The organism is Candidatus Poriferisocius sp. (genome assembly GCF_965204145.1).
Lineage (GTDB): Bacteria > Actinomycetota > Acidimicrobiia > Acidimicrobiales > Bin134 > Poriferisocius.
The window spans coordinates 3,359,874-3,472,862 of sequence record NZ_OZ241977.1; the positions used below are offsets into that span (position 1 = coordinate 3,359,874).

Sequence of the window (112,989 nt, forward strand, 5' to 3'; positions counted from 1 at the left end):
TGTACCTCCCCACGGAGTTGCTGGCCACAGAGGGCGGCGAGTATTTCGAGGCCATTCGGGCCCAGGACTACGCCGCCATCGGATGGGACACCCCCGAGGAATTCCACAAGCGGGTGATGGCCGCCTTCGAGCGGCTGTGCGAGGCGCAGCCTGGCCAGCACATCGCGGTGGCCTGCCACGGAGGGGTGGTCAACCGGGTGGTGTCCGAGCTGGTCATGGCATCGGAGAGGATCCACTTGCAGGTGTCCTATAGCGGAATCTGTCGGGTGTGGGTGGACGACGACCGGCGGGTGCTGATGAGCATGAACGAGACCGGCCACTGCTGCGCCACCCGCACCGGCGTCACCGGTTTCATGAGAGACGGAGTGGTTGCCGGGCCTCAGTACTAGCGGATCACCAGCCGGGGTGATTTACCAAGGAAAAGCCTAGGATCTATGCGTGCGTCGATTGTCAAGAACGGCAAAGTCGTTGCCGCCCGCTCTTGTCTTGCTGGCATTGATGATGGTGGGAGCGCTATTGGCAGCATGCGGTGACGCAGACGATTCCGAACCGAGCATCGCCCCTGCTACCGCTGCCCCGGTTTCTTCCCCTACAGAGACAGCACCAACCGCCACTCCTCCCCCGACGTCTGAGGCGACGGTGACCGCCACCGTTGTTGCGGAGCCGAGCCCAACAACGCCGGTGGCCACTGCCCCGCCTGAGGAGCCAGCCAGCGAGCCGACTCCGGTGGCCGATGACAGCGAAGAGGGCAATGTCGAAGATGAGGTGGAGGAGGTTGGGAGCGAAGAAGCGGACATGCTGCCGCCGGTCCCGACCCCAGCGGCCAGCACGGTGCGGGAGTTGTTGGCGCTAGGGCGGCCGCTGGTGATCGGCCACGCCGGGGGTGACCGCTCTTGGCCCCACTCCACCATGTACGCCTTCTCCCAGGCGGCCTATGCGGGGGTTGACGTGCTGGAGATGGACTTGCAGATGACCGCTGACCGAGTGCTGGTGGTGCATCACGACGACACCGTCGACCGCACCACCAACGCCACTGGTCGAGTGCGAGACATGACCTACGAGGAGCTTCAGGCGCTGGACAACGCCTATTGGTGGTCGGAGGAATGGCCCAGCCACGACCTCGCCCCCGAGGCCTACTCCTACCGAGGCATCCGCACCGGTGATGTTGCCCCGCCTGCAGGATACGGCCCCGACGACTTCCGGGTGGAGACGTTCCGGGCGGTGGCGCAGGCGTTTCCCGAGCACGTACTCGACGTGGAGATCAAGACCCCCGCGGGCGATGACGGTGAGGACGACATCGACTTCATCCTCGAGATGGCTGCGGTGCTGGCTGCCGACATTGAGGAGTTGGGCCGCACTGACTCGGTTGTGGTGGTGTCATTCAGGGACGAGGCCCTGATCGGATTCCGGGAACTGGCGCCCGATGTCGTCACCAGCCCTGGACAGGATGCCCTGCCAGCGTGGGCGTTTACGTCGGTCCCGCTCCACCCCAACGACCTGACCTTGCAGGTGCCGCCAACCTTTAGCGGCCTAGACGTGTTGACTCCCGATCTGCTGGGCAAAGCCGCCGACGAGGGCCTGGCCGTGTGGGTTTGGCCTAATGAGGATTGGCAAGAGGACCCCGACTACTACGCCGAGCTCATCGACTTGCCGGTACAGGGCGTGATCGCTGGCCGTCCCGCCGAAGCCGTCGAGCGCTTCCGGGCCGACGGCGACATCCCCTGATCTGTTCGGGCTGTATCAACCCAGATCGAGCCCAGCCCAGCTCTCGGCCAGGTCGTCGAACCAGCCCTGGGCTCGGTCCATGCGCCAGCAGAACAACGACATCACCACGTTGATGGTGGTTGCGCCGGCCTCTGCCCACTCAATGGCTGCGCCCATGCTGGCCTTGATGGAGGGGCGGCCGTCGTCGCCGGACACCGCGTCGATGTCGCCCTGGACGCCGAAGCCGTCCAGGCTCCGACCCGCGTCAGCGAGAGCGTCTCGGAGTGTGCTCACTCCATCGGCCACTTCTTCGAGGTTGCCGTAGGGGGGCGGGATCCAGCCGTCGGCGTGTTCCACGAGTCGGGCCAGATTGTTGGAGTGGAGCGCACCGGCCACCCAGATCGGGATCCCACCCGGCTGGGCTGGCTTGGGCTCGCACCAGATCTCGTCGAAGTCGACGGTGGCTGAGTGGAACGAGGCGGGAGAGTCCCGCCACAGCGCTTTGCAGGCCGCGATGGTGTCGGTAAGCCGCCGGCCCCGCTCCGTCCAGGGGATGCCGGCAGCTTCGTATTCCTCGCGCTGCCATCCTGTCCCCATGCCCACCTCTAGGCGGCCCTGCGAAAGCACGTCCATGGTGGCCAGCGTCTTGGCCAATACCGCGGCGGGGCGAAGGGGGGCGATCAGGATCTTGGTGCTGAATCGAACACGCTCGGTGACGGCGGCCATGTGGGCGATTGAGGCCAGCGGTTCGAGCCAAGCAGTCTCCGGAGGGAAGGGGAAGGGGCCGTATGGATACTTGTCGGTATGGGCGCCCATGACGACGTGGTCGGTGAGCATGATGCGGTGGACGCCGGCTTGCTCGGCCATCTGGGCGAGGTCGGCGATCTGGTGGAAGTTGTTGTCTCGGAAGATGGGGCCGAACGACGGCAAGGTGACGGACAGGGTGGTCATGGCTCTAGTTTGGCGGGTCTACCATCATCCGGTGATTTGGCCCGGCAGCTAGATCAACGATCAAGCCGGGCGTCCGGCCATCGCAGCGCGAGTCGCTCGAGTGCGCCGATGACGTTGAAAAAGAGAACTCCTGCTGCCGAGGAAAGAGCAATTCCCGCGAACATCAGCCGGGTGTCGAGTCGATAGCTGGCCTGGATGATGACGAAGCCGATCCCTCGATCAGCCCCGGTGAATTCGGCGACAATTGCGCCGATTACCGACATCGATGATGCCACTTTCAGACCGGCGAAAACGTAGGGCAGGGAGCTTGGGATGCGCACCCTCCAAAAGATCGACCACTTGCTTGCCGAAAGGATGCTCATGAGTTCTACGGCCTGAGTGCTGATTGATCGCAAGCCCTTGGTTGTGTTGACGAGTACAGGAAAGAAGCAGATCAGCGCGGCAATCAACACCTTGGGGGTGAGCGTGAAACCGAACCAGATGGTGAGAAGCGGCGCTACAGCCACGATCGGCACTGTCTGCAACACAATCGCCCAGGGAAAGAGCACGCGCTCAAGGAACTTGGCATGGACGAACACGACCGCCGCGAATATGGCGGCCCCGCTGCCGAGGAGAAACCCCAAGACCGCCTCGATCATCGTCCAGCGGAGGTCGTCGACGGCAAGCGACAGGCCTTCGTCCCGCAGTTCCCCTCCGATGTCAGATGGGCTCGGGTAGAGATACGCGGGCACGTCTCGGACATTGACCCACAATTCCCACGCGACGAGGCCGGCCACGAAGACCGCAGCCGAAGGCAAGAACCTCAGCACCGCCTTGGCGATGCGGCTGCGCTCTCGAGTGTCGCTCATGGCTGGTTCATCGCTGACTCAACCTCGTCTTCGACCGTGAGGAGACCCCGCAACTCGCCCGTCAGTGCGGCAAATTCGGGTTCGTAACGGATTTCCAAAGCTCGCGGTTTGGGCCACGGAACGTCGGCGATCCGAGCGATGCTTCCCGGCCTGGGACTGAGCACCACAACCCGGTCGGCCAGGAAGATCGCCTCCTGGATGCTGTGGGTGACGAAGAGCACCGTTGAATCGGCCTTGTTGCAGACATCGAGAAGTTGCAGGTTGAGGCGGTCGCGGGTGAACTCGTCGAGCGCTCCGAAGGGTTCGTCCATCAGCAGGATCTTGGGGCCGTAGCTGAGCGCGCGAGCGAGGGCGACTCGTTGCTGCATGCCCCCAGAGATCTGGCCCGGGTAGTGGTTCTCGAATCCCTCCAGTCCGACATCGCGCAGCAGTTCTCGAGCGATTTCTGTGCTTCCAGATCCCTTGTTGGGGTTCCTGCGACCGAGAACGCGGCCTGGCAATAGAACATTGCCGAGGACTCGGAGCCATGGGAACAGTGCCGGTTCTTGGAATACGAACCCGAAGTCGACGTCTCGTCTCGCTTGATTCGGTGTTTTTCCGCCGACGTCTACGTGCCCCGATGTCGGCTCCAAGAGCCCACTCACGATTCGGAGCAGCGTCGACTTGCCGCATCCTGAGGGCCCGACGAGCGTCACGAATTCCCCAGCGGAGATGTCGAGATCGATCCCATCGAGTGCGGTCACGCCTTGACGGCCGTCGAATTGCATTCCGACGCCGTCAATCGTGATCCCCCCGCTGTTGGTCATGGCATGTTTTTGTCTGCCTCGTAGCGGGCAATCGCCTCAAGCGCCACGGCGATCGCATTGTCCCAACCCGCCACAAGAGCGTGGTTCTCTTTCTCCAAGTCGACGTCGTCGGGCTGCATGTAGTTGTAGGACACCGCGCAGACCATTGCCGCGCACAGGCCCCTCAAATGAGCGATTGTGAAGATCGCTGAACTCTCCATCTCGACATTGGAGATGCGGTGCTTCTGGAGTTCTTCGATGAACTCTGGCGTCTCGGCGTAGAACGCATCACTGGATGCATTGACGCCCACATGCACGCCGAACCCGCGTTCGGCGGCGAGGTCACGAGCGGCATCGATCAGATGTCGAGCGAGGAAGTGATCTGCCACAGCCGGGAACCTCGGATCGACGTAGGCCGCGCTAGTGCCGTCAAGTCGCATTGTCGCTGTGTTGACAATCAGATCGCCTTGGGCGATCTCGGGAACGTAGGCGGCGCTGCTGCCGACTCGGATGAAGTGGGTTGCACCGATGTTGGCCAGCTCTTCAACCGCAATGGCCGCGGATGGGCACCCGATACCCGTTGACGTGCCGCTTACCTCGATGCCCCTGAAGTTCCCGGTCACGGTTCGGTACTCGCGATGGAAGGCGATCTCGCGGGGGTCTTCCAGATGCTCGGCGATCATGAGCACACGGGCTGGATCGCCGGGCAAGAGCACGTATTTTCCCACATCGCCTGGACTCACATGCAGGTGATACTGCCGTGCGTGGAGCGTCCTTGCATTCTTGTCCAGTATCGCCACGGAGGCTCCTCTCGTCGGGGCCGGGAGAATTGCGTGGTCGGTGCCGACGCCTGCACCGACCACGCTATTCCCTGGAGGGGAGAATCAGAAGCAGTAGTCGTCGTAGACGGCGTCAAGGTCGATGTCGGCCTCGAATCCGCCGTACTGGCGAATGACGGACTCGACGGTCTGCCACCGCTCAGCCGTCATGGTCCCAATTCCATCGGCGAGCGCGGCCTCAGACAGGACGCTTCGTTGAACCGCCTCGAGGGAGGCTGACTCCTTTTCGGCCGTGAGGTTGTCTGGATCGACGGCAATGACGATATCGACGGCTTCTTGTGGATTGTCGAAGGCGTACTGCCAGCCCTTCGCTATGGCGCGGACCATCCCGCACACCACCTCCGGGTTGTCTTGCCGGTAACTAGTTGTGGTGAACAGTGCATTGGCTGACGCCTGAACTCCGTAGTCGTAGGGTATGAAGACGTCCACGGGGAAGCCTTGCTGTACTGCCAGGATCGGTTCGTTGGTGGAGAACACCGTCAGCAGGTCGATGTCACCCTCAAACAACGGTGTGAGATCGAAGCCGACTGCGACCTGGTTGAGTGAGTCCGGATCGATTCCATTCTGAGTGAGCATCGCCTGGGTGAGCTGCCACGGCCCACCTTCCTGGAAGCCAATCGTGGCACCTACGAGGTCTGACAGTGACTCAAAGCCTGAAGACTCGAGCGCCATGATGGCACCCGGGTGGGCGTGGAGGTATGTGGCCACCGTCACGAGGGGAATCTCCTCCCCAGCCGCGAATAGCAGAGAATTCGTGTCGTGCAAGCCGAAGTCGTCGGTGCCTGCAGCCACAAGCGTGATGCTGTTCACATCGAATCCACCGGGATTGACGGTGACATTTAGCCCCTCTTCTTCGAAGAAGCCCTTTGCCGCCGCGACATGCGTTCCAGCGAACTGAGCGCTCGGGAACCATGGCAGCCGAATCGAGACGTCTCGCAATTCTTGCGGGGTTGGCTCTGGCTCAGGCTCTGAGGTGGGTTCGGGTTCGGGTTCAGGCTCGGGGGCTGGCTTAGCATCGCTGGGGGCTTCGGTGGCTTCCGGCTCGCTTTGAGCTGGGGCATCGTCGTCGTTCCCGCAGGCCGAGGTCACCAAGGCCAACACAGCCAGAATTGTCAGCCATTTGATGAGGACATTTCTCAGGTTCATTGGATTTCCTTTCAGCCCGGCGAAGTCGTTCACTTCACTCGGCACGGTTATCGGCTGCCACAAGACCGCCGAATTGTGAGGGAGGTCTGAATCGGTCCGATCTCTTTGCGTTCGCCGTCATCGATGGCATCTCGGAGAGTGGCGACGGCCAGTTCTCCTAGTTCGCGTGCCGGGAGACGAGATGACGAAAGCGGCGGACCTGCCAACGAAGAGAACGGCAACTCGCCGTAACCCATGATGGCCACGTCGTCGGGAACCCGAAGCTGTATGTCCCGCAGATGTCGAAGGGCGCCCAAGGCAAGAATGTCCCCAGCGCAAAAGACTGCGTCCGGCGGTTCGTTTAGCAGCATCAGGTCGGCGGCTGCTTTCGCACCGGCATCCAGCGACATGTCGCTCGCGGCTATGACGAGATCGGAATCGAGTTTGATTCCCGCTTCATCAAGCGCTCTTGCGTACCCGTCTCGAAGCTCGATGCCCGAACTCCATCCGGTCGGGGTTGAGATGAAGGCGACGCGTTGGTGACCGTGGCGGAGGAGGTGCTTGGTTGCCTCCAGCGAGCCCGCGACGCGATCTACGGCAATCCGTGAACCAAAGTCGAGAGGGGCGCTATCGACGAACACCAGCGGCAGGAGTTCAGCCGCCGCCGCCAGCACTGCCGTCGTCTCGATGTCATCCGGCGTCTCGTAGTGCAGGGCGATCACGCCGTCCACGCCGCGGCTCACCATCTGGTCGAGGTATCGGGCCACTGTCCCTGTTTCGTACTGCCGCGTTTGACAGATGACGGGAAGCCAGCCTTCGACTTCTGCTGACTGCGCTATTGCCTGAAGGAATTCGGCGTAGTAGTCGGAGAAGTGAGGCACCATGACGCCGATCATGAATGTAGGGGCACTGGCCCGGCTCGAACGGGCGGTATTGGCGTCATAACCCAGCACGACAGCCCGACTACCCCGCTGCATCGTGATGACGTCGTCGGCGGCGAGCTGGGCGTAGGCCGCGCGAACTGTGTGGACATTGACTTCGAGGTGCTCGGCTACCTCTTTCGTCGCCGGAAGCCGGTTGCCCGCTTCTAGGACTCCGGAGGCGATCCTCGAGGTGAGTTGCTCAGCGATCTGGGTCGCAATCGGTGTCCGTCCTGCTCGATCGATGCCAAGCCGCAGGGCGAGCAGGTCGTTGGCCTCAGCTCCGCTCATGCTCCAGAATCTATAAGTCATCTAGTTATCTAGTCAACTAGAGAACTTAGTGAACGGGCTGAAGCAAACCATTTGTGCAGATTGGCCGTCGCCCTGCCTATCGGTCGTCCGCCGGTGTGGGTTTAGAGTCTTGCTGTGCTAAGCGGTGGGACCTTCTGGGGGATGGTTGAGCGTAGGGCGGAGTTGACGCCGGATGCTCGGATGATCATTGATGATCGGGATCAGGAACTCACTTTTGCGGGGTATCGGGATGCGGCGTTGCGGGCGGCGGCGGGGTTGGTTGAGTTGGGAGTGGGGCTGGGGACTTCGGTTTCTTGGCAGCTGCCTACTCGGCCGTCCACCTTGGTCTTGCAGGCGGCGCTGGCTCGTTTGGGGGCGGTGCAGAACCCGATTATTCCGGTGTACCGGGAGCGGGAGGTGGGGTTCTGTATTCGTCAGACGGGGGCCCGGCTGTTCTTGGTGCCATCGGTGTGGCGGGGGTTCGACTATCAGGCCATGGCGGAGGGGATTGCCGCCGAGGTTGAGGGGCTCGATGTGGTGGTGTGCGACGGCGTACTGCCCGAGGGAGATGTGTCGGTGCTGGAGGGCATTCCAGCTCCCGAGGATCCCGAGGAGATCCGGTGGGTGTACTACACCTCGGGGACCACATCGAACCCCAAGGGCGCCCGCCACTGCGACTCCTCGGTCATGGCATCGGGCATCGCCATGGTGGAGCGCCAGCACGTGACCGAAGAAGATCAGTTCGGGCTTGCCTTCCCCTTTGCCCATATCGGCGGGGTGTCTAACCTGTCGGTGTCGTTGAGCTCGGGTTGCACCCTGGTGATCGCCGAGGCGTTCGATCCCACTGAGACCACTGCCTTGTTCGCCCGCCACGGCGTCACTCTGGTGGGTGGCGGACCTGCGTTCTTCATGGCGTTTCTGGCTGAGCAGCGCAAACAGCCCGGCGAGCCGATCCTGCCTCAGCTTCGGCTCTGCTCCGGGGGTGGTGCACCGATGCCCGCGTCCCAGCACTACGAGGTGATGGCTGAGATGGGCGGACGGGGGTGCGGCCACGCCTGGGGTATGACCGAAGCTCCGATCATCGCCCAGAACACTCCCGACGATCCCGACGATAAACTGGCCGAGACTGAGGGCCAGCCTCTGGCCGGGGCAGATATCAGGGTGGTGGGCTTCGACGGGGAACCGGCCAAGGTCGGCGTGGAGGGAGAGCTGTGGATCCGGGGACCGATGGTGTGTCGGGGCTACATGGACGAGGGGCTGACGGCCGCGTCGTTCGAAGGGGATTGGTTCCACACTGGCGACGTGGGCTTCCTGGATGCTGGGGGGTATGTGACCCTCACCGGCCGGGTGAAGGACATCATCATCCGCAAGGGGGAGAACATCTCGGCCACCGAGATCGAAGACCTGCTGTTCGCCCACCCGAAGGTGCTCGACGCCGGAGTGATCGGGCTGCCCGACGAGGAGCGGGGAGAGCGGGTGTGCGCGGTGGTGGAGCTGGCATCTGGGGTTGAACAGATGACACTGGCTGAGCTGGGGGACTACTTCCGGGCTTCTGGTGTCATGCCGCAGAAGATTCCCGAGCAGGTTGAAGTGGTCGATTCGCTACCGCGTAACGCCACCGGCAAGGTGTTGAAGCACGAGCTGCGAGCCCGCTTCAGCGGCTAGAGCAGTTGGCCAACCCCGTGGATGGCTAGGCCGGCGAGGGCGCCTATGAGGGTGCCGTTGATGCGGATGAACTGGAGGTCGCGGCCCACGCGGCGCTCGATGCGGTCGCTGGTGTCGTCGGCATCCCAGCGGGCCACGGTGCTGCCGATCACGTTGGCCACCTCGGCTTGGGCATGGCGGGCCAGCAGTCCCACTGCAGAAATCAGCCAACGATCCACCCGGCTTTGGAGGGCGGAGTCGCTCTGCAATGACTCACCGGCCCGGGCCAGAATTGCCTCCACCCGGGTTGCCAACCGCTGGTTGGTCTGGAGGCGCTGCGCGTAGCTTCTCAGCCCGGCATCAATGCGCAGGCGCAGCTCGTGGTTGGGATCGTCGGCCATGTCGGCCAGCACTCCCCGCACCCCCCGGTGGAGGCGGGTGAAGATGTGGTGGTCGAGCACCTTGGGGGTGTAGATGGGTGCTTCTTCCACGATGCGATCTCGCAGCACCTCGTAGTTGTCCACCAAGAAGCGGTCGGCCCGCTCCACGGCGGCATCCACCATCGAGCGGTGGTGCCCGCCATCCACCATCGACTCCAGCAGCCGGCCCAGGGCGGGTCCTGACACCAGCCCGGCATCGCCCTCGGCGGCTAACCATCGTCCCAGAGCCTCGGCGGGAGCCCGGTCGGCCACCCAATGAGCCAGATCGTCGGGGTCGAAGAAGTTGTCCTGCACGAACTCGCCCAGGCTGGCGCCGATGGCGTCTTTGCGCCGGGGGATGATGGCGGTGTGGGGGATGGGAATCCCCAGCGGGTGTTTGAACAGGGCGGTCACCGCGAACCAGTCGGCCAAACCGCCGATCATGGCCGCCTCGGCGGCCGCCTCCACGTAGCCGGCCCAGCCGTCGCCGTCGGTGAGCAGGTGCATCACCACAAACAGGGCGGCGGCGGCCAGCAACAGGCCGGTGGCCCGCCGCTTGGCCCGGCGCAGTGATGCCGGGTCGCTCAGGCGACCGTTTGGGGCATCCATGACCCGCGGATCTGCTCGGCCCACGGGTAGCGCAGCGGCTCGATGAGCTGGAACGGCCCATCCATGCCAACGTCGGTAGTCGCGGGCCGGGAGGGGGTGGCAGCCCGCAGCGCGGGGACCACCTCGGCGGGGTTGCCTTCGATCATGTGCAGGTCGATGGCGGTGTCGGGAGCAAACCGGGAGGTGAACGACACCACCGCGTGCACGCCCTCTACCGCCACCGCCGCGGGGGCGTAGATGGCGTGGTGCCAATGCTGATCGCCCAGACCCCGGCGCAGCACCACGTGGATGTCGGTGTGGGAGATGTGGGGGATGTCGCCGGGATCGGCCTTCAGCGCTGGGTCGGCCACCGCCCAGTCGAGGGCCAGGGCGTCTCCCAACCGCACGATCTTCTTCTCGTCGGGGAACATCCGATCGGCCTCCACCAGCACCTCCCGGTACTCGGTCATGGTGGCCATCACCCCGTCGACGTCGCCGCACAGCCAGTAGATGGTGAGAAAGGCGCTTCGCCCGCCGGAAAATGCCTCATCGCAGCCGTCGGGCCGAAGCTCCTGGTGGCTGGGCGGGGCCACGTAGCGGCGGCCGTGCATCACATCGGTCAAGGCGATGTTGGGGGGCAGGTGCTCTAAGTCGTACCAGCGGTTCCAGCCCTCGATGGCGTCGGCGTCGCAGTCGAGTCCGGCGAAGATGATTCCGGTTGTCTTCATCGTTTCATGCTATGACGCTGGGGTGGAGTTCGTTTCACTGGGTGGCGGGTCGTTTCTCATGGGCACCGAGGAGGTGTGGTTCGAGGGCGACGGCGAGGGTCCGGTGCGAGAGGTGGTGCTGAGGCCGTACCAGATCGCGGCCACCGCGGTGACAAATGACGAGTTCGCCGCCTTCGTGGAGGCCACCGGGCATGTGACCGTCGCCGAGCAGGAGGGGTGGTCGTTTGTGTTCGGGGGGCTGCTGCCCGACGACTTCCAGCCCACTCGAGGCGTGGTGGGCGCTGAGTGGTGGCGGCAGGTGGAGGGAGCGTGCTGGTCACAGCCGGAGGGACCTCAGTCGACGGTCGAAGATCGCGGCAACCACCCGGTGGTGCATGTTTCGTGGTTCGACGCCGCGGCCTGCGCCGCCTGGTATGGAGCCCGATTGCCGAGCGAGGCCGAGTGGGAGCACGCGGCCCGGGGCGGACTGGTGCAGGCCCGGTTGCCGTGGGGCGACGAGATGAGCCCCGACGGACAGCCCCGGCTGAACATCTGGGAGGGGGAGTTTCCCAGCCACAACACTGCCGAGGACGGCTATGTAGGCACTGCGCCGGTGGACGAATACGAGCCCAACGGGTTCGGCTTGTACAACTGCTCGGGCAACGTGTGGGAGTGGTGCGCCGATTGGTTTGAGAACCGATTCCCGCCTGAGCGGCCTTTGGTCGATCCGATTGGGCCACCCCAGGGCCGGATCAGAGCCATCCGGGGTGGGTCGTATCTGTGCCACGACTCCTACTGCAACCGCTATCGGGTGGCCGCCCGCCATGCCAACGAGCCCTCGTCCACCACCGGGAACATGGGATTTCGCCTGGCCGCCGATGCCGACGCTGACGTCGGTCCGGGGTCCGGCTCCAAAGTGCGCTGATTGCAGGCAGGTCGGTAACGTCACCGCCATGAAGTTGGACTTGCTGTACGAAGTGGACGCGCCCAAGCCGTGGGGAAAGCCCCATCCCTGGGGTCAAAGGGAGCGGGAGCAGAAGGCCTACAAGGACGCCGTAGAGCAGATCAAGCTGGCCGACACCTTCGGGTTCAACACCATCTGGGCGGTTGAGCACCACTTCCGGGAGGGGCGCTCGCACTGCCCGGCCTCCGAGGTGCTGCTCGGCGCCCTGTCGATGGTGACCGAGAACATCAAGATGGGCTTCGGCGTGACCCTGACGCCATTCGGGTTTATCCCGCCCCAGCGCATCGCCGAGAAGGTGGCCACCGTCGACATCTTGTCCAACGGTCGGGCGGTGTGGGGCACGGGCCGGTCCACCCCCATGGAGCAGATCGCCTTCGGCGTCGACCGGGAGCGGTCTCGGGACGACTGGAAGGAAGCCATCGAGATCGTGTGCGGCATGTGGCGCGAGGAGTACTTCGAGTACGACTCGCCCCAGTTCAAGTTCCCCAAGCGCATGGTCACCCCCAAGCCGATGCAGTACCCCCACCCCCCGGCATGGATGGCGTGCGCCTCGGAGAACTCCGCCGCAGTGGCCGGCAAGGCGGGCATGGGCATGCTGTCGTTCTCCATCATGCAGCCGTTGGAGGCCATGGCCCGCCACATTCGCAACTACCGGGCCGCAGCCGAGAACCCCGAGCCCATCACCGACGTCACCACCAACGCCACTGCGGCCTACACCTTGGTGCACTGCGCCGACACGCCCCAGCAGGTGCTGGACAACGAGGTGTGGAAGTCGGTGGAGTGGTGGTACTCCAACCTGGCCCAGTTCACCCTCGATTGGGAGCTGCCCGAGCTGTCACAGGAAGAGCGGGATGCCACCTTCCCGCTGCTCAAGCCGCTCATGGAGGAGGGGATCGACGATCTCATCCACCACTTCGACGAGGCCGACATGATCGTGGTGGGCGATGTGGACACCTGCTACGAGAAGATGAAGCACTACGCCGACATCGGCGTTGACCAGCTCATCTGCTACGTGCAGTTCGGCTACCACTCCCACGAGTCGATCATGCGCACCATCGAGCTCCTGGGCAAAGAGATCATCCCCGAACTCGAGAACTACACCCCCACCCCCAAGGACTCCTGAGACCGGGGCCGCCTGCGGCCTCGCCAGGAATCGAGCCTCAGCCCACCAAGCGGAGGCCGTTGTCGCGCATGATCTTGCGCTGGTCTTCGGCGGGGAGGGTTTCCAGTTGGTCGATGAAGTCGGCCGGTTGGGGGAGGCCCTCGGCGTGGGGCCAGTCGGATCCGAGCACGATGGAGTCGGCGCCCATGTCTCGCACGATGGCGGCCACGTCGTCTTCTGGATAGGGGGTGACCAGCACGTGCTGGGCGAAGATCTCGGGGGGCCGGGCCGGGAGGCGACCGCCGATCCAGGGGCCGTTGCGGCCCATGCCCCGCATCTTGTTCATGAGCCGCACCAGATAGGGCGCCCACTCGGCCCCGTTCTCCACCGATACCGCGGTGATATTGGGGAACCGGCCGAAGAAGTTCTCAAACACCAGCGCCGACAGCGTCTCCATGATGGGGCGGTCGCCATAGCAGTTGGTCCACTGCCAGGCTGACATGGTGAAGTTCGACGGGTTGGGTTCGTAGCCCCAGTAGGGGGACACCATCTCGTTGTAGCCCGACTCGGTGAGGTGGAAGGCCACCGAGCCGCCGGCCTCGTTCAACCGGGCCCAGAACGGGTCGAAATACGGGTCGGAGGGTGAGCGTCCGTATTGGGGGCCGGGGCGCAGAGCGATGACTTTGGCCCCCTCGCTCAGCACCCACTCCAGCTCGGCCACCGCAGCGTCGAGATCCCACAGCGACATCATGGGCGGGGCGAAGATGCGGTTCTGGTAGGCGAAGCCCCAGTCGTCTTGCAGCCAGCGGTTGAAGGCGTGGAAGTTGGCGTAGCACTGCTCGGGAGTGGCCATGAAGTGCTCCACAGTGACCCCCACCGACGGGAACATCAGGCAGGCCTCCACGTTCTGGGCGTCCATGACGTCGAGGCGCAGGTCGCGGTCCAGGTACTCGGGGCGCACCGGCTCGAAGATGGAGAATTCCTCGGCCTCTCCCGTTTTCTTCATGCGGCGCAGCTTCTCTTTGAGCGAGCCGGGCTTGCCCACGTTGTCGTACAGATCGTGGCCGGGCAGGAAGGTAAGCGGCTGCTCGCCGATCATGATCCACTCTTTGCCGTCGTCTCGGATTTCTTGGTGTACGGCCTGATCTCTGAATGCGGGATCGATGTAGCGGGTGAAGGAGTCCCGGGGCTCGAAGCAGTGATTGTCGGCGTCCACCAGCCGGTAGTCGAGCGCAGTCATGTTACGAGGGTACCCCTCTGATCTGAGGGGGAACCAGAGGAAAGGTGTTCAGCGGGCCTGGCGACCGGCCCGCAAGGCGGCCCGCTGCAAGTGGGCGGCTTCGGCCAGGGCGGCCCGCAGGCTGCGGCGGGTATCGGCGTTGTCGGTGGTAGCCATGGTTTGCTCGGCCAGCTCCAATAGACGGCGGTTCTCGGCTAGGGGGTCGTCATGTTCGGGATCGCTGTCTTCGTGGTCGATGGCCAGGGCCTCGGCCAAGATCTCGTTTTCCCGGCAGAGGGCATCGAGCAGGTGGGGCCAGGCACCGCCGATGCGCTCCAGCATCTGGGCGACCCGCTGGGCGTGGAACCGGTCGACGTCGTCGCCTTGGGCGTTCTGGGTGGCCACCGGCTCAGCCGCCGCCTTCAACAGCGCTCCCATCACCTCATAGAACACGGCTCGCTCCGGTCATCGGGGCACATCTTTCCAGGCGAGGCCCTTGTAGGGGTCGGGTTCGCGGGGCAGGCCCAAGGCCCGTTCGCCCACGATATTGCGCTGCACCTCGGTGGTGCCCCCGGCGATGGTCTCGGCTCGGCTGTGCAAGAAGTTGAGCACCACGTAGTCGGCGATGTGGCCTTCCTCCCAGGCCATGGCGGGCGATCCCAGCAGGTCGACCCCGGTGGTCTGCACCCGCTGGTTGAGCTGGCTGTACATGAGCTTGCCCACCGACGCCTCCGGTCCCGGCGGACGACCCGCTCGCAGCGTGTCGCGCACCCGGGCGTTGGTCCAGCGCACGATCTGCTCGTCGGTCCACAGTCGCATGAGCCGCTGGCGCACCACCCGGTCGCTCCACTGGCCCGATTCCTTAGCCCGCTCGATGAGGCGCTCGGTACCCGAGCCGATCCGGCTCTGGCCGCCCGACCCCGGTCCCGACACCGCCAGGCGCTCACCGCTCAAGGTGGCGTTGGCCAGCCGCCAGCCGTCGTTGACCTCGCCCAGCACGTCGCGGTCGGGCACCCGGGCGCCGTCGATGAACGTCTCGGCGAAGTCCTCCTCACCGCTGATGGTGCGCAGCGGTCTCACGTCGAGGCCAGGCTGGCGCATGTTTAACAAGAAGTAGGTGATGCCGGCCCTCTTGGGGGCGTCGGGGTCGGTGCGGGCCAGACAGATGGAGTAGTCGGCGACCATTGCCTGAGTGGACCACACCTTCTGGCCGGTGAGCACCCACTCGTCGCCGTCGCGCACCGCCCGGGTGGCCAGCGAGGCCAGATCGGACCCGGCGCCGGGCTCGCTGAAGAACTGGCACCAGATCTGTTCGGCGGTGACGATGGGCGGGATGAGCCGGGCCTTCTGCTCGTCGGTGCCGAAGGTCAAGATGGTGGGGCCGGCCAGGGTGAGGCCGAGCTGGTTGCGGCGCACCAGGTTGTAGGGGGCCAACCGGGCCTCGATGGCTCGGGACACCCGATTTCCCACCCCGAGGCCGCCGAATTGGCGGGGCCAGGTGGGGGCCACCAAACCGCTGCGGGCGTACTTCGGATACCAAGTGTCATAGTCGGCCGGGGTGCGGACCTTGTGCAGGGCGGCTCGGCCGCCAGAGAGGGCCGCTTCCCGCCACTGGGCGGGCACCGTTTGGGCCACCCACTCGTCCACGATCTTCTCGGCCTCGTCGACGGCGGTGTCTCGATCGATGGGCAGCAGGTCGAACACGCTCATTGGTTGGCTCAGGTAGCGGTGGCCCGGTCGATCAGCACACGGCGCAGCACCTTGCCCACCTCGCTTCGGGGCAATGTCTCGAGGGCCTCGAACGCCACCGGCACCTTGTAGGGGGCCAAGTGCTGGCGACACAGCTCCTCCAGGTCGCCGGGATCGGGGGCGGTGCCGGCATCAACAGGTACCACGAATGCATAGGGCACCTCTCCCAACCGGTGGTCGGGCACTCCCACCACGGCGACGTCGGACACCGACTCCGATAGCAACAGCACCTCCTCCACCTCGGCGGGGAACACCTTCAGCCCGCCTCGGTTGATCATGTCCGACTCCCTACCCTCGATCCACAGGAATCCGTCTTCGTCGAGGCGGGCGATGTCGCCGGTGCGGAAAAAACCCTCGCCGTCGAGCCGGTCGCCAAGCCGCCCTTCCGGGTCCAAGGACGCGGTGTAGGCCGTGCGCACCCACAGCACGCCGGATTGCTCCCGGCCTTCGTTGTCACTGTCGTCGATACGGTGACTGGTGTCGTCGGTCTCGGTGTCAGAGACGTCGGCATCGCTCCTTGAAAACTGAATCTCAACCCCCTGGTAGGGCCGCCCCACGGCCCCTAGCTTCTCGGGGTGCTCCCGGAAGTCTCGGGCGGTCCAGCCGACGATTTCCCCGCCGACCTCGGTCTGGCCGTACCCGTTGAGCACCATGACCCCGAACCGCTGATAGAAGCGGCGGGCCTGCAACGGCGACAGCGGAGCGGTAATGGAGCGGACGATTTTCAGCGGATCGAGGCTCTCGATGCCGGGCTCGTCGTTCAGCATGGTGATGGCGGCCGGGGGAATCACCGTGGAGGCGATCTGGTATTGGCCCACCACACGGGCGTACTCCAGGGCGTCGAACCGGGGCATGAGCAGCGCGGGGCTGCCGGTGCGAACCGCGAAGATCACGTTGTAGATCCCGGCCCACAGCGAAGTGGACACCGGGATGACGTGGGGCATCTCCGGACGCTCAGTGAGCTTCCTGCCTTTGCGCACTGTGGTGATGATGGTGTCCATGAGCCGGATCACCGCGCTGGACTGAAGTTCGATTGGCTTGGGCCGACCGGTGGTGCCCGAGGTGAACGACACAATGGCGATGCCCGGATCGTGGGAGGCCGATCCGGTGTCCCGGCGCTGGGCCACTGACCAACCCAGCTTGCCGTCAGCCGCGATGCAGGTGATTGGGGCCGTTACCCGGGCGAGCTGGTCGGGCGAGCCGATCACCGCGGCAGGGTTCACGTCGTCGAGGATGTAGGCGATCTCGCTATCGGACAGTCGGGGGTTCACCGGCACATACACCCCGTCGGCTGCCCAAGTGCCGAAGAAGGCGGCTACCACATCGGCGCTGGGAGGCAGCAAACAGGCTACCGGGGTGCGAGGTTCCACTCCGGCGTCGCCCAGGGTGGCGGCCATCCGCTGGGCCGCGTCCACCAGGTCGAAATAGCTGGTGATCTCGTCTCCTTCGGGGCGGGCGACGATCACACCAGGAGTGTCGGGTCCTGCTGCTAGCTCGGGCTCCAGCAGGAGCGAGGCGAAGCTCATGGCGCTCCGACGATAACCCACCTCGAAGCGGCAATGACCAGAGCCGTTACCCTGTGGGGTCATGCGCATGGACCACCTCATCCACGTCAACATCTGCGTGAGCGATCTCGACCGCTCTCTGGAGTTCTATCGGGACCTGCTCGGCGGGGTGGTGGTGGACGAGTCGGCCAAGGACCGCAGCGAGTTCATGGAGAGCCAGGGCGAGACCGGCGACACGGGCCACCGGGCCGCGTTCTTGGCTTTCGGCGACAATCTGCGCGGGCCCTACATCGACCTATTGGAGTGGACCACTCCCGATCCGGGGCGGCCGCTCACCTGGAAGAGCATCGGCATTCCCCGCATCGCAGTGGGAGTGGACGATGTGGACGGGTTCTATGAGCGCCTGTCCGCCGCCGGAGTCGACATACTGGGCCCGCCGGGGACGCTGAAGGTGGGCCGGTCGTCGATTAGGGCGTTCGCGGTGCGCGATCCCGACGGCGTTCTGATCGAGTTCGTCACTCGCCAGTGACCGCGCTCACCCCCGAGCAAACCGCCGCCCTGGCCGATTGGTTCGGCCGCGGGGTGATCGGGGTGGAGGCCCGCACTGGCGGGCTTTCCTGGGACGTGTTCACCGTGGACCTTGACGATGGCGAGCGGGTGGTGATCAAGCGGGCGCCCTCCTACGGCACCATCGACCCCTACGACGTGCACAAAGAGGTGGCTGTACATCAGGCTGCCGCCTTGGCGGGCATTCCGGTGCCCGAGTTGTGGGGAGCGTGCGACGATCCTGCGTTGATTGGGGAGCAGTTCTTCGCCATGGCCCACGTGGACGCCGACTTTCCCCACATCGCCCAGCTGGCCGACTGGCCCGTGTGGCAAACCGAAGCCGGCCGACGCCGAGCTGCCGAGCAGATCGTGGAGGTCATGGGCAAGCTCCACCGGCTCGACTGGGCCGCGGCCGGGCTGCCGGATCTGGTGACCGGCCCGTCGGAGGCCACCGGAGCCGAGCTGATGGCTGGTCTCGTCAACCGGTGGATGGGCAACGTGGAGCGCGACGTGTATCCGACGTTCGCGCCGCTTCCCATCCTGCGAGACGCCGCCCGGTTCCTGTTGGACCACGCCCCTGAGATGCCAGAGGCCCCGCCGGTGCTCAGCCACGGTGACTACCGCATCGGCAATCTGGCCTTCCGAGGGGATGAGCTGGTGGCGGTGCTCGACTGGGAGCGGGCTGCGGTGGGGCCGCCGCTATTGGACTTGGGCTTCTTCTGTCACCCGCTGTCCCGTCGCCGCCAACCCGAGTTGATGGGGATGCTGGTCACCTGGGACGAGCTGGCCGCCCTCTACGCCGCGGCCACCAGCACCGAGCCCGACCCCCGGTGGGTGCACTACTGCATCATCTACTGGATCTTTGTGGAGTCGGCGGTGGTGCCCCGAGGACTGGCGCTGACTGTGGAGGGCAAGATGCGCTCGTGGCCCGCATTCACCCAGATTCCCCTGAACACCGGGAACCTGGCCCAGCACCTGGATGCCTGGGAGTCGGGCGACACCAGCTGGATTGAGCAGGCCCTCTAGGTCGGCAGCCCCGGGCCCGGTGTCGGCCTTACTGCTGCTCCTGCTTGGCGGCCATCTCGGCCTCGTGGCGCTCACGGGCTTCTTGGCCGGCCGCCGCGGCCCGACCCAGGAACTCTTCCCGGTTGGCCGCGGTCCAGGCATGTGAACTGGTTCGACGCCGGATCGAGCCCTGGTAGCGGGGGGCCACCTCCTCGATCAAGAGTTCGAAGGAACGTCTCGTGGCTTGCGGATTGGCCCAATCGTTGCCAAACACCAACAGCGCGCCGAACCCGCCCGACTGCTCCCACAGTCGATCAACCAGAGCAGCCGCGTCGTCGGGGGTGCCGATGACCGCGAAGCCGCCGTCCACCATGGCCCGGACGAATTCGTCTCGGTTGTCGGTGTCGGGGGCGCCGGGCAGGGCCACCACCTCCCGGAAGTAGCGAACCCACGGTTCGATGCCGTGCTCGACGTCTTTGAAGGCCTGTTCGGTGGTCTCGGCAATATGGACTGGCGCCACGATGCGCCACTTGGAGCGGTCGGCGGTGTGGCCGTGCTCTAGGGCCTTCATGTTCCAGACGTCCCAGTGGGTGCCCAGCGCCTCGAAACCGGCGTCGGTGGTGGCGCTCATCGACAGCACCGCGCCGCCGAACTGCCCGGCGCTGCGGGGGCCGTTGGGCGACACCGTGGTGGCCATGCAGATGTCGAACAGCGGGTCGGAGAAGGGGGAGAGCTGGAGGCGGGCCTCGCGGAGCTGGAACCAATGGGTGTCCATGGTGAGCGGCTCGTCGGAGCGCAGCAGATGGCAGATAGCCTCCAAGGCCTGCTCCATCCGGGGCCGGGTCTCTTTGGGGTCCATGCCCATCATGTAGGCGTCAGAGGGCAGGGCGCCAGGGCCCACGCCGAACATCACCCGTCCCTTGGTGAGGTGGTCGAGCAGCACCATGCGCTCGGCCACCTGGAAGGGGGTGTGGTAGGGCACCGACACCACGCCGGTGCCCAGCTTGATGCGGCTGGTCCGCTGGGAGGCCGCTGCGATCATCAAATCGGGAGAGGTGATGATCTCCCAGCCGCCGGAGTGGTGCTCGCCGAACCAGTACTCGTCGAAACCGAGGTGGTCGAGCCACTCGCACAGGTCCAAGTCCCGCTGGAGTTGCAGCGTCGGATTCTTCCAATGGGCGTGGAACGGTGCTTGGAACAAGCCGAACCGCAGTCCTCCATGCATGAGGCGAGAGGATAACGTGCCCACCGATGGCGACACTTATGGAGGCCACCGCTCAGGCAGACTACGACGCTGCGCTGGCCGCCGATTTGATCGCCAATACCCAGCTGTCCACCTGGGAGATGCTGTGGCGCACGGCCCAGCGGGTGCCCGACAACGATGCCTTCATCACCGGGGATGTCCACATCAGCTATCGGGATCTGGCCAGCCGGTCGCTGCGGTCCGCCGCTGCTTTGGCCGAGATGGGGGTGGGCCACGGCAGCCGGGTGGCGTTTCTGTTCCATCCCAATCCCGACTGGGCAGTGCTGCACTATGGGTTGGCCCGGCTGGGCGCCATCGGGGTGCCCATCAACACGTCATACATGGCCGCCGAGTTGGAACACCTGTTCACCCTGGCCCAGCCCGACCTGCTGATTACCGTGGACCGGTTTCGAGACGTGGATATGGCGGAGAGGCTGTCGCCGGTGGCCGCCCAGTTCGGTTGCATTGCCGAGACGGTGGTGCTGCCGCTGGACGACGACGGGTGGGTGGCCCCGTCGGCGGAGCGAGATCGGGTATACGGCCCTGATGGAGGAGTCGAACTGGAGCCGGCAAGTGAAGTGGGAGGGGACGACCCCGCCTACATCATCTTCACCTCGGGCTCCACCGCCGCTCCCAAGCCGGCGCTGATCGCCCACCGGGGCATGGTGGGGGCGGCCACCGGCTTGCAGCACGCTCTGGGGTTGGTGCCCGAAGACCGGTTTGTGGCCTCCAACCCGGTGTTTCACACCGGGGGCATCGTGTGGAACCTGACCATGCCCCATTTGGTGGGCATGACCTCGTGTCTGGTGGGGGTGTATGAGACCGGAAAGGTGCTGCGGGAGATGGAGCGGTCGAAGATCACCGTGATGGGGGCGTTCGACACCAAGCTCACCATGATGCGCAACGCCCCCGAATACCACACGGTGGACCGCAGTTCGGTGCGCAAGTGCAACGTGGGGGCCACCGGCAGCTTTCTGCGCAGCGTGTTGCCCGATTGGAACTGGGAGACGGTGGCCCAGGTGTACGGCTCCACCGAGTCGGGCGGGCTGGGGTCGATCACTCCCCGGTGCGAGACCGATCCCAAGGTGCGCTACGACGCCAACGGCCGGCCCATGCCGGGCATGGAGTTCGTGATCAAAGACCCCGAGACCGGCCAGCGCTGTGCCCCTGAAGAGCCCGGAGAGATCTGCTTTCGGGGTTGGGGCACGTTCATCGAGTACGTGGGGATGTCCGAGGCCACCGCTGAGGCCTTCGACGACGAGGGGTTCTTCCACTCCGGTGACTACGGCTTCATGGACGAGGCCGGGAACCTGTACTTCCGGGGCCGCTACAAGCTGATGATCAAGACCGGCGGGGAGAACGTGTCGGAGCGCGAGGTGGAGATCTTCTGCGAGGACAATCTGGAGGCGGTGAAGTTCGCCATCGTGGTAGGGGTGCCCGACCCGCTGTGGGGCGAGGCGGTGGTGGCATTCGTGGAGTTGCACGACGGAGCCGAAGAGACCTCCGACGACCTAGTGGAAGCGTGCCGAGACCAGATCGCCAATTTCAAGATTCCCAAGCGGTTCTTCGTGGTGGAAGAAGAGGACTGGCCGCTGCTGGATTCCGGTCGGCCTGATCGCCACGAACTGCGGGCCCGGGCCGCGGCCCTAATGGGGGCTGAAGGCGAGACGCGCTTACGCTTTGGGGATGGCGCAGGAGGGTCTCAACCGGGCTGAGTTGATCGAAGCCTCGGGTCTGGCTGCTGAGCAGGTGGATTTGGCCATCGATGCTGGGTTGCTGATCCCTGATGATTCGGGTCGATTCAAAGAGGATGCGGTCACGATGCTGCAAGCCGGTGCCGCCCTCGTTGCCGTCGGGGTTAGCGTGCCCGACTTGGCCGCGCTGGCGGTTCGCCACGCCCGCAACGTGGAGGCGGTGGTGGATGAGGCGGTGGACCTGTTCTTGGATGCCATGGGCACCGACGAATTGACCAGCAAGGACCTGGAGAATCTGACTCCGCTGGTGGAGGCGCTGGTGCCCCAGGTGGTGGCCCTGGTGGGCGAGCACTTCCGCCGCACCCTGCTCAGCAGAGCGGCAGTCCGGTTGGCGGAGCGGGTGAAATGACCCCTCTCGAGGAATTCGCCTCGTGGTCCGGCGACGACCGGGTGTATTGGCGGGCGCCGGGCGCCGACGCGATAGTTGGGTTGGGAGCGGCGCGGGCTGTTGAGGTAGATGGCCGTTGGCGGTTTGAGGCCGCCGCGGCGGCCGCTGATGAGTTGCTGGCCGAGGGGGAGGTCGCCTTTGCTGGCTTCGGTTTTGCCGATCGGTCGGGAACAGGGGCATGGGACGGATACCCGAGCGGGCGGTTGGTGGTACCGGAGCGGGTTGTTCGGGGGTCGGCACAAGGGGCAGGCCGCACAGACGACAGCAACGCATTGCGGGTTGAAGATGGAACTCGGGCCACCTATCGGGATGCGGTGAAGCAGGCTGCCGACGCCATCGATGCCGGGGAGCTGGCCAAGGTGGTGGTGGCCCGAGAGGTGGAGGCAGTGGGCAGCATCGACCCCGCGGTGGTGCTGGCTCGGCTGTCGAACCGTTTCGAGTCGTGCGCAGTGTTCGGATTCGGCCGGGGGACGTCGTGCTTTGTGGGCGCCAGCCCCGAGGTCTTGGCGGAACTCAACGGCGATGTGGTGACCACCTACGCAGTGGCAGGCACCGCTCCTCGAGGGGCCACACCAGGCGACGACGCCGCAATCGCCGAGCGGTTGGCCGCCGATCCCAAAGAGCAGGCCGAGCACCACTATGTGGTGGAATACCTCCGCACCCGCCTAGCCCTAGCCGGAGTGGCGCTAGACCCCACTGGCGATACCGAAGTTCGGACTCTGCCGGGCATTCACCACCTGGCCACGACGGTCAGCGGGCGGATCGCCCCTGAGCCTGGCATGGCGCTGCGGCTGGTGGGCGCCCTCCACCCCACACCGGCGGTGGGGGGCACGCCGACAACGTTCGCCCAGCAGTGGATCGCCGAGCATGAGGGGCTTGACCGAGGGTGGTACGCCGGTCCGGTGGGGTGGATCGACCACCGGGGGTGCGGCTCGTTCTATGTGGCCTTGCGATCGGCGTTGGTAGGCCCCAGCGGGATGCGCCTGTGTGCAGGAGCGGGCATCGTGGCCGGGTCCGACCCCGAGCAGGAACTGGTCGAGACCGACATCAAGTTGGATGCGATCTTGGATGTGGTCACATGACCGACCTGGCTTACAGGGCGACCGGGCGGTTTTGGGTTGAATTGGCAGCCTGCGGGGTGACGGACGTGGTGGCCTCGCCTGGTTCTCGATCCACTCCTCTGGCGGTGTCGGCCCGCAATCAGGAGCGGCTACAGGTAACCGTGCAGCTCGACGAGCGGGTGGCTGGGTTCTGTGCCCTGGGCATGGCCAAGGCGTCGGGTCGTCCGGTGGCGCTAGTGTGTACATCGGGCACAGCGGCGGCCAACTACCTCCCGGCGGTGGTGGAGGCCCACCACGGCGGCGTACCGCTGGTGGTATGCACCGCCGATCGGCCTCCGGAGCTGCGGGATGCCGGGGCGGGCCAAACCATCGACCAGGTGAAGCTGTACGGCGATCATGTCCGCTGGTATGCCGAGACCCCGTGCGACTTCGATGACCCCGACTACTTCGCCCGACTGGCAGTGCGGGCGGCCACCACCGCTGGTGCTGGCCCCAACCCCGGGCCGGTGCATCTGAATTGGCCATTTCGCAAGCCGCTGGAACCCCAAGGCACGGTTCCCCGGTTCGAGCCGACCGTGGGCCAACCGATTGAGTCGGTTCGGCCACTCGTTGAGGCCGATGTAGACGCCCTGTGCGGATTAGCCGGCCGTCGGGGACTGATCGTGGCCGGAGCGCTGGACGTGGCCGGAGCGCTGGACGTGGACGATGCGGGTGCCGCGGCCATCGTCGGTTTTGCCGAGGCGGCGGGATGGCCGGTGGTGGCCGATGCCGGTTCCCAGCTCCGAGGCCGGGGGCCGCTGGTCTTGGATGGGGCTGAGTGGGTGCTGGGCCGCGCTGATCTTGCCCCCGATGTGTTGGTCCGCATCGGCGGACCGCCCAGCAATCGAGCAGTGATCGACTTTGTGGCCTCCTGCCCGGCTGCCGACCGACTGTTGATTGACCCTCGTCGTCGGTGGGAGGACCCGTCGTTCAAGTGGACGACTGCGCTGGTCTCCGATCCGGTTTCCTTGTTGGGATCGGCCGCACCTCTTATGGCCTCGGCGGATGATGCCTGGGCCGTGGCGTGGGCCGAAGCGGCTGACGATGCTTGGGAGCGGGTTGAGGCGGTCCTGCATGGCATGGGAGGACAGAGGAGCATCAAGAATGCGTACGGGCAAACTGCGCAGTTTGATGACGAATGGGGCCTGCTTGAGCCGCTCTTGGCCGCCTTCCTGTTGCGAGCGCTGCCCCCGGAGGTGGCGGTGTACGCGTCGAGCAGCATGCCGGTTCGGGATGTCACCTCATACTGGCCTCCCGACGCGCTTCCCCGCCGCGTGCTGGTTAATCGGGGAGCCAACGGCATCGACGGTGTGGTGTCGTCGGCTTTGGGGGCAGCCCTCGCCCTCGACCAGCCGGTGGCCGCGTTGGTCGGCGATGTTGCGCTGCTGCACGACATCGGCGGGTTGTTGGCCGCGTCCCTGTCGGACGCCGACCTCACCGTGGTGGTGCCCAACAACGACGGCGGCGGCATCTTCTCGCTGCTGCCGCTGGCCGAGGGCAGCTCCGACGTCCACTTTGGAGAACTGTTCCACACGCCCCATGGAGTCGGTTTCGGCAGACTGGCCGAGGGGCTGGGCGTCAACTACCACCGGACCGGGCTGGCTGATGACCTGGTCGAGGCCGTCACGAAGGCCTCAGGGGTGACGTTGATCGAAGTCCCCATCGACCACGGGACGGCCATCAAGCAGCGCAATCAGCTTGCTGATCTGGCCGAATGAGCCAGAAACCCACCGTGGTCCTGCACGGCTTCACCGGCTCGGCCACAGCTATGGCCCCGCTCACCAGCCGGCTTCCCGGCCCGGTGCTGGCTCTGGACCTTCCCGGCCACGGATTGGGGCCAGTCTCCGACGATCCGGCCGACTACTCCATGGCTGCCGCAGTAGCTGGTGTGGTTTCGGCCACCGATCATCTAGAGCAGTTCGCCCTGGTGGGCTATTCGATGGGTGGTCGGGTCGCGCTCCACGTGGCGTTGGCCCATCCCGACCGCGTTGTTGCGCTAGCCCTCATCGGGGTCCGAGCCGGCATCGACGATTCCGCGGAGCGGGCCGAGCGCATCGCCGCCGACGAAGCCCTGGCCGACCGGATCGAATCAGAGGGCATCGAATGGTTTGCCGACCATTGGGCCGACCGACCGCTGTTCGCGACCCAGCGAACCCGACTGCCAGCCGATCAGCAGGCTGAGCTGCGGGCCCAGCGGCTGAGCTGCGACCCCCGAGGCCTGGCCCACAGTCTGCGGGGCATGGGGGCCGGGGCGGTCGACCCCATCGGTTGTCGCTCGTCAGAGCTGTCCATGCCCTGCGTCCTCATCGCGGGCTCAGACGACGCCAAGTTCGCAGCTATCGCCCAGCAAATGGCCGCGGCCATGCCCCGGGCAACCATTTGCTGTATCCCCGACGCTGGTCATGCCACCCATCTGGAAGCCCCCGACTCGACCGCAGCCGCAGTGATCCGATGCGTGTCGAGCTGAGCGAGGTCTCGCTCAAGCTGCGCCTTCCGGTGATGACTAGCCGAGGAGCCATCACCCAAAGAGATGGAATTCTGATCCAGATCTCCGACGGTGGCGTCAGCGGCTGGGGAGAGGCTATGCCCCTGCCCGGTTGGCCTGGTGCTGATCCGTCGGCCACACGGACGGAATTGGAAGCGTGGGCGGCTGATCCCGATCCTGGAAACCTGCCCCTCGAACGGTTTGCCCACGGTGCGGTCGAGTTGGCCTTGCTCGATTTGGAAGCTCAGCAGAGTGGTCAAACCCAGGCTGAGGTGCTCTCCGAGGGCGGGCCAGTAGCCGATGCAGTGGAGCTCAACGCCCTTGTAGCCGACACCGAAGACGCGGTCGCCGCGATGGCTGACGGCTATGGCACGACAAAGCTGAAGGTGGGCGCGTCCGATTTCAAGGTCGACGTGGCTGCAGTAGCCGCCGTGCGAGAAGCCATCGGGGAGAGTTGTCGTCTTCGGCTCGACGCCAACGGAGCATGGACCGTGGATCAAGCAGTGCCTGCGCTGGCCCGATTGAAGCAATTCGAAATCGAGTACGTCGAGGAGCCGGTTGCGGGAATCGAAGCCCTGACTCAGGTGGCCGAGCAATCCTCAATCCCCGTCGCGATAGACGACAGCCTCGGCTCTGTTGAGGCCCAGGTTCCCGAGTCAATCTCCGTCGTGGTGGTTAAGCCTATGGCCCTCGGAGGTCCCCGCACTGCCTACGTTGCTGCCCGCCGCTGGATCAACGAAGGCCGCAAAGTCATCATTACCAACTACTTCGACTCGGCCATTGGCCAGCACGCTGCCCTAGGTGTCGCTGCTGCCCTCCCAGGCCCCCCACAAGTCCACGGCGCCATCACGCCCGCCCTTTTTGACCGCGATATTGCTGATCTACCGACGATTGCTGACGGTTGCTGCCCCCTCCCACCTCACAGCCCCGCAGTCGCCAGGGAGGGCCGCTAGGGCTCCCAGACCACGGTGTCGGTGTTTGCGTCGATGATGATGCGGTTGTCCAGGGGTTGGTCGAGGGCGATGACAGCGGTTTGCTGGAGGCCGGAGCGCTGGCACTCCTCGGTGACGACTAGGGCGTAGACGGCGATCTTCACCTGGGTGATGCCGTATTCGGTCTCGGCGTCGCTGAACTCCTCGCACTCGGTGCCCCAGTAGCGGACGGTAAGAGTGCGATCGTCCTCGGCCACTACCACGTTGTTGATGATGCGGATCTCGCGGGGTGGCCCTTGGGGAAGCTCCTTGGTCTTGGTAGTGCAGCCCGCGGCCAGCAGCACCACCGCCAAAAGGAGCGCGACCCGGCGAAAGCTCACGACTCTTCAGCCCGGGTCGCCACAAACTCCACGCTCAGATCATGCCACCCGGCACGGTGGGGCAATACCGTCGAGACGTGGGGCTTCGACGGTCGCAGCTTGTGGTGGTGTGGCTGATCGGGGCCGCGGTCATCCTGCCCAACGCTTCCATTGCCCCCGCCATACCCGACATCGCCAAGGCGTTCGGTATCTCCGACCAGACCTCGGTATTCATCTTGATGACCGCTCACGCCCCCGGCCTGTTCATGGCCTCGGTGATCGGGGTGGCCGCCGACCGCTACGGGCGCCGTCGCATCATCGTGCCCTGTTTGCTGTTGTTCGGGCTGGCCGGTCTGGTGATCATGGCGTCGACCAATCTGGCCATGCTGTTGACGTTCCGGTTCATCCAGGGGCTGGGCTCATCTGGTTTCCTGAGTCTGGCGCTGGTGATCATCGGGGACAACTACGAGGGAGTCGAGCGCACCCGGATCATCGGCCAGAACGCGCTGGCCATGAACTTGAGTGTGGCGGCGCTGCCCGCCGCTGGCGGCCTGCTCACCGAACTGTTCGGCTGGCGGGGGCCGTTCGCCATGCACGCCGCCACCATCGTTCTGGCCTTGTTCGCGGCCACCCTGCTGCCGCCTGACGAGCGGCGCACCCCTCAGCCGTTGCGCCACCAACTCCGCCAGGCCCGCCCCCATTTGATGCGGCCCGAAGTGGGGGTGCTGTTGCTGGTGGCCCCGTTCACATTCCTCATCTTCTTCGCCGTCGGAATCACCACCATGCCCATCCACCTCGACAATGAGTTCGGCGCGTCGGCTGGGATTCGGGGGCTGATCCAGTCGCTGCCCGCGGTGTCGGCTGGACTGGTGGCGCTCAGCATGGGACGAATCGCCGGCCGCTACTCCACTTCGGCCATCGTGCGGGCCGGCTACGTCGGCTTCGTCATCTGCCTGACGGGAATGGCGGCATCGCCCTCGCTGGCAGTGATCATCGCCCCGGTGCTCGTGCTCGGTGCCGCTGATCAGATGGTGGTGGTCCCGCTGCAAAGCCGAGCGGCCTCGCTGGCCCCCAATGAGCACCGGGCCGTGATGGTGGCCGCCTGGGGCACCGCCATCCGCATCGGCCAAGTCGGCGGCCCCGCAGCCGTAGCCGGCCTCCTGGCCATAGGCGACACCCGCCTCGTCCTATGGACCGGTGCCGCCCTCTCCGCCGCCCTCCTCATCCTCGTAACCACAGTCAGCAAACTCATAGACCGCGACCCCTGGTTCAGGACCGCGTCAGGATGACGAGCAATGGTGGCATTGTCCGAGAAAGGCGTAACCCCGGCCGTTTGCCGAAGCAGTGACGGTTCCGGGGTCTAGGCCAATAATCGTATAGTGCTCTCAAGTGCGGGGCAACGACTTTCCCTAGGCATAGCAGTCTTGGGGCTGATCAGGTTGGTCTGGAGGCCAACACGGTAGGTATGCGGGAAAGGCTGGTCATCCAGGCATGGGTGTCAGAGCACATCCATTGCGCGAGCTCCAGGATCATGGCAGCGTCGTCTGCTAACTCTCGGCGGTGTAAGGGCTCGTGATGGGCGACCCGATTTCTCAGGAAGTGGAGCCGATCCATCCGTGATTCGATGTCGGCCCGAATCAGCGCGGTGTTCCCTTGCTTGGGATGGCTTGGAAACTGCGCAGCAAGTGCTGGTACCCACATCGAGGTGTGGTGACGCCCTGCACATAGATAACGCCAGAATCCGAATCCGAACTCTGTGATCACCCTGCCTTGGTCTATCGGCAATCTCCCGTTCTTGGTGGCGCGCAGTTTTGCTTTCGCTATGTCGTCCAGCGTTCGTTTGCCATGGTGGCCGAGAAACAGTTGCTTGTGATCAAACCAAGGCTGACGTAGTCCCGATAACGAAACCAGTGCCGTCAAGGCCTCGTCGAATCGATTGCGAAGCACAACCTCCAGTCGGCCGAGATCTTCGAGGAATGCTGCGGCAACGTGTGCGTTCCAGGTGTAGAGGTCAAGTGCCCGCCGCAGGTTGCCGTCACTGTCTTCGAGATACGAATTCAGGCGATCTGGGCTCAGGCGATGCAGGATGACTTCGGAATTGAACGTTGAGGGCGCGGGCATTGGCTGGTATCCTCACTCTTGAAGACCCCGGAACCGTCCCTGCTTCGGCACACGGCCGGGGTTACGTCTTTGTGAGGGGAAGTGAGGGCGGCCAGAGGGCCGCGAGAGCTGCTCTTCGGCAGCTTGAGACAGGTTAGCGGCCGGCGGCGGGGCGGAAGGCGGCTACTACCTCGGAGAGGTAGTCGTGGGCTTCAGATGCGTCGGAGGGGATGGGGAGGTGGGCTCGGAAGTCGGTGACTCCGGCTTCGACCAGGGCGGGAACGCTGTCCATGGTGGCGGCCAGGTCCACGCCGTCGTCGGTGCGCACGATTGGCAGGGTGCCTACTACGCCGAGGCCCGACGGGTCGCGGTCATAGCCGGCCACCGCCTCGCGCATTTGGCCGATGTGGGATTCCATGTCGCCGGCCATGGCGTCGCCCCAGGGGATCCATCCCGAGCCGAACCGGGCCAGGCGGCGCATGGCCCGGGGGTTAACCGTGCCGCTCACCCAGATGGGCACCCCGCCGGGCTGCACCGGCTGGGGCTGCATGTAGATGCGGGAGAACTCGAGTTGGTCGTCGCTGAAGTCGGCTGGACAGGAGCCCCACAGGGCCTGGCACACCGCGAGGGTGTGGTCGAGCTGGCGGCCCCGGTCGGCGAAGTCGAGGCCGGCGGCTTCGTACTCCTCGGCCTGCCATCCCACGCCCACGCCGAGGTCCACCCGGCCGCCGGTGAGCACGTCGAGGGTGGCCAGCGACTTGGCCAGGATCACCGGGCGGCGCAGCGCGGCCAACAAGATGTTGTTGCCCAGCCGGAGGTTGCTGGTGATGGCCCCCAGCGCCGTGAGCACGGTGGTGGGCTCCAGCCAATGACCGTCGGGGCCAGTGGGCTGGCGGCCGCCGGCCATGCCCCCCAGCTCGGCTTGGCCGTAGGCCTCCAGATTCTCGCCGAACACCACGTGATCGCTCACCACCACTTTGTCCACCCCGGCGGCGTCGGCCGCTTTGGCTAGATCTAGTACGGGCTGCCAGCCCCCTGGACCTGGGTCGGCGGCGGCGAACGTGCGGAGATTGATGGAGAGCAGCGCTGTCATGGGGTCTTGCTTAGCCGATCAGAGCCTCCGATGACTCAGAGACCGAAGAGTTGGTTGCAGTTGTCGGCCAGGATGAGCCGGCGATCGGTGTCGGAGATGTCGGTGAACCACTCGTCGGTGAGCTTGCGGCTGTGGGGCCAGGTGGTCTCGGAATGTGGGTAGTCGCTCGACCACATGATCTTGTCCACCCCGATGTGGTGGCGCTCCCGCAGGCCCACGGGATCCTCCATGAATGTGGACCACACTTGCTGCTTCATATAGACGCTGGGGGGCTCGGGCAGGTCGTTGCCGGTCCAGAACCGATGCTTCTCCCACAGGTGGTCGATGTAGTAATGGGCGAAGCTGATCCAGCCGATCTGGCCTTCCACGCTGATCATCCGCAGCTCGGGGTACCGGCGCAGCACCCCGCTCACTGCCAGGGTGGTCACCGCCTCGCCCATGGCGAACTTCGACATCAACAGGTCCACGATGTAGCCGATGCCGTCGGTGCGGGGCATAGGTGCGGCGCGGCCTCGGCCTCCCACATGGATAGCGGCAGGCCAGCCGACGTCGATGAGGGTCTCCCACAACGGATCCCAGCGGGGCTCGTACCACTCGCCGTTATCGGGGAACCGGCCGATCACCGCGCCCCGCAGGGCTTGCCTTCCGGCCAGCCGCCGGATTTCGGCCACGGTGTCATCGGGGCCGGATGCGGGGAGGTAGGCCATGCCGATGAGTCGGGAGGAGTCAGTAGAGCAGAAGTCGCTCAGCCAGTCGTTGTAGGCCGAATAGCTGGCCCGGGCCAGCCCGGAGTCTTCGCACCTCAGCGGCCCGCCGCCGTAGAGCACCTCAGCGGAAACCCCGTCGATGTCCTGGTCCACTAGGCGGGCATCGGGATCCCACCCGCCGGATCGGACCTCGTCGAGGCGGCGGACGTTCCAGCTGTAGTCCTCGGGTCGCTTGCCCGCCATGGCCGAGATGCCCAGCATCGGGGTGCGCTGGCCTTCGAACACCTGGAACTGGCCCTCGTCGGTCTCCTCCACCACCGGCGCCCGATCTCGGTATTCCGCGGGCAGGTAGTCGGCCCACATTGTTGGCGGGGGATTGACGTGGGAATCGGCGGAAACAAGTTGAACGTCGCCCATGGGGCGAGAGTACTCCCCAGCCAGAAGACCCGCCGTAAGGAGGGCTAGTGGATGGCGCGGGCCGAGCGGAGGGCGGTGACCTCCTCGACGGTGAACCCCACCTCGGCCAGCACGTCGTCGGTGTCACCGCCGATGGCGGTGGTCGGGGTGCGGACCAGGCGCCCGGGGTTCTCGTCGAACTGCACGGGGGACGACACCAATCGGGCAGTGGGGTGGTCGGGATGGGGCTGGGTATAGCCGTTGGCCACCGCCTGGGGATCGACCAGGGCCTCTGAGGGGGTGGCGACCTTGGAGAAGATGCAGCCCTCGGCTGAGAGCGCGGCCTCGGCTTCGGCCAGCGTCATGGAGGCGAACGCTTCCGCATAGATCTGGCGGATCTCGGCGCTGCGCTCCATGATGACCGAAACGTCGGCGTAGGCCGGATCCGCGGCCATCTCGTGCAGGCCCAGCGCCCGGCACATCTGACCCCAGAATCGGGCCATGTCCAGCATCACCGGTTGGATGTGGCGGTTGTCCGCGGTCACATAGGTGCCGGTCATCGGATTGGGGCTGGCCATGCCGCCACCCGAGCGTCGGGGCGGGTCGGCGCCGTCGGCCGATGTCGAGGCCAGATCCGACGACAGCTGAAACATGCCGAACGCCAGCAGGGCCACGTCCACCACCATCGGCTGACCGGTGCGGGCGGTGCGATAGAGGGCCGCAGCGATCCCCCCGGCCAGCGACAGGCCCGACGGGCCGTCGCCCATCGCCCCTCGTTGGCCCACCGGCAGGCCTTCGGTGGAGCTCAACATGTAGTTGAGGCCGCTGCGGGCGAAGTACGACACCGCGTCGAACCCGCCCTCTTCAGCGTCGGGCCCCCGCACTCCGTGGCCGTGGCCCCGGGCGTACACCAGCATGGGGTTCACGGCCCACAGGTCATCGGGCTCCAGTTGCAGCTTGCGGCGGGCCTGGGGGCGGAAGCTGGTAACGAACACATCGGCCCACTTCACGAGACCGTCGAGTGCGGCCCGCCCCTCGGGGTTGGTCAGATCCAGGGCCACGACTCGCTTGTTGCGGTTGTACTGCTGCCACGAGGAGTTGTATCCGGCCACCTGGCCCATGGTGCCCGAGCGCATATCCCGTCGGCCGGGGTCGCCGGTGAGCCGCTCCACCTTCACTACCTCGGCGCCCCATTCTCCGAGCACCGCCCCACAGGTGGGCACGAAAGCGTATTCGCCCAGTTCCAGTACCTTGACACCCTCTAGCGGCAACGTCATGGCTATGGGTCTATCACCCAGTCAGCGCAGGTCGACAACCACGATTTCACCGCCAGGATGGGCCTGGACCTTGGCCGGATCGATGCTGGGCGCGGTACACACGTACAGACTGCTGCTGGCGTCGTCCAACACACAGGCAGTGGGACGGCAGCCGGGGAACTCGATGACGTGGTCCACCGCGCCGCCCTCGCCAACGAGCAGCACCCGGCGGCCCATGGGGTCGGCCACCCACACCCGACCGTCGGGAGCCAAGCAGATACCGTCGGGCGACCCGGCGTCCAGATCGGCGAACACCCGCCGATCGCCCAGTGAGCCGTCGTCGCCTACCGCGAACGAGGACAATCGCTGACCCCATGTCTCGGCCACGATCAACCGCCGCTCCGGAGTGATGACCATGCCATTGGCGAAGCGAAGCCCGTCGGCGGCCACTGCGACGTTGCCGTCGGGGCTCACCCGCAGGATCTGGGCGGGCTGCTCCGGAGCCCGAGCCTCCAGATCGAACCCGTCATTGCCGACGTAGGCGGTGCCGTCGACGTCCACCACCATGTCATTGATCTTGGATCCTGACACCGGGTTGAGGTCGGCGACGACGGTTCCGTCGGCTTGGCGCAGCGTGCGATCGGTGGTGGACACCACCAGCATCTCGCCGTCGGGGGTCCAGCCCAGCCCTGACGGGCGTCCTGGCACCCGGGCCCGCTCGACGAGATCGCCGGTTTCAGGATCCCAGGAATAGACCTGGCCGCCGAAGACATCGGAAAACCACAGCTGGCCGTCCCGCCAGCGGGGCGCCTCGGGGAAAAAGAGGGCGGCAACGGCTGTCTCCATCGGTCTCTACCTTCCATCGGAGGTCGATCAGCAGCCAAACCTGCGCTTGAGGCAGCCGCGATGGCCGAGGTGTCTTGGCTTCCACCGAAACCCCGCTAAGAGCCAAACTCGTGTTGTGATCCCCACCCTGGACAAGTTCGCCGCCGAGGTTCGCGCCTTTTTGGATGCCAATGCCGAGCGGGCTGTGCGGGACGAGTTCACCTGGGGAGTCGGCTCCGATGAGATCACCGTCTACGCCGAGAAGAGCCCTGCCGAGGAGGAGGCGGCGGTCCGGGCCGCCCAGCAGTGGCGGGCCAAAATGTGGGAGGCGGGGTTCGGATGGATCACCGGCCCTGCCGAATACGGCGGACGGGGTCTCGGCCCGGAGCACGAGCGGGTCTACCTCGACCTGGAGGCTGGCTACCGGGTGCCGTCGCAGACCATGTTCGGCAGTTCCCTGGGAGTGGTGGCCCCCACGATCCTGGCCCACGGCTCCGATTGGCTGAAAGAGCGTTACCTGGCCCGGCTGTTCCGAGGGGAGATCCTGGCCTGCCAGCTGCTGAGCGAGCCGGGGGCCGGGTCGGATTTGGCCTCCCTCAGCACCCAGGCGGCCGCCGATGGCGACGAATGGGTGATCAACGGCCAAAAGGTGTGGAGCTCCCGGGCCCATTTCTCCGATATCGGCCTGCTGCTGGCCCGCACCGACACCGACGCGCCCAAGCACAAGGGCATCACCGCTTTCATCTACCCGCTCGACACGCCCGGGACCGACGTTCGCCCGCTGCGGCAGATGACGGGTGGGGCGGAGTTCAACGAGGTTTTCTTCGACGACGCCCGCATCAGCGACCGCCATCGTGTGGGCGACGTCAACGCCGGCTGGTCGGTGTTCCGCATCTCGCTTCAATCGGAGCGGGCCTCGATCGGCTCAAGGGGGGCAGGCTACGGCGGCAGCGGGCTGGTGGGGCTGGCTGCGCCTGAGAAGGTGGTCCAGCTGGCCCAGCACTTCGGGCTGGCCGACGACCCCGTGGTGCGCCAGGATCTGGCCCGCTTGTACACCGGGTACCGGCTGGTGGAATGGAACGCCAACCGACAGCCCCCGTTGGCCCCGGCCGCCACCAAGTACGCCACCGCCCGGCACGTGAACTGGGCGGCGTCGATGATCGCCCGCCTGCTGGGTCCCCGCATCTGCGCCGACACCGGAGAGTGGGGCACCTACGCCTGGAAGCAGCTGCTGCTGGGCGCCTGTGCCATTCGCATCGGCGGCGGCACCGACGAGGTGATGAAGAACGGCGTGGGCGAAGGGGTTTTAGGGTTACCCAAGGAGCCGCGTTAGGTTTCGGCCGCCTCCAAAGCACTTCTATCAATTTTGGACATGGGGGTGAGGGGGAAGGCGTCGGTGAGGCGGAGGTGTTCGGGGAGCTTGTAGTCGGCGATGTGCTGTTGGCCGAAGGATCGCAGCTCTTCGAGCGTGGGCGGGTCGTTGGGATCGGCGGGGATGACCACGGCCACTCCGACCGCGCCCATCACCTCGTCGGGCCGGGGCACCACGCACACACCAGAAACCTTGGGATGCCAGGCCAGCACTTTTTCAGCCTCAACCGGGAACACCACATAGCCGCCCCGGTGGAAGCCCTCCCCCCGGCGGCCGACCAGGCGCAGGCACCCGGCATCGTCGATCCAACCCTGGTCGCCGGTGTGAAGCCAGCCACCCCGTAGCGCCTCGGCTGTGGCGACCGGATTGCGCCAGTACCCGGCCATCACGGTGGGAGATCGAAAGCACACCTCTCCCACTGTTCCGGGGGCCACGGCCAAATCGCTGTCGGGGTCGCGTACCTCCACCTCAATACCGGGTCGGGGCCGCCCTACGGTATAGAGCATCTCCTCCATGGGGGCATCGATCCAGGTGAAGGTTCCTATTCCGCCTACCTCGGTGCAGGCGTACCGCTGGGTCCAGTCAGCCCCGAACCGCTTCCGGGCCTCCTCGATCACATTGGGGGGCGAAGGCGCCCCGCCGGTGACCACGAGCTTCACTGAGGAGAAGTCGTACTGGTCGAAATCAGGATGGCGAAGCATGAGGGCGATCTGGGGGGCCACGCCGCCCACCGCGGGCATCCGGTAGCGGGACACCGCGTCGAGCACTGCGGTGGCACTCCATTTGTCGATCACATGAAGGGTGGTGCCCACCGCGAACTGGGCCGGGACCTTGCCCATCACCCCGATGTGGGCCATCTGAGTGTTGGAGGTAATGGCACCGCCTTCCCCCCAGCCGTTGCCGGTGTCCACGATGGCGATGTCGGCCAGGATCTGGTTGGTGAACGTCGCCCCCTTGGGCACGCCGGTGGTGCCCGATGTGAACACCACCGCCACCGGCCGGTCGCCATCAGAGGGCAGCAGCGGCGGGGCTTCGTTACGCACCCGCAGGTCAGCGCACACCGAGCCGGGCCTGTCGGCCAGAGCCACCTCGATCACGTCGATGTCGAGGGCCATGGCGTCGGCCATGGGGGCGGTGGCAATGGCCCGGTCGGCTTGGGCCACCTCGTTCACCAGGACGGTGCGCTCCGGGGCGGGCAGGCGGCTGCTCACCCCGGCGGTGATGGCCCCCAGCTTGGCCAGTGCCCCGTAAAGCACGATGTAGTCCACCGACGACGGCACCAGCAGGGCCACCACTTGGCCGTGGCTCACCCCCCGGCGGGCCAGACCGACGGCCACCTCGTCGGTCAGGCGGTCGAACCGGGCAAAGCTGACTCGCCAACCCTCTTCCGCCACCAGGGCCGGACGGTCAGAAAACCGCTTTCCCGATGCCCTGATGGTTTCGGCCCACATGTTCTGAGTGTGCCATCCCGGGACAACTGAGTACCTACGTTGCAGGGGGAATACGGTTGGCGGGTCCGAACAGCAAGGAGCGTGGTCATGGGCGAATTTGTGCGGATTGAGACCGGTGCGGCAGAGGGGGTGGCCACCCTGCGGCTGGACCGCCCCAAGGTCAACGCCTTGAACGCCCAGGTTGTAGCGGAGTTGCACCAAGCCGCCGACGAGCTGGCCGGGCGCAGCGATATCCGGGCGGTGGTGATCTGGGGCGGCCCCAAGGTGTTCGCCGCCGGCGCCGACATCAACGAGTTCTCGGGGATGGATCCCGATGGGGGCCGGGACCTGAGCCAGCGGATCAATGCCGCTTTCCGGGCGCTGGAGCAGCTCCCTCAGATCACCATCTGCGCCGTCAACGGCTACGCCCTTGGCGGGGGATGCGAGTTGGCCATGGCGGCCGAGTTCCGCCTGGTGGGGGAAAGCGCTGTATTGGGCCAGCCGGAGATCCTGTTGGGGCTCATCCCCGGCGGGGGCGGCACCCAGCGATTGAGCCGCCTGGTGGGCATCACCAAGGCCAAGGAGCTGATCTATACCGGGCGAAATGTGCGAGCCGACGAAGCAGTGGCCATCGGGTTGGCCTCCGCCGTCTACCCCGACGACGATCTCTACGACGAGGCCGTGAAGCTGGCCGCCCGCTACGCCGCCGGCCCCGCTGCCATCAAGCTGGCCAAAAGAGCCATCCTCGACGGCTATTTCCTCCCCCTCGATGAGGCCTTGGTGGTGGAGGCAGAGGCCTTCGCCGACTGCTTCCACACCGACGACGCCCACATCGGCGTAGCCAGCTTCCTAGAAAACGGCCCCGGCAAAGCCGAATTCACCGGGTCGTAGGGCCTGTCAGACAACCGGGGGGTTTTCGGGGACGGCGAGGGCCTTCTCCTCGGGAGGGGTGGGGCCGAAGCGGCGCCACAGCCAGCCGAGGGTGGCGCCGATCACGATCATCAACACGCCGATGAGGGCCATGTCCATCAGCCGGCCGCTCAGATCGCTAAGAAGGGCCTCGTGGATCGACTGGGCGGCCCTCACAGTGTCGGAGTTGTCGATCAACACGGCCAGCAGCGCCCGAGAGCCGTAGATTCCCACTCCCAAGATTCCGGCCATAGCCACAATGCCGATGCCGATGCTCCACACCACCCGGGTGCGGGACGGCGATATCAGCAGCGATCCGATGCCGCACAGCAGGATCAAGGTGATGGTGGAAGAGCGGCGGTCTTGGAGTTGGCCGAGGAACTCCCAGAACCGGTCTCCCGGCTCGGCGCGCTCGAGCACGGTCACCACTCCGGCGTCAGCTGGCGGTGTGACGGTGCCGAGAAAGGCCAGCTCCTCGTTGGCCGCAATCTCACCCACCATCTGATTGAAGATCGGCCCCAGGTCCACTTGCACGCTCCGAACCGGCGGATTGTTCACGAGCGTGCCGCCCTCCACCGCCAACACATCGCGGTGGGCCTCCCGTACTGCGTGCTCCAGCAGACTGTAGTTGGCCTTATCGGTGAGCACCTCGCCTACCGCCACCGGGACCTGCTCCTGAATCGCCTGCTGGGCACCCGCGGAGCCCGCGGGGGTGACCGGTAGGTCGGCCATCTCCAATGTGGTGGCGACAAATGACGCGGCCACTACCTTGTGGACGTCTTCGTCGTCGAAGATCTCGTAGAGCTCCTCAGTGAAGCGGTCCTCGTTGTACACCACGAGATTGGCGTAGGTGGTGAGCGCGGAGAAACCCGAGCCGAACACCACGATCAACAGCAGCAGCACGGCCACCGCCTCGCGCACTGTGCGGGAGGTGACGCTGCGCCAAGAGCGCACCAGCTGCTGGAAATAGTCCTCCACCGTGTTCAGTTTGCCTGATTCTTCATGCCGCCCTGGGGCGGCAGGGGGCTGGACTCCCTATCCGAACAGCGGGCTGACCGAGGAGACCTTGTATTTCTTCCCGTCCATCCCCGTGATGCCCAACTCATTGATGGCCGCCCCGAATGCGGCGATGTGGGGAGCGGTGAAGTGGGCGCCCAGCGCCTCTTCGCTCTCCCAGATCTCGAAGAAGCGGATCTTCCCCGGGGCTTCCACCGAAAAGCAGTACTCGATGTTGCCGTCCTCAGCTCGTGACGCGGCGGCCATCTCATTGGCGGCTGCCATGAAGGCCTCGGTGTTCTCGGGGGGAAGGGAGCCGGTGCCGGCGATGACGATCATGGGATCTCCTCAAAGTGGTAATGAGCGGTCACAGCGTAGCCACAGGGCGACGGGAGCATGGGGTCGGGCTGCGCTATCCGAACAGCGGGCCCACCGAGGAGATTTCGTATTTCTTCCCGTCCATACCGGCCATGCCCAGCTCGCTGACTGCGGCTTGGAAAGCCCCGAAATGGGGAGCGGCGAATTGAGCCATCATGGACTCCTCGGTCTCCCAGATCTCCAAGAACCGAAAGACGCCGGGTGCCTGCATCGAGATGCAGTAGTCGATGTTGCCGTCCAGGGTGCGCGACGCCGCGGAGATGTCGGCGGCGGCTGCCATGAATGCCTCAGTGTTCTTAGCGGGGACGGAAACGGAACCGGCGACGACGATCATGGAATCTCCTCACGACGGGGCGAGCGGCCACAGAGTAGTCATTGGGGAGGCTGGTGGATGGATCGCCCGCCGACCAAGGTGGGCCGAGCAGTCGTCACCTAGAGTGACGATTGGATGCTTCCGTTCGACCCCATCAGCGAAGCCCGGCGCAACTGGGAGGCCAACGACTGGCGGGCCATCGACGCCATGTCGGCGGCCACGTCGATCACCCGCGCCCACCAGCTGGTGATCGGGCGGATCAACGAAGCCCTGGCCCCGTTCGAGCTGACCTTCTCCCGGTTCGAGGCGCTGGCCCTGCTCCACTTCTCCCGTCGCGGGTCGCTGCCGCTGGGCAAGATGGGCAACCGGCTGATGGTCCATCCCACCAGCGTCACCAATGCCATCGATCGCTTGGAGCGAGACGGCCTGGTCCGTCGGGTGCCCCACACCGAGGACCGCCGCACTGTATTGGCGGAGATCACCGATGAGGGGCGCCGGGTGGTGGCCAAAGCGGCAGATGCCCTGGCCGATATCGAGTTCGGCTTGGCCAGTCTGTCCGCTGGCACCCTGGGCGCACTGGACGACGCCATCCGCACACTGCGCAGAGATGCGGGAGACTTCGCCGAGTAACAGGGCCATGACCATGCTGGACATCCGCCCGCTGACCTCAGACATCGGGGCCGAGATTCACGGGGTGGATCTACGCGAGGAACTCGACGACGCCACGGTGGCCGGTATCCGCCAGGCCCTGCTCGACCACTTGGTGGTGTTCTTCCGCGACCAGGCCATCACCCCCGATCAGCACCTGGCCTTCGCCCAGCGGTTCGGCCCGATCAACGTGGCCCCGTTCGGCCCCAAGCTGGAAACCCATCCGGCCATCACGGTGCTCGACCAGATTGCCCCGGTGGGCGGATTGGCCGCCCGCTGGCACAGCGACAACACCTACATGCCAAGGCCGCCGCTGGGCTCCATACTCCGAGCGGTGGAGTTGCCCGAGGTGGGCGGCGACACCTGCTTCGCAAACATGTACAAGGCCTACGAGGGGCTGTCAGAGCCGATGATGGCCTTGGTCGACGGCCTGGACGCAGCCCACGACCTCACCTACACCCTCACCCGGGCCATCGACGAGGGGCTGGCCAAAGAGCACTTGGACACGATGCAAGCCGAGTACCCGGAGTTGATTCGCCCGGTGGTTCGGGTCCATCCCGAGACCGGGCGGCGGGCCCTGTTCGTGAACAGCAACTTCACCACCCGCCTCGTGGGAGTGGCCGAGGCCGAGAGCGACACCCTCCTGCCGTTCTTGTTGAACCACGTGCGCTCTCCCGAGTTCCAGTGCCGCTTCCGCTGGGCTGTCGACTCCATCGCATTCTGGGACAACCGGGCCGTCCAGCACTTCGCCGTGCCCGACTACACCGAGCGCCGCCTCATGCACCGGGTCACGGTGGAGGAGTGGGACTGACTGTCAGACGGTGAACGCGCCGTCGATGTCGAGTTTTTGGCCGCTGACGTAGTTGGCGGCGTCGGAGGCCAAGAAGCAGGCGGCCTCGGCGATGTCCACCGCCTTGCCGAAGCGGCCCAGGGGGATGTTGGCGCGGGCCACCTCCAGGGCTCGGTCGTCCAGGTCGCCGTCGGCCATGAGGCGGGCGGCCATGCCGTCCTCCAGCATTCCCGGTCCCACGCAGTTGGCTCTGATCCCGAAGCGACCCTCTTCCACCGCCACCGCCCGCATGAGCGACTCCACTGCGCCCTTGGGGATTGACGACAGAGCGTCCCGCTTGGGGAACACCGTGGTGGCCGCGGTGGTGACGTACACGATGTTGCCGCCCGAGACCCGGAGGTGGGGAAGCGTCGCCACCGTCAGATTGAACGCCCCGATCACGTCGGCTTCGATCTGGCTGGCGAACAGGTCGGGGTCGGTTTGCGACAGGTACATCTGGGGGACATGGGGGCCGGCGGCGCTCACCACGGTGTGCAGCCCGCCCAACTCATCAGCGGCATCGTCGGCAAACGCCCGCAAGGCGTCGGCGTCCTCCACGGCGGGATTCCCCATGTGAACCTCAGCGCCCTCGGCCCGCAGCGCGGCGGCGACTTCTTCGGCGGCCTCTAAGTTCGACCGGTAGGTGAACGCCACAGAACTGCCTCGCTGGGCCAGCAGTTCGCAAACCGCCGCGCCGATGCCGCCGCTGCCCCCGGTGACCAGTGCCCCACCGGCCCGGCCGGAGAAATCGCTCACACACGGAACACTACTGGTCACCCCAGCCGGCGCTGCGCTTGGGGAACAGTCGGTTTATTCGGCTACGGTGACCCGACGAAACACGCTGATTGCAGTTTCGCGCTCAGCCTCCGAGTTTCCGTTTGGGTGGGGAATGCAGGTTCCGATTTCAAAGCAGTTGAGGCAATTCCGCAAGCTGTCTGTCGGGCTGAAGGACGCGTACTCAGGGTCAGATGCCCGCAGCCGGGTACAGCAATTCGACGGATGGACGGGCAGAGCGTCATCGGGCGATGCGGACACGACAGACTACGACCACGCCGATACCGTCAAGGAGTACTACGACCTTTGCACTGAGGTCATGGTGTTCGGTTGGGGTGAATCGCTCCACTTTGCGCCGCTGTCGCCCCACGAGAGCCTGGAGCAGTCAAAGCTCCGACACCAACGCCTGATGATCTCCAAGCTGGAGTTGCAAGAAGGCATGGAGGTGATCGATATCGGCTGTGGGATCGGCGGTCCAATGCGCCAGGTCGTCCGCGAGGCCGCTGTCAAAGTTGTCGGAGTCAACAGCAGCGAGTACCAACTGGAGAAGGCGAAGTCGTTGAATGCTGCGGCGGGGCTCGACCACATGGTTGAGTTCCTGGCGTGCAGTTTCATGGACATGGGCGCCGTCGCCGATGGCACCTTCGACCGGGGATACGCAATTGAGTCGACGTGCCATGCACCCGACAAGCAGGGCGCATTTGCTGAGATCTTCCGTGTGCTGAAGCCCGGAGCCCTCTTGTGGGGTCAGGAAATGTGCATGACTGACGAGTTCGATCCTGACGACGACCGGCACCAGGCGCTCAAGGAAGAACTGAGGCACGGTATCGCGCTCAATGACATCGCGACCATGGACGAGGTTGACAGAGCCCTCGAAGCAGTGGGATTTGAGGTACTTGAGGCAAAGGACCACGCCGTTGCCGAGGATGGTCCGACCACTCCGTGGTATCAGCCGATGTCCAGTCAGCGCAATACCCTGGGCAACGCCCTGCGCAGAACACCGCTAGGCCGCAGAACGCTGTTCGGGGTAACAAAAGTGGCCGAGGTTGTCGGAGTTTTCCCCAAGGGCGCCGCGGATGTCATCAGGCTGATGGACCGTACCGCCAATGCCTACGTCGCCGGAGGTAAGACCGGCATCTTTTCGCCCCTGTACTGCTTTTTGGCCCGCAAACCCTTTTGAGCGGCGCTTCGGTCGCGCCACTGGCCGCTCGCTAGTTCCAGGTCACGTCCAGGGGCAGGTGATCGTGGCGGCGCACGAACATGCTCTTCTCCCAACGGGGCGGGTCGTCGTCGGCCAAACTGAACCAAGAAGTGTCTTGCAGCAGGCGCTCTAACGAGCAGAGGGTCTCCAGTCGAGCCAGCGGAGCGCCCACGCAGTGGTGAATGCTCCGGCCGAAGGCCAGATGGCTGCGGGAGATTCGGCGGTCCAGCACCACCTCGTCGGGTCGGTCGAACTCGGCAGGGTCCCGATTGGCCGACGACCACAGCAGAAAGACGGTGGTGCCGGCCGGGAGGGTCACGCCGCCTAGTTCGCAGTCGCGCTTGACTTGGCGATAGTGGCCCCGGAATGGCGACTCCAGCCGCACGGCCTCCTCGATGAAGTTCTCCAAGAGGCTGTGATCAGTCCGGATTTGTTCTTGGAGGGCGGGATCGTCGGCCAGCATTCGCACCGCGTTGCCGATTAGCGATGCTGTGGATTCCCCCCCTGCGCCGAGGAGCACCGTGAGCGTGCCGATGGCTTCGCCCCTGCTGATGTCGCCGTTGGCCATTGCCTTGGCGCACACTCCGAGCAGATCATCACCCGGGTTGTTGCCGGCTTCGGCGAGCTTGGTGTACAAGAAGCGGCTCGAGCTGGAGTTGTCTTGGGAGATGGCGTTCATGGTTTCTCGCGTGTGGAAGCCGGCCAACAGCCGCCCGCCCTGAAGGGCCCAATCCATCACATCGGGCCAGCTTTCGTCGGGCAGTCCGATCAGCCGCCCTATGACCCGAGCGGGAACGGGATGGGCCACGGTGTTGGCCCACTCCACCCTGGTCCCCTGCGAGCGGGCCGCCGCGAACTGCTCGTCGATGAAGGACTCGATCTCAGCTCGCATGGCTTCCATGCGGCGAGCCACCAGCTCGGGGAACACCACGCTCCGGTGAACGGTGTGCTCAGGCGGATCGGCGGTGGCCAGGGTGGTGGTGCCCTCGCCGAACTCGTCGGTGCGGAACAGCACGGGATTGCCGTCGTCGCCGGTGGCCAGCAACACGTCGAGGTGATTGGAGAAGTCGTCGATCCGGCGGAGGGCGTCCACGATGAGTTCGTGGGTGGCCACAAATGCCATGTCGAGCCCCGGCACCAACCACACCGGATGCTCCCGGCGCAGCCGCTCGTAGAGCGGATAGGGATCGGCCCAAACCTCAGGATCGATAATCGTCCGAGGCTCCAGCGGAACGACCGAAGACGCAGTGGCGTTCATGCTAAATACTGGCACAAGACCGACGAAGACGATGGCTCGCCTCGGCTGATCGGCTGCCCTTTTGGGAGAGTAGAACCATGACCGATTTCTTCTACGAGCAGGACGCGGACCTCGCCGCTCTGGATGGCCAGCAGGTGGCCGTGGTGGGCTACGGCAACCAGGGGAGGCCGTGGGCGCTCAATCTGCGGGACTCGGGCCTGTCGGTGTCGGTACACGTTCGAGCCGACGAGACCCGGGAGCAGGCCATCGCCGACGGATTCGACGCCGGAGACATCGCCGACGCCTCGACGGCCGATGTCATCTGCGTGCTGATTCCCGACGACTCCATCCCTGGTCTGGGCCTGGCTCCGAGATCTGACGCGCTCACAATCGTGGCCAGCGGCTACACCCTGGCCTTCGACCGGTTCGCCCCCGACGGCGACATCGCCATGGTGGCGCCCCGGATGCTGGGCCCCGAAGTGAGGCGCTGCTACGAGGAGGGAGTCGGCTTCATCACCGCGGTGGGCGTACACCGAGACGCCACCGGCACCGCCCAAGCCCGCATGCTGGCCGTGGCCCGCTCCATCGGCGGTCTGCGCCAAGGGGCCATCGCCATGACGCCCCACCAGGAGGCGGTGCTCGACTTGGCGGTGGAGCAGCTTCTGTCGCCGGTGCTGACCCATGTGAACACGAACTTCGTGCTGGTGATGCTGGAGCTGGGCATCCCGCTGGAGGCCATCACTACCGAGTTGTTCTATTCCGGAGAGGTGGAGCGCAATTACCGACTGCTGCGGGAGACCGGCTTCGTAGCCCAGCTCGACCACCACTCTCCGGCCAGCCAATACGGCCAGCTCTCCCGGCGGGGCCGGTTCGACCACGTGGACGTGGCCACCACCATGCGGGAGCTGGTGGAGGACATCACCTCGGGCCGGTTCGCCGACGAGTGGGACGCCGAGGCGGCCGCCGGCGCCCCCCGGCTGGCCGAGCTGCGCGATGAGCACGCCGGAGAGCTGATCAAGGCCGTGGAGGCCGACCTGCGGGCCAAGCTGGGGCCCAGCGCCGGTCCTGCAACCGGGGGGTGAGTCCCGAACCCCTGCAAACTGGCCGCCGCCGACGGTTCCAGGAATGGCCCAACTACCGCTGGGCGGTGCTGGGCCTCACCATGGCCGGAATCGCCTCGACCAGCTTTCCCATCACTGTGCTGTCGGCGTCGCTGCCGGTAATCGCCGACGACCTCCAGACATCGGAGAGCGCGGTGAGCTGGGTGCAGACCGCGCCGTTGATCGCCATGGCGGTGGGAACCCCCATCGCGGGCAAGTTCGGCGACCTGTACGGCCACCGTCGGCTGTACCTGTGGGGGTACGCCCTGGCCACCGGGTTCACGGTGTTGACCGGATTGTCGTGGAACGTGGGCGCGCTGGTGGCCATGCGCACCCTCGGCTCATTTATCGGGGCGGCCACGCTCCCCGCGTCCATGGCCATCATCATGACGGTGTTCGCCCGCCGGGAGCGGGCCTTGGCCCTGGGCTACTGGTCAGCGGTCACCGCTCTGTCGCCGGCCATCGGGGTGGCGTTCGGCGGGTTCATGGTGGACGCCTTCGGCTGGCGGACCATCTTCTTCATCCAGGCGGTGCCGTCGCTGATCGCGCTGCTGGCGGCCATTCCGCTGCTGCCCGACACCGCCCGCAAGCCCGAGGTGCGCTTCGACGTTGCCGGGGCGGTCAGCTTGGGACTGGCGGTGACCGGCCTGCTCATGGCCATCAACCGGGGCCCGGAATGGGGCTGGGGCCACCCGCTCGTCGTGGCTGGATTGGCGGTCAGTCCCGTGGCCCTGGTGGTGTTCGCCGCTGTGGAGCGCCAGACCGCCGACCCGCTCTTCCCGCTGGAGTTTCTGGCCCGGCGCGGGTTCGTGATCCCCAACCTGGTCACCTTCTTGGGCCACATGGCCTATATGGGCACGCTGGTGGTGGCCCCCTTCATGCTGGAGCGCTCGTTCGGGATCACCGAGGTGAGCCGGATATCAGCCGCCCTCATCGCCCGGCCGGTGGGGTTCAGCGTGGGGGCGTGGTACGCCGGGCGGGTGGAGTCGCGGCTGGGCGGGAGGGCGATCATGATTGTCGGCGCGCTGACCATGTCCGTAGCGCTGGCGGCGACCGGGGCTTCCATCTTGGCCGGCTGGCTGGCCGGGGTGATCGCGCTGCTGTTTGTGGCCGGTGTTGGTCAAGGGGCCATCCGGACCCCCGCGGTGGCCGGGGTGGCCAACTCTGTGGACGATGCCGACTTGGGGGTGGCCACCGGGTCGTTGCAGATGATCGGCCATATCGGGGCGGCCACTGGCATCACCATCATGATCACCGTGCTCGGACCGAGCGAGTCATCGGAGCGGTTCTTCGCCATCTTCCTATTGGCGGCGGCCATTGCCTCGGCGTCGGCCTTCTCGGCCCGGTGGTCGCCTGGACTGGGAACCGCTAGGTCAGCGGGGGCAGGTCGCCGAAGTCGATGGTGAAGGGCATATCGGGCTCGGGCTCGTCGTCTTCCTGCTGGATCTCCACCCGGGTCTTCTCCGGCTCCAAGATCTCGCCCAAAGCGACCATGGCCGCTCCCAACGCGGAGCCGCCCGCGGAACCGGTGACCTTGCGGACTATCCCTTCAGGAGCCTCGTAGTCCCGGGGATCAGACCACTGGAACTCCAGATCCTCGGTTTCCTCCGGTTCGGGCATCTGCCAAGTCTACCGGCCTACGCCGTGGCTGCCTCAGGGAGGGCGCCGCTGAGGATCTCGTAGGCCACTCGCTCTGCCTTGAACCGGGCCCGGCCTCCGGTGAGCGACCGCAGTTCGATGGCGTAGCGCACCAACTCCGCCTCGGGAACGATGGCATGGATGACCTGCTCGCCCCACGGCCCTGCATCGGTGCCCTGCACTTGACCCCGGCGGGACGATAGGTCGCCCATCACGTCGCCCTGGTATTCGGGGGCAACGGTGATCTCCACCTGGGCCATGGGCTCCAGCACCACTGGGTTGGCCTGGGCGAAGGCCGCGCTGAACGCCAGCTTCCCGGCCATGTTGAAACTGAACTCTGACGAGTCCACCGAGTGGTGCTTGCCGTCGTACACCGTGGCCTTGACGTCCACGATGGGGAAGCCCAAGTCACCCCCGTCGGCCATGGCGTCGCGGATGCCGGCCTCCACCGCGGGGATGTACGACCGGGGTATCGAGCCCCCCGTGATGGCGTCCACAAACTCGAAACCGCTGCCCCGGGGCATGGGCTCGATGCGCACGTAGGCCACCCCGAACTGGCCGTGCCCGCCGGACTGCTTCTTGTGCTTGCCCTCGGCGTCCCCATTGCCGGTGACGGTTTGGCGATAGGGGACCCGCAGATCTTCGGTCTCCACCTCGATGCCTATGCGATCCAGGCGGGCGATGGCCAGCCGCAGGTGGGCTTCCCCCAGGCCCCACAGCAGGGTCTGGTGGGTTTCCTCGCTGCGCTCCAAGTGCAGTGACGGGTCTTCATCGGTGAGCCGACGCAGCCCGGTGCCCAGCTTGTCCTCGGCGGCCCGGGTCTTGGGAACCAGCCCGTAGGCCAGCACCGGCTCGGGCCAGGGCTCCATCTGGACGACTGCCCGTCCAGCGTTGGTGAGGGTGTCGCCGGTGCGGGTCTGCTGGAGCTTGGTGACCCCGCCGATGTCTCCCGCGGAGATGGCGTCGACGTCCTGCTGCGAGCCTCCCACCAGGCTGACCAAACCCCGCAGCCGCTCGCTGTCGCCGGTGGTGGAGTTGGTGAGGTTGTCGTCCCGGTTGATGGTGCCCGACAGCACTCGGAACAGGGATATCTGGCCCACGTAGTCGTCGCTGATGGTCTTGAACACACAGGCGAGCTGGTCGCCGCTGGGATCGCAGGCCGGCTCGGAGTCGATGTCGCTCATGGTGACGGTCATGGCCCGAGAGGTGGGCGCGGGGCCGATCTCCACCAGGAAGTTGGCCAACCGATCCACAGCAATCGGCCCGGTAGCCGAGCCGCACACCACAGGGAATACCGATCCATCGGCCACGCCCCGCCCGAGCACCACCTCAAGCTCGGCCGGGCTGGGGACATTGCCGTCGAGGTACTGCTCCAACATGTCGTCGTCGGCCACCACAATGCCTTCCACGAGCTGCTCGTGGACCTCGGCCTCCTGATCCTCCATCTCCTCGGGAATCTGGGTTTCTTCGGCGGAGCCGCTGTCGTAGATGTAGGCCTTGTCAGTAAGCAGGTCGGCGATCCCGTGGAAGCTCGGGCCCGAGCCGATGGGCAGCTCCAGAGGAGCGACACCGGCGCCGAACGCGTCTTGCAACTCGGTGAGAACGTTCTCGAAGCTGGCGTGCTCTCGGTCGAGCTTGTTCACGAACACGATGCGGGGCAGGCCGGCATCGGCTGCTTGGCGCCAGATGGCGGTGGCCCGGTGGTCCACCCCGCTGGAGGCGTCGATCACGAACACCAGAAGGTCGGCCACCTGGAGAGCGGCGTGCAGCTCGCCGGCATAGTCGGGGGCGCCCGGGGTGTCGAGGAGGTTGATCTTGTGGCCGTGCCACTCGAAGCTGGCCAGAGCGAGCGACTGGGTGTGGGTGGCGGCCTTCTCCTCGGGGCTGAAGTCGAACACCGTGGTGCCTTCCTCCACCCGGCCCGTGCGGTCGATGACACCGGCCCGGTACAGCAGCGCCTCGGCCAGCGTGGTCTTCCCCGACCCTTGCGACCCCACCAGCGCGACGTTGCGGATCTTCTCCGGTGCGACAGCCATCAATTTCCCCCTCTGGGTTCTGGGTTCATTCCGCGGTAGCCGCTGAGCCTACCCGCCAACCGCGGGTTGGGTCCCATAGGGAGGATTGGAAGTACGGAGTCAGGCTTCGGCGGTGGCCAGCAGCTCGCGCATTCGCTGGGGTGGGAGGTGTTGTTCGCAGATGTCAATGCCCAGGTGGCGGACGGCGTCGGCCACGGCGTTGGTCACCGCCGCGGGAGCGCCGATGAGACCGCCTTCGCCCACGCCTCGCCAGTCGGCGTCGTGCAGGGGTTCGACTTCTAGGTGTTCCACCTCGATCACCGGCATCTCGGCCGCCGACGGCACCAGGTAGTCGGCCAGCGAGGATGTGAGCAGGTTGCCGTCTTGGTCGTAGAAGTGGCGCTCGAACAGCACGGCGGCGATGCCCTGGGCCACCCCGCCCTGGATCTGCCCTTCGACGATGTCGGGGTGGATCATCTCTCCGCAGTCCTCCACCACCACGTAGCGGGGGACGGTGATCTCGCCGGTTTCGGGATCGATATCCACCCAGCAGCAATGGGTGGCCGACGCCCAGCCGCCCGGGGGAGTGCGGTACTCCACCGTCACCTCGATTCCCTGATCCATGCCTTCAGGCAGTGAAGAAGGCGCGAACCAAGCCTGCTGGGCAATGGCGGCCAAGGGGATGGAACGGTCCGGAGTGCCTCGCACGGAGATGCTTCCGTCGACGATCTCCAAGTCGGCGGGGTTGGCCTCTAAGCGTTCGGCGGCGATGGCCAGCACCTTGGCCTTGACCTCGGCGGCCGCGGCCTTGGCCGCGCCGGCCCCCATCATCGACGACCGGCTGCCGCCGGTGCCCAGCACGGTGAACGGGGTGGAATCGGTGTCGCCGAACACAATCCGAACCCGGTCGAGGCTCACCCCCAGCTCGTCAGCAGCCACTTGGGCGATGGTGGTCTCGTGGCCTTGGCCGTGGGGTGACTGGCAGCTGGCGATGGTCAAGTCGCCGGTTGGCTCCAACCGGGCCCACGTCAGCTCGCCTCGCAGATCGAAGCCGGCCGACTGGGCGAAATCAGGCGGGCCGGGGGCGATTTCGATGAAGGTGGCGAATCCCAAACCGAGCAGCCGCCCTTCGCCTCGGGCCGCGGCCTGCTCAGCGGCGAAGCCGTCCAGGTCCATCATCTCCACGGCCCGATCCAGCGTCTGGCGGGCGGTGATGCCCGACACGGTGGGGCCGGTGATCATCTTGGTGGGCTGATCCTGGTCGATGAGGTTGCGACGGCGGATCTCCACTCGGTCGAGGCCCAGCTCGGCGGCGATCTCGTCCAGCATCCGTTCTCGCACCCAGGTCTCCACGGCCCACGGCCCCCGGTAGGCGATGTAGCTGCACTTGTTGGTGGCCACCACCCGGCCCCGGAACGCATACGCCTCGAGCCGATAGGCGTTGGGAATCAGCATCTTCACCAGGTTGCAGAACAGAGACGACGGATAGGGCGGCATCGGATAGGCCCCCTGGTCCATGGTCATGTCGGCCCGAATGCCCAACAGGGTGCCGTCGCTCTGCACGGCCACCTCCACAACCAGATCCTCCTCGCGGCCATGTCCGGCCATCTGGAGGTTCTCGGTGCGGTCTTCGGCCCACTGGACGGTTGCGCCGGTCAAAACGGCGGCCGCGGCGGTGCAGATCGTCTCTCGCCCGACCTGTCCCTTTGAGCCGAAGGCACCGCCGATGTCGCCGGTGCGCACTCGGATGCTGTTGAACGGCAGTCCCAGCAGATTGGCCAGGTTCAGCTTCACCGCATGGGGGCGCTTGGTGGCTATTTGAATGTCGAGCTGGCCGTCCGAGGGGGTGTAGCCCGCCACCAGCACCCGGCCCTCAAGGGGTGCATGACCGAAGCGGTGTTGAGTGAAGGTGCGGGTAAAAACATGATCGGCCCGGGCAAAGGTCTCGTCGATGTCGGCGCCCCACGACTGCTCGGTCTCGTACACCACGTTGGTGCCCAACTCCTCGAACAGCAGCGGGGCGTTGTCGGCCGCGGCCCGGTGCATGTCCACCACCGCCGGCAGGGGGCGATAGTCCACCGCCACCGCGGCGGCACCGTCGGCCACTGCCTGGCGGGTTCGGGCCACCACCACGGCGATGGGCTCGCCCACAGTGCGAACCCGGTCGCGGGCCAGCGCGGTGAACGGCGTGACGGCCAACTCGGGGGGACCGGCGATGGCGATGGGGGCCACCACCCCCTCGAGGTGGTCGGCGGTGAGCACGGCCACCACGCCGGGGGTGTCCTCTGCGGCGCCGGTGTCAATGCTGGCGATATCGGCATGGCCCACTGGACTGCGCACGAAGGCGATGTGCAGCAGATCGGGATGGCGGATGTTGCCCACGAAGCGGCCCTCGCCGCGCAGCAGCCGAGGACCCTCGACGCGGTCGACGCTCTGGCCGGTCAAACGGGCAGTCATTCAGCTTCTTCGTCGTCCTCGGGGGGTTCCGGGGGCACGGGGACGTCGATCAGGCTGCTGCGGTACCACACGCCCTCGTCGAGGTCGGCAGGCAGGTAGGCAATGTCCGGTGCGATGACGTCGCCTCCGAAATCGCGGAAGCCGAGCTGAACCCGCCCGTCGGCCAAGCGGCGGGAGCGGATCTGGCCAATCGACGCGCCGTCCAACTCCACGTTCAGTGTGGAGTACCACATGCCGGCCTGCGTGTCAGCGGGCAAATGGCGCCTCTCGGGCAGAATCTCGAAACCGCTGATCAGCTCTACACCATGCTCAATCCGCCCGTCTTCGCCGAGTCGGGCCAGGATGCGCAAGCGGTGGGGCGGATCGGGCTCCGGCTCAACCTCCGGCTCGGGAAGCGACTCGGGTTCGATCAATGCCAGAAGCTGCTCGCTCTGGTCTAAGCCGAGGCGCTCGAGGAACCGGTGGTTGGCGGCATCCACGTTCTCGACCGCGCAGAGCACGTTGTCGATGGCCACGATGTAGGCGAACAGGGCGGCTCTCATCTCAGCATCGAGTTCCTCCAGCGCATCGGCGCCTTCGATGCCGGCCAGCGCCAGCGGGTCGCTCAGTGGATCTTCGCCGGTGTAGCAGCTCGGCTGGACGGACAGCATCGCCTGCACCTCAGGATCGTCCCAGCCCAGTTCTGCGGCGTGGGCCGCATCGACGATCTCGCCCGCTGCCACCACCGGGGCGATGACATTTTCGACGTAGGCGAACTGGGCTTGGACGGCTGCTGCCTCGTCGAACGTCAATGCTCCGCCGCTGTTCACCCGCTCCAACAGAGCGCGCCAAGAATCGGCCACAGACGCGTAGGTCCCCGATGCCCCTTCGGCAAAGGCGAGCACCAGTTTCTCAACGGCTATCGGGCTGATCGCCTCTCCGGCGGCCAGGTTCTCGAGCAGGCCCGAAGCCTCGACCAGAGCCGCATACCGCGGCGCGGCCGTTTTGAGGAGCCCGCTCGATGAGGGGTTGGCCACGGCAACCGGAGCCGGGTCTGCCGATTCTGGCAGCCCCGCGATCGCCGGACGGTCGAAGATCCCGTCAAGCAGTTGGGTGCGTACCCCGGCGGCGTATTGGGCTCTCTCCTGAATCTCAAGGTCGATCTCGGCCTCGGGGTCATCGACAGATGTCACCGTAGTGACCACCAACCCTTTTTCTTCCTCTTCGTCGTCGAGCTCGGCTGAGACCGAATAGACCACGCCGTCCACTTCCACCAGCACGGGGTCGTAGGTCGGGCCGCTCTGCACCACGAGGTCGTGCCAGACGCCGTGGAATCCGATCTCATCCTCATTGCCGTCGGACACGATGACGGCAGTAAACACCCACGTTGGGCCGGTTCTGTAGAAGGTCACCGAGTGCGGGGTTATTGCGGGCGACTTCGTGCTTGTCGCACTCGCCGTCTCTTCATTGGTGTGATAGGCGACGCCGGCAGGCCACAGCTCAGCGAGCACTGGCCTGGAGCGATCGAACACTCGGGGACCGATCGCATACAAGATGGCATTGCTTCCCTTATCGGGGAACTCGTCGCCGCCCAGGTTGCCGATGCGGAAGTTGATCGAGAGGGGATCACCGGCCACCACCTCGGTGGGGATATCGACCTCTTCGATTTTCAGCAAGGGACTGCTTTGCTGCGCCTCCTCTTCCACGATGGTGACGGTGAGGGTGAAATCAATCATCGGACCCTGGAGGTCTCTGGTCCGGAACGTGGTCGCCTCGATTCCGTAGACATCTGCCGGGAAGTACTGCTCGATGCGGGAGTTCCGGGTACCCGCGGCGTCGTCGTTATGGGCAACCTGGCCGGGAACCACCGACCGCAGGGCAACGATGGGAGCGACGATGAGAACGGGGTCGCCGACCTCCGATGTCAGATCGAAGCGCACCCGTGCACCTTCGGGAAGCGTGAAGACGAAGTATCGGGAGGGGTGGCCGGTCAGGAAGATCGACTGGCAGGATTCGGGCGTCCAAAAGCCGGTCACCTCGATGTCTTGCTCTGGCGTCAGCACGCCGAGCGGTTCGGGATTGCAGGTGGCGACTTGGGTGACCACGACCTCGAAGTCAGCCGCCCCCCGGACTCGGCCCGCAGTGGTCGTGGCCTCCACTCGATAGACCCCGGCCTTGAGTTCTCTCTCGATGCGAGAGTCGAGTGCTCCCACACCGCCGTCATCGTTTTCAGTGATCCGGTTCCCTTCCCAGTCGAGCAGGTAGAGGTAGGAGTCGGCATCGGGCGACATCAAGTCGACCCTGATTCGTCCAGTAGCGACAATCTCGAACCGGTAGGTGTGGGCGTCGCTGTTGGCGCGAAATCGCGAATCGCAGTCCGCAGTCGTCCAACGACCGCTTGCTGTGAGCTTGGTGCCGGGGGTGCTGTCCAGCAGGCCCAAATCGATGGTGTCGCAGTTCGCCTCTTCTTGAGTGGTCACTTCGGCATTGATCTGAACCGGTTCCTGAGCCGACGTTGCTCCAGCCCACACAAGGGCCAGCAATCCGGCCGTCAGGGCCACGATCAGCCCGGCCGCTGCGGCCACTCGCATTCCCGCTATTGCGCGCTTCACCTTCGTTCTCCTCATCGGCCAGTTGCCATTGACGCAGTCTTGGTTCAAGACGCGATGACAACAATAAGCGGCAGCAATGACAGCCGATCCACCGGAGCAGTGTGTTTGCCGGATTTGGCGCGGTCCCCCGTAGGTCTGGTGCCCCGTCGGGATTGCGGCCAGCACCCTCTACACTTCGAGGCATGGCTTTGTTCGGGACGAAGAAGACGATGATGGTGGACCCTGCTGATGCGCTGCCCGGCCGGGACGAAGAGATGCCGGTGCCGGAGCTTCACTTTGTGAACGGCAACCCGCTGAAGCCGCCGTTTCCCGATCAGATGCAGCAGATCGTGGTGGGGATGGGCTGTTTCTGGGGAGCGGAGCGGGTGTTCTGGCAGGCGCCGGGCGTGTTCACCACCGCAGTGGGCTACGCCGCGGGTTTCACCCCCAACCCGTCCTACCAAGAAGTGTGCAGCGGCCTCACCGGCCACAACGAGGTGGTGCTGGCGGTATTCGACCCCGAGTCAACCAGCTACGAGCAGATGCTGGCGCTGTTCTGGGAGAACCACGACCCCACCCAGGGAATGCGCCAGGGCAACGACGTCGGGACTCAGTACCGGTCGGGCATCTACTACTTCGACGACGACCAGAAGGTGGCCGCCGAGGCGTCCCGGGAGCGGTTCGGCCCCCGGCTGGCCGACGCTGGCTACGGCGAGATCACCACCGAGATCATCGCCGCCCCGCCCTTCTACTACGCCGAGGACTACCACCAGCAGTACCTGGCCAAAATCCCCAACGGCTACTGCGGCCTAGGCGGCACCGGAGTCACCTGCCCCGTCGGCGTGGCGACGGACTGACTAAGGAGGCGGTTGGAGTCACCAGGCCCAGTTTGTTCCCTTGATGGGTGGGTGTTGCAGGAAGTGGGCAAAAGCGCGGCTGTGGTTTGGCGGGGTTGGCTCCTTATCTATGAGTTTTCACGCAGTTTTCAGCTAATTGAAAAATAAATATTGTTTAGTGGCTTATTACGGAAAAAAATCTTGAATAAGGCAATACCTGGTAGTTAAGATTGCTGAGTGGCACGGGCAACTGCTTCCTATTGGCCGACAGGGCCGCGAACCGTCTTCTTCGACGACGAAGAAGGAGTGGCTTCGGCGCAGACCCTGGGGCGGGCGGTGGCCGAGGGTCACATCCGCCGTTTGGCCCCCCGGCTGTACACTGCTGATCTCGTCAGCGACCCGGCTCAGATTGTGGCAGAGAATCGCTGGTACATCCTGGGCCGATTGCTGCCTGGAGCGGTCATTGTGGACCGCTCTGCGGCCGAGGGCGGTAAGGCGGTTGACGGCGTTCTGTACGTGGCCAGCGAGGAGCGTCGAACACCCTTGAAGCTGCCGGGACTGGAAGTCCGGATTCGCCCCAGCCACATGAACGACGAAATCGCCGACGACCTGCCATGGCCGCACGGTCTGCGCATGTCCCGGCCAGCCCGCATCCTGGTGGACAACTTGGCTTTATCCCGGAGCAGAGAAGGGCGAGCTGCCCGAACCCTGTCTACGGCGGAACTGGAAGACTGGCTGGCTGGCAAGGACGTGGTTTGGGATGAGGGGCGCATGTCCCGACTGCGGGAGGAAGCAGTTGAGATGGCTGAGGCCATCGGCGCCTCCACCCAGGTGAACGAGATCGACGGCTTGTTCCAACGCTTAGCAGGCTCTGAGCCGCTGCGCCCCGACTCCGGGGCGCTGTTCCAAGCTGTTGTCCACGGCAAGGGCTGGGATGAGCAGCGAGTTGAGATGTTCAAGCGAGTGGCCAGCGGGTTGTCGGAGCACTCCGACCCTGATGTGGCGGAATTTCTGCCGGCTGGGCAGTACAACACAGAACTGCCGTTCTTCGAGAGCTACTTCTCCAATTACATCGAAGGCACCGTGTTCACGGTGGAAGAGGCCCGCCACATCATCGAGACCCAGCAGCCACCGGCATCTCGCCCCGCCGACGGCCATGACATATTGGGTACCTACCGATGCGTAGTCGACGCCGTGGGGCGCAAGGCGGTATCGGAATCCCCCCAGAGTCTGATGGGTTATCTCTGTGATCGCCACAAGATGATCCTCGGGGGCCGCCCGGAGATGGGGCCGGGACAGTGGAAGAAGGCGCCCAACCAGTTCGGGGCGTACCAGTTTGTCGCCCCCAATCTCGTTGAGGGCACCCTGCACAAGAGCCTGGAGCTGGCCTGCTCTGTTCCGGCTGGCTTTCGCCGGGCGCTGTTCGCCATGGTGGTCATAACTGAGGTCCATCCCTTCGCCGATGGGAACGGCAGAGTGGCCCGCGTGATGATGAACGCCGAGCTGTCGGCCGTTGAGGCGGCCCGCATCGTCATTCCCAGCGTCTACCGCAACGAGTACATCGCCAGCCTGCGAAGCACCTCGGCCTCTGAGGGAGCAGAAGTGTCGGCGCTGATGAGGGTGATGGGCTTCGCATGGCGGTGGACCGCGGCCATGCCCTGGGAAGACCGAGCCGCCACCGAGGGCCAACTGGAGGCCACCAACGCCCTGCGAGACCCCGACGACGCCGCCATCGGCGGGATCAAACTCACCCTGCCCTGAGCCTGAACGGACCAAAGGAGGAAGAAGCTCAGTCCACCGATCCCCGGGGTACTACCCATTCGCAAGCTCAGACCGGTGTGAAGATGCAGCGGCCGGTGGTGTCGTCGATGTGCACTTGGCCGGTTCGACCGATGGTTTCGGAGGCCAGCAAGTCGTGGAGCAGGTCGGGGTCTTCGGGGGTGTTGGCCAAAAAGCGCTGGCCCTCGGTTCCGTTGTCGTCGAGACGTCCGCAGATATAGCCCATGGACGGTTGGCCGTCGCGGTCGTGCATGACGGTGTAGGCCTCGATGCGGCCCTGGCCGTTGGCTGACTGGTCGAGGGCCACGGGAGCGGTCTCCATCGCAGCCGACGGGGGTGGCCCGACGGGGCGGTTCCAGCCGCCTTGCTTGGGCCGGGCCGACAGCACAGCGGCGGCATGCTTGGTCAAGATGAAGCCGTTGCCGGTGACCAGGCCAATGGAGCGGTCGTCTTCTCGCAGCCGCTCGACCATGGAGGCTATCGAGTTCATGTTGTAGGCCGAACCCGGACCGCCTCCATAGGGCAGCCCGCCGGTGACGGTGAACGGCCGGGGATCGAGCTCGTCGAGGCCGAGCATGGCGCAGGCCATCCGCACCGCAATGGGGAAGCAGGAGTAGAAGTCGAACAGGGCGATGTCGTCGATGCCCACGCCGGCTTGGTCCAGCGCTCCCACAGACGAGTCCTTCATCGAAGGGCACTCGGCGAAATTCGGGCGGGTGCTGACGTGCCAGGCCTCCTCGGCGGCCTGATGGCCGCCCCACCAGTACACCCAGCGGTCCTCGGGTACCCCCAGCTCGCGGGCCTTTTGGACCGATGTCATCACGTAGGCCCCCGCCTGATCGGTGTTGATCACCGAATTCAGGTACTTGGTGTAGGGGAAGCCGATCATGCGGTTCTCAGCAGTGGGAGTGAACAGCTCTTCGGGGGTCCGGAAAGTGGGGAACCAGGCGTAGGGGTTGGCCGCGGCTACCGCGGTGAACTCGCTCATCATGTCGCCGAGCCGCTGGGCGTGCTCGGCCACGGTCATACCCTGGGCCGCCCGCAGGGCGTTCTCGAACAGGGGATAGGCCTCGATGGGGCGGGTGAGCCGGTGGCGTTCTTCGACGTCGGACATCATCGGATGGGTTGGCTGGCCGAAGCGGTCATCGGCGCCGTCGGGGTCGCCTCCGGTGGGCCAGTTCAGCTCCACTCCAGCGGCCTTGGCCCGCTCGGCTGTCCTCCATACGTTGCCTCCGGTCATCACTGCGGCTTCGATCCGACCGGCCATGATCTCGGTGGCCAGATGGTTGGCCACCCGCACGCCAATCTCGCCGCCACCGCCGGTGTTGCGCACTTGGGCCCGGCGGTCGATTCCCAGTCGCTCGGCGGTGAGCAAGGCGCCGTTGGCCGGGTTCCAGTGGGCCAGCGGGATCTGGAAGTAGGCGTCCACATGGGCGAACAGCGACTGGCCCACTCCGGCGTCGTAGGCCGCCCGGGTGGCCACGTCGGCCAGCATGGTCACCGGGTCGGGTGCGACCGTAGGGTCGGTCTCCCTTCCCAAGTACTGGGCCACGCCCACCAGCACCGGCGCCCGATCGTTGCTCATCGCGGCGATGCTAAACAGATTCCTCCGCGATCGGCTGATCGGAGCAAAGCTGCGTAGGCTCTGGAGGGTGAAATTCGGAGTCTTCTATGAGCATCAGCTGCCGCGGCCGTGGCAGCCCGGTGATGAGCAGCGCCTGTTGCATGAGGCCCTCGAGCAGGTGGAGCTGGCCGATCAGCTGGGGTATGACTACGCCTGGGAGGTGGAGCACCACTTCTTGGAGGAGTACTCGCACTCTTCGGCCCCCGAGGTGTTCTTGGCCGCGGCCAGCCAGCGCACCGAGCGGATCAGGCTGGGCCACGGCATCGTGCAGATGCCTCCCAAGTACAACCATCCGGCCCGGGTGGCCGAGCGCATCGCCACCCTCGACCTCATCTCCAACGGCCGGGTGGACTTCGGCACCGGCGAGTCGTCGGCCGCGGTGGAGTTGGGCGGGTTCAACATCGAGCACGCCGACAAGCGCCCGGCGTGGGCCGAGGCCACCGAGCAGTGCTGCAACATGATGGTCATGGAGCCCTACCCGGGGTTCGAGGGCGAGTACTTCTCGATGCCGTGCCGCAACGTGGTGCCCAAGCCGGCGCAGAAGCCCCACCCGCCGCTGTGGGTGGCGTGCTCCAACCGGGAGACCATCAAGCTGGCGGCCCGAATGGGCATGGGAGCGCTGACGTTCGCCTTCGTGGACCCCGACGAGGCCGCTCTCTGGGTCGACGACTACTACCGGATTCTCTCTGAGGAGTGCGTGCCCATTGGCCACACCGTCAACGCCAACATCGCCATGGTGGTGGGGCTGTCGATGCACCACGACCGAGACGAGGCCGAGCGCCGGGGTCTCGAGGGCTTCCACTTCTTCGGCCACGGCCTCTTGCACTACTACGTGATCGGCCGGCACCAGCCGGGCCGGACCAACGTGTGGGACAACTTCCAGGAATCCAGGGAGTCGTTCGAGGGGCTGGGGGAGACGCTGGGCATCGGCACCCCCCAACAGGTGACCCGCCAGCTCCAGGGCTATGCCGATGTCGGGGTCGACCAGGTGATGTTCATCCAGCAGTCGGGGCGCAACCGCCACGACCACATCTGCCAGTCGCTGGAGATGTTCGCCAAAGAGGTCATGCCCGCCCTCAAAGAGGGCGAGGACGAACGGGAGGCGGCCAAAGCCGAGCGCCTCGCCCCCCACATCGAGGCTGCCCTGGCCCGCCGCACCCCGATGGCCCCCCTCGCCGACGACGAGATTCCCGTGGTCGAGTCGCTAGGGACTTCTTGACGCTGCCCTATGCCGCCGGGGTCAGGTAGGCGGCGAAGACCCAGCCGGTGACGGTGATGGAGCGGATCTGGACCCAGGTGCCGCTGGTGGGGGACTCCACTACTTGGCCGGTGAGGGTGACGGTGGACCCCAAGTTGGCGGTGCCCAGCACCTGGTGGGCCGTGGAGGGGCCGGCTCGGATGTTGAGCGCGGAGGGCACGTCGAAGACAGTCCACTGGGTGTCGGGTGGATAGCGGGGATCGATCTCCAATTCGACCACTACCGGCGCCGGTGGGGGTGCCTGGGGAGTAGCAGGAGTGGGCTCGGGGGTGGATTCGGGTTCGGCCTCTTCCGACTCGATGGTCACCCAGTCAAGGCCCCAGGTGGACACAATGCCGGCCAATGAGAGGCCGACAAAGGCCAAACCGGCCACCACCAGGCAAGCGATGATCGCCCGTAGGCCCACTACCGACCCTGCCAGTCGGGGGGACGGCCCTCAGCCCGGGCCGTCGTGCCCTCACCAGCGTCTTCGGTGGCCCCGGCCACTATCCGCATGGTCTCGCCGAAGCGCACCGCCTCCACCCACGACATGGTGCGAGTGCGTGTGGCCACCTCCTTGGTGGCCCTCACTGCTAGCGGCGCCGCGGCCACCAGCCGCTCCGCCAAGGCTCGGGCCTCGTCCATCAGATTGTCGTGGGGGACCACCCGCCAGGCCAGCCCCATCTCTCGGGCCCGCTCGGCACTCACCCGTTCTCCGGTCAACAGGAGCTCCATGGCATCGGCCCAATCCACCTTACGGGGCAGTCGTATGGCGCCCACGATGGTGGGCACGCCTAGGCGCACCTCAGGAAAGCCGAATGTGGCCTGGTCGCTGGCGATGAGGAAATCGCAGGCCAGAGCGCCGGTCAGGCCATAGCCCAGGCAGTGGCCATTCACCGCGGCGATGGTCGGCTTGAACAGCTCCAAGCCCGACTCGAAGGAGTTGATGGTGGGCTTCTCCCAAAAGGTGCCCTCGAACACTCCTACCGATCCCTCGCCGTCGCGCATATCGGCCCCGGCGCAGAAGGCCCGGCCCGCTCCGGTGATGATGGCCACCCAGGCGTCGTTGTCGCCCCGAAACCGGTCCCAGGCCGCGTTCAGGTCTTGGCGAAGTTCGCCGTTGATGGCGTTGAGCGATTTGGGGCGGTTGAGCGTGATGGTGGCCACATGGCCGGATAGCTCATACAGCACGGTGTCGGGCATGGCTGACTCCTGTCGTTCAGTCGAATACCAGGATGGATCGACCCGCGATCCGCCCGTTTTCAAGAGCGTCCACCGCCTCGTTGATCTCGTCGAGGGCGAATCTCTGGGTGACCAGACTGTCGAGGTCGAGATCGCCCCGGCGGTACCAGTCCATGTAGATGGGAAAGTCCCGCTCGGGGTGGCTGGTGCCGCCGATGCTTCCGGTCAGGTGCTTCTCGTGCATCAAGAGATCGCCGATGTCAATGGTGGGTACCGCCACGGGTATCCCGACCAGCACTGCCACCGCCCGCTCGTCGGCGGCCCAGCGCTTTTTCCGCAGCGACGGCGCCACTTGGGCGATGGTCGCCTCCGCGCCTATGCAGTCGAAGGCGAAGTCCACCCCTGAGCAGGGCGCGCCCATCAAGTCGAGGCCATCACGAGGGGTGAGCTCGTGGATGCGGGCCACCGGGTCGCACTCGGACGCGTTGACCCCGATGGTGGCCCCGTGGCGCATGGCGAAGTCCAGCTTCTCCTCGGAGAGGTCCACCGCGATGACGGGGTCGGCCCCCAATGTCTTGGCCGCGGACAGCGCCGAGAGGCCCACGCCGCCCACCCCGAACACCGCCACCGACGATCCGGCGGTGACTCCGGCAGTGTTCATCACCGCGCCGGCGCCGGTCATGACTGCACATCCGATAATGGAAGTCACATCGGTGGGGGCGTCGTCGGGCATGGGCACGACGAACATCTCATCGGCGATGGTGTGGTCGGCCCAGGTGAACACCCCCAGGCTGGTGGCCAGGGCGCCGTCGTCCTGGGTGACCTGGGCCATGGCTGGCCGGCGGTCGGGGGGCTGGGTGCTGCGGGGCAGCCAGGTCACGAACACCCGGTCGCCGGGGGCAACGTGGCTCACTTCGCTGCCCACTGCTACCACCTCGCCGGTGGACTCGTGGCCCAGCACCACGTCGCTGGCCCGGGGAGTGTGGATCTCGTGGAGTTGGCTGTGGCACACCCCGCTGGCGAATTGCCGCACCACCACGTCGGTGGGTCCGGGATCGGGCAGCTCCACCGATTCGATGCGCAGGGGCTGGCCCATTTCCTGGGGAACGACGGCGACTCGGGCTGAGGTTGGCATAGCGCCAGACTAACGAGAGGCCGCCTCAGACCGCGGGTCGCCCCGAGTCGGTCAGGGGTACTTGATGGACAGTTGGCGCAGAGAGCGGGGGCCGGGGTTGTGGGGCATCTCGCGGCGGTGGACGGTGCCCACGGTGTCGAAGATCACCACGTCGCCTTGGCGCCAGCGGTGGGTGTAGGTGTGCTCGGGGACAATGGCGTGGTCCATAGCCGCCTGGGTGAGGGCGAAGGCTTCCTCGGGGTCGTCGATGCCGTCGAAGCCGCAGGAGAACGACGACACATAGAGCGCCACCCTTCCGGTGTCGGGGTGGGGCATCTCCACCGGGTGCTCGACCACTTCGCCCGAGCCGGGATAGATGATGTCGGGGTTGGCCTGCATCCGGCGGGCGGCGGCCGCGGCCGGGTCTTCGTCGTGGTGGTTCTGGCGCAGCCGGGTGTTGTTCTCCGACGTGATAGTGTACCGACCGGTGCGTCCCGCCAGCTTCTTGCTCAAGTGGTCGGGCAGGGTTTCATAGGCGGTGTACATGTCGCAGAACGAGGTGTCGGCCCCGCCGTCGGACGGCACCCGCTGGGCATTGAGCAGCGACTCGCGGGCGATGGTGTCCAAGAAGGCGTAGTCGGTGTGCCACGGCAAAGGGCCGCTTCCCGCCGTGCCGATCTCGTGCCCGTCGTCGTTGAGCTCGTTGGACACGGCCAGCACCTCGGGTGTCTCGGTGGGGATGTTGTAGAGCTCGTCGGCGGGAAACGGCTCGCCCAGTTGATGGGCCAGGGCGGCCAGTTCCTCGGCATCGCACTCCCGCTGGCCCCGCAGCACCACCACCAGCCGGTCGGCCAGGGCCTGGCGCAGGGTCGCCAAATCATCGTCGGACAGCGGTGCCCCGGGATCCCAGCCCGAGGCCAGCGAACCCAGCGGCGCGTCGAGGGGCTCAGTGCGAATCATGTCTCTATCCCTATCATGTCAATCCCGCAGGCTCGCCGTGCTAGTACAAGGAGAGCAAAGATCGAGGAGGTTTGACGATGGAAGGCCAGAAGATTCTGATCACCGGGACCGCGGGGCAGATCGCCCTGCCCATGACCCGTCATTTCGCTCAGAACAACGAGGTGTGGGGTTTGGCCCGATTCAGCCAGCCGGGATCGAAAGAGCAGGTGGAGGAAGCCGGGGCCATTGCCCACAAGGCCGATCTGGCCTCCGGCGACCTGAACGGATTGCCCGACGACTTCGACTATGTGATCCACATGGCTGCGTTCATGGCGGCGACCCCCGACTACGACTTCGCCCTGACCCAGAACGCCGAGGCCACTGGCCTGCTGATGGCGCACTGCCGCAACGCCAAGGGCTTTCTTCACGCATCCACCGCCGCCGCCTACAAGAACAACCCCGACCACACCTACGTCTACGCCGAGGGCGATCCGCTGGGCGACAGCGAACAGCCCTATTCGGAGACCTATGGGGTGACGAAGATGGCCGCCGAGGCGGTGGCCCGCACCATGTGCCGGCTGTACGACCTGCCCACCGTGGTCGGCCGCATCAATGTGGCCTACGGCCAGAACGGGGGACTGCCCGCCATCTTGTTGGCCATGATGACCAACGGCATGCCGGTGCCCCTCAAGGACTCGGAGCCCAACATGTTCTCCCCGGTCCACGAGAAGGACATGTGCGCCCACGCCGAGGCGTTCTTGGAGGGGGCCACCGTGCCGGCCACCATCGTCAACTGGGGCGGCGACGAGAACGTCAGCATCGAGGACATGTGCCGCCGAATGGGAGCCCAGGTCGGGGTGGAGCCCGATTTCGAGTACTACCCGGTGGGCACCCACAGCCGGGCCTACGACAGTGACAAGCGCATTTCCATGACCGGGCCCTGCACGGTGTCGTGGGAGGACGGGATCGACGACATGGTGGCGGCCTGGGATCCCGAGCAGGGCAGCCGAATGATCGCCCGGCTCATGGGCGAGGGATAGTCCGGCAGCACGAGCACGAGGAAGAACTATGCCCAATCACCCCACTCTCGACGGGGTCAACTTCATGGACGGGTTCTGGTTCCAGCACGAGCCCCACGAGGCGTGGACCTGGATGCGGGAGCACGCGCCGGTGTACTACGACGCCAACAGCGATGTGTGGGGCATCTCCCGCTACCACGACATCTTGGCCATCGAGAAGGATCCCAAGACGTTCTCGTCCTACCGCAGTCCCCGGCCCCATGGGAACTCGCTGCCGATGATGATCTCCATGGACGACCCCGAGCACAAGCAGCGCCGCAAGCTGGTGAACCGGGGCTTCACCCCCAAGCGGGTGCGGGATCACACGCCCGACGTCATCGCAATCTGCGACGAGATCTTGGACAGGGTGTGCGAGAAGGGCGAGTGCGACTTCATTTGGGACATCGCGGCTCCGCTGCCGCTGATTTTGATCGGCGACATGCTGGGCTTTCCCCGGGAGAGCTACGACGACCTGCTGGAGTGGTCCGACGACATGATGCGGGCCACCACCGAGACCGACCAGGAGGCGCTCGAGAAGGGGATCATGGCCGGCGTGGCCTTTCGGGAGTTTCTGATGGGGGTGATCGCCGACCGCCGGGCGCGCCCGCCCCAGTCTGACCTGGTGAGCGTGTTGTGCCATGCCGAGGTGGACGGCGACAAGCTCGACGACGAGTCGCTGTATCAAGAGGGGCTGCTGATCTTGATCGGGGGCGACGAGACGTCCCGCCATGTGATCAGCGGCGGGATGCTGGCGCTGATGGAGCACCCCGACCAGAAGGCGCTGTTCAACCAGCGGGCGGCCGACGATGCCTGGATGGAGCGGGCGGTGGAGGAACTGCTGCGCTGGGTGACCCCCATAAAGAACATGTCCCGCAGCGCCACCCGTGATGTGGAGATGCACGGGGAGACCATCGGTGAGGGAGACCAGATCATCCTGTTCTATCCGTCGGCTAACCGGGACGACCGGGTGTTCGACGACCCGTTCAAGTTCGACCTGGAGCGCGAGCCCAACCAGCACCTGGCCTTCGGATGGGGAACGCACTTCTGTTTGGGCGCGTCTCTGGCCCGCCTGGAGCTCAAGATCATGTTCCAGCGGCTGGCCGAGCGGATGCCCGACATCCAGTTGGCCAACGACGAGCCGCTGCCGTGGCGGGCGTCCAACTTCATCGTCGGCCCCGAGGAGATGCCGGTGACGTTCACCCCCAGCGCCCCGGTGGGAGCTTGACCCTGCCCAGCACTCGATGGCGGAAAAGCCTCGGGGCCGTGCTGCTGGTCGCCGCTCTCGCACTGGCGACTGTCGTCGGCTGTAGCGGAGGGACCGGTCCTGACGAAGTCCCGGTGACGAGCGCAACCGAGCCGGTGGGCGACGGCAGGAGCGTGTACTTGACGCGCTGCGTCGGATGCCACGGCGTAGACGGCAGCGGCATCGTCGGGCCGGATATCCGCCCTAACGAGGTGTTGGAGAAGTACGCCTCGGCGGAGGCGATGGAAGCGCTCGTCCGGGAAGGCCTCGGCGAGATGCCCGAGTTCGCCTCCAAGCTCAGCGACGCCGAGATCACTGCCGTGGTGGCCTACGTCCGAGGCGGTTTAGGCTGACTTAGCCCGCCCAAGCGTCGACCACGTCGGCAGTGGTGGTGATGGTGGCGACGATGCCGAGGGTGTGCTCGAACACGGCGTCGACGTAGCCGGGAGGGGTGCCGGCCACCGCGTCACGGGGGAGCACCACCACATAGCCAGCGTTGACCGCGTCGAAGGTCAGGTTGATGATGGCCACATTCACCGACACACCCACCCCCACGATGGTGCGGATGCCCTCGTTGCGCAGCAGCGAGTCGAGCTCGGTGCCCTCGAAGGGCGAAAGGCCGTGGTGGCGGGGTAGCACCACATCGGCGTCGGCCACCCCGATCTCGGGTACCACCTCCACCGCCGGGGTTCCCACGTGCAACTGCACCGGCATCTTGGGCATGGCTCGGAACAGGCGGGCATTGCGATTGGCGCCCCACCCGTCAACCCGATGCTGGGCCGTGCAGTGGATCACGCGCACGCCAGCGGCTCGGGCTGCGGCCGCCAGCGCCGCCACATTCGGTATCAGCCCATCCTTGGCCGCTTCAGCCAGCGCCGGCAGCGCCGACAGCTCCCCAATCACCCCGTTCTGGCACTCCTGAAGCACCAAAGCCGTTGTCGTCGGATCGATTGCCTCACGTAGTTCCATGCCAATTCACCCTCCCATTCCAGGTTCCGACAATGCGCCATCCATAATGACCACCCTATGGCTGGGTCGATATTGGGGACCGAAGTTATCCGCCGGGAGGACGGGACTCTGCTCACCGGCGAGGGGCAATACACCGGGGACTTGCGACCTGACGGGCTGCTGATTGCCTATTTCGTGCGCTCGCCGGTGGCCCACGGGGTGATTGGGGAGATCGATCTGGGAGCAGCCGTCGATATCTCCGGTGTGGCCGGGGTGTTCACCGCTGAGACCATCGGGGTGGATCAGGTGAAGCCTCGGTTCCCGCTCGATCCCCATTTTGTGCGCGGGCCGCTGGCTGGCGATCGGGTTCGTTTTGTGGGCGAGCCGGTGGCCATGGTGGTGGCCGAGACCTTGGCCGCCGCTCAAGACGCAGCCGATGAGATCATGGTCGACTACCAGCCGCTGCCGGTATCGATGGACGCCGAAGCCGCGGTGGCCAACGGTTCCGCCGTGCTGTTCCCCGAGCGGGGCTCAGACACGATGATCAGGGCATTCGACCCGGTGGAGGGCCTGCACGACAAAGCCGACCGGATCGTCACCGGCCGCATCGTCCACAACCGGATGGCGGTGGTGCCGATGGAAACCGACGCGGTGCTGGCTGATCCCACCGGCGAGCAGCTCACCTTGTGGGTATCCACCCAAGGTGCCCACGCCACCCGAGGAGGTATTGCCGAGTCGCTGGGGTTGGGCCCCGACGAGGTGCGGGTGATCGCCCCCTGGGTGGGCGGCGGCTTCGGAGCCAAGGGCGGGTGGCGAGTGGAGCATGTGGCGGTGGCCGCGGCCGCTCGGCAACTGGGCCGCCCGGTGGTGTGGACAGAGACCCGGGCCGAGAATCTCATCTCCATGCAGGCCCGTGATCAGGTCCACTACGCCCGCGTCGGTGTGACCGACGACGGCCGCATGGTGTCGTTGGAGGTGATTGCGCTGGTGGACGCCGGGGCCTTTCCCGGCTTGGGCGGAATTCTCCCCGGCATTACCCGGGTCATGGCAACAGGGGTCTACGGCATCGAGCAAGTGCAGTTCGACTACGGCTTGGCCGCCACCAACCGGGCCCCGCTGGGGGCGTTCCGAGGGGCGGGCCGGCCTCAGGCCACCCTCACCATCGAGCGCATGGCCGACCTGGCCGCGGCCGAACTGGGCATCGACCCCGTGGAGTTCCGCCGCTGCAATTTCCTGGCTTCCGAAGACTTTCCGCTGGTCACTCCCACCGGCGGGGCCTACGACACCGGCGAGTACGAGAAGGCCCTCGACCGGGCCTGCGAGCTGGTCGGCTACGAGGAGCTTCGTGCCGAGCAGGCCGCCCGCCGGGCCGCCGGCGACCCCATCAGGCTGGGCATCGGTCTGTCGAGCTATGTGGAGGTCACCGCGCCGACTGGCCAGGAAGAGCACGCGGTGGTGGAGGTTCACCCCGACGGCTCGGCCACCGTGGCGGTGGGCACCTCCTCGCACGGCCAAGGCCATGAGACCGCGTTCACCATGATCGTGGCCGACCGGCTGGGCATCGACATGGACCGGATCACCTTCGTGCAGTCCGACACCACCATGGTGGCCCGGGGCGGCGGCACCGGCGGATCCCGCAGCGCCCAGCTGGGGGGCAGCGCCATCCATGCCGCCTCCGTGGAGGTGCTGGACATCGCCCGGCAGAGGGCCGCCGAGCTGCTGGAGGCCAGCGCCGACGACATCGTGGTCACCGACGAGGGCCGCTTGGGAGTGGCCGGAGTGCCCTCGGCATCGGTGGGCTGGGCCGAGGTGGCCGCGGCATCCGAAGAACCGCTGCGGGCCGAATTGGATCACACCACCGATGGCGCAACCTTCCCGTTCGGCACCCACATCTGCGTGGTGGAGGTGGACACCGAGACCGGCATGGTCACCCCGCGGCGCTTTGTGGCGGTGGACGACGCCGGCAACTTGCTCAATCCGCTGATCGTGGCCGGTCAGCAGCACGGCGGGGTGGCCTCGGGCATCGGGCAGGCGCTGTACGAATATGTGGCGTACGACGACCACGGCAACCCGCTCACCACCGGGCTGGCCGACTACGCCATGCCATCCGCCGCCGAGTTCTGCGACTTCACCGTCGACAGCACCATCACCCCCACCCACCTCAACCCCCTGGGGGTGAAGGGCATCGGCGAAGCCGCCACCATCGGCGCCACCCCGGCAGTCCAGAACGCAGTCATCGACGCCCTCAGCGACCTCGGAATCCGCCACATCGACCTGCCCCTGACGCCGGATCGGGTATGGCAGGCCATCCAATCGGCAGGCGATCCGCCTGCCGCTATAGCGTGGCCTTCACTATGAGCGCCGACCCTGAGCAGATCATCGCCGACATCATCAACCCGGAAACCCGAGGGAACCTGTACCCGCACTATCACGCCCTGCGGGACGCCGCCCCGATTCACAAGACCCACAACCCGATCCTGCACGAGGCGTGGGTTTTCACCCGCCACGCCGATGCCGATCAGCTTTTGCGCAACCCCAAGGCCATCAGCGACCGGCGCACCACCGAGATGTACAACGTGGGGGCGGGTGGCACCGACTACTACGACATGATGAAGCGGATGCTGCTGTGGCTCGACCCTCCCGACCACCAGCGCATCCGCTCCATGGTGGCCCGGGTGTTCACCCCCCGGGCGGTGGAGAAGATCAAGCCCGCCATCAACGACGTGGTGACGGGGCTGCTCGACGCGGTGGCCGACGACGGCGGTATGGACGTGGTGAGCCAGTTCGCCTACCCGCTGCCGGTGCATGTGATCTGCGAGATGCTGGGCATCCCCCGCAGCGACATCCCCGACATCGAGCAGTGGATGTGGGACTTCGCCCGCCGGGGCGACATTGCCCACCTCAGCGACGAGATGATCGCCAACGGGGAGAAGGCCGTCCGGGGGTTCACCGAGTACTTCACCGCGCTGGCCGCCGATCGTCGGGCCAATCCGGGCGACGATCTGATGACCAAGCTGGTCACGGTGGAAGACGAGCGGGGGCCGCTCACCGACCACGAGATCGTCCCCACCTGCATAATCCTTCTCCAAGCAGGCCACGAGACCACCGCCGACATCATCGGCAACGCCACCAAGGCCCTGCTGGAGAACCGGGCTGAGCTGGAGCGCTTGCAGGCCACGCCCGAGCTGATCGACGACGGCTTCGAGGAGCTGCTGCGCTACGACAGCTCGGTGCAGATCAACCACCGGGTGCTGGCCGCCGACGTGGAAGTTGCCGGCCAGACCTTCCCCGAGGGCGACCTGTGCGTGGTGATGCTGGGGGCCTGCAACCGCGACCCCGAAGCGTTCCCCGAGCCCGACCGCCTAGACCTCAACCGCGACGCCAGCCAGCACAACGGCTTCGGCCTGGGGGCCTACTACTGCCTTGGCTCGTCGCTGGCCCGAGCCGAGGCCATCGCCGCCCTCGACGCCTTAGTGCAGCGGTTCCCCACTCTGGAGTTGGATACCGACAAGCCCGCCCCCGTCTACCGCCCCACCCTCGTCCTCCACGGCCACGAACACCTCCACATCCGCTGGAACTAGGGAATCGCATGCGCTGCGGCGCCAGCGGAGAGAAGTGGCCAATAAGTGGCCATATTATGGCCACTTATTTTCGGGCGGGGTAGGGTGGGCGTATGGATCCAGTGCCCACCCGGCGTATTGCGGCTACCGAGTTCAAGAACCGGAGCCTGGGTTTGCTCAAAGAGGTCGCGGAGACCGGCGAGCCCCTGACGGTGACCAGCCACGGGCACCCCATCGTCCACATAACCCCTGCGAACGAGAAACCGCTGGGAATCTTGGGGTGCGCCCCGGAATGGCGGGGGTTGATGGACGACCCCGAGTACTCCCCCTATAGCGAGGAGGAGTGGGCGCAGTTCGCCGCAGACCGGACGACAGCTGTCTAGCATCGAGTCCGACTGTGATCCTCCTCGACACCCATGTCCTGATCTGGGTGGCGTCTCGAAATACAGCAAAGCTTGACGCTGAGAGGCTGGAAGTGTTGGACGAGACCATTCGGGAGGGCTCGGCAGCCGTGTCGTCGGTGACGTTCTGGGAACTGGAGCATGCCCGGCGGGATCCAGTCAATACCGTGTCGTCCTCTTGGTCGACGCGAGAGGCGCGTCAGCGGTTGCTGGCGCGAGGCCTCATCGATGTGCCGCCGACCGCGGAGGTGTTCATTGCCTCGGTAGAACTAGGAGACACCGGTTTCCACAGCGATCCGATGGACCGCATCATCGCAGCTACTGCCATTGACCGCGATTGGCCACTGGCCACATTCGACAGGCGCATCATCACTTGGGCGACCCGAACAGGACGATTGCGCCTGCACTCCTCCTGAGCCTAGGCCGGGCGGAGCACCAGGCTGCGGTGGCGGTCGGTGGAGGCGGTCCAGTCGGGGGGGACGACCACGGTGGAGGAGGTCTCTTCGATGATGGCGGGGCCGGCGATGGTGGGGCCGGGTAGGAGGGTGTGGCGGCGGTAGACGGGGGTGTCGGCCATTTTTCCGCTGAACCAGGCGGGGCGGTAGGAGAGGGGCATGGGTGGTTGGGCGGCTACCTGATCGGTCGACCAGTCGGGCTTGGGCACAGGGCCGATGACCCGCACTCGGTAGTTGACGAACTCCACCGGGTCGGTCTGGCGGATGCCGTAGAGCTCTTCGTAGAGCTCGTTGAACGCGGCAGCCGCCTCGTCGAGGTCAACTCCATGGAGGGGGACGGTGAGTTCGTGGGCTTGGTGGTGGTAACGGATGTCGATCTCTCGCTCCAGAACGATCTCGTCGGCAGAGAACCCCTCAGCTCCGATCTCGGCGACGGCCACAGCTTCCAGTTCGGTGTAGATGGCTTCGATAACGCTCGCATCGGCCCCAACCGAGTCGATCACCTGGGTGCGGACGTGGTCGGTGACCACGTCGGAGGCCAGCAGGCCCACTGCCGAGCCCACCCCGGGGTTGGCCGGGATGACCACCTCGGCGATGCCGAACTCCTCGGCCAAGCGGGCCACATGGATTCCGGCGGCCCCTCCCGAGGCCAGCAGGGTGAAGTCGCGGGGGTCGATGCCCCGCTCCAGGGTCACCACCCGCACCGCGGCGGCCATGGTGGCGTTGACCACCTCGTATACCCCGGCGGCGGCCTCCTGTGGGGTCAATCCCATTGGCTCGGCCAGCTCGGCCAGGGCGGATTGGGCCAGGTCGGCCCGGATGGCCATTCGGCCCCCGAGGAAGAAGTCCGGATTGAGGTAGCCCAGCACCAAATCGGCGTCGGTCACGGTGGGCTGGGTGCCGCCTCGGTCATAGCAGGCCGGTCCCGGCTCGGCCCCGGCGGAACCGGGCCCCACCCGTAGCGCGCCGCCGCTGTCGAGGTAGGCGATGGAACCGCCGCCGGCGCCCACTTCGGCCAAATCGATCACCGGGATCTTGATGGGATAGCCGGTGTTGATCTTCTTCACACCCGAAGACGCCGTGCCCCCCACATAGAACTCGTGGGCGATGGCAGCCTGGCCGCCCCGCACCAGCCCCGCCTTGGCGGTGGTACCCCCCATGTCGAAGGAGATCAGATCGTCGATGCCGCTGAGGCGGCCGATGTGGGCGGCGGCCATAACCCCGGCGGCCGGCCCCGACTCCACCAGCTGCACCGGCCGACGGGCCACGGTGGCCGCCGAGATGATGCCGCCTGACGAACCCATGATCTGAAGCCGGGCCCCGATGCCCTGTTGGGCCAGCTCCTCGTCCAGTCGGGCGATGTAGCGGGTGACGGTGGGGCCCACGTAGGCCGACATCACTGTGGTGCAGGCTCGGGGCAGCTCCCGGTACTCGGGCCAAACATCGCTGGAAACCGCCACGTAGAGGTCGGGGCTCAGCTCGGCGATGATGTCGGCCACCTGGCGCTCGTGCTCCCCGTTGGCGTAGGAATGGAGGAAGCACACCGCCACTGCCTCCACCGGCTCGCGGGCCAACAGGTCGGCCAGCGCCGTGCGGGCCTGCTCGATGTCGAGGGGCACCACCACCGAGCCGTCAGCCCCTGTCCGCTCCACCACGTCCACGGTGCGGCGTCGGGGGACGATAGGCGCCTGTTTGGTGTAGAAGAGGTCGTACTTCTCGGCGTCGCCCTTGCGCTCGTTGCCGATGATCAAGATGTCGCCGAATCCTGCGGTGGTTGCGTAGGCCACCGGGCCGCCCTTGCGCTCCAAGATCAGGTTGGTGGCCAGGGTGGTGGCGTGGACCACCTGAGACACCTCGGGGGGATCGTGCCCGGCCTCGGCCAAAAGCTCGGCGATCCCGTCGAGCACCCCGGCCGCGGGGTCGTCGGGAGTGGTGAGCACTTTGGCGGTGCAGACGCTGCGGTCGGAGCGGTCGATCATCACCACATCGGTGAACGTCCCGCCGATGTCGATGCCCAGGGCGAGGGTCATCGGCTTCTCAATGCCGCGGTGGCCTCCCGGTCCACCTCCCCGGTTTCCAGGTCGACCACCACCCCGTAGTCCCGGCGGGCGGCTTCCGGCGAGACTCGGCCGTCGCGCACATCGGCGGCCACCAGCTCGGGGTCGCGCTCATACGGGTTTCCGAAGCCGCCGCCGGCCGAGGTGAGCATGGTGATCATGTCCCCGGCTCTCAGCGGATAGGCAGTGACCTTGGCGGGCAGCGGTTGCTCGTCGGGGGTGCCCTGGTTGAGCACCCAGCCCCCGCCCGCGCCAGCAGAGCCGCCGTAGATGCCCGGTGGAGGGCGGCGGCAACGATCGGTAGCCCGGCCGGTGAACTGGCCGTCGGCGAGGATGCGGATGTCGCGGCGCGCCCCGGTGCCGCCCCGCCACTGGCCCGGTCCCCCTGAGTCGGTCCACAGCTCGAAGCGCTCGAAGCGCACCGGGTGTTCCTGTTCATAGGCCTCCACGGTGTGGAACGCCCCACCGGCGCCCAGCACCAGCGGGCCGGTCACGTCCACACCGTCGCGGTCGGACCGGGCTCCGGAGCCGCCGAACTGGGGATCCATGAACGCCCACGGCCGGCCGTCGCCCCCGGTGCCGTTCATGATGTAGACGTGGACGTTGCAGGAAGCGGCCACCGCTCGAGCCGGGTCGAGCTGGGAGAACGCCCCCAACATGGCCTCCACCACGGCCATGACCGTGGCCATGCGGGCGTTGAGGGCGGCAGGCGGATTGGGATTCACCAGCGTGCCCCGGGGCAGGCGCAGCTCCAGAGGCCGGAACGCGCCGTCGTTCACCGGGATGTCGGGGGCCAACAGGCAGCGGACGGCAAACAGCACCCCGGAGGTGGTCTGCGACACCGCGGCGTTGATCGGCCCCGGCGCTTGGGGCGAGGTGCCCTCGAAATCGGCGGTGATCGTGGAGCCGCTGATGGTGAGGGCCACGTGTACCTCGTGGTCGGCGTCGGGGTTCACGCCGTCGTCGTCGATGATGAACGATCCGGTGTAGGTACCGTCGGCCAGCGCCTCGATGCCCGCCCGGGTGCGCCGTTCGGTGTAGTCCAACAGTTCGTCGGTGATCTGGTGCAGCCGCTCCAAGCCGTAGCGGTCGGCCAGATCGGCCAGCCGGTCGGCACCGAGGTTGGTGGCCGCCATCATGGCCCGGATGTCGCCCAGCACCTTCTCCGGGGTGCGGCTGTTGGCGGCAATCACATCCAGCATCGGCTGGTTTGGCTCCCCGCCGATCGCCAGCGGCACAGGGGGAAGCACCAGGCCCTCCTGGAACATCTCGGTGGCGTTGGCCGGCAACCCACCGGCGGCCATGCCTCCTAGATCGGCCACGTGCAGCAGAGCACAGGTGAAAAAGGCCAGGGTGTCGTTGATGAACACTGGTCGGAACACCATCACGTCGTTGGAGTGGATGCCGCCCCGGTAGGGATCGTTGGAGGCGTACACATCGCCGTCGCGCATTCCCGAGGGCGGGAAGTCGTCCAGCAGGGAGCGAAGCGACGGTCGCAAACTGGACAAGTGCATCAGGGGAGCGCCCATCGACTGGGCGATGAACTGGCCCCGGTGGTCGAAGATCGCCGCAGTGGAGTCCCCGCCCTCTTTGACCACCGAGGAATAGGCCGATCGCACCGTGGTCAGCCCCATCTCCTCGGCGATGGCCCCCAAAGCGTTCTTGACTACCTCCAGAGCGATGGGATCAAAGGGCCGGGCGTCGGTGCTCAAAGCTCGAACGGCCCCTTGCCCATCTGGTCGCGGATGGTGACGACCGCCGGGTTGGTCATGGAGCGGCGCTGCCAGTTGGCCCCGTCCACCACCATGGTGTGGCCGCTGATGAACCGGGCGAAGGGGGAGGCCAGGAAGGTGGCGGCCCAGCCCAGCTCCCGCAGCTGGCCCACCCGCATGGCCGGCTGGCAGGGGTCCTTCTCGTGGGTGCGGTCGAGGCTGGAGCGTATGTCGGCGGTCATGTCCTCATGGGGGAACAGCCCCGGCACCAGCCCGTTCACCTGGATGCCGTAGGGCCCCCACTCCACGGCCAGGCTCTCGGTCATCGACTTGACCCCGGCTTTGGCTGCGGCTGAGTGGGCGAACCCGGGGCCGCCGGTCCAGGCGTAAGACGCCCCGATGTTGACGATCGACCCCGGTGTTCCCGCGGCCAGATGACGGCGGGCGAACTCCCGAGCGCAGAAGAAGGTGCCGTTGAGGGTGATGTCCACCACCGTGCGCCAGGCATTGGGCGACATGTCCTCGGCTGGCACTGGGAAGTTGGCCGCCGCGTTGTTGATCAGCACGTCGGGCATGGCGAACCTCTCGGCGGCGGCGTCGAACGCCTCGGCGATCTGCTCGGCCTGGCGGATGTCGCAGCCCACCACCAGCACCTCAGCGCCGATCTCCTCCATGGCCGCTTGGCCCGCTTCAAGGTGCTCGGGCTTGCGGCTGGCGATAACCAGGTTGGCCCCCAGCCGGGCGAATTCGGTGGCGATGGCCTTGCCCAGTCCGGTGCCCCCGCCGGTGACGAACACGGTCTGGCCGTCGTAGGTGCCCGGCACCAGGGCGGTGGCGCCCTCCGGGGCGGGCTCGGGCAGTCCGGTGATCTCAGCCATGGCTCATGTCCTCCCTACGACCGCTTGTACTCGGGTTCGCGCTCTTCGGCCCGGGCCGCTCGGAACTCGGCGAAGTCGTCCGAGCGGTTGATCAAGGTCTGGAAGGCGTACTCATCGTTCATGGAGCTGCGCAGCCCTTCCATGGCCAGGTTGCGGATCACCCGGCGGGCAAGCTGCACCGTATAAGGCGAGTGAGAGGCGATCTTGGCAGCCATCTCCATCACGGTGTCGTCCAACTCCTCAGGGGCCACAATGCGGGTCACGATGCCGTGGGTGAGGGCCTCCTCGGCGCTTAGCACCCGGCTGGTGAGCACCATGTCGCTGACCAGGCCCGATCCGCAAATCTCGAACAGGCGGCCCATTCCGCCGGTGTCGGGGATCACCCCGTGGGTCAATTCGGGGAGCAAGAAGCGGGCGCCCTCGGCCGCCACCCGGATGTCGCATAGCAGAGCTCGCTGGAACGAGCCGCCGATGGCCCATCCCTGCATGGCCACGATGATGGGGGCGTCGATGTCCCAAACCTGCTGGATTCCCCGGTGGCCCCGCTCCATTCCGGCGTGGTGGGCGATCCCCATCTGGCCGCCGCCGATGGCCGACACGTCCCGGCCCGACGACCACGACTTGCCCTCGCCCCGCCACACCACGGCCCGGATGGACTTGTCGGCTTTGATCTCCCCCAGGATGTCGAACAGCGCCACGTCCATGTCGTCGTCGAAGGCGTTGTGCTTAGCGGGATTGTTGTTGGTGATGACGGCGATATGCCCGTCCACCGTGAGCTGTACTCGATCGTCGGCCATGCCCTCACCGTAACCGTCGCTCTTGCTTTGGGAAGAATGGGGCCGGTATGGGTCACAATGGCGGCATGGCGATGAACCTGGACTTGGTGGGGGAGCGGAGCGAGCCGCATCAGCGGGGGTGGCTGCCCCGGGACTGCACGCTTTATGCGCTGAGCGTGGGGGCGGGGTTTGGAGATCTGGCGTTTGTGGGGGAGCAGGCCGCCGGGCACCCCCAGCAGGTGTATCCCAGCTTCGTGTGCTCCGGGGGTCGGTCGGACAAGGCCAGCAGCGGCGAAGGTAATCCCATGTTCCGATACGGCGACTACCAGGTTCACCAGCTGGTACACGGCGAGCAGGAGCTGACCATTCATGGGGAAATCAGCCCCACCGGGTCGGTGGTCAGCACAGGAACGGTGGTGGGCATCTACGACAAGGGCTCCGGCGCGGTGGTCCACGCCGAAAGCGAGTCGGTGGATGCCGCCACCGGTGAGCCGCTGTTCACCACCGGTTCCAAGCTGTTCGTGATGGGCGAGGGGGGTTTCGGCGGCGACCCCGGCCCCAAAACTCCACCCTGGGATGTCGGCGACGCGCCCCCCGACGCCGCGCTGCACTGGCAGACTTTGCCGGTGCAGTCGCTGCTCTACCGCCACGGGGGCAACGACCCCAACCTCATCCACTATGACCCCACGGTGGCCGCGGCGGCTGGGTTTGACGGGCCGATTCTCATGGGGCTCAACACCTACGGATTCGCCTGTCGGGCACTGGTAGAGACGGTGTGCGGAGGCGATCCCCTGGCACTGGGCTCCATAGCCGGGCGTTTTGCGGCTCCCGGCTATAACGGCGATGTGCTCACCACCCAGATCTGGCACGACCTCGACGGGGACAATGGAGTGCTGTTCCGAGTGGTTTCCAACCGGGGCACCACCGTCTTCGACAAGGGCCGGGCCACACTGCGATGAGGAGGGTAATTCCATGAGCAGATTGGTGATCGACGCCGACGGCCACATCAGCGAGCCGCCGGAGCTGTGGGAGGAGTTCTGCGATCCGGAGTTCCTGGCATTCGCACCTCGCCGGGTGCTCGACAGCCAGGGGCGGCCCCGCACTTTCGTGGGGGGCGAGATGGCGCCCTACATCCCGTTTGACTCCGAGGCCTACGACAAAGAGCGCCCCAAGGGCGGTGTCGATCCCCACGCCCGGATCGCAGACATGGACAGCGAGGGCATGGACATCTCGGTGATCTTCCCCACCACCGGGCTCATGTTCGGCGGCATCGCCGATGCGGCGGTGAACAACGCCCTGTGCCGGGCCTACAACGACTGGCTCCGCACCTACTGCGACACCGACACGTCTCGACTGCTGGGGGTGGCCGTGGTACCCCAGGTGGATCCGGCGCTGATGTTGGCCGAGGCCCGCCGAGCCATCGACGAGCTGGGGTTCGTGGCGGTGATGCTGCGCCCCAACGTCATCGCCGGGCGAACCCTCGACCACCCGGCCTACGACGGGCTGTGGTCGCTGCTGGCTGACCGGGGCGTGCCCGCCGCCCTGCACGAGGGCACCACCCAGAATGTGCCCCAATCAGGACTCGACCGATACGACAACTTCATGTTCCGCCACGTGTGCTCCCACCCCCATGAGCAGCAGATGGGCTGTTTGGAGCTGATCGCCGGAGGAGTGCTGGAGCGTCACCCCGAGTTGCGGGTGGTGTTCTTGGAGTCGGGCTGCGGCTGGGTGGACCACTGGCTCGAACGCATCGACGAGCACTTGGATTCCTGGGGCCATGCCTCAGCCCCGTTGGAACTGAATGCCACCGAGTACTTCCAGCGCCAGTGCTTCATCTCCTGCGACCCCGAAGAGCGGACCGTTTCTGGCGTGATGGACTCGCTCGGCGACGACTGCGTGGTTTTCGCCACCGACTACCCTCACCCCGACGGAGTGTTCCCTGGCGTGGTCAAAGCCCTGGCCGACCGGGAAGACCTGAGCGAATCTCGCAAGGACAAGATCTTGGGGCTCAACGCCAAGCGTTGCTTCGGCCTCTGAGCCAGTACCGACCTTATGGAGCTCGAATCCTGGAGCGAGCAGAGCGAGCACCTGTGGGAGCTGGCCAGCGGCCAAGGGATGCCGCGTCGGCACTTTCTGGCGCTGCTGGTGGCCGGTGGCGCGGCGGCGGTGGTGGCAGCCTGCGGGGGCGGCGGATCGTCGACCGTGCCGATTACCGGCAGCCTCGGCTCGCCGGTTGAGCGGGCTGCGCTGTTCAAAAGCCCGTCGCCGTTCATTCAGCGGGGCGCATCGCTGGAGTCCCGTCTGGAGTTGATGCCGGGGCTGATCACCCCCAACGACCTCTTCTTCGTCCGCAACAACTCCGCCAGCGTCGATCTGTCAGCGGACGACTGGTCGCTGGTGGTGGAGGGCGATGCGGTTGAGCAGCGACTCGATCTCAGCTACGACGACATCCGTCGGCTCCCCAGTCGCTCGTTTGTCGCCTATCTGGAATGCGCAGGCAACCACCGGGTGATGTTCGACCAGCTGCAAGGCCGGACAGCAGAAGGCACCCAGTGGGGGCGCGGTGCCATCGGCAACGCCGAGTGGCAGGGTGTCTCCCTGGCCGATGTGCTGACCCTGGCCGGCTTGGCCGACGACGCCGTGAGCGTGCTGCTGGTGGGGCTCGACGAGGATTCTCCCGAGGGCGGCTTCCAGCGCGTTCTGCCTCTTGAGAAAGCTCTGGATCCCGACACGATCCTGGCCTACGAAATGAACGGAGAACTGCTGCCCCGCGACCACGGTTTCCCGCTGCGAGCCATTGTTCCGGGCTGGGTGGGCAGCTCGCAGATCAAGTGGCTGGGCCGGATCGTGGTCTCGGCCGACCCCCAGTGGACCCGCAACAACACCACCTCCTACGTGCTCATCGGCGACGACTATTCCCCCGAGGGCGAGGCGCTGGGCCAGGTGGTGACAGAGCAGAACATCAAGAGCGCCTTGGCGCTTCCCTGGCCGGCCCGGCTGGACGAGGGCCAGCACGTCCTGAGGGGTTTCGCTCACTCACCTCGTGGCCGGATATCCCGAGTGCAATGGAGTGACGATGGCGGCATGAGTTGGCAAGACTCCCGGGTGCTCACCCCGCAGCCCCAGCACTCGTGGGCCCAATTCGAGTTCGAATGGACGGCGACCGCCGGAGAGCACACCATCACCACCCGAGCCACCGATATCGAGGGCAACACCCAGCCCGATCGGGTCCCGTTCAACCAGAAGGGCTATCTGTTCAATCAGCCCCTACCGCACCCAGTACGGGTAACCGCCTGAACTACAGCCCCATGTCGTGGTAGTCGGGGACTTCGTAGCGACCGATGGCTTCGGCTCGGCGGTGGAGGAGAGCGACGGTGTCCTCGATATTGCGGCCGATGATGAACCGGCGCTGCTCCACGCAATCGACCACGAAGTTTCCGTGCTCCACTAGGTCGGCCACCTCGGGCTCGTAACCACGAACCTCGGTCAAGATGTCTTTGAGCTCTTGGAAGGTCATGCTGCGCCGCCCGGTGGCGTCGCCCACCCGGGCGAAGTGGTCCGGGCGGTTGCGCTGGGCGGTGAACAGGCCGGTGTCCAGCATGCCGCCAGACGGGTAGAGCACAGAGGCCCGCAGATCGCTGCCCTCGCGGATCAGATTGATGTGCACGGTCTCTGTGAAGCAGCTCACCGCTGATTTGGAGGCGGCATACACCGAGGCGGTGGGCACGGGGGCGAAGCCGCCGTCGCCCGACGAGGTGTTGATGATCTGGCCGGGTTCGCCCCCAGCCAGCATGCGGGGCACGAATTCGGTGGTGCAGATGGCCACGCCGAACACGTTCACGCTGAAGCACCACCGCCAGTCGTTGGGCTCCTGCTCCCAGGGCTTCCCGCCCCCGCCCGAGGTGACCCCGGCGTTGTTGAAAAGCAGATTGCACCGGCCGTGGGCGTCGTAGACGTGGTCGGCCAGCGCGGCCACCGAGCCTTCATCGGCCACATCGGTGGGCCAGCCCGACACCGGGCCCAAGTCGGACAGCTCAGCCACGGTGGCGTCAGTGGTGTCGGCCTCGATGTCGGCGATCACCACCGTGGCGCCGCGCCCCAACAGGGCAGTCACGATGCCCTTGCCGATGCCGCCGGCCCCGCCGGTGACCACCGCCACCATGCCGTTGACGTCGAGATGCTCAGTTGGGGTTTCGCTGCTCATGGTGCCTCCCGTGTTTGGCCGTTCGGCAAATCTAAACGATGCGGGAGTCGGTGTCGGAAGGCCAGTAGCGATCTCGCAGATAGCGCTTCATCAGCTTGCCATTGGGATCTCGGGGCAGCGACTCGTCGAAGTCCACTCCCCGGGGACACTTGAAGGCGGCCAGCCGGTCGGCGCACCAGGCCAATAGCGCGGCCTCGGTGTCGTCTCCGGCCCGGTCTGGGTCGACCAGCTGGACCACCGCCCGCACCTCCTCGCCCAAATCGTCGTTGGGCACCCCGATCACGGCTGCGTCGGCCACCTCGGGATGCATGATGAGCGCATCCTCGATCTCCTGGGGGTAGATGTTGACCCCTCCGCTGATGATGGTGTGGGCCACCCGGTCGGTGAGGTACAGGTAGCCCTCCCCGTCGAGGCGGCCCATGTCGCCCAGCGTCCGCCAGCCGTTGGGGTGGGCGGCGGCCGCGGTCCGCTCAGGGTCGTTGTGGTACTGGAAGTCCCGCCCGCCGTCGAAATACACCACGCCGACCTCGCCGGGCGGCACCTCATCGCCGTTGGGGCCCACGATGTGTACCGGCTGCAGCGGACGCCCCACCGAGCCGGGGTGGGCCAGCCACTCCTCAGAGGTGATGGCGCTGTGGCCGATGTCCTCGGTGCCGGCGTAATACTCGAACAGGATCGGTCCCCACCACTCGATCATCTGCCGCTTGACCTCCACCGGACAGGGGGCGGCGGCGTGGATGGCTAGTTGGAGGCTGGAGAGGTCGGCGACCTCCCGGACATGGGTGGGCAGCTTGAGCATCCGGGAGAACATGGTGGGCACGAACTGGGCATGGGTCACCCGGTGCTGGCCGATGAGGCGGAGGCAGTCGGCCGGGTCGAACCGCTCCATGAGCACCACGGTGCCCCCCACCCGGTGCACGCACATGCAGAACACCAGCGGGGCCGAGTGGTAGAGCGGGGCGGGCGACAGGTACACGCTGGTGTGGTCGACTTTGTAGTTGGCCATGCCCAGCGCGATCTGCACCGCGGGGTTGTCGGGGTCGCCGATGCCGGTCTGGGCGGTCGGCTTCCGGATTCCCTTGGGCCGGCCAGTGGTGCCTCCCGAGTACACCATCTCCCGACCCTCTCCCTCGTCGGGGATCGGGGTTGTGGGCAGGCCGGAGACGGCGTCGGCCACCGACTCGAACCCGGCCACCTCGTCGTTTCCGGTGGTGAGGCGCACCGGCACACGGGCCAAGTCCAGCTCCGCCATTACCGGGGCGGTTCGGGCCGAGGTGACCACCGCAGCGGCCCCGCAGTCGTCCAGCACCGCCTGGAGCTCGCCGGGAGTGAGGTGGTAGTTGATCGGCGTGAAGATCAGTCCGGCCAACTGAGCCGCCCAGATCACCGGCATTGACTGCGGTGTTGTCTCCGCCACGATGGCCAGATGGTCTCCGGCCTTGAGGCCCCGAGCCCGGAGCAGGTGGGCCAGACGGTTCGACTCCTCATCCAGCTCCCGGTAGGTGATCACATCCCCGGTCCGCCCCATGATCACCGCGGGATGGTCGGGGGCTTGGGCTGCAAACCGCCGGGGGTGCAGCATCTCCGAGTCCATCGGCCGGACTCTAGCGGTGGGCTTGCTCGAACCGGAGCTTGAGCTCTCGGCGCAGGGTTTTGCCGGAGGGCAACCGGGGTACCGCCTCCACGAAGTGAACGGCGTGTAGGCGCTTGTAGCCGGCCAGCGAGTCGGCCACCAGCGCCTTCAGTTCTTCGGTGGAGATGTCGCGGCCGGGGAGGGGCTGTACCGCAGCCACCACCGCTTCGCCGGACTCGGAGTCGGGCACCCCGAATACTGCGCAGTCGGCCACGTCGGAATGCCCCAGCAACACGGCCTCCACTTCCGCTGGGGCCACCTGGAAGCCCTTCACCTTGATCATCTCCTTGACTCGGTCGGTGATGTGCAGCCACCCGTCGGGCTCCATCCAGCCCACGTCTCCGGTGCGGTACCAGCCGTCGGCGAAGGCATCGGCGTTGGCCTCTTCGGGCAGGTAGCCAGCCATCTTGGCGGGGCTCTGGGCTTGGATCTCGCCCACCTCGCCGGGGGGCAGCACCGCCCCGGTTTCCAGGTCGGCGATGCGGACGTTGACATCGTGGATGGGCAGGCCGGGAGAGTCCAGCCGCCACATGTCGGGCCGGTGGACAGGGTTGCTGGTGATGACGGGCATCTCACTGGCGCCGTACGCGGGCAGGAACCGCACCCCGGTTCGCTCGGTGACCCGCCGGGCCACGCTCTCGGTCACCGGGGTGGCCCCCCACATGATGTAGCGCAGCGACGACAGGTCGTACTCCTCCAGGCGAGGATGGTTGGCCATGGCCAGAGCGATCGGCGCCACCGCCATCTCCAGGGTGATGCGGTCGGTTTCGACAGCGGCCAGAACCGCTTCCAGATCGAACCGGGGGTGGAGGCGCACCGAGGAGCCGGCCCACACCGAGGAGAACAGGTTGAGCAGTCCGAGGATGTGGAAGGGCGGGGTGGCGATCTGGAACCGGTCGTCGGCGGTCAGGCCCAGCACCGAACCCCACAGGATGGTGGCGGCGCCGATGCTGGCGTGGGTATGGCGCACCGCCTTGGGCATTCCGGTGGTTCCCGAGCTGAAGATCAGCACGGCCTCGGCCTGATCCCAATCCAGATCGACGGTGAGGGGTTCGGGTGGGCCATCGGACAAGGCGGCGACCGCGGGATCTTCGTCGAGGCGGATCACCCGGTCGGCCAGGGGGGCGGGGAGGTGCAGGTGGGTGTCGCCGTCGGTGATGGCCAGCACCGGCTCGGTGAGGTTCACCGCATGGGCAGCCTCGGCCTGCTTCCACGCCGAGCTGATCATCACCGCCGACGCTCCCAGCTTGAGGATCCCGAAGACCGCGGTGAAGAACTCGGGCCGGTTGGAGGCCATCACCGCCACCCGCTGGTTGGCGGCGACGCCCCGCTCAGCCAGCAAGCGGGCAAACCCATCGGCCTGCCGGTTGAACTCCCGATAGGTCAGCGCTTGGTCTTCGAACCGGATGGCCACCCGGTCGCCGAACCGCTCGGCGGCCGACTCCAACAAGCTCTGGACGCTGATGCCTTGGGGATAGTCCAGCGGCGGAAAGATCGACGACACGCCTGCCTCTGGGTCGAGCTACCGCTCAGGCTGCGGGCTCAACCTGGTTGAGGGGGTTCATTCCCGGGCAGCCCTTGGCCCGCTCGGGGATGTCGGCGTAGTCGATGGGGGTGGCCACCTCGGCCTTGGTGGGGCAGAACTGCTCGGCCAGCGGGGCCAGCGCCTCCAAGTCGAACCCGTACACCTCTGCGGCATTGGTGGTCAGGATGCGAGTGGTTTCCTCTTCAGTGAGGTTGGCGAACGTCAGCCGCAGGTGCTCCCGGGTGTAGGGGTGAGACCCCTCGATGTGGGGGTAGTCGGAGCCCCACATCACGCGGTCGATGCCCACCGTGCGGGTGAGCAGGGCCTCGGCCGGTCGCAGGAACGACGCCCCGATGTAGCACTGGCGGGCGAAGTACTCGCTGGGGGTGAGCGACATATCGGCCACCGCCTGACTGCCGAACACCGTCTCAGAGCCGTACTTGGAGTACTTCATCCGGTGGAAGAAGCTCTCCAGCCTCTCAAGGGTCTCGGGCACCCAGGCGGTGCCGGTCTCGGTGGTCACGTACTTCAGCGTCGGGTAGCGCTCGAACACCCCCGAGAACATGAGATGCCACAGGGCTCGCTGGGTCCACCAGGTGGCCTCGAGGATGAACATGGCCAACGACGACGGGAAGTGGTTGCCGTAATTGGGCGAGCCTCCGCCCGCGTGGTGGTTCAGCGGCAACCCGGCGGCCGCGGTGGCCGCCCAGATGGGCTCGTAGGTCTTGGAGTACAGCGGCTCGAACGGCGAGTCGGGCGGAGCACCGGGGATGAGGACGCCGCCCTTCAACCCGTGCTCGGCGGCCCACTCGATCTCTTTGACCGACCCCTCAACATCGCCCAAGAACACCTGGGCGATTCCGGCCCGGCGATCGGGCGCCTGGCTCACAAAGTCGGCCACCCATCGGTTATGGGCCCGAAGCCCGGCCCAGCGATGCTCAAAGTTGTCGCTATAGGGCGGCGCCTCGAACGCGGTGGCCGCGGGCGGGGCGAACGGAGGCTGGGTGTTGGGAAACAGCACCTCGGCGATAAAGCCGTCGGCCTCCTGCTCAGCTAGGCGATCGGACGAAGACCAGTTGCGATGGCCCCACACCTCGGGATCGCCGTCCACCCCCACCTCCATCGGCGAGCGCTCCATGTCGGCAAACATCTCCTTGCGCCGCTCATTGTGCCCGTCCATGTATTCGGCCCACTCGTCGAACTCCGCGTGGTAGCGCGACTCAAGGTACGGCTTGTAGTCCCTCAGGTCGGCCCCGCAATGGGTGTCAGCACTGATGACGATGTGATGTTCCATCAGTCTCCTCCGTTGGCTCAGAAATTTAGCGGTTTACGTCAATCACCACCCGGCCGCGGATTTCGCCGGCCAGGATTTGGGCGGCGGCAGCAGGGACATCAGACAAGGCGATGGTGTCGGTCATGGCGTCGAGTTTGGCGGTGTCGAGGTCGCGGGCCAGGCGGTTCCAGGCTTGGGCTCGGCGCTCGGCGGGCTCGTAGACGCAGTTGATGCCGGCCAGGGTCACGGCCCGCAGGATGAACGGGGCGACGGAGCTGGGGAGGTCCATGCCCTGGGCCAGCCCGCAGGCGGCTACGCACCCGTGGGGCTGGGTTTGGGAGACGATGTTGGCCAGGGTGTGGCTGCCCACGGTGTCGACAGCCCCGGCAAAGCGGGCTTTGCCCAGGGGTCGGGCCGGGCCCGAGAGCTCGTCGCGGTGGATGAGCTCGGACGCCCCGAGATCGCGCAGGTAGTCGCCCTCGGTCTCGATGCGACCGCTGGAGGCCACCACCTCATATCCAAGCTGGGCCAACACGGCGACGGCCACGCTGCCCACTCCGCCGGCGGCACCGGTCACAACTACCGGCCCGGAATCGGGGGTGATGTCGTGCTCCTCAAGGGCTAGTACGCAGAGCATGGCGGTGTACCCCGCGGTGCCCACGGCCATGGCCTGATGGGTGGTGTAGGCATCGGGCAGGGGGGTGAGCCAGCCGCCGTCCATGGCCGCTTTGGTGGCCATGCCGCCCCAATGGGACTCGCCCACGTCCCAGCCGTTCACGATCACCTTGTCGCCCGGCGACCATGCCGGGTCGTCGCTGCGGGCCACTGTGCCGGCCAAGTCGATGCCCGGGACCATGGGCCAGGTGCGCACAATGGGGGCGCCGTTCACCACGGCCAGGCCGTCCTTGTAGTTGAGGGTGGAGTAGTCCACGTCCACGATCACCGGACGGTCGGGCAATTCGGTGTCTTCTAATTCGGTTATGGCGTGGGAACGGTTGCCGTCGTCGTCTTGGCTAAGGAGTAGTGCCCTGAACATCCCGCCAGCCTGTCTCACACGATTCCGCCCCGCCTACCCGAGGACTCCTTCCGCGCTGAGGCGGGTTATTTCTTCTTCAGAGAGGCCGGCGATTTCTTGGAGGACGGAATGGGTGCTGGTTCCTAGGGTTTCGGCGGGGCGTTGGGTGGTGTCGGAGCGGGAGAACTTAATGGGGAAGGCGGGGCCGAGGCGGTTGGTTGGCTCAGCGGCGTGGGGGTGTTGGAGGGGGACCAGGGCTTGGCGGTGCTGGATTTGGGGATCGTCGGCGGCGGCGTAGGCCGAGGCCACTGCCCCGGCGGGAACGCGGATGTTGTGCAGCCGGGCCACCAGCTCTTCAGTGGTCTGCTCAGCCATCCACGTGGCCACTTCACCGCAGATATCGGCCCGATTGTCGGCCCGAACCGGCACATTTGGGCCCAGCTCCCACAGATCGGGCCGGCCCATCTCCTCGGTTAGCCGCTTGAATTGAGCATCGGAGGTGATCACCAGGGTTACCCAGCCGTCCTGGGCCTCGAAGGTGTCCAATATGCCCCGGGGGTCGCCGTTGCCGATGCGGTCGGGCAGGCCCCGCTCGCGGTAGAGATCGAGAGGCTCGTCCCACAGCATCGTGACCAGGCTGTCGAGCATGGCCACGTCGATGTATTGCCCTTGGCCGTCGATGTCCCGCTGGCGCAGCGCAGCCACCACCCCCAGAGCGCAGAGGGCGGCGGGAAACTGGTCACCCACGGTTACCCCAGCCTTGATGGGCGGCCCGTCGGGGAAGCCCGACTTGCCCATGAGCCCTGAGCGCCCCTGGATGATGAGGTCCATCGAGGCCAGGTCGGCGTCGGGCCCGTCGGGACCGTATCCGGTGATGGAGGCGTGGATCAGCCGGGGATTCAGCTCCGAGAGCGTGTCGTAGTCCAGTCCCAGCGAGGCCATGACCCCAGGCCGGAAGTTGTCCACCAACACGTCGACATTGGCCACCAGCCGCCGGAATGCATCGGCCCCCTCGGGCCGACCAAGCTCAAGCACCACGCTGCGCTTTCCCCGCCCCTTGCGCAGGTAGCTGATGCCGATGTCTTCGGGCCCCATGGCCTCCGATTGCTCGCCGTCAGGCCCCACCCACGGCGGAATGCGCCAGGTCACATCCCCACCCGGCGGATCTACCCGAATGACCTCCGCCCCCAATGAAGCCAAGAACCAAGTGCAAACCGGCCCCGAAACCACCCGAGTCAAGTCAACAACCCGAACACCCTCCAACGGCTTCATGTTCCCTTGCTTACCATTTCCCCAAGTCGCAACCCATCTCTGCCGCGACTAGACATTGAGGCCGTGGCCAAACACCCGTTTCACGACGTCGCCATCGTCGGCATCGCCAACTCCGAACAAGCCCGTGTCCTCGAAGGCCACGATTCCACCACCATCACCTTCCAGGCTGTCCATCGGGTGCTGGCCGATACCGGCCTCACCCCGTGGGACATCGACGGCGTCGCCGCCGGCCCATTCAGCGGGCCGCTCACCTACTACATGCGCAACGGCCCAGCCTGGCGGAACCACATGGCCCCGTCCATCCCCATCATCTTGGACGCGGCCTCAGCCATCGCCACCGGCCAGTGCCACACCGTGCTAGTGGCCCACGGATCGGCGGGCATCTACACCGAGCGGGCTTCCACCGCCCCGTGGACCCGGCCGGCCAATGAGTTTGTGGTGGCCTACGGCATGTTCACCGCAGCGGAGTTCGCCCTCATCGCCCAGCGCCACATGCACATGCACGGCACCACGCCAGAGCAGCTGGCCACGGTAGCGGCCACCATCCGCAACAATGGCCACGCCCACCCAGAAGCGGTGTACCACGGCCGGGGGCCGTTCACCCCCGCCGACATCTTGGCGTCGCGCATGGTGTCCGACCCCTTCCACCTGCTCGACTGCGCCATGACCTCCGAGGGGGCCTGCGCGCTGATCCTCACCACCCGGGAGCGGGCCCAAGACCTGCCCAACAAGCCGGTGTACATCCTGGGCGGGGCCTGCGACAGCTTCGGCCCCTCCTACCAGCACCCGCCGGCGTGGGACTTGGCCGGCCCCAGCGGCCGCAACAACGGCTACACCGGCCGGTGGGCCGCGCAGAAGTCGTTCGCCATGGGCGAGCTCGGCCCCACAGATGTGGACGTGTGCGAGTTCTACGACCCGTTCTCGTTCGAGATCATCCGCCAGTTCGAGGCCTACGGGTTCTGCGAGGAGGGCGAGGGCGGCGACTTCATCATGGAGGGCCGCATCGGTCCCGGCGGGCAGTTCCCGGTGACTACCGACGGGGGCACGATGTCGTTCAGCCATGGTGGGGCCGCGGTGCAGCAGCTCCAGCGGGTCATCCGGGGGGTGGAGCAGCTGCGGGGCACCTGCGTGACGTCCCAAGTGCCCGATGCCCAGGTGGCTATGTGCTCCAACGGCGGTGCCGGTGCGCTGTTCACCGACGTGATGCTGCTGGGAACGGAGACGCCATGAGCGAGATTCTGCAGCCCCAGTCACCCGGCATCCCCCTGCCCGTGCCCACGATTTACTCCCAGCCCTACTGGGACGGCTGCCAGATCGGCGAGCTGCGCTACCAGCGGTGCCGGGACTGCGGCGCCATCACCATGGACCCGGCCCCGGCCTGCTCGGCCTGCTTCTCGGAGAACCTCGAATGGGAGGTCAGCACCGGCCTGGGCGAGGTGTACTCCTGGACCACCGTGTGGCGCCCCCAAACCCCTGCCTTCACCGTGCCCTACGTGGCCGTCATCGTCACCCTTGACGAAGGCTTCTGGCTGTTGGCCAACATCATCAACTGCCCCGTAGACGCCGTCCACGTCGGCATGCGGGTCAAGACCACGTTCGTCGAATTGAGCGACGAGATAACCCTGCCCTATTTCGAGCCGGCCGACTAGAGGGAGGGCTCCAGATAAACGTGGGTGGCGGCGGGGACGGCGGCGCGCAGGCGCGCCTCTACCGCCGCGATGGCCGCGGGCATCTGGTCGCCGGATAAGCCATCGGCGAAGTCCACTTCGGCGGCCACCAGCAGTTCCTCGGGGCCGAGGTGCTGGGTGCGGATGTCCACCACACGGTCAATCTCGGGCGAATCGTCCAACGCCGCCCGCAGACGGGCTCGGTCTTCTTCGGTGGCGCTCTCGCCGATGAGCAGGCTCTTCATCTCGATGGCCAGAACGATGGCGATGATCCCCAGCAGCACGCCGATCACCAGGGTGCCCACCCCGTCCCAGCGGGGCTCGCCGGTGACCTCGGCCAGCACCACGGCAATGAGTGCGAACACCAAGCCGAACATGGCCCCGAGGTCTTCCAGCAGCACCACCGGCAGCTCGGGAGTGCGGGAGCGGCGGATGAACGTGCCCCAGGAGAGCTTGCCCCGCACCTTGTTGGATTCCACGATGGCGGTGCGGAACGAAAGCGACTCGACCACGATGCCGAAGATCAGAATGCCGATGGCCACCCAGAGCGACTCCAGTTCGTGGGGGTGACGCACCTTCTCGATGCCCTCGTTGATGGCGAACAGCGCGCCCAAGGTGAACAGGATGATGGACACCACGAACGACCAGAAGTACCGCTCTCGCCCGTAGCCGAAGGGATGGCGGGGGGTGGGATCCCGCTTGGACAATCGACCGCCCAAGAGCAGCAGCGCCTGGTTGCCGGTGTCGGCACACGAGTGGACTCCCTCGGCCAGCATGGAGGCCGACCGGGTGACGGCGAATCCCACGAACTTGGCAATGGCGATGGCCAGGTTGGCGAAGAGCGCAGCCAATACTGCTTTGGTCCCACCTCCTGCGGCCATGCCCCAATGGGTAGCACACCGCAGGCGGGTAGTCTCAGTTCCATGTTCAGCATTGGGATCAACGGTCCGGTGGCCCGGATCACCCTGGCCAACCCGCAGCGGCGCAACGCGCTGAGCCTGGAGCTGATGCAGCGCCTCACCGAAGCACTGCGGGAGCTGGGCGAAAAGACCGACGTTGGGGCGATTGTGATCGCCGCTGAGGGACCGGCGTTCTCCGCCGGTCACGACCTGTCGGAGATGGTCGACCGGGATCTCGAGTTCTACGACGATCTGTTCGAAGCCTGCACCGAGCTGATGGACGCGGTCCACGCCGTGCCCCAGCCGGTGATTGCCGAAGTGGACGGGGTGGCCACCGCCGCCGGTTGCCAGTTGGTGGCGGCCTGCGATCTGGCCGTGGCCTCCACTGAATCGACCTTCGCCACTCCCGGCGTGCGCATCGGCCTGTTCTGCTCCACTCCGATGGTGCCCATCTCCCGGGCGGTGGGGCGCAAACGGTCCATGGAGATGCTGCTCACCGGCGAGCCCATCGACGCGGGCACTGCCGCGGAGTGGGGTTTGGTGAACCGAGTGGTGCCCCCCGAACAACTTCGGGCTGAGGTCGACAAGCTGGCCGCCCAGATCACCCGGTTCAGCGACGACACCATCGCCATCGGCAAGCAGGCCTTCTATCGTCAGCTCGACTGCGGCGAGCCCGAGGCCTACGACCTGACCCGCGAGGTGATGGCGGCCAACGCCGCTACCGCCGACGCCCAAGAGGGCATAGACGCCTTTCTGACCAAGCGCTCCCCGTCGTGGTCGGGCCGTCAGGGCAGCTAGTTTCCCCGCAATGGGAACTGTCTTTGCCACTGTTGATGATCTGCCCGCCGCGGTCGGCCAGCACTTGGGGTGGAGCGACTGGATGGAGATCACCCAAGAGCGGGTGAACCAATTCGCCGACGCCACCGGCGACCACCAGTGGATCCACATCGACCCCGAGCGGGCCGCCGCCGAGAGCCCGTACGGCGCCACCATCGCCCACGGCTACCTCACACTCTCGCTCACCAACATGTTCCTGCCCAGCCTGATCACCGTGGAGCAGATCTCCATGGGCATCAACTACGGCGTCAACAAGGTGCGGTTCCCCGCTCCCGTCCCGGTGGGCTCGCGGGTCCGGGTGGGCGCCGAGCTCAGCTCGGTGGACGAGATCACCGGCGGCGTGCAGGCCGTCATCACCATCACCGTGGAAGTCGAGGGCAGCCCCAAACCCGCCTGCGTGGTGGAGAGCCTCACCCGCTACATGCGCTGAGGCTGGATACGGCGTAGGCCGGTAGAGTTAGCGGGCGATGGCGAAGCGGAAGCGGTCGCGGACTGCGACGTTGGAGCGAGTGCCGGTTTCCGATCCTCCGGTGCGGCCGGGGCTGGTGGGGCCGCGGCGGCGGGTGCCTCGGGAGATTGAGCGACCTCCGTATGCCCGGACGGGGGAGCCGGGGCCGGCGACATCATCAGCAGTCCGGAACGCCGACGAGATCGAGGCCATGCGCAAGGCCGGGCAGATGGCCGCTGAGGTGCTGCTGTTTGCTGGACGGCTGGTGGCCCCCGGGGTAACCACCGACAGCATCGACGCCGAAGTCCACGACGAGATCGTGCGGCGGGGCGCTTATCCCAGCCCGCTCAACTATCGGGGCTATCCCAAATCGGTGTGTACCTCGATCAACGAGGTCATCTGCCACGGTATCCCCGACAGCCGGGCGCTGGCCGACGGCGACATCGTCAACATCGACGTCACCGTGTTCCTCAACGGGGTCCACGGCGACACCTCGGTGACATTCGAGGTCGGCGAGGTGGACGACCACTCCCGCTTGCTGGTTCGAGAGACCCGGACCGCCATGTACCAGGGCATCGGCGCGGTTCGCAACGGTGCGGCGGTGAACGCCATCGGTCGGGCCATCGAAACCCATGCCCGCGCCCATCGGCTTGGCGTAGTGCGGGAGTTCATCGGTCACGGGGTGGGCACCGAGTTCCACTCCGGGCTTCAAATTCCCCACTACTACGAACGCAATCACAACACACCGCTGGAAACCGGGATGACCTTCACCATCGAGCCCATGCTCACGCTGGGTTCCCCCGATCTGTACCTGTGGGACGACGAGTGGACCGCGGTCACTGCCGACCAGCGACGCAGCGCCCAGTTCGAGCACACCCTGCTGTGCCATGACGACGAGGCGGAGATCCTCACCCGCACCCCCTCCGGAGAGGGTGCCGCCGAGGTTTACGCCAAAGAGTGATCCGACTGGCTGCTAGTCCCAGTACCAGGCCAAGCCGCGCACACCGGTGCCGGAGTTGATCATTATCGCTTGGCCGAATTGGCTGATGAAGGAATCGGTGGGCTGCGCTTCGGCGGTGACATCGTCCAGTAGCTCCACGGCCCTCTCGGGAACCTCGGCGTGGAGGCTGACCAGGTGCAGCTGGGCATCGCTGTTCTCGGGACGGGTGCGTCGCCAGAGGCTCAAGAGGCGCTGGCGGGCCGCCTCGTCACTGAGCGCGGGACGAAGGCGGCGGATCGCTGCGTCGTGAATATCGAACATTGGGCGCAGTCCGATGAGATTGCTGGCCCGGCCGGCCAAACCGGGTACGCGGCCGCTGCGGATCAGCTGGTCGAGGTTGCCTAGTGCTCCCACTAGCTTGACCCGTCCGGCCACCTGCTCAGCCCTTGCGACTACTTCGTCCAGCGTCGCGCCCGCCTGGGCGGCACGGGCCGCGGCCACGGTCACCAGTCCTTGACCTCCGGCCGCGGTTCGGCTGTCCACCACCGCCACCGGGTCCACCGCGCTCTTGGAGGCCAGCACCGCTGATTGATGGGTGATGCTCAGGGTTGACGTCACCGTCACGACCACGACACCGTCGCCCTGGTCTTGGTCGGCGATCGCCTCAACGAAGGCGCCGGGCGACGGGCCCGAGGACGATTGGGTCTTGGCGGCAAGGATCTCTGCGGTGTCGAGTTCGCCGTCGGCCACCGTTCGGCCGTCTACGGTGATGATGAGGGGGACCACAGCGATATTCCAGGCAGCCCTCACTTCCTCGGGCAGCGCAGCAGTGCTGTCGGTGACGATGCCGACCGTCACTCGCGGGCCTTTTTGACATCGACATCGAGAATCGGGCGGACGGTGGCGGCCGAGGCCAGCACAATCAGGCCTGACGCCAGCAGCACCGACCGGGTGCCGGGTAGCCCGGCTTCGTTCAGACCGTCGCCGATGGCCCCCGCCCCCAGTGCGGCAGCGCCCAAACCGATGCGGATCACCACGTGGAATGCCGAGAAGGCCAGCACCCGCTCCTGTTCGTGGGGAATTCGGGCTTGGAGCGCGCTCATCCCCGACGTGAGGGCCACGGTGGCCCCGGCTCCAAACCCGGCAGCGCCGAGGAAGGTCAGCCACACCGTCGGGCTCTGGCTCATCAGCGCGACCAGTGCGCCCATGACCAGCGCGCCCCGCCGAGTGAGCACCAGCAGATCCACATGCTGGGATTTGTGGGTGAGCGCCAAGCCAATTCCCGCACCGGCGCCGAACAGAACGATGAGGATGCCATATTCGATGTCGGAGGCATTCAACTCCTCTTCCACCAGTTTGATGCCCAGCGAGAACAAGGCCCCCAGTCCCACCGCGGCGGCGGCGGTGGCGGGCAGGATCCTGCGCACCAGCGGCACCAGCCAGGCGTCGCGCAGCCGGCTGGGGGAAACGGAGATCTCACCATCTGCCGTGGCGGGGCTGTCCGGGGCCTCTTCAGCGGGGGTTCCCGGGCCCTGAATACCGAGGGCACGGGCGATGAAGAAGGCCGAGACGCCGAAGGTGAGCGCGTCGATCCAGAACACCAGGGCGTAGGGGTGCGCTCCCAGCCAGCCATCGTCGAGCGGGAGGGCGGCAAACGCGGCGAACAGGCCCGCTCCGATCGGGATGTTGCCGTACGACGACCCCATCATGGCCGCGTTGGCCAGCGGCAGGTCGGGCTCGTCGACCAGATGGGGGATGGAGGAGTCCCGGGAGGCGAGGAACACCACGCTGGGGGCCTCCAGCGCGAGCGCCCACAAGTACACCCACCACAGCTCCTGCACGAAAGGGACCACCGCGATCATCCCGGCGCGCAGCAGGTCCATGGTGATCATGGTGCGGCGGCGGTCCCAGCGCCTCACCAGCTTGGCGGCCAGGGTGCCGCCCAGCGCCGCGGGGATGAGCCGGAAGGCGAGGATGCCGCCCACGGCGGCGGCCGAGTCGCTGAGGTGGTCGACCAGCGCCATGAGGGCGAAGGTGCCCATCCAGTCGCCGAGCGCGGACGCACCCTGTCCAACGAGAAGGCGACGGAAGTCAACCTGGGTGCGAAGGCTCAAGGCTCTTTGGCGGAGTGGTCGGCCGGGGCTTTGGATCTCAAGGGTTGGACGGGGATGCTGTGACCCAGCTGTCGTTGTCGAAGACCAGGCGGTGGGCGGCGGCCTTCAAGCGGTTGGGGGCGGGCAGCGGCTCATTTCCCAGTACGCGCTTGATCAGGATGGGAATGACGATGATGGTGCTGGCAATGGCGGCCTGGCCGTCGGCCACCAGCAGCAGGAACGGGGGAAGCGCCGGCATGGTGATGAACACCACCAATCCGGTGTGGCGCAGGATCCGTCCCAGCGCCAGCCCGCCCAACAGGAACAAAGCCGCGGGCCAGGCGATCACCGCGAATGCCCCCAATGCCGGTGAGAGCCCTCGGCCGCCGGCGCCATTGAGGAACATCGACCAGTTGTGGCCGATCACCGAAACGGCCCCGGCAAACGCCATCAGCAGCCAGCGGTCCCCGGCCAAGAAGGGCCCAAGAGCTCCCTTGCCCACATCGCACAGGCCGCCCACCACCAACGGGATGAACCCGGCAACCCGGTACAAGCTGGTGCCCGACACCGTTCCGGTGCCCACTTGGCGCAGGTCGGTTCTGGCCAGCGAATGGGCAATCATGTAGGAGAACGGAACCGCGCCTGCGGCGAAGGCCACGATGAGCACCAGCGTCCCCCACATCATCGCTAGAGATTCTGCCCCAAGCCAGGGCAGCTATGCCACAGGTTGATGAAGTTGAATCGTTGAAGGCCCGGCACTGGGGTTCGGCATGGCAAGATGGGGCCGCAATGAGCACCGGCGAACAAACCCGCTTGCTGTTGATCCGCCACGGTGAATCGGAGGTAACGGTCAAACAGATCATCGGTGGCGACCTGTTCTGCACGGGACTGTCGCCTTTGGGCCGCCGTCAGTCCGAGGCCCTGGGAGAGCGCTGGACGCAGGGCTATGAGCCCAAGGTGGATGCCCTGTGGTCCAGCACCTTGCCCCGGGCGATAGAGACGGCTGAGTTGCTCTCTCCCTCCCTGGGGGGGTTGGAGGTGCATACCCATCCCGATCTGGTGGAGCGCCGCCCCGGCGAGGCCGACGGGGTGGGCTACAAGGAGTTCGGCAACATATTCGAATGGACCGGCGACTTCCATCCTCACCTGCCGCTGGCGCCTGGCGGTGAGAGCCTGGCCGCCTTCTCCTACCGCACCGGCCAGGCGCTCTATGAGCTGGTGGAGGGGTACCCCGGCACCACCATGATGGTGGTGTGCCATGGCGGGGTGATCGACATCGCCATGCGGCTCTTCCTGGGCTTGGGGATGAACACGCAATTCGTGCTCTGGACCCTCAACACGTCCATCACCGAGTTCGTGACAACCGACGATCCCGGGGTGTGGCGGCTGGTGCGATACAACGACGCCGCCCATTTGGACGGACTGCCACCCCGCACCGAGCCGGCTGAGTAGTCAGTCCACCACCAGAATTCCTGGCTCGGTTGCGGTGATCTCGCCGATCACAGCCGCAGTGTGATCGGCGATTGTCAACTGGGCGACTGCGTCGGCGGCCGCGGCCGGTGAGCAGCAGAACAGCAGACCGCCGGAGGTTTGGGCGTCGGCCAGCATGGTCAAGGTCCGCTGGTCATCGGACCCTCGAACCCATGGCCGCACATGGTCGAGGTTGCGGCCCGTTCCGCCGGGAGCGAACCCCTGATCCAGCAGTTCCCAGGCGTCGGGAAGCACTGGCACGGCCCCGGCTCGGATCACCGCGCCAGTGCCACTGGCGGCGGCCAGCTTCTGGAGGTGGCCGAGGAGTCCGAAACCAGTGATGTCGGTGGCCGCGGTGGCTTTGGCCTCAAGGGCAGCCGAGGCCGCTTCATCGTTCAGCCGGGTCATTTCGGCCACTCCCGCGGCGTAGGTTTCCGCCAGCCAACCGCCGGGTTCGACGGCCCCGGGTTCGGAGCGCTTGACCGCGGTGGCCAATAGCCCGGTACCCAGCGGTTTGGTCAACACCAGGGACTGTCCTGGCTGGGCGCCGGCGTTGGTCAGCAAGCTCTCCTCATCGGCCTCCCCCGTGACGGCTTGGCCGTACATCGGCTCAGGTCCGTCCACCGTGTGACCCCCGACCACTGCCCAGCCGCCGTCAGCGGCCGCCGCGGCCCCGCCCGCCAGCACTTCGGTGAGAACCTCCAGCAGAAGATCCCCATGGGGCCATGCCACCAGGTTCAGTCCGAACCGGGGGGTGCCGCCCATGGCGTAGACATCCGAGGCCGCGTTTGTGGCCGCGATGCGCCCCCAAGTGTGAGGGTCGTCCACTACCGGCGCGAAGAAATCAGCGGTCGAGATCAGGGCGCGGCCTTCCCCGATGCGCCACACTGCGGCGTCATCACCGGTCTCTGTGCCCACGATCAAGTCCTCGTGGGTCGGGGTTGGCAGTGTGCGCACGACCTGCGCCAACTCGGCCGGTCCGAGCTTGCCGGCTCAACCAGCACCGTGGCTGTAGGCCGTGAGCCTCCCTGTTTGCGGGTTCACGCCTCTGACGCTACCGGGCCGTCGCCGGTTGACGTGGGTTAGCTTTGCTTCCGTGAATTCCCACGAACAGGCCGTGCGCTCGATCAAGGCGCTTATGTACACCTATGCCGAATGCGTGGACTTGGCCCGCTTCGACGAGCTTGGCGAGCTCTTCTCCCACGGGGTGCTCACCTCCACCAGCTCGGCCGATCCCGGCGACGGCATGTCGGGGGACGACGTCGCCGCGTTCTACGCGGCCACCAACAAAGTCCACGGCGACGGCACGCTGCGCACCCGGCATGTGGCCAGCAACGTGATCGTCGATGTCGCCGAAGACGGTCAGACGGCTGCCGCCCGCTCCTACTTCGCCGTTCACCAGGGCACGGACTCATTGCCCTTGCAGCCCATTGTCACCGGCCGCTACGAAGACGACTTCGCGTTGATGAACGGACAGTGGCGGTTTGCCCGTCGACTGGTGCTTGTCGACCAGATCGGGGACATGCGAGAGCACCTTACCTTTGACCTGTCCAAGGGGAACGTGCGCTATACCGACCACGTGGAGTCGGGATGAGCGACCCACCGACTCGCCGGGCGCCGCCCGGCTGGTACTCCGAGCACGGTCAGCGCGGCTATCGATATTGGGATGGCGAATCGTGGGCCGAACCGATGGGAAATCCGGTTCGAATCTTGGGTGGTGGCAGCGGCAATCGTCCATCTTCGGGCCAACTCAGAGCAGGGGTTGCCTTCATGGGCGCCTCAGTGGCCCTGCTGATTGCCGGGCTGCTGCTTCCCTGGGCCGATGCCGGCTCGAGCAAGCGGGGAGTGGTTGATGGTGATTTGCCATGGTTGGTGGGCCCGGGAGGGGTGGCGGATTCCTGGTTGCTCGTCCTGGTGGTCGCCGGGCTTGTGTGGGCGCTGCTGGTGGCGACCTTGTCCGGAAGCAGCCAGCGGATGTGGCCGACGGCCTTGGTCGCGGGGTTGATCGTCATGGGGTTCTGCGTCGCGGAGGGGCTGGCCCTTGATGGCGACCTGGACATGTCAGGCGCCGAGGTTGGCTCGGGCTTGTTCTTGGCTTACGCCGGAGGGGCTTCAGCTGCGGTAGGCGGGGTATTGCTCAGATCGAACCGATGAGAATGACGGCCTAGGCCTCTTCGCCGTCTTCGTTGTCGCCGTCGCCGCCTTCATCGTTTTCAGGAAGGGGGGCGATCTTGGCGCGGGTCAGGGGCAGCTCCACCACCATCTCGGTGAACTCGCCCGGTTCGGAATTGACGGTAATGGTGCCACCGTGCTCGCGGATGATGTCGTTGGACAGCGCCAGGCCCAGTCCGGTGCCCTCGTTGGTGGGCTTGGTGGTGAAGAACGGGTCGAAGATCTTCGCGGCCACATCCGGGGGAATCCCACTGCCGTTGTCTCGCACGCTGAGAATGGCGCTCTCGTCGGTACGGCGGCTCTTCAACAAGATGGTGGGCCTGAAGTCCCCCACTGTGCCCGCTTCCGCCAATTCCTTTTGCTTCTTGTTGGTGGCGTAACCCGCGTTGGCCACGAAATTCAAGAACACTCTCCCCAAATCTTGGGGAACGACCTCCAGCTGCCCCATTTCCGGGTCGAACTCCTCTTCAAGGGTGACGATGAAGTCGGGATCCTGGGCTCGGGCGCTGTGGAAGGCCAGCAGGGAATGCTCGTGGATGAGGTCGTTGATGTCGGTCATCTGGGTCTCGCCCCCGCCTCGGCCCATCAACAGCATGTCTTGAACGATCCGGTTGGCCCGCTTTCCGTGCGATTGGATGCGCTGGAGGTTGTCGTTCAGGTCTTGGTTGATCTCCTCGATGAGGTCTTTGTCCTCATCGGACATGTCGTCGGTGAACCCCTCGTAGATCTCGGCCATTTCTTCCAGCAACTCGGCCGACGCCGCGGAGAAGTTGTTGATGAAATTGAGCGGGTTGCGGATCTCGTGGGCAACGCCGGCAGTGACCTCGCCCAGAGCGGCCAGTTTTTCCCGGGCCACGATCTGATCTTGGGCTTGGCCCAACTCTTCCAGAACCTCTTGCAGTTCGTCGTTGCGCTCGCTCAGCTCTTGGGCCAACTGCTCCACCAGGTTCAGCCGCTGGACTTCCAGCGCGTGGCGGCGGAACACCTCCAAGGCTGATGCCATCTCGGCGATCTCGTCGCGGCCCACCACCTCGATCTCTTCTTCCAAGTCGCCTTTGGCCAATGTCAGCATGCGACCGGACAGCCGCCCGATACGGCGCAGCAGGACGCGGCCGACGAACAGCCAGCTGATCAGCCCCGCTCCAATCACGCCGACGACGCTGATGATCACGAGGAGCAGTCGAGCGGTGCTGATTGTCTGCGAAGAGTTCTCAGTGGCTTGGCGAGCCTCGTCGCGAGCCACCTCTACCAGAGCGCGAACCTCGTCCAGCAGTTCGACGGCGATTGCCTGGTTCTGAGCAAGCAGCATGTTCTGGCGCTCGATGATTTGCAGGCGGTCTGCCGAGGTTCGAAAGGCGCTCTGGTCGCCGACGCCCAACTGGAGGAGGCGGTTGATTGTTGAATCCAGCCCCGGAGCGACTTCTGAGGCGCTGATAGCCGACAGGCTGATTTCGATGCGGTCGGCCGTCGACTCAAAGCTCTCCTGAAGAGGCTCCACGAAGGCGGCCGAGGACGAGATCAGAGCGCTCCCCATCAGTGCGGACGCCTGGGCCACATCGGCCTGCAACGCGTTGAGATGCCGGTAGAGAAGCAACTCGTCTCCCGACGTGCGGGTGATGGCATCTGTCGGCTCGGTGGCGAAGTCGCGGTATCCCGTGACTTGGTAGAAGAGCTGGTTGTCGATGGCGGGCAGGATGATGTCGTTGGCCTGGCCCTGTAGAGCCGGAATCTCGCTTTGAAGCCCTTCGGTGATGCTCGTCAGGCGGTGGAACTCGGACATGTCGCCGGCAATGGTCGAGATGTTGGCCATCAGAGTTCTGGCCGACTCTCGGATCCTCTTGATGTTCTCGTCACCGGGCATTTGCAGCGATAGGGAATCGAATCGGAATTGGAACTCCAGCTGAGCCGAGGAGACCTCTTGGGAGACGGCGGGAAACTGCTCGATCGTTGCGGTGGTGAGGCGGGGGGCGGCGGCAACCAAGGCGTTGCTGAACTCGGCCAGCCCGAACGCGCTGGTCAGCCTGGGCACGCTCTCCTCGCCCACCCGGTCTTGGCTTCTGCCCACGTTGCTGAACGAAACCCAGCTGACGATGCTGGCCACGATGGTCAGAGCCACGGCGCCGAAGATCCCGGCATACAGCTGGGTGGAGATCCGGCGATGGACCGCGGGTCGCTGCGCACCGTCGGTATTGGCCTCCGGTTCTGCGCTCGGTAGGGCAGTGGACTCGGTCACGGGGTGGCCTCTCCCAGTGAAGCCGCCGACCGGTAGCCGCCGTTGGCATCGATCACAGTCAAGAAGACGGCGTCCGATCCCTGGTTGTCCACCTTCCGGTCTTCTTCTAGGCCGAAGTCCATGGCGAATCCGTCAATATCAATGAGGCCAGCACCCAAGATATTCTCCAAGAAGCAGTCGCGGTCGAGGGCGGCACCGCACGCTTCAAGCCCAACGATGGCCATTCGGCCGGCGATATAGCCCTCCAAGGACACAAAACCAGGTTCAGCCTCTGGGTCGTAGGCCGCCAATGCCGCGGTATAGGAGGCCACCACCGGGATCGACTGGTCGGTGGGGAAGGGAATCACCTGGGTGACGTACACGCCCTCGCCACCGGGGCCGAGCTCGTCGGCCAACGCGTTGCTCCCCACGAAGGAGACCGTCATGAAGATGGGATCGAAGTCGATGTGGCGGGCCCAGGAGATGAGGGCAGCCAAGGGCTGGTAGGCGCCGATCAGGATCACCGCTTCCGGTTCGCCCAGCCTCAGGTCGAGCAGCCCCGATTTCACCGCCGTGGTGTTGCGGGGATACACGCCGGTGGCCACCAGGCTCATCCCCCGGCGTTCGAGGGCGGCCAGCGCTCCGTTGTACCCCGCCCGGCCGAACGAGTCGTCCTGGAACATCACCGCGATGCGGGTAATGCCCAAATCGGTGGTCAGGCGTTCGACCATCTCCTCGGTCTCCTGGGCGTAGGAGGCCCGGAGGTTGATGATGTTCTCCCAGTGGTCGTCGCGAAGGAATCCGGCCCCGGTGAACGGAGCCACGTAGGGGATGTCCGCCTCGGCTGCGACCGGAGTTGCTGAACGAGATGTCGGCGTGCCCACCGCGCCGATGAGGGAGAACACCTGCTCGTCGTTGATCAGCGCTTGGGTGTTGGTGATGGCCGCTTCGGGCTCATAGGCGTCGTCTCGGGTGACGAGCTCCAACCTGCGTCCATGCACGCCGCCGTTCCGGTTGGCCTCTTCGAACGCCGCCATGATTCCCAGGTTCATGTTGATGCCCAGCTCTTGGGCGGGACCGCTGAATGCCGCCGACTGTCCGAAAACCACCCGGTCGTCGAAGACGCCGGGCACGTCGCTGGCCACTGGTGCGTCTGGCGTTGCTTGGGCATCCGCGGTCGGGACCGCACCGGGGGTTGTGCCACCTGAACCGCTCGACCCGCACCCCGACAGCACGAGGCCAACAGCGGCGACCGCCAGGACAGCTCGCCGCGTACTACCCAGATTGCTTTGTGCCAAACGCCTCACGACTCGGGATATACGACGAGCTTGAGATGATTGCGGTCGTTCTCCCGACGGTATTCAAGCTCTTCGCCCATGGTCTTCACCAGGTAGACCCCCAACCCTCCGATCGGGCGATCGGCAAGCGGAAGCGTCACATCGGGCGCAGGAGCGTCGGTGAGCGGATTGAAGGCCGACCCGTCATCGGTGAGGCGGATGGTGAGCGCGTGGTCTTTCGATTCCAGCTCGAGGTCGATTTTGGTCAGGCCGCTGGTGTCGCCGTGAGTGAGCGTGTTGAGCACCAACTCTTCCAAGACCAGGTTGGCGCGCATGGTCAGCGTCATCGGCCATTCCTCGGCTTCGGACATCTCATTCAGCATGTCCTCGATCAGCGGCAGGACATCGGAGGGGTGGCCCTCCGCCGGAGGGTGGGTTAGGTGGAGAGACCGTTGCATTTCAGCGGCCCCTCGGGGCGGGCTGCGAGCGAGCGGTGGCAGACATCAAGGGCGTCTCAGGGAGAGGCAGGTGATGTCATCGGACTGTGGGGCATCGCCGGCAAAATTCCGCACGTGTTCGAAGACTGCCTCATTGGCTGCTGTTGCGCTTTCGGGCGGGTTGCCCTCGAACACCTCTGCCAATCGATCCATCCCGAACTGCTGGTTGTCTGCGTTCATGGCCTCGGTCACGCCATCGGTGTACAACACGACGGTGTCGCCCGGGTTCAAGGTGACCGACTCCTGGGTGTAGACGACATCGGCGGCGATGCCCACCGCGATTCCCTTGGTGAGCGGCAACTCGGTGACTGTGCCCTCGGCGCTCACCAACAGCGGAGGGTCGTGGCCGGCGATGGAGTAGGTGAGTGATCCGGTGTCCGGGTTGAACAGGGCGTAGATCAGCGTGACGAACATGAAGGTCGGGTTGTCTTGCTGGAGTTGGTTGTTGACCTCGGTCAGCACCTTCTCTGGCTCGCGAACGCCGATGGCCGCCCCCTTGAGCGCGGTCCGGCTGGACATCATGAACATCGAGGCGGGAATGCCCTTGTCGGACACGTCGGCCACCACGAGGCCGATCTGGCCGTCGAGCTTGAAGTAGTCGTAGAAGTCGCCCCCCACGTTGCGGGCCGGCTCCATGTTGGCCGAGACCTCGCACCCTTCAGTCACCGGGGGAATATTGGGCAGTATGGACTGCTGGAGTTGGCTGGCGATGCTCAGCTCGTTCTGAAGGGCCACGAGCTGGTCGCGCGACGACAAGGCCTCCCGCCATTCGGCCAAATGCTCCAGTGTGCGACTAATGGTGATCTTCAGGTCGTCGAAGTCGATGGGCTTGGTGACGAAGTCGAATGCTCCCCGGTTCATGGCGGTGCGGATGTTGTCCATGTCGCCGTAGGCGGAGACGATTACCGCTCGGAGGTTGGGATCGACGTCGGGGAGCTGTTGGAGCAGGGTCAGGCCGTCCATCTTGGGCATGTTGATGTCGGACAGGACCATGTCGATGGTCGGGTCGGCGTTGAGCTTTTCCAACGCATCCAACCCGTCTTGGGCGAATACGAACTCGTATTCATTGGAGCGGATTTGCCGCCGCATCCGCTGCAAGATCAGGGGCTCAAGATCCGGTTCGTCGTCGACGACCAGGATCTTGTAGGTGTCGGTCAAGGGTTTACCCCTGTTTTGCGTCTTCTACCGATGGAAAAACGTTGATGATCTGATCGAAGCCGCTGATGCGGAACACATCGCCTACCGCTTCGGTCAATGAGCAGATGCTGAAGGACTTGTTCTGCTTGTCGAGATTCTGGGCAGCCATCAGGAGCACACGGAGGCCCGCGCTGCTGATGTACTCAAGGCCACCGAGGTCCAGGATGATCCGCTGGTCGCCAGGATCGAACATACCTTGCAGGGACTCCAGAAAATCCGACGCATTGGATCCGTCTACCCGGCCTGAAGCATTGACGACCAGTGTGTCGCCCGAGCGGTCGTGGCTGAATTCCATAGTTGGGCCTCTCTCGTTGGGTCCTGTCTTGGATCATTCTGTCAGCCGGGATCATACACATTCCAATGGGCTGAGGGGCAGGGAGAAGCCAATCGAAGTACACGCCACGCTGAATGCTCGGCGGTTCGAGGAGTCAGCGAGGCTGCGAGAGGATGAGCGCACTGGTGGGGACCGCAGTTCCCGCGGTAGCCAGCACATTTTCCACGTTGTCGATCTGGTTGACCGAGGTGCCCCGAATCTGGCGCACGCCTTCGGCAATGCCGTTGAGGCCGTGGATATAGGCCTCTCCGAGCTGGCCCCCGTTGGTGTTGATGGGTAGGCGGCCATCGCGTTCGAGGTGGCCGTCGCGGATGAAGTCCTTGGCCTCGCCTCGGTCGCAGAAGCCGAACTCCTCGAGCTGGGGCAGCACCAGCGGGGTGAAGTGGTCGTAGATGATGGCGGTTTGGATGTCGTCGGCCGACAGGCCGCTCGACTGGTAGAGCTGGCGGGCGCACAGTTCCATCTCGGGGATGCCGGTGATGGTGTCGCGGTAGTAGCTCCTCATCATGTGCTGGTCTTCGGCGGCGCCCTGGGCGGCTGAGGCGATCACCGCCGGCTTCTGCTTCAGGTCTTTGGCCCGCTCCGCCGTGGTCACCAGCAGGGCCTGCGCGCCGTCGGTCTCCTGGCAGCAGTCCAGCAGGCGCAGCGGCTCCACGATCCAGCGGCTGTTCTGGTGGTCTTCCAGGGTGATGGGCCGCTGGAAGAAGTGGGCATAGGGGTTGGTGGCCGCGAAGGCCCGATCCACCACCGACACCCGGCCGAAGTCCTCGGTGGTGGCCCCGTACTCGTGCATGTAGCGGGTGGCGAACATGGCCACCCACGAGGCTGGCGTGACCAGCCCGAACGGCGAGCTCCACGAGAAGCTCACCTCAGATGCCTCGGCGCCGGCGGGCCGGTCTTGCACCCCGGCCCCGAAGCGGTGCCAGGAGCGCTCGTTGAAGGCGCGGTAGCACAGCACGTAGTCGGCCGCCCCGGAGTAGATAGCCTGGCAGGCCACCGCGATCACTCCGCAGGCCGCACCGCCGCCGTGGTGGACCATGGAGAAGTGGGTTAGCTCTTCGATACCCAGATTGCGGGCCACCTCGATCTCGGGGTTCTGCTCGGCTGAGTAGGTCACCATCCCGTTGACCTTTTCGGGGGGAAGACCGGCGTCCTCACAAGCGGCCAGGCAGGCCTCCACCGCCTGGTCCATGGGGGTGCGGCCCGAGTCTTTGGTGAACGGGGTGGCGCCGATGCCGGCGATGGCGGAGTGGTAGGCGTATTTCAAGGTCATGGTGCTCTCCTACTTCCGGGCCAGGGCCAGCTCGATGGTTCCGGTCACGTGCGGTCCCCGGCTGTTCTGTCCTCGGAACGACACTTCGACGATGTCCTCGCCATCGGACTCTCGCTTGGCGGTGACCGAGCCCGACATGGTCATGCAGTCGTAGGGGTAGTTGGGGGCGCCGAGGCGGATCTTCAGGTTCTTGAACACGGCGTCGGGGCCGGCCCAGTCGCTGATGTAGCGGGCCGAGAGGCCGCTGGAGGTCAAGATGTTCATGAAGATGTCCTCAGACCCCTTCTTGATGGCCATGTCCCGGTCGTGGTGAACATCTTGGTAGTCGCGCGATGCGATGGCGGTAGAAACGATCAGGGTGGGAGTGAGGGGAATCGGGCACAGCGGGAGCTCGTCGCCCACGCTCACCTCGTCGAAGGCGAGCGTGGATGGGTTGCGCGGAGCTCGGGCGGGCCGGAATACCGGCAGGCTCACATCCTCGTGGGTCTGCATGTGCCAGGCCTGAAGCGGCATGCCCACCTTGAGCTGATCGGCGTCGCAGTCGGTGATGTTGGTGACGAGGCGGACGCCCTCTTCCAGCTCCACCAGCCCGATGTTCAGCGGGTAGTCGAAGGAGGGCACCCGGGGGTGGTGGGACACCACGTAGGAGTACAGGGTGCCCTTGCCCGAAGCTGTGATGTAGCCCATGTCGGTGGACCCGCAGGCGGGGCAGCGGGTGCCGGGCGGGTGCTGGAGGTACCCGCAATTGAGGCACTTTTGGATGCGCAGCTCCCCGACCCGGCTGCCCTGCCAGAAGAAATCGGTGTCCTGGTTGCGGCTGGGGCGGGGGCGGGGCGGACGCTCGCCGGTGTTGGCGTCGCCCCCGTCGCTGGCGGTGCGGCCGATTCCGGGCCGGAACTTGAGGATGCGGAAGAACATGGAGCCGACGTGGTCGCCGTGCTGGTCGTGGTACTCGGTTTCGGTGGTCACGAAGTGGCCGATGCCCAGCGCGGTCTGCTTCTCGTCGGAGACATCCACCAGCTTGACGACGCCGGTGAGGTGGTCGCCGAGCTTGAGATAGCGGTGGTAGACGTGCTCGGAGTTGGTGGCCACCACACCGACATAGCCGGCTTCGTCCAGCTTGGCGTACACGCCGGAAGCGGGGTCTTGGGGATCGTTGACCCGGGGGATGTTGCCCGGCATGGTCCAGGCGTTGAGCATGGCGGGAGGGGCGACGATGTCGCCGTGGGGGCCCTGGGTCGCCGCATCAGGATCGGTGTAGAGGGGGTTGGCGTCCTCCATGGCATCGCACCAGTGGCGGATCATGGGCTGGTTGACCGGGTCGCGAGCGGTTGTCGGGGTTCCGGTGCTCCCGACCTCTCGACGCAGCTTGGCGACGAACGCTTCCTTCTGCCCGTCGGTCATCTCATCGCTCATTCGCATCCCTCCCTGGCCGGGGTTGACGCTAGCGCGGCTGGCATTCAGGGCAGAAAGTGAGGGTGCGGGCGTCGTAGACGCGATGCTGAAGAGGCGTCTCGCACCGCAGGCAGGGTTGGCCTGACCGGCCGTAGCAGGCCAGCGCATTCTGATGGCGCCCCTCGCCGCCGTCGGCGTTGCGATAGTCCCGCAGTGTGGTGCCGCCGTTGGCCAGCCCGGCCTTCAGTACCTCCAGGAGGGCGGCGTGGAGGCTGGTGGCGGCCGACCGGCTGATCCGACGTTTGGCCGGGTGGATTCCGGCTATCCACAGCGCCTCTGTTCCGTAGATGTTGCCGACACCGGCCACCGGCTTCTGGCTGAGGAGCTGGGTCGGGATTCGGCGGCGGCTGTTGCGCAGCGCCTGATAGAAGCCCTCCGCGGTGAAGTCGGGGCTGAGGGCGTCGGGGCCTTGGGCGGCCAGCGTTGGGATGGTGTCGTAGTGTCCGGCGGGTATGCAACGGAGGCGGCCAAAGCGGCGGACGTCCCGGTAGGCCAAAAATTCGTCGCCGTCGAGTTGCCACCAGGCCCGGATGTAGGGGTCATCGGGAACTTCGGGAGTGAGCGCCAGCGAGCCGGTCATGCCCAGATGGATGATGAGCTCTCGGCCATCGTCCAGACTGGTGATCAGGTACTTGCCCTTGCGGCTCAGCGCTTGGATCGTGGTGCCGATTGCGTCTTTGGCCGGGGTGAATTTCTCTGACCAGTGGGAGTGCGCATCCTGGATGCGGCGGCCATGCAGCCGAGGTGCGAGTTGGCGGCGGATCGTCTCGACTTCAGGGAGTTCGGGCATTTCTCTAGCGGGATTTGAGGGCCGCTTGTGCCACTTTGAGGTCATCGGGGTTGGTGACGCCGATCCAGGTCTCCTCAGTGGTTACGACCTTGACGGTGAGTGCGCCCCTTTCCATTTCTGTGGCCACGGCGTGGGGGAGAAGGTATTCGGCGGTGGGACTGTCGCGGTGTTCTTCGAGGAAGCGTTCATACCCGTCTCCGAGGGCGTCGAAGAACGTAGGAGAGAAGGCCCATAGGTTCATGGAGACGATGGTGTCTTCAGGGAGATGATTATCGGCTCGGGAGATGCCCTCCCGTTCCACAATCCCGGTGAGACGGTCACCGTCCACCTGACAGACGCCTCGGGTCACCGCGCCTTCCGCGGGAAGGGTGTGGTCGAGGCGGTAGCCGCACAGCCCGGCCTCGTCGTCGGCCATCCCGTGGATGGCGTGGGCGAGGGCGTCGTACGCGGTAGGGCCGTAGTAGTCGTCGGCGTTGCACACCATGAACGGCCCGGCCACCGCCTCGGCCGCCGACAGCACTGCGTGGGCGGTGCCCCACGGCTTGGGCCGGGTCGGACCGTGCTCGTCTTGGCACACATAGGCCACGTCGAGATCGCCGGGCAGCCCGCCGCGAGCCTCGAAGTGCCGTTGGACATCGGCCTCAATGTCGCTGCGCACAATGAGCACAACCCGATCAGCGCCCGCCGCAGCGGCGTCGGCGATGGCGAAGTCCAAGAATGCCTCGCCGTTGGGCCCCACCTGGGCAAGCTGCTTGGTACCGCCGAATCGCGACCCCAGCCCCGCAGCCATCACCACCAACGTGAACATCGCCCTCCAACCTTACGCCGCCGCCTCGGCCAGCCTTCGGAGGACCTCTTGCTGGGCGTCGGCAAGTTCATCGCTGCTGATGGTCTCCTCTTTCGCTTGCTGGCCGGCCCGGGCGAACACCAGCACGCAGCGGGCCACCTCTTCTCCCACTGCCTGCTCCACCGCCAGGGAGTAGGCGGCCAACTGATACTGGTAACGGTCGATCTTGGCTTCAAGCGCATCTACATCTTCGTCGGGGAGGTAGTCGGTCTTGTAGTCCACCACCACTAGGCCATCTGGAGTCCGGTACAGCAGGTCGATATAGCCCTCGACCACGGTGCCTTCCACTGGGGCGGCCACGAACAGCTCCTTCCAGTGCTCGGTGGTGGCTGCCTCTCGCACGGTGTGGGACTCCAATGCGGACTTGGCCAGGGCGTGAACAGTGCTTCGGGCCTCGGAAACACCCTCGGCTTCGGCTTGGGCCTCAGCCACCGGGCCGAGACGGTCGGGGCTGGCGTCCAAGTCCACGGTTTGCAGCACACCGTGAACGGCGCTGCCCACCTTCGTGCCGTATCGGCCCTTGCGCCATGGCGACCGCTGGTCGTCGCCGTCGCTGGGCCCGTCCTTGGCCAGTCCTGGGAGATCGTAAGCCTCCGAGTCGGCAGCCTCTGCTGGGCTGGCGATAGCTGAGGCGCTCATGACCAGTGGCCGCAGGGCGGCTGCCAACGCGGCATCCCGTCTGCTGCGCCAGTCATCCACCGGCTGGTGGATGCCATCGGCTCCGGCTTCTGGGAGCAAAGCCACGGGTTGCCACTCTGCCTCCGGCAAGTTGGTGGTGTTGGCCGCCACCAACTCAGCCATGGATGCTTCTGAGTTGTTCTCATCACCGTCTAGGTCATCCGACTCAGGCCGGTGAGCGGACACGATCAGGTGATCCTTGGCCCGAGTGAGGGCAACGTACAGCAGGCGCACCTTCTCCGCGCCGTCCATCTGGTCTTCTTGCTCCTGATGCTCGGCGAAGACCTGAGTCCGTAGGACGTTGTTGAAGCGCACGCCGAAGCCGCCGTCTCGGGGCCACACAAGGTTGGAGGTCATAGGGCGTGACTTGGTGTGGGTGCCCGAAAGGATGACTATGGGGAACTCGCGGCCTTTGGAGGCGTGGACGGTGGTGATGCGGACGGCGTCGTCGTCGGTCTCCGACAAGATCACGTCGGTTTCCCGGGCCCGCTCGTCGATCTTGCGCTCCACCCAGGAGATAAACTCCCTCAGACCGCGACCTCCAGCCTCCTCAAACTGCCGGGCTTGGTCGATCACAAGATGCAGGCTGCGCCACACATCGCGAGCCCGGTGGTGGCCGAAGCAAGCTGATTCCATGAGCCGCCGTTCTCGCACGATGCGCTCGAGCACCTCGCTGGGACTCGACCAACGCACTTGGCGGTGCTGCTCAGCCAGCCAGTCCATCGCCTTACCCACTGAGTGGTCGGCGAGCAGTGGCTCAGGCCGTGGGGCCTGGTAGTTCCATCGGCCCTGGTGGACAACCTTGAAGGTATACAGGTCGTCGTCGCCGCAGCCGAAGGCCGGGGATCGCAGGGCGTTGACAAGGGCCACCTCGTCGGTGGGATCGGCCAGCGCTCGGACGGTCGCCATCACCTCCCGGATCGCTTGGCTGGCCCAAATGAGCGATCCGGCTTCGATCCGGTACGGGATGCCATGCCGTTGGAGCGTGGGTTCCAGTTGGGGCAGCGATGTGCGCGACGGGAGGAGAATGCAGATGTCTTGTAGCCGGGCCGAGCGCCAGAGTTCTTCGCCGCTCTCACTTCTGCCATCGCCCACCGACCAGCCTTGGCCGACGGCGGTCAGAATGGCCTGGGCCACCTCGTCGGCTTCGATTTCTCGCAACGTGGCCATGCTGGTCGCCTTGGGATGCTCGGTGTTCAGCACCGCCACCGGTGGACCATGCGGCGGAGAGCCTCGAACAGCGTCGAGGGCCTGATAGTGGGGTTGGACATGCTCAGCGTGCTCGGCGGGCGGGGCCATGAAGCCCTCGAACACGCCATTTATCCAGGTGAGTAGGGGCTCGGCGGACCGGAAATTACGGGTCAGCGACTTCCGTGTGACGGTGGATGCGTTCCCGGCTTCGGTGAACAGCGCGATGTCGGCCCGGCGGAACCGGTAGATGGACTGCTTGGGATCGCCCACGTAGAACAGTCGGCCAGGACTGTCCCTCAAGTGGGTCCAGCTTGAGGTGTCCTCTGGGGGTGTGGCAATGAGCTTGGCCAGATCGATCTGAAGGGGATCGGTGTCTTGGAATTCGTCCAGCAGCAGCCTCTGGTAGCGAACGGCCAGCGCGGCCCGGACTCCGTTGCCGTGCTGAGGGTGACGGAGCAGGTTCCTGGTAATCACCAGCAGGTCGTGGAACTCCAGCACCCCCCGGCGTCGGCGGTCGTCGGCGGCCTCCAAAGTGAATTGGGCCAGCGCCAGGGCCAGCCGTTCGATGACCGCGCTGGCGATCTGCTGCTTGGCCTCATCGACGACTGCTTCGAGTTCTCCCACCTGGCCGCGCACCTCATCGAGCGGGTGGTCGTCGGGCCAGTTGCCCCTCCGGCCAAGTCTGCCGACCCGGAAGCTGGGCGGCTTGGTTGCGAACAAGACGTGGGTGGTCTCCTCGTTGTCGTCGAGGGCCGCAGCCAATCGACTCGCCCATTGCCCGATCTCATCGAGCCGCAGACGCATCTTGTCGTCGTCATCGAGGCAGTGGTGGGCGAGGTCAGCCGCGGCTTGAAGCTGGCGGCATACGTCGCTGACGTCGGGCAGGGTTACCGGGCCAATCGCCGGGGACTCGGCGCCCATCCGCTCTTGCACCAAATCCCAGTTGTCGTCGAGCGTTTGGGCGAGGCCCCGAAGGTGCCCGATGTTGATGCCCATTGTCTGGGCCAGGCTCAGCGCCTGCTTTTGGTCGGCACTGTAAAGCAGGCGGGTGCGGGTCTCCTCCCAGCGGTCTTGGAAGGCGTCGAGGGGGCTGACTTCAATGCGAGGAGGCAGTTCAGCCTCGATGGCGTGCTGCGACAGAATGCGGAGCGCGAAGCCGTGAAGGGTGGTGATGGCCGCCCCGTCCAGTTGGTCGAGGGCCTCGGGGTGACGTTTGGACTCAGCCAGCTTTAGGCGCAGGCGGTTCTTCAACTCATCGGCCGCCTTCTCCGTGAAGGTGATGGCTGCGATGTTTTCCATGGCCACCCCAGCATGAAGCAGGGCCAGCACCCGGTCGACCAAGGCGGTGGTCTTGCCCGATCCGGCCCCGGCCTCCACGAAGAGGGTCGCGTCCAAGTCGGTTTCGATGGCCTTGCGGTCGGCTTTGTCGCGGATGGTGCGCCCGGAAACAAGCATGGTCAGCGGGCCTCGCTATCCGGTGGCGGCTCGGCCAGGTTGCGGTAGCTGGCGAGCGCTGCTTGGTCCTGCTTCCGCTCCCAGGCACGGCGTTGGTCCTCGGTACCGAGCCGGTCGGCGTTGCAGTAATCGCAGCGCTGGCTGAAGGGACCGCCGGTCGAGTCTGGATCAGGCCGGTCGCAGAACACCCCGGCCTCGATGCCATCGACGATGGCGGCCACGACCTCACCAAAGCGGTCCAACACTCGCTCGTCCAGGGAGTATCCGCAGGTCTGGAAGCCACCGGTGTCGGTGACAAACCAGTACTGGGCTTTCACCGGTGTGCCAGGTTGACCATTGTGGGCTCGGGCGGCCAGCCCGTACACCGGGAGTTGGAGCCGGGTACCCCGCTGGACGGGATCCCAGTCGTCGCGGTGATCTCGACTCTCGTCCAGCCTCCGGTATTGGTTGGCCCTGCCGGTCTTGTAGTCGGTGACCAGCAGGCCCTGGTTGTGGATGCGGTCTACTCGGTCGGCTTGGCCCGTGAATCGGATCTGCTGGCCGCCGGGTAATTCGACCGGAATGGCCTCCAGGTCGCTCCCACGGATTCCAAAACCCTGCTCGGTGGCGATGGGGGTGGCGTGGAGCTCTTGGCGCTGCTGGTCGTCCTCGTCCAAGAAGCGGTTCAGGTCGGCCATGATCCGGTTTCTTTGGTGTTCCCAGTACACCGGTGCGCCCGTGAGCCCCTTCGATTCCGCTTCGTCGCAGAGTTCTCGGCCGATGTCTTCGAGCTGGAGTCGTTGCTGCTCGCTCCATTGCCCGCTGGGAGGCGGTATCGCATCAGCGGCGATCTGGGCCTTCATGAACTTCTCGAGTGCCTCGTGGATGAGCGAGCCCTTCTCCAACGCCGAGATTTCCAGCAGTTCCTCGGGCTGTTCGGCGGTTTGCACCCGCAGGACGTATCGGAATAGGTAGCGCATCGGGCAGTCGGCCCATGTCTCCAGGCTGGTGGGCGACCGGGAATCGGGAGCCAACTCGGATGTGTCAAGGCCGGCCAGGTTGCCGTCGAAGCGGGTGAACAGGGTTGAAGATCGCGCCTTGACCAACGCGGCGCCTCGGGCCAGTACGAGGTCGTCAACCGGTGACGAGTGGTCGGATTGGGCCAGGACTTGCAGGCGGAACTCCTGATCAGTGGCCGGGAAGTCGGCGTTCGCCACCCTTCCCGAGAATGAGGCGATGTGCTCGAACCAGGCGGCAGACTCGTGGCTGCTGAGGCTCTCCAGGCTGGTGCTGTCCACGGCTTGGCCTGTCAAGGCCGAAGCGGTATCCAACAGCCAACGTGACGGGTGCTGTTCGGAGGCGCGTCGTGTGTCGCCCCGGGCGTAGACCAACGTGGCAGTTTCTGCTGAGGCCAGCGCGCACAAGAGGTGGCGGTGCTGTTCGTCCAGCCGGTCGGAGAGCAGGGTTAGATCGTCGCCGACCGCTTTGCGCTCCCTGTCTGGTAGCAGCGGGTCGTCGAGGGGGCTGTGGGGGAAGGTGCCCTCGGCCAGGCCGACCAGGATGACCCGATCCAGCTCCATTCCCAGCGAGTCGCCAATCCGCCCAGTGAGCACGCCATGGCCCACCCGGCCGATCCGCCCAGTGGGGTTACTCAATTCCGATGTCAGGGTGTGGCGGAAGGTGTCGGGTCGGGGATGGTGCTCGATTTTGTCCAGCTTGGCCAGCCGGCTGAGGATGCCGTCGATCTGCCCGGCAGCTTCTCGTTCACGATCAGGCCAACTCTGGCGGACCTGGTCATCGCCCAAGTAGTCGTGGATCAGTCCGCTGATCCACTGGTGCCACTGGGTCCAGGTGGCGGGCCTGGGATCGGGGGAGAGGCGGTTTACCAACTCGGCCATGAATTGGGCCAGTGAGTCGGCGTGATCGGCCTCTCGGGAGAGCCGCTCAGCCCGGAATCCGGCTTCGTCCGGGTCTCGCTCTGCCTTTGCTGCTTCCTCCCGCAGACGGGCAGCGTGCCGAGCCAGTCGAAGGGTCCACTGGTCGGCGCCTCGGGCCACGCCGGCTTGGCGCGATATCCGCTCCCAGGCCATCACCGGGGCTGGTTCATCGCCACCGGGTACGACAGGAGCCGCGGTCCACAGCAGGGTGAACACCTCGTCCCGGCGGAAGTAGCGGCTCTCCAGATTCAACAGCGCAAGGAGTCCCCGACCCATCAGCGAATCGGCCAGCGTGATTCCGCTGGGGCCGTTGAAGGGAATGTGAGCCGCGTGGAGGTGGCTTTGAAGTTGGCGGATGACCGGCGACCCGCCGCCGCAGAGCACTGCGATCCGGCTGAGGGGAATGCCGTCTCGGGCCGCATTGACCACCTCTCGGACGGCAACCCGAATCTCCTCGTCAGCGCTGGCTGTACTGATGATCCGGTGACCGTGGGGTGGGCTGGTCTCGGCGATGGCGTCCACGGCTCCCCCCATGCGAACAACGGACTCCAGCACCGCGTGATCGACGTTGTTGTCTCTGGTGAGTCCGACCACTGTCGTAACCGGTGTCACCTGAGCCAGGCTCGAGACGAGGCGACCTTGGGAGCGGGTGACTCGCTGGGGCAGGTGGACGATGACGGGGCCGAACTCGTCGAGGATTTTGCTGATCGAACCCGAGCGCAGTTCTTCGATGGCCAGCTCATTCAGGTCTTGGCCGTCGTACCACCGCCCTTTTAGCTTGTCTCGGACTTGGCCGCAGATGCGGACGACATCGGCAGCCCGGTTGCTCTGGGCGGCCAGCACGCTGAGCTGGTCATCGGACAGCTCGCGCAAGTCTCGGTACGACCGCACGAGGGCTTGCTCGGTGGCCGGGTGACGGGCTGAGGCCCGGAACAGGCCGGGGTCAGCGTTCAGCACCATCCGCACGTTGGCGCTGAGAACGGGTTCGGATAGCGGCCTGCGGCGGTGCTCATCGGCCATCTGTCTCCCCGCCAGGCGTTCCGCCAGGTCGAAGAGCTTGAGGAAATTCACCGCAGCAATCCCCCGGCCCGTGGCCCCCAACGCCCGTCGGGTTGCCAGCCCGGCAATATTGGTGGGCACCACCACCGTGACCGGCGCCAGCGGGTCGCCGTCCTTGAACGCGGCGATCTGCTCACCCAACCGC

102 protein-coding genes and 1 pseudogene (2 of these 103 running past the window's edge) are annotated in these 112,989 nt (G+C 66.0%); 42 read left to right on the forward strand and 61 right to left on the reverse strand.

Features of this window, described 5'->3' with window-relative positions:
• Both ACOGI7_RS15745 and ACOGI7_RS15750 read left to right on the forward strand, forming a co-directional pair.
• Positions 1-389: the 3' portion of a histidine phosphatase family protein gene (locus ACOGI7_RS15745; protein WP_419849685.1), read on the forward strand. 256 nt of this gene lie to the left of the window's left edge; the window shows 389 of its 645 coding nt (coding positions 257-645); its start codon lies off the left edge, out of view; the stop codon is at positions 387-389.
• 250 nt (positions 390-639) lie between these two features.
• On the forward strand, positions 640-1,725 hold the full coding sequence (locus ACOGI7_RS15750; protein WP_419849686.1) for a glycerophosphodiester phosphodiesterase family protein: 1,086 nt from the start codon (positions 640-642) through the stop codon (positions 1,723-1,725).
• Between the two features lie 15 nt (positions 1,726-1,740).
• Here the strand turns inward: ACOGI7_RS15750 and ACOGI7_RS15755 are convergent, their stop codons facing one another.
• Genes ACOGI7_RS15755 through ACOGI7_RS15780 form a run of 6 tightly spaced genes read right to left on the reverse strand, consistent with a single transcriptional unit; the run spans position 1,741 to position 7,463 of the window.
• Positions 1,741-2,655, reverse strand: coding sequence for a TIGR03619 family F420-dependent LLM class oxidoreductase (locus ACOGI7_RS15755; RefSeq protein ID WP_419849687.1), 915 nt, complete (start codon positions 2,653-2,655; stop codon positions 1,741-1,743).
• 53 nt (positions 2,656-2,708) lie between these two features.
• Complete coding sequence (locus tag ACOGI7_RS15760; RefSeq protein ID WP_419849688.1) at positions 2,709-3,503, reverse strand: ABC transporter permease; 795 nt, start codon at positions 3,501-3,503, stop codon at positions 2,709-2,711.
• Positions 3,500-4,309, reverse strand: a complete 810-nt coding sequence (locus ACOGI7_RS15765; protein ID WP_419849689.1) for an ABC transporter ATP-binding protein — start codon at positions 4,307-4,309, stop codon at positions 3,500-3,502. Before ACOGI7_RS15765 ends, ACOGI7_RS15760 begins: the two co-directional genes overlap by 4 nt.
• The gene (locus ACOGI7_RS15770; RefSeq protein WP_419849690.1) at positions 4,306-5,151 is read right to left on the reverse strand and encodes a nucleoside phosphorylase; all 846 of its coding nucleotides are present in this window, start codon (positions 5,149-5,151) and stop codon (positions 4,306-4,308) included. The genes ACOGI7_RS15765 and ACOGI7_RS15770 overlap by 4 nt, the downstream gene beginning before the upstream one ends.
• Positions 5,152-5,172: 21 nt before the next feature.
• Positions 5,173-6,306 carry an ABC transporter substrate-binding protein gene (locus ACOGI7_RS15775; protein ID WP_419849691.1) on the reverse strand — a complete coding sequence of 378 codons (1,134 nt, stop codon included), beginning with the start codon at positions 6,304-6,306 and terminating at the stop codon, positions 5,173-5,175.
• A 14-nt stretch (positions 6,307-6,320) separates the two neighbouring features.
• A complete protein-coding gene (locus ACOGI7_RS15780) occupies positions 6,321-7,463 on the reverse strand; it encodes a substrate-binding domain-containing protein (protein ID WP_419849692.1) in 1,143 nt (380 codons plus the stop codon).
• Positions 7,464-7,625: 162 nt separating this feature from the next.
• On the opposite strand from ACOGI7_RS15780, the gene ACOGI7_RS15785 reads away from it, so the two are divergent.
• Positions 7,626-9,128 carry a class I adenylate-forming enzyme family protein gene (locus ACOGI7_RS15785; RefSeq protein ID WP_419849693.1) on the forward strand — a complete coding sequence of 501 codons (1,503 nt, stop codon included), beginning with the start codon at positions 7,626-7,628 and terminating at the stop codon, positions 9,126-9,128.
• On the opposite strand, the gene ACOGI7_RS15790 is transcribed toward ACOGI7_RS15785, so the two are convergent.
• Both ACOGI7_RS15790 and ACOGI7_RS15795 read right to left on the reverse strand, forming a co-directional pair.
• On the reverse strand, positions 9,125-10,135 hold the full coding sequence (locus tag ACOGI7_RS15790; protein WP_419849694.1) for a DUF445 domain-containing protein: 1,011 nt from the start codon (positions 10,133-10,135) through the stop codon (positions 9,125-9,127). The genes ACOGI7_RS15785 and ACOGI7_RS15790 overlap by 4 nt on opposite strands.
• On the reverse strand, positions 10,111-10,842 hold the full coding sequence (locus ACOGI7_RS15795; RefSeq protein ID WP_419849695.1) for a hypothetical protein: 732 nt from the start codon (positions 10,840-10,842) through the stop codon (positions 10,111-10,113). Before ACOGI7_RS15795 ends, ACOGI7_RS15790 begins: the two co-directional genes overlap by 25 nt.
• Between ACOGI7_RS15795 and ACOGI7_RS15800 the strand changes: the two genes are divergently transcribed.
• The gene (locus tag ACOGI7_RS15800) at positions 10,823-11,746 is read left to right on the forward strand and encodes a formylglycine-generating enzyme family protein (RefSeq protein WP_419849696.1); all 924 of its coding nucleotides are present in this window, start codon (positions 10,823-10,825) and stop codon (positions 11,744-11,746) included. The two genes, ACOGI7_RS15795 and ACOGI7_RS15800, sit on opposite strands and share 20 nt — an antisense overlap.
• A 28-nt stretch (positions 11,747-11,774) precedes the next feature.
• Positions 11,775-12,908 (forward strand): LLM class flavin-dependent oxidoreductase, encoded by a 1,134-nt coding sequence (locus ACOGI7_RS15805; protein ID WP_419849697.1) that lies wholly within the window; start codon positions 11,775-11,777, stop codon positions 12,906-12,908.
• A 37-nt stretch (positions 12,909-12,945) separates the two neighbouring features.
• On the opposite strand, the gene ACOGI7_RS15810 is transcribed toward ACOGI7_RS15805, so the two are convergent.
• The 4 genes from ACOGI7_RS15810 to ACOGI7_RS15825 are packed head-to-tail and all read right to left on the reverse strand — an operon-like array spanning position 12,946 to position 17,381.
• A complete protein-coding gene (locus tag ACOGI7_RS15810) occupies positions 12,946-14,127 on the reverse strand; it encodes an amidohydrolase family protein (protein ID WP_419849698.1) in 1,182 nt (393 codons plus the stop codon).
• A 48-nt stretch (positions 14,128-14,175) separates the two neighbouring features.
• Positions 14,176-14,559: a hypothetical protein gene (locus ACOGI7_RS15815; RefSeq protein WP_419849699.1), complete on the reverse strand. Its 384-nt coding sequence runs from the start codon at positions 14,557-14,559 to the stop codon at positions 14,176-14,178.
• A 12-nt stretch (positions 14,560-14,571) separates the two neighbouring features.
• The gene (locus ACOGI7_RS15820; RefSeq protein ID WP_419849700.1) at positions 14,572-15,816 is read right to left on the reverse strand and encodes an acyl-CoA dehydrogenase family protein; all 1,245 of its coding nucleotides are present in this window, start codon (positions 15,814-15,816) and stop codon (positions 14,572-14,574) included.
• A gap of 8 nt (positions 15,817-15,824) precedes the next feature.
• Positions 15,825-17,381: a class I adenylate-forming enzyme family protein gene (locus ACOGI7_RS15825; protein WP_419849701.1), complete on the reverse strand. Its 1,557-nt coding sequence runs from the start codon at positions 17,379-17,381 to the stop codon at positions 15,825-15,827.
• Between the two features lie 61 nt (positions 17,382-17,442).
• On the opposite strand from ACOGI7_RS15825, the gene ACOGI7_RS15830 reads away from it, so the two are divergent.
• Positions 17,443-17,889 (forward strand): VOC family protein, encoded by a 447-nt coding sequence (locus ACOGI7_RS15830; RefSeq protein ID WP_419845140.1) that lies wholly within the window; start codon positions 17,443-17,445, stop codon positions 17,887-17,889.
• A complete protein-coding gene (locus tag ACOGI7_RS15835; RefSeq protein WP_419849702.1) occupies positions 17,886-18,932 on the forward strand; it encodes a phosphotransferase family protein in 1,047 nt (348 codons plus the stop codon). The genes ACOGI7_RS15830 and ACOGI7_RS15835 overlap by 4 nt, the downstream gene beginning before the upstream one ends.
• A 28-nt stretch (positions 18,933-18,960) precedes the next feature.
• Here the strand turns inward: ACOGI7_RS15835 and ACOGI7_RS15840 are convergent, their stop codons facing one another.
• Entirely contained in the window at positions 18,961-20,136 is a 1,176-nt protein-coding gene (locus ACOGI7_RS15840) for an LLM class flavin-dependent oxidoreductase (RefSeq protein WP_419849703.1), read from the reverse strand.
• A gap of 26 nt (positions 20,137-20,162) precedes the next feature.
• On the opposite strand from ACOGI7_RS15840, the gene ACOGI7_RS15845 reads away from it, so the two are divergent.
• From ACOGI7_RS15845 to ACOGI7_RS15870, 6 genes are read left to right on the forward strand one after another with little or no spacing between them, the layout of a single operon-like run.
• Positions 20,163-21,869 carry a class I adenylate-forming enzyme family protein gene (locus ACOGI7_RS15845; RefSeq protein ID WP_419849704.1) on the forward strand — a complete coding sequence of 569 codons (1,707 nt, stop codon included), beginning with the start codon at positions 20,163-20,165 and terminating at the stop codon, positions 21,867-21,869.
• Positions 21,841-22,257, forward strand: a complete 417-nt coding sequence (locus tag ACOGI7_RS15850) for a hypothetical protein (protein WP_419849705.1) — start codon at positions 21,841-21,843, stop codon at positions 22,255-22,257. The genes ACOGI7_RS15845 and ACOGI7_RS15850 overlap by 29 nt, the downstream gene beginning before the upstream one ends.
• The gene (locus ACOGI7_RS15855) at positions 22,254-23,378 is read left to right on the forward strand and encodes an isochorismate synthase (protein WP_419849706.1); all 1,125 of its coding nucleotides are present in this window, start codon (positions 22,254-22,256) and stop codon (positions 23,376-23,378) included. Before ACOGI7_RS15850 ends, ACOGI7_RS15855 begins: the two co-directional genes overlap by 4 nt.
• A complete protein-coding gene (gene menD, locus ACOGI7_RS15860; RefSeq protein WP_419849707.1) occupies positions 23,375-25,114 on the forward strand; it encodes a 2-succinyl-5-enolpyruvyl-6-hydroxy-3-cyclohexene-1-carboxylic-acid synthase in 1,740 nt (579 codons plus the stop codon). The genes ACOGI7_RS15855 and menD overlap by 4 nt, the downstream gene beginning before the upstream one ends.
• Positions 25,111-25,863 (forward strand): 2-succinyl-6-hydroxy-2,4-cyclohexadiene-1-carboxylate synthase, encoded by a 753-nt coding sequence (menH, locus tag ACOGI7_RS15865; protein ID WP_419849708.1) that lies wholly within the window; start codon positions 25,111-25,113, stop codon positions 25,861-25,863. Before menD ends, menH begins: the two co-directional genes overlap by 4 nt.
• Entirely contained in the window at positions 25,848-26,834 is a 987-nt protein-coding gene (locus tag ACOGI7_RS15870; protein WP_419849709.1) for a mandelate racemase/muconate lactonizing enzyme family protein, read from the forward strand. The genes menH and ACOGI7_RS15870 overlap by 16 nt, the downstream gene beginning before the upstream one ends.
• On the opposite strand, the gene ACOGI7_RS15875 is transcribed toward ACOGI7_RS15870, so the two are convergent.
• The gene (locus ACOGI7_RS15875) at positions 26,831-27,193 is read right to left on the reverse strand and encodes a hypothetical protein (RefSeq protein ID WP_419849710.1); all 363 of its coding nucleotides are present in this window, start codon (positions 27,191-27,193) and stop codon (positions 26,831-26,833) included. The genes ACOGI7_RS15870 and ACOGI7_RS15875 overlap by 4 nt on opposite strands.
• A gap of 77 nt (positions 27,194-27,270) precedes the next feature.
• Between ACOGI7_RS15875 and ACOGI7_RS15880 the strand changes: the two genes are divergently transcribed.
• Positions 27,271-28,461, forward strand: coding sequence for an MFS transporter (locus ACOGI7_RS15880; RefSeq protein WP_419849711.1), 1,191 nt, complete (start codon positions 27,271-27,273; stop codon positions 28,459-28,461).
• A 145-nt stretch (positions 28,462-28,606) separates the two neighbouring features.
• On the opposite strand, the gene ACOGI7_RS15885 is transcribed toward ACOGI7_RS15880, so the two are convergent.
• The 5 genes from ACOGI7_RS15885 to ACOGI7_RS15905 all read right to left on the reverse strand — a co-directional run bounded on the left by ACOGI7_RS15885 (position 28,607) and on the right by ACOGI7_RS15905 (position 33,570).
• Positions 28,607-29,293, reverse strand: coding sequence for a hypothetical protein (locus ACOGI7_RS15885; protein ID WP_419849712.1), 687 nt, complete (start codon positions 29,291-29,293; stop codon positions 28,607-28,609).
• 133 nt (positions 29,294-29,426) lie between these two features.
• Positions 29,427-30,365: a TIGR03619 family F420-dependent LLM class oxidoreductase gene (locus ACOGI7_RS15890; RefSeq protein ID WP_419849713.1), complete on the reverse strand. Its 939-nt coding sequence runs from the start codon at positions 30,363-30,365 to the stop codon at positions 29,427-29,429.
• Positions 30,366-30,400: 35 nt separating this feature from the next.
• Positions 30,401-31,489: an amidohydrolase family protein gene (locus ACOGI7_RS15895; RefSeq protein WP_419849714.1), complete on the reverse strand. Its 1,089-nt coding sequence runs from the start codon at positions 31,487-31,489 to the stop codon at positions 30,401-30,403.
• A 44-nt stretch (positions 31,490-31,533) separates the two neighbouring features.
• Entirely contained in the window at positions 31,534-32,745 is a 1,212-nt protein-coding gene (locus tag ACOGI7_RS15900) for a CaiB/BaiF CoA transferase family protein (RefSeq protein ID WP_419849715.1), read from the reverse strand.
• Between the two features lie 21 nt (positions 32,746-32,766).
• The gene (locus ACOGI7_RS15905; protein ID WP_419849716.1) at positions 32,767-33,570 is read right to left on the reverse strand and encodes an SMP-30/gluconolactonase/LRE family protein; all 804 of its coding nucleotides are present in this window, start codon (positions 33,568-33,570) and stop codon (positions 32,767-32,769) included.
• A gap of 115 nt (positions 33,571-33,685) precedes the next feature.
• Here ACOGI7_RS15905 and ACOGI7_RS15910 point away from each other — a divergent pair, with 115 nt between their 5' ends.
• Positions 33,686-34,882, forward strand: coding sequence for an acyl-CoA dehydrogenase family protein (locus tag ACOGI7_RS15910; RefSeq protein ID WP_419849717.1), 1,197 nt, complete (start codon positions 33,686-33,688; stop codon positions 34,880-34,882).
• Here ACOGI7_RS15910 and ACOGI7_RS15915 read toward each other — a convergent pair.
• Positions 34,879-36,372, reverse strand: coding sequence for a class I adenylate-forming enzyme family protein (locus ACOGI7_RS15915; RefSeq protein WP_419849718.1), 1,494 nt, complete (start codon positions 36,370-36,372; stop codon positions 34,879-34,881). The two genes, ACOGI7_RS15910 and ACOGI7_RS15915, sit on opposite strands and share 4 nt — an antisense overlap.
• Before the next feature lie 87 nt (positions 36,373-36,459).
• Here ACOGI7_RS15915 and ACOGI7_RS15920 point away from each other — a divergent pair, with 87 nt between their 5' ends.
• Positions 36,460-37,242 (forward strand): enoyl-CoA hydratase/isomerase family protein, encoded by a 783-nt coding sequence (locus ACOGI7_RS15920; protein WP_419849719.1) that lies wholly within the window; start codon positions 36,460-36,462, stop codon positions 37,240-37,242.
• Between the two features lie 6 nt (positions 37,243-37,248).
• Here ACOGI7_RS15920 and ACOGI7_RS15925 read toward each other — a convergent pair whose 3' ends face one another.
• The 3 genes from ACOGI7_RS15925 to ACOGI7_RS15935 all read right to left on the reverse strand — a co-directional run bounded on the left by ACOGI7_RS15925 (position 37,249) and on the right by ACOGI7_RS15935 (position 38,968).
• Complete coding sequence (locus ACOGI7_RS15925; RefSeq protein WP_419849720.1) at positions 37,249-38,238, reverse strand: hypothetical protein; 990 nt, start codon at positions 38,236-38,238, stop codon at positions 37,249-37,251.
• Positions 38,239-38,295: 57 nt separating this feature from the next.
• A complete protein-coding gene (locus ACOGI7_RS15930; protein WP_419849721.1) occupies positions 38,296-38,595 on the reverse strand; it encodes a putative quinol monooxygenase in 300 nt (99 codons plus the stop codon).
• A 73-nt stretch (positions 38,596-38,668) separates the two neighbouring features.
• Positions 38,669-38,968 carry a putative quinol monooxygenase gene (locus ACOGI7_RS15935; RefSeq protein WP_419849722.1) on the reverse strand — a complete coding sequence of 100 codons (300 nt, stop codon included), beginning with the start codon at positions 38,966-38,968 and terminating at the stop codon, positions 38,669-38,671.
• Between the two features lie 114 nt (positions 38,969-39,082).
• Here ACOGI7_RS15935 and ACOGI7_RS15940 point away from each other — a divergent pair, with 114 nt between their 5' ends.
• Positions 39,083-39,577: a MarR family transcriptional regulator gene (locus tag ACOGI7_RS15940; RefSeq protein ID WP_419849723.1), complete on the forward strand. Its 495-nt coding sequence runs from the start codon at positions 39,083-39,085 to the stop codon at positions 39,575-39,577.
• Between the two features lie 7 nt (positions 39,578-39,584).
• Positions 39,585-40,406, forward strand: coding sequence for a TauD/TfdA dioxygenase family protein (locus tag ACOGI7_RS15945; RefSeq protein WP_419849724.1), 822 nt, complete (start codon positions 39,585-39,587; stop codon positions 40,404-40,406).
• 3 nt (positions 40,407-40,409) lie between these two features.
• Here ACOGI7_RS15945 and ACOGI7_RS15950 read toward each other — a convergent pair whose 3' ends face one another.
• Entirely contained in the window at positions 40,410-41,180 is a 771-nt protein-coding gene (locus ACOGI7_RS15950; protein ID WP_419849725.1) for an SDR family NAD(P)-dependent oxidoreductase, read from the reverse strand.
• Positions 41,181-41,313: 133 nt separating this feature from the next.
• On the opposite strand from ACOGI7_RS15950, the gene ACOGI7_RS15955 reads away from it, so the two are divergent.
• The gene (locus ACOGI7_RS15955) at positions 41,314-42,378 is read left to right on the forward strand and encodes a methyltransferase domain-containing protein (protein WP_419849726.1); all 1,065 of its coding nucleotides are present in this window, start codon (positions 41,314-41,316) and stop codon (positions 42,376-42,378) included.
• 31 nt (positions 42,379-42,409) lie between these two features.
• Here the strand turns inward: ACOGI7_RS15955 and ACOGI7_RS15960 are convergent, their stop codons facing one another.
• Complete coding sequence (locus ACOGI7_RS15960) at positions 42,410-43,657, reverse strand: cytochrome P450 (RefSeq protein ID WP_419849727.1); 1,248 nt, start codon at positions 43,655-43,657, stop codon at positions 42,410-42,412.
• 77 nt (positions 43,658-43,734) lie between these two features.
• Between ACOGI7_RS15960 and ACOGI7_RS15965 the strand changes: the two genes are divergently transcribed.
• Together ACOGI7_RS15965 and ACOGI7_RS15970 are read left to right on the forward strand one after the other, a co-directional pair.
• Entirely contained in the window at positions 43,735-44,718 is a 984-nt protein-coding gene (locus ACOGI7_RS15965) for an NAD(P)-binding domain-containing protein (protein ID WP_419849728.1), read from the forward strand.
• Complete coding sequence (locus tag ACOGI7_RS15970) at positions 44,715-46,142, forward strand: MFS transporter (RefSeq protein WP_419849729.1); 1,428 nt, start codon at positions 44,715-44,717, stop codon at positions 46,140-46,142. The genes ACOGI7_RS15965 and ACOGI7_RS15970 overlap by 4 nt, the downstream gene beginning before the upstream one ends.
• On the opposite strand, the gene ACOGI7_RS15975 is transcribed toward ACOGI7_RS15970, so the two are convergent.
• The 4 genes from ACOGI7_RS15975 to ACOGI7_RS15990 form a co-directional block, all read right to left on the reverse strand.
• Positions 46,105-46,356 (reverse strand): hypothetical protein, encoded by a 252-nt coding sequence (locus ACOGI7_RS15975; RefSeq protein WP_419849730.1) that lies wholly within the window; start codon positions 46,354-46,356, stop codon positions 46,105-46,107. The two genes, ACOGI7_RS15970 and ACOGI7_RS15975, sit on opposite strands and share 38 nt — an antisense overlap.
• Positions 46,357-46,373: 17 nt before the next feature.
• Positions 46,374-48,410 carry an elongation factor G gene (gene fusA / locus ACOGI7_RS15980; RefSeq protein ID WP_419849731.1) on the reverse strand — a complete coding sequence of 679 codons (2,037 nt, stop codon included), beginning with the start codon at positions 48,408-48,410 and terminating at the stop codon, positions 46,374-46,376.
• A 99-nt stretch (positions 48,411-48,509) separates the two neighbouring features.
• The gene (locus ACOGI7_RS15985; protein ID WP_419849732.1) at positions 48,510-50,846 is read right to left on the reverse strand and encodes a xanthine dehydrogenase family protein molybdopterin-binding subunit; all 2,337 of its coding nucleotides are present in this window, start codon (positions 50,844-50,846) and stop codon (positions 48,510-48,512) included.
• Positions 50,843-53,437, reverse strand: coding sequence for a hypothetical protein (locus ACOGI7_RS15990; RefSeq protein ID WP_419849733.1), 2,595 nt, complete (start codon positions 53,435-53,437; stop codon positions 50,843-50,845). Before ACOGI7_RS15990 ends, ACOGI7_RS15985 begins: the two co-directional genes overlap by 4 nt.
• 182 nt (positions 53,438-53,619) lie before the next feature.
• On the opposite strand from ACOGI7_RS15990, the gene msrA reads away from it, so the two are divergent.
• Complete coding sequence (gene msrA / locus ACOGI7_RS15995; protein ID WP_419849734.1) at positions 53,620-54,273, forward strand: peptide-methionine (S)-S-oxide reductase MsrA; 654 nt, start codon at positions 53,620-53,622, stop codon at positions 54,271-54,273.
• 216 nt (positions 54,274-54,489) lie between these two features.
• Positions 54,490-56,013 (forward strand): Fic family protein, encoded by a 1,524-nt coding sequence (locus tag ACOGI7_RS16000; RefSeq protein WP_419849735.1) that lies wholly within the window; start codon positions 54,490-54,492, stop codon positions 56,011-56,013.
• A gap of 67 nt (positions 56,014-56,080) precedes the next feature.
• On the opposite strand, the gene ACOGI7_RS16005 is transcribed toward ACOGI7_RS16000, so the two are convergent.
• Positions 56,081-57,616, reverse strand: a complete 1,536-nt coding sequence (locus ACOGI7_RS16005; protein WP_419849736.1) for an acetyl-CoA acetyltransferase — start codon at positions 57,614-57,616, stop codon at positions 56,081-56,083.
• A 67-nt stretch (positions 57,617-57,683) separates the two neighbouring features.
• Here ACOGI7_RS16005 and ACOGI7_RS16010 point away from each other — a divergent pair, with 67 nt between their 5' ends.
• Positions 57,684-58,874: an LLM class flavin-dependent oxidoreductase gene (locus ACOGI7_RS16010; RefSeq protein ID WP_419849737.1), complete on the forward strand. Its 1,191-nt coding sequence runs from the start codon at positions 57,684-57,686 to the stop codon at positions 58,872-58,874.
• A gap of 7 nt (positions 58,875-58,881) precedes the next feature.
• Here the strand turns inward: ACOGI7_RS16010 and ACOGI7_RS16015 are convergent, their stop codons facing one another.
• From ACOGI7_RS16015 to ACOGI7_RS16030, 4 genes are read right to left on the reverse strand one after another with little or no spacing between them, the layout of a single operon-like run.
• A complete protein-coding gene (locus tag ACOGI7_RS16015) occupies positions 58,882-59,319 on the reverse strand; it encodes an SH3 domain-containing protein (protein WP_419849738.1) in 438 nt (145 codons plus the stop codon).
• A complete protein-coding gene (locus ACOGI7_RS16020; RefSeq protein WP_419849739.1) occupies positions 59,319-60,095 on the reverse strand; it encodes an enoyl-CoA hydratase/isomerase family protein in 777 nt (258 codons plus the stop codon). Before ACOGI7_RS16020 ends, ACOGI7_RS16015 begins: the two co-directional genes overlap by 1 nt.
• Before the next feature lie 16 nt (positions 60,096-60,111).
• Complete coding sequence (locus ACOGI7_RS16025) at positions 60,112-61,209, reverse strand: zinc-binding dehydrogenase (protein WP_419849740.1); 1,098 nt, start codon at positions 61,207-61,209, stop codon at positions 60,112-60,114.
• Positions 61,210-61,260: 51 nt separating this feature from the next.
• A complete protein-coding gene (locus ACOGI7_RS16030) occupies positions 61,261-62,148 on the reverse strand; it encodes a TauD/TfdA dioxygenase family protein (RefSeq protein WP_419849741.1) in 888 nt (295 codons plus the stop codon).
• Positions 62,149-62,225: 77 nt separating this feature from the next.
• Between ACOGI7_RS16030 and ACOGI7_RS16035 the strand changes: the two genes are divergently transcribed.
• From ACOGI7_RS16035 to ACOGI7_RS16045, 3 genes are all read left to right on the forward strand, one after another.
• The gene (locus tag ACOGI7_RS16035; RefSeq protein ID WP_419849742.1) at positions 62,226-63,167 is read left to right on the forward strand and encodes an NAD-dependent epimerase/dehydratase family protein; all 942 of its coding nucleotides are present in this window, start codon (positions 62,226-62,228) and stop codon (positions 63,165-63,167) included.
• Positions 63,168-63,195: 28 nt separating this feature from the next.
• Entirely contained in the window at positions 63,196-64,410 is a 1,215-nt protein-coding gene (locus ACOGI7_RS16040) for a cytochrome P450 (RefSeq protein WP_419849743.1), read from the forward strand.
• Positions 64,411-64,523: 113 nt separating this feature from the next.
• Positions 64,524-64,781 carry a c-type cytochrome gene (locus tag ACOGI7_RS16045; RefSeq protein ID WP_419849744.1) on the forward strand — a complete coding sequence of 86 codons (258 nt, stop codon included), beginning with the start codon at positions 64,524-64,526 and terminating at the stop codon, positions 64,779-64,781.
• 1 nt (position 64,782) lies between these two features.
• Here the strand turns inward: ACOGI7_RS16045 and ACOGI7_RS16050 are convergent, their stop codons facing one another.
• Entirely contained in the window at positions 64,783-65,397 is a 615-nt protein-coding gene (locus tag ACOGI7_RS16050) for a cysteine hydrolase (protein ID WP_419849745.1), read from the reverse strand.
• A 57-nt stretch (positions 65,398-65,454) separates the two neighbouring features.
• Here ACOGI7_RS16050 and ACOGI7_RS16055 point away from each other — a divergent pair, with 57 nt between their 5' ends.
• From ACOGI7_RS16055 to ACOGI7_RS16070, 4 genes are all read left to right on the forward strand, one after another.
• Positions 65,455-67,734, forward strand: a complete 2,280-nt coding sequence (locus tag ACOGI7_RS16055) for a xanthine dehydrogenase family protein molybdopterin-binding subunit (RefSeq protein WP_419849746.1) — start codon at positions 65,455-65,457, stop codon at positions 67,732-67,734.
• Entirely contained in the window at positions 67,731-68,957 is a 1,227-nt protein-coding gene (locus ACOGI7_RS16060) for a cytochrome P450 (protein ID WP_419849747.1), read from the forward strand. Before ACOGI7_RS16055 ends, ACOGI7_RS16060 begins: the two co-directional genes overlap by 4 nt.
• 92 nt (positions 68,958-69,049) lie before the next feature.
• On the forward strand, positions 69,050-69,319 hold the full coding sequence (locus tag ACOGI7_RS16065; RefSeq protein WP_419845569.1) for a type II toxin-antitoxin system Phd/YefM family antitoxin: 270 nt from the start codon (positions 69,050-69,052) through the stop codon (positions 69,317-69,319).
• Between the two features lie 14 nt (positions 69,320-69,333).
• A complete protein-coding gene (locus ACOGI7_RS16070; protein WP_419849748.1) occupies positions 69,334-69,753 on the forward strand; it encodes a type II toxin-antitoxin system VapC family toxin in 420 nt (139 codons plus the stop codon).
• A 2-nt stretch (positions 69,754-69,755) separates the two neighbouring features.
• Here the strand turns inward: ACOGI7_RS16070 and ACOGI7_RS16075 are convergent, their stop codons facing one another.
• The 4 genes from ACOGI7_RS16075 to ACOGI7_RS16090 are packed head-to-tail and all read right to left on the reverse strand — an operon-like array spanning position 69,756 to position 75,236.
• The gene (locus ACOGI7_RS16075; protein ID WP_419849749.1) at positions 69,756-71,822 is read right to left on the reverse strand and encodes a hydantoinase/oxoprolinase family protein; all 2,067 of its coding nucleotides are present in this window, start codon (positions 71,820-71,822) and stop codon (positions 69,756-69,758) included.
• Positions 71,819-73,561, reverse strand: a complete 1,743-nt coding sequence (locus ACOGI7_RS16080) for a hydantoinase B/oxoprolinase family protein (RefSeq protein ID WP_419849750.1) — start codon at positions 73,559-73,561, stop codon at positions 71,819-71,821. Before ACOGI7_RS16080 ends, ACOGI7_RS16075 begins: the two co-directional genes overlap by 4 nt.
• Positions 73,558-74,439: an SDR family oxidoreductase gene (locus ACOGI7_RS16085; RefSeq protein WP_419849751.1), complete on the reverse strand. Its 882-nt coding sequence runs from the start codon at positions 74,437-74,439 to the stop codon at positions 73,558-73,560. The genes ACOGI7_RS16080 and ACOGI7_RS16085 overlap by 4 nt, the downstream gene beginning before the upstream one ends.
• Before the next feature lie 14 nt (positions 74,440-74,453).
• Positions 74,454-75,236, reverse strand: coding sequence for an enoyl-CoA hydratase/isomerase family protein (locus ACOGI7_RS16090; RefSeq protein WP_419849752.1), 783 nt, complete (start codon positions 75,234-75,236; stop codon positions 74,454-74,456).
• A gap of 65 nt (positions 75,237-75,301) precedes the next feature.
• Here ACOGI7_RS16090 and ACOGI7_RS16095 point away from each other — a divergent pair, with 65 nt between their 5' ends.
• From ACOGI7_RS16095 to ACOGI7_RS16105, 3 genes are read left to right on the forward strand one after another with little or no spacing between them, the layout of a single operon-like run.
• Positions 75,302-76,174 (forward strand): MaoC/PaaZ C-terminal domain-containing protein, encoded by an 873-nt coding sequence (locus ACOGI7_RS16095; protein ID WP_419849753.1) that lies wholly within the window; start codon positions 75,302-75,304, stop codon positions 76,172-76,174.
• 13 nt (positions 76,175-76,187) lie between these two features.
• Positions 76,188-77,252, forward strand: coding sequence for an amidohydrolase family protein (locus ACOGI7_RS16100; RefSeq protein ID WP_419849754.1), 1,065 nt, complete (start codon positions 76,188-76,190; stop codon positions 77,250-77,252).
• A gap of 15 nt (positions 77,253-77,267) precedes the next feature.
• The gene (locus tag ACOGI7_RS16105) at positions 77,268-78,512 is read left to right on the forward strand and encodes a sulfite oxidase (RefSeq protein WP_419849755.1); all 1,245 of its coding nucleotides are present in this window, start codon (positions 77,268-77,270) and stop codon (positions 78,510-78,512) included.
• 1 nt (position 78,513) lies between these two features.
• Here the strand turns inward: ACOGI7_RS16105 and ACOGI7_RS16110 are convergent, their stop codons facing one another.
• From ACOGI7_RS16110 to ACOGI7_RS16135, 6 genes are all read right to left on the reverse strand, one after another.
• Entirely contained in the window at positions 78,514-79,419 is a 906-nt protein-coding gene (locus ACOGI7_RS16110; protein WP_419849756.1) for an SDR family NAD(P)-dependent oxidoreductase, read from the reverse strand.
• Positions 79,420-79,450: 31 nt separating this feature from the next.
• Positions 79,451-81,013: an AMP-binding protein gene (locus ACOGI7_RS16115; protein ID WP_419849757.1), complete on the reverse strand. Its 1,563-nt coding sequence runs from the start codon at positions 81,011-81,013 to the stop codon at positions 79,451-79,453.
• A 10-nt stretch (positions 81,014-81,023) separates the two neighbouring features.
• Complete coding sequence (locus tag ACOGI7_RS16120; protein WP_419851532.1) at positions 81,024-82,466, reverse strand: class I adenylate-forming enzyme family protein; 1,443 nt, start codon at positions 82,464-82,466, stop codon at positions 81,024-81,026.
• Positions 82,467-82,581: 115 nt separating this feature from the next.
• Positions 82,582-83,871, reverse strand: a complete 1,290-nt coding sequence (locus tag ACOGI7_RS16125) for an amidohydrolase family protein (RefSeq protein ID WP_419849758.1) — start codon at positions 83,869-83,871, stop codon at positions 82,582-82,584.
• A gap of 25 nt (positions 83,872-83,896) precedes the next feature.
• Positions 83,897-84,886, reverse strand: a complete 990-nt coding sequence (locus ACOGI7_RS16130) for an MDR family oxidoreductase (RefSeq protein WP_419849759.1) — start codon at positions 84,884-84,886, stop codon at positions 83,897-83,899.
• 33 nt (positions 84,887-84,919) lie between these two features.
• Positions 84,920-86,137, reverse strand: coding sequence for a CaiB/BaiF CoA transferase family protein (locus ACOGI7_RS16135; RefSeq protein WP_419849760.1), 1,218 nt, complete (start codon positions 86,135-86,137; stop codon positions 84,920-84,922).
• A 63-nt stretch (positions 86,138-86,200) separates the two neighbouring features.
• On the opposite strand from ACOGI7_RS16135, the gene ACOGI7_RS16140 reads away from it, so the two are divergent.
• Together ACOGI7_RS16140 and ACOGI7_RS16145 are read left to right on the forward strand one after the other, a co-directional pair.
• Positions 86,201-87,367, forward strand: a complete 1,167-nt coding sequence (locus tag ACOGI7_RS16140) for a thiolase family protein (protein ID WP_419849761.1) — start codon at positions 86,201-86,203, stop codon at positions 87,365-87,367.
• Entirely contained in the window at positions 87,364-87,786 is a 423-nt protein-coding gene (locus ACOGI7_RS16145; RefSeq protein WP_419849762.1) for a Zn-ribbon domain-containing OB-fold protein, read from the forward strand. The genes ACOGI7_RS16140 and ACOGI7_RS16145 overlap by 4 nt, the downstream gene beginning before the upstream one ends.
• On the opposite strand, the gene ACOGI7_RS16150 is transcribed toward ACOGI7_RS16145, so the two are convergent.
• Positions 87,783-88,685 (reverse strand): cation diffusion facilitator family transporter, encoded by a 903-nt coding sequence (locus ACOGI7_RS16150; RefSeq protein ID WP_419849763.1) that lies wholly within the window; start codon positions 88,683-88,685, stop codon positions 87,783-87,785. The two genes, ACOGI7_RS16145 and ACOGI7_RS16150, sit on opposite strands and share 4 nt — an antisense overlap.
• Positions 88,686-88,727: 42 nt before the next feature.
• Here ACOGI7_RS16150 and ACOGI7_RS16155 point away from each other — a divergent pair, with 42 nt between their 5' ends.
• From ACOGI7_RS16155 to map, 3 genes are read left to right on the forward strand one after another with little or no spacing between them, the layout of a single operon-like run.
• A complete protein-coding gene (locus ACOGI7_RS16155) occupies positions 88,728-89,501 on the forward strand; it encodes an enoyl-CoA hydratase (RefSeq protein WP_419849764.1) in 774 nt (257 codons plus the stop codon).
• Between the two features lie 10 nt (positions 89,502-89,511).
• Positions 89,512-89,970 (forward strand): MaoC family dehydratase, encoded by a 459-nt coding sequence (locus tag ACOGI7_RS16160; RefSeq protein ID WP_419849765.1) that lies wholly within the window; start codon positions 89,512-89,514, stop codon positions 89,968-89,970.
• Between the two features lie 37 nt (positions 89,971-90,007).
• Positions 90,008-90,949, forward strand: coding sequence for a type I methionyl aminopeptidase (gene map / locus ACOGI7_RS16165; protein WP_419849766.1), 942 nt, complete (start codon positions 90,008-90,010; stop codon positions 90,947-90,949).
• 12 nt (positions 90,950-90,961) lie between these two features.
• Here the strand turns inward: map and ACOGI7_RS16170 are convergent, their stop codons facing one another.
• From ACOGI7_RS16170 to ACOGI7_RS16180, 3 genes are read right to left on the reverse strand one after another with little or no spacing between them, the layout of a single operon-like run.
• The gene (locus ACOGI7_RS16170) at positions 90,962-91,786 is read right to left on the reverse strand and encodes a DegV family protein (protein WP_419849767.1); all 825 of its coding nucleotides are present in this window, start codon (positions 91,784-91,786) and stop codon (positions 90,962-90,964) included.
• A complete protein-coding gene (locus tag ACOGI7_RS16175) occupies positions 91,783-93,042 on the reverse strand; it encodes an MFS transporter (protein ID WP_419849768.1) in 1,260 nt (419 codons plus the stop codon). Before ACOGI7_RS16175 ends, ACOGI7_RS16170 begins: the two co-directional genes overlap by 4 nt.
• Before the next feature lie 37 nt (positions 93,043-93,079).
• Positions 93,080-93,706, reverse strand: coding sequence for a glycerol-3-phosphate acyltransferase (locus ACOGI7_RS16180; RefSeq protein WP_419849769.1), 627 nt, complete (start codon positions 93,704-93,706; stop codon positions 93,080-93,082).
• Positions 93,707-93,810: 104 nt separating this feature from the next.
• Here ACOGI7_RS16180 and ACOGI7_RS16185 point away from each other — a divergent pair, with 104 nt between their 5' ends.
• Positions 93,811-94,473: a histidine phosphatase family protein gene (locus tag ACOGI7_RS16185; RefSeq protein ID WP_419849770.1), complete on the forward strand. Its 663-nt coding sequence runs from the start codon at positions 93,811-93,813 to the stop codon at positions 94,471-94,473.
• On the opposite strand, the pseudogene selD reads toward ACOGI7_RS16185, so the two are convergent.
• Positions 94,466-95,535, reverse strand: a pseudogene (selD, locus tag ACOGI7_RS16190) (selenide, water dikinase SelD); the annotation flags it as partial. The gene ACOGI7_RS16185 and the pseudogene selD overlap by 8 nt on opposite strands.
• 52 nt (positions 95,536-95,587) lie before the next feature.
• Between selD and ACOGI7_RS16195 the strand changes: the two are divergent.
• Positions 95,588-96,085: a nuclear transport factor 2 family protein gene (locus ACOGI7_RS16195; protein WP_419849771.1), complete on the forward strand. Its 498-nt coding sequence runs from the start codon at positions 95,588-95,590 to the stop codon at positions 96,083-96,085.
• Positions 96,082-96,645: a hypothetical protein gene (locus tag ACOGI7_RS16200; protein ID WP_419849772.1), complete on the forward strand. Its 564-nt coding sequence runs from the start codon at positions 96,082-96,084 to the stop codon at positions 96,643-96,645. The genes ACOGI7_RS16195 and ACOGI7_RS16200 overlap by 4 nt, the downstream gene beginning before the upstream one ends.
• Positions 96,646-96,655: 10 nt before the next feature.
• Here the strand turns inward: ACOGI7_RS16200 and ACOGI7_RS16205 are convergent, their stop codons facing one another.
• The 11 genes from ACOGI7_RS16205 to ACOGI7_RS16255 form a co-directional block, all read right to left on the reverse strand.
• Positions 96,656-98,896 (reverse strand): sensor histidine kinase, encoded by a 2,241-nt coding sequence (locus tag ACOGI7_RS16205; protein WP_419849773.1) that lies wholly within the window; start codon positions 98,894-98,896, stop codon positions 96,656-96,658.
• Positions 98,893-100,020, reverse strand: coding sequence for an ABC transporter substrate-binding protein (locus ACOGI7_RS16210; protein ID WP_419849774.1), 1,128 nt, complete (start codon positions 100,018-100,020; stop codon positions 98,893-98,895). Before ACOGI7_RS16210 ends, ACOGI7_RS16205 begins: the two co-directional genes overlap by 4 nt.
• A gap of 158 nt (positions 100,021-100,178) precedes the next feature.
• On the reverse strand, positions 100,179-100,610 hold the full coding sequence (locus tag ACOGI7_RS16215; RefSeq protein WP_419849775.1) for an ATP-binding protein: 432 nt from the start codon (positions 100,608-100,610) through the stop codon (positions 100,179-100,181).
• A gap of 45 nt (positions 100,611-100,655) precedes the next feature.
• Entirely contained in the window at positions 100,656-101,807 is a 1,152-nt protein-coding gene (locus ACOGI7_RS16220) for a PP2C family protein-serine/threonine phosphatase (RefSeq protein ID WP_419849776.1), read from the reverse strand.
• A 4-nt stretch (positions 101,808-101,811) separates the two neighbouring features.
• Positions 101,812-102,141 carry an STAS domain-containing protein gene (locus tag ACOGI7_RS16225; RefSeq protein ID WP_419849777.1) on the reverse strand — a complete coding sequence of 110 codons (330 nt, stop codon included), beginning with the start codon at positions 102,139-102,141 and terminating at the stop codon, positions 101,812-101,814.
• 133 nt (positions 102,142-102,274) lie between these two features.
• Complete coding sequence (locus ACOGI7_RS16230; RefSeq protein ID WP_419849778.1) at positions 102,275-103,453, reverse strand: lipid-transfer protein; 1,179 nt, start codon at positions 103,451-103,453, stop codon at positions 102,275-102,277.
• Positions 103,454-103,462: 9 nt separating this feature from the next.
• Positions 103,463-104,869 (reverse strand): FAS1-like dehydratase domain-containing protein, encoded by a 1,407-nt coding sequence (locus ACOGI7_RS16235; RefSeq protein WP_419849779.1) that lies wholly within the window; start codon positions 104,867-104,869, stop codon positions 103,463-103,465.
• Between the two features lie 28 nt (positions 104,870-104,897).
• Positions 104,898-105,698: a bifunctional DNA-formamidopyrimidine glycosylase/DNA-(apurinic or apyrimidinic site) lyase gene (gene mutM / locus ACOGI7_RS16240; protein WP_419849780.1), complete on the reverse strand. Its 801-nt coding sequence runs from the start codon at positions 105,696-105,698 to the stop codon at positions 104,898-104,900.
• 4 nt (positions 105,699-105,702) lie between these two features.
• A complete protein-coding gene (locus ACOGI7_RS16245; RefSeq protein ID WP_419849781.1) occupies positions 105,703-106,506 on the reverse strand; it encodes a nucleotidyltransferase family protein in 804 nt (267 codons plus the stop codon).
• A 12-nt stretch (positions 106,507-106,518) separates the two neighbouring features.
• On the reverse strand, positions 106,519-109,869 hold the full coding sequence (locus tag ACOGI7_RS16250) for a UvrD-helicase domain-containing protein (RefSeq protein WP_419849782.1): 3,351 nt from the start codon (positions 109,867-109,869) through the stop codon (positions 106,519-106,521).
• Positions 109,870-109,871: 2 nt separating this feature from the next.
• A protein-coding gene (locus ACOGI7_RS16255) for a PD-(D/E)XK nuclease family protein (protein WP_419849783.1) crosses the window boundary here: on the reverse strand, positions 109,872-112,989 show its 3' portion. 47 nt of this gene lie beyond the right edge of the window; only the last 3,118 of its 3,165 coding nucleotides appear in the window; the start codon falls outside the window, past its right edge — the gene reads right to left on this strand; its stop codon occupies positions 109,872-109,874.

Bases quoted from the DNA above. Each gene is read 5' to 3' on its own strand.
- ACOGI7_RS15755 (WP_419849687.1), bottom strand. From the start codon at position 2,655: ATGACCACCCTGTCCGTCACCTTGCCGTCGTTCGGCCCCATCTTCCGA.
- ACOGI7_RS15760 (WP_419849688.1), bottom strand. From the start codon at position 3,503: ATGAGCGACACTCGAGAGCGCAGCCGCATCGCCAAGGCGGTGCTGAGG.
- ACOGI7_RS15765 (WP_419849689.1), bottom strand. From the start codon at position 4,309: ATGACCAACAGCGGGGGGATCACGATTGACGGCGTCGGAATGCAATTC.
- ACOGI7_RS15780 (WP_419849692.1), bottom strand. From the start codon at position 7,463: ATGAGCGGAGCTGAGGCCAACGACCTGCTCGCCCTGCGGCTTGGCATC.
- ACOGI7_RS15785 (WP_419849693.1), top strand. From the start codon at position 7,626: ATGGTTGAGCGTAGGGCGGAGTTGACGCCGGATGCTCGGATGATCATT.
- ACOGI7_RS15790 (WP_419849694.1), bottom strand. From the start codon at position 10,135: ATGGATGCCCCAAACGGTCGCCTGAGCGACCCGGCATCACTGCGCCGG.
- ACOGI7_RS15800 (WP_419849696.1), top strand. From the start codon at position 10,823: ATGATTCCGGTTGTCTTCATCGTTTCATGCTATGACGCTGGGGTGGAG.
- ACOGI7_RS15795 (WP_419849695.1), bottom strand. From the start codon at position 10,842: ATGAAGACAACCGGAATCATCTTCGCCGGACTCGACTGCGACGCCGAC.
- ACOGI7_RS15805 (WP_419849697.1), top strand. From the start codon at position 11,775: ATGAAGTTGGACTTGCTGTACGAAGTGGACGCGCCCAAGCCGTGGGGA.
- ACOGI7_RS15810 (WP_419849698.1), bottom strand. From the start codon at position 14,127: ATGACTGCGCTCGACTACCGGCTGGTGGACGCCGACAATCACTGCTTC.
- ACOGI7_RS15820 (WP_419849700.1), bottom strand. From the start codon at position 15,816: ATGAGCGTGTTCGACCTGCTGCCCATCGATCGAGACACCGCCGTCGAC.
- ACOGI7_RS15825 (WP_419849701.1), bottom strand. From the start codon at position 17,381: ATGAGCTTCGCCTCGCTCCTGCTGGAGCCCGAGCTAGCAGCAGGACCC.
- ACOGI7_RS15830 (WP_419845140.1), top strand. From the start codon at position 17,443: ATGCGCATGGACCACCTCATCCACGTCAACATCTGCGTGAGCGATCTC.
- ACOGI7_RS15840 (WP_419849703.1), bottom strand. From the start codon at position 20,136: ATGCATGGAGGACTGCGGTTCGGCTTGTTCCAAGCACCGTTCCACGCC.
- ACOGI7_RS15845 (WP_419849704.1), top strand. From the start codon at position 20,163: ATGGCGACACTTATGGAGGCCACCGCTCAGGCAGACTACGACGCTGCG.
- ACOGI7_RS15850 (WP_419849705.1), top strand. From the start codon at position 21,841: ATGGCGCAGGAGGGTCTCAACCGGGCTGAGTTGATCGAAGCCTCGGGT.
- ACOGI7_RS15855 (WP_419849706.1), top strand. From the start codon at position 22,254: ATGACCCCTCTCGAGGAATTCGCCTCGTGGTCCGGCGACGACCGGGTG.
- menD (WP_419849707.1), top strand. From the start codon at position 23,375: ATGACCGACCTGGCTTACAGGGCGACCGGGCGGTTTTGGGTTGAATTG.
- menH (WP_419849708.1), top strand. From the start codon at position 25,111: ATGAGCCAGAAACCCACCGTGGTCCTGCACGGCTTCACCGGCTCGGCC.
- ACOGI7_RS15870 (WP_419849709.1), top strand. From the start codon at position 25,848: ATGCGTGTCGAGCTGAGCGAGGTCTCGCTCAAGCTGCGCCTTCCGGTG.
- ACOGI7_RS15885 (WP_419849712.1), bottom strand. From the start codon at position 29,293: ATGCCCGCGCCCTCAACGTTCAATTCCGAAGTCATCCTGCATCGCCTG.
- ACOGI7_RS15890 (WP_419849713.1), bottom strand. From the start codon at position 30,365: ATGACAGCGCTGCTCTCCATCAATCTCCGCACGTTCGCCGCCGCCGAC.
- ACOGI7_RS15895 (WP_419849714.1), bottom strand. From the start codon at position 31,489: ATGGGCGACGTTCAACTTGTTTCCGCCGATTCCCACGTCAATCCCCCG.
- ACOGI7_RS15900 (WP_419849715.1), bottom strand. From the start codon at position 32,745: ATGACGTTGCCGCTAGAGGGTGTCAAGGTACTGGAACTGGGCGAATAC.
- ACOGI7_RS15905 (WP_419849716.1), bottom strand. From the start codon at position 33,570: ATGGAGACAGCCGTTGCCGCCCTCTTTTTCCCCGAGGCGCCCCGCTGG.
- ACOGI7_RS15915 (WP_419849718.1), bottom strand. From the start codon at position 36,372: ATGTGGGCCGAAACCATCAGGGCATCGGGAAAGCGGTTTTCTGACCGT.
- ACOGI7_RS15920 (WP_419849719.1), top strand. From the start codon at position 36,460: ATGGGCGAATTTGTGCGGATTGAGACCGGTGCGGCAGAGGGGGTGGCC.
- ACOGI7_RS15930 (WP_419849721.1), bottom strand. From the start codon at position 38,595: ATGATCGTCATCGCCGGCACCGGCTCCCTTCCCCCCGAGAACACCGAG.
- ACOGI7_RS15935 (WP_419849722.1), bottom strand. From the start codon at position 38,968: ATGATCGTCGTCGCCGGTTCCGTTTCCGTCCCCGCTAAGAACACTGAG.
- ACOGI7_RS15940 (WP_419849723.1), top strand. From the start codon at position 39,083: ATGCTTCCGTTCGACCCCATCAGCGAAGCCCGGCGCAACTGGGAGGCC.
- ACOGI7_RS15945 (WP_419849724.1), top strand. From the start codon at position 39,585: ATGACCATGCTGGACATCCGCCCGCTGACCTCAGACATCGGGGCCGAG.
- ACOGI7_RS15955 (WP_419849726.1), top strand. From the start codon at position 41,314: ATGCAGGTTCCGATTTCAAAGCAGTTGAGGCAATTCCGCAAGCTGTCT.
- ACOGI7_RS15960 (WP_419849727.1), bottom strand. From the start codon at position 43,657: ATGAACGCCACTGCGTCTTCGGTCGTTCCGCTGGAGCCTCGGACGATT.
- ACOGI7_RS15965 (WP_419849728.1), top strand. From the start codon at position 43,735: ATGACCGATTTCTTCTACGAGCAGGACGCGGACCTCGCCGCTCTGGAT.
- ACOGI7_RS15975 (WP_419849730.1), bottom strand. From the start codon at position 46,356: ATGCCCGAACCGGAGGAAACCGAGGATCTGGAGTTCCAGTGGTCTGAT.
- fusA (WP_419849731.1), bottom strand. From the start codon at position 48,410: ATGGCTGTCGCACCGGAGAAGATCCGCAACGTCGCGCTGGTGGGGTCG.
- ACOGI7_RS15985 (WP_419849732.1), bottom strand. From the start codon at position 50,846: ATGACTGCCCGTTTGACCGGCCAGAGCGTCGACCGCGTCGAGGGTCCT.
- msrA (WP_419849734.1), top strand. From the start codon at position 53,620: ATGGCTTTGTTCGGGACGAAGAAGACGATGATGGTGGACCCTGCTGAT.
- ACOGI7_RS16005 (WP_419849736.1), bottom strand. From the start codon at position 57,616: ATGAGCAACGATCGGGCGCCGGTGCTGGTGGGCGTGGCCCAGTACTTG.
- ACOGI7_RS16020 (WP_419849739.1), bottom strand. From the start codon at position 60,095: ATGCCCGACACCGTGCTGTATGAGCTATCCGGCCATGTGGCCACCATC.
- ACOGI7_RS16025 (WP_419849740.1), bottom strand. From the start codon at position 61,209: ATGCCAACCTCAGCCCGAGTCGCCGTCGTTCCCCAGGAAATGGGCCAG.
- ACOGI7_RS16030 (WP_419849741.1), bottom strand. From the start codon at position 62,148: ATGATTCGCACTGAGCCCCTCGACGCGCCGCTGGGTTCGCTGGCCTCG.
- ACOGI7_RS16035 (WP_419849742.1), top strand. From the start codon at position 62,226: ATGGAAGGCCAGAAGATTCTGATCACCGGGACCGCGGGGCAGATCGCC.
- ACOGI7_RS16040 (WP_419849743.1), top strand. From the start codon at position 63,196: ATGCCCAATCACCCCACTCTCGACGGGGTCAACTTCATGGACGGGTTC.
- ACOGI7_RS16050 (WP_419849745.1), bottom strand. From the start codon at position 65,397: ATGGAACTACGTGAGGCAATCGATCCGACGACAACGGCTTTGGTGCTT.
- ACOGI7_RS16055 (WP_419849746.1), top strand. From the start codon at position 65,455: ATGGCTGGGTCGATATTGGGGACCGAAGTTATCCGCCGGGAGGACGGG.
- ACOGI7_RS16060 (WP_419849747.1), top strand. From the start codon at position 67,731: ATGAGCGCCGACCCTGAGCAGATCATCGCCGACATCATCAACCCGGAA.
- ACOGI7_RS16065 (WP_419845569.1), top strand. From the start codon at position 69,050: ATGGATCCAGTGCCCACCCGGCGTATTGCGGCTACCGAGTTCAAGAAC.
- ACOGI7_RS16075 (WP_419849749.1), bottom strand. From the start codon at position 71,822: ATGACCCTCGCCCTGGGCATCGACATCGGCGGGACGTTCACCGATGTG.
- ACOGI7_RS16085 (WP_419849751.1), bottom strand. From the start codon at position 74,439: ATGGCTGAGATCACCGGACTGCCCGAGCCCGCCCCGGAGGGCGCCACC.
- ACOGI7_RS16090 (WP_419849752.1), bottom strand. From the start codon at position 75,236: ATGGCCGACGATCGAGTACAGCTCACGGTGGACGGGCATATCGCCGTC.
- ACOGI7_RS16095 (WP_419849753.1), top strand. From the start codon at position 75,302: ATGGCGATGAACCTGGACTTGGTGGGGGAGCGGAGCGAGCCGCATCAG.
- ACOGI7_RS16100 (WP_419849754.1), top strand. From the start codon at position 76,188: ATGAGCAGATTGGTGATCGACGCCGACGGCCACATCAGCGAGCCGCCG.
- ACOGI7_RS16105 (WP_419849755.1), top strand. From the start codon at position 77,268: ATGGAGCTCGAATCCTGGAGCGAGCAGAGCGAGCACCTGTGGGAGCTG.
- ACOGI7_RS16110 (WP_419849756.1), bottom strand. From the start codon at position 79,419: ATGAGCAGCGAAACCCCAACTGAGCATCTCGACGTCAACGGCATGGTG.
- ACOGI7_RS16115 (WP_419849757.1), bottom strand. From the start codon at position 81,013: ATGGACTCGGAGATGCTGCACCCCCGGCGGTTTGCAGCCCAAGCCCCC.
- ACOGI7_RS16125 (WP_419849758.1), bottom strand. From the start codon at position 83,871: ATGGAACATCACATCGTCATCAGTGCTGACACCCATTGCGGGGCCGAC.
- ACOGI7_RS16130 (WP_419849759.1), bottom strand. From the start codon at position 84,886: ATGTTCAGGGCACTACTCCTTAGCCAAGACGACGACGGCAACCGTTCC.
- ACOGI7_RS16135 (WP_419849760.1), bottom strand. From the start codon at position 86,137: ATGAAGCCGTTGGAGGGTGTTCGGGTTGTTGACTTGACTCGGGTGGTT.
- ACOGI7_RS16145 (WP_419849762.1), top strand. From the start codon at position 87,364: ATGAGCGAGATTCTGCAGCCCCAGTCACCCGGCATCCCCCTGCCCGTG.
- ACOGI7_RS16150 (WP_419849763.1), bottom strand. From the start codon at position 88,685: ATGGCCGCAGGAGGTGGGACCAAAGCAGTATTGGCTGCGCTCTTCGCC.
- ACOGI7_RS16155 (WP_419849764.1), top strand. From the start codon at position 88,728: ATGTTCAGCATTGGGATCAACGGTCCGGTGGCCCGGATCACCCTGGCC.
- ACOGI7_RS16160 (WP_419849765.1), top strand. From the start codon at position 89,512: ATGGGAACTGTCTTTGCCACTGTTGATGATCTGCCCGCCGCGGTCGGC.
- map (WP_419849766.1), top strand. From the start codon at position 90,008: ATGGCGAAGCGGAAGCGGTCGCGGACTGCGACGTTGGAGCGAGTGCCG.
- ACOGI7_RS16180 (WP_419849769.1), bottom strand. From the start codon at position 93,706: ATGATGTGGGGGACGCTGGTGCTCATCGTGGCCTTCGCCGCAGGCGCG.
- ACOGI7_RS16185 (WP_419849770.1), top strand. From the start codon at position 93,811: ATGAGCACCGGCGAACAAACCCGCTTGCTGTTGATCCGCCACGGTGAA.
- ACOGI7_RS16200 (WP_419849772.1), top strand. From the start codon at position 96,082: ATGAGCGACCCACCGACTCGCCGGGCGCCGCCCGGCTGGTACTCCGAG.
- ACOGI7_RS16215 (WP_419849775.1), bottom strand. From the start codon at position 100,610: ATGCAACGGTCTCTCCACCTAACCCACCCTCCGGCGGAGGGCCACCCC.
- ACOGI7_RS16225 (WP_419849777.1), bottom strand. From the start codon at position 102,141: ATGGAATTCAGCCACGACCGCTCGGGCGACACACTGGTCGTCAATGCT.
- ACOGI7_RS16230 (WP_419849778.1), bottom strand. From the start codon at position 103,453: ATGACCTTGAAATACGCCTACCACTCCGCCATCGCCGGCATCGGCGCC.
- ACOGI7_RS16235 (WP_419849779.1), bottom strand. From the start codon at position 104,869: ATGAGCGATGAGATGACCGACGGGCAGAAGGAAGCGTTCGTCGCCAAG.
- mutM (WP_419849780.1), bottom strand. From the start codon at position 105,698: ATGCCCGAACTCCCTGAAGTCGAGACGATCCGCCGCCAACTCGCACCT.
- ACOGI7_RS16245 (WP_419849781.1), bottom strand. From the start codon at position 106,506: ATGTTCACGTTGGTGGTGATGGCTGCGGGGCTGGGGTCGCGATTCGGC.
- ACOGI7_RS16250 (WP_419849782.1), bottom strand. From the start codon at position 109,869: ATGCTTGTTTCCGGGCGCACCATCCGCGACAAAGCCGACCGCAAGGCC.